This window comes from Nocardia sp. NPDC101769, from assembly GCF_044766925.1.
GTDB lineage: Bacteria > Actinomycetota > Actinomycetes > Mycobacteriales > Mycobacteriaceae > Nocardia.
Genome location: NZ_JBIWMX010000020.1, coordinates 1 through 111657 on the forward strand (window position 1 = coordinate 1; position 111657 = coordinate 111657).

A 111657-nucleotide genomic window follows, 5' to 3' on the forward strand; every position below is an offset into this window, starting at 1 on the left:
ATCGACACACTATTGAGTTCTCAAAGAACACACGCACAAACGATCTCCCGGGCTCTTAGTCCCGCTCGATCGTGAGGCAACTTTTACAGCTTAGCCCCGTCCGCGCAGCAGAACCAAATCCGCTGGTTGGGTGGGAGCTAGTGTGATCATCAGGCGAAGCTCGTCTCACCGGAGTCGGTGTCCGTGTCGCTCTGACCTGGAATAAGTTACGTGTTGGTTGTTCGCATGTCAAATCGCCTGTTCAGGACGGGTTTTCGCGAACCCGTCCCGACACCGGCTGTTCAGTCCGCGGTTCCGACGCGTTCGATCTGGGCTCCGAGCGAGCGCAGGTTCTCCACGAAATCCGGGTAGCCACGGTCGATATGGAAGACATCGTGGACCTCGGTGACGCCGTCGGCGACCAGGCCCGCGAGCACCAGACCCGCGCCGGCGCGAATGTCGGAGGACCACACCGGCGCCGAGGACAAACGCGGAATCCCGCGCACCACAGCGTGATGCCCGTCGGTGCGGGCATCCGCGCCCAGGCGGATCATCTCTTCGACGAAGCGAAAGCGCGCTTCGAAAATGTTCTCGGTGATCATCGAGGTGCCGTCGGCGATCGCGGCCAGGCCGATGGCCATCGGCTGCAGATCGGTGGGAAACCCGGGGAACGGCAGGGTCGAGAAGTTCACGGCGCGAGGGCGATCCGCCTGCACCACACGAAAACCATCCGGTTCGAACGAGATTCGCGCGCCGGCGGAGCGCAGCTTGTCCAGCACCAGGGACAGGTGCTTGGGGTTGATACCGGTCACCCGCACGTCGCCGGTGGTCATGGCGGCAGCGATACCCCAGGTCGCGGCCACGATGCGGTCGCCGATCACCCGGTGGGTGGTCGGCGAGAGCTTGTCCACGCCCTCGATGGTCAGCACCGAGGTGCCCGCACCGGAGATCTTCGCGCCCATCCGCGCCAGCATGTTGCAGAGATCCACGATCTCCGGTTCACGCGCGGCATTGTCGATGACCGTCTCCCCCTCGGCCAGCACCGCGGCCATCAGGATGTTCTCGGTCGCGCCGACCGACGGGAAGTCCAGGCGAATCCGAGCGCCCTGCAGCTCCTCCGCGCGCGCCACCAGGCAGCCGTGCTCGATTTCGGAGGTCGCGCCCAGCAGTCGCAGACCGGCCTGATGCATATCCAGCGGACGCGAACCGATGGCGTCACCACCCGGGAGCGCCACCACGGCCCGCTTGCAGCGCGCCATCAGCGGACCCAGCACACACACCGAGGCTCGGAACTGGGTGACGGCCGGGAAGTCAGCGTGGTACTTCGGTTCCGGCGGCGTCGCGATGGTCACGGTCTCGTGGTCGACGGTGACGTCACATCCGAGACCACGCAGCACCTCGGCCATGAGCGGCACGTCGAGGATGTCCGGGCAGTTCGTGATGGTGGTCGTCCCCTCGGCCAGCAACGCGGCGGCCATCAGCTTGAGGACGCTGTTCTTCGCGCCGCCTACCGCGACCTCACCGACGAGCCTGCTGCCCCCGGTCACCAGAAACCGTTCACTCACGGTGGTCAGCCTAGTGGTCCTCTCCCGCGCTCGCGGCGTCTCCGCCCGGCCGCCAAAGTATGTCGCCGTCCGGATTGGCGACCCGGCCGAGGATGAACAGCAGGTCGGACAGGCGGTTGAGGTATTTGGCGGGCAGCGCGTTCGTATCGTCCGGGTGCGCCGCGACCGCGGCCCACGCCGACCGCTCGGCGCGTCGGGCTACGGTGCGGGCGGTGTGCAGCAGTGCCGCCAGCGGTGTGCCGCCGGGCAGGATGAACGAATTCAACGGCGCCAGAGGCTCATTGAACTCATCGCACCACTTCTCGAGGCGGTCGATGTAGACCTGGGTGATGCGCAGCGGCGGGTACTTGGGCTCCGCGACCACGGGGGTGGACAGATCCGCGCCGGCGTCGAACAAATCGTTCTGTATGGAACGCAGCACGCCGAGCATCCGCTCGTCCGGCTGCCCGAGGGCGATGGCGACACCGAGTGCGGCATTGGTTTCGTCACAGTCGGCGTAGGCGATCAGCCGCGGGTCGGTCTTGGCCACCCGAGAGAAATCACTCAGCCCCGTGGTGCCGTCGTCGCCGGTCCGCGTGTAGATCCGCGTCAAGTGAACGCTCACAGGGTCACACTATCCGGCGCGGCGACGGCGAATGCGCTCGGAGGGGCGGGATTCCACCCAGGACAGGAAGGCGGCCATGGCGCCGCGGTCGAGTGCCAGCTCGTAACTGCCGTGACCGTCGGAGACCTGGACGATGACCTCGTCGGTCATGATGTCGTACTCGTCGTCCTGTGGGGCTCGCCGCGGGCCCACCTCGATGGCGAGCCGGCGCATGGTGGAATCCGGGCCGAGCTTGAGGCTGGAGAGTTTGTAGAAGAGGAGCGTGTCCTCGTCGTAGCGGATCAGGCCGTGTCGCCAGCCCCCGCCATGGCCCCGCGCGGGCAGCACGCGCAACAGGGCGGCGGTCCCGCCGCGGCGCAGCATCACCAGACGATACGTCGAGGCCAGGGCCAGGCCGACCAGCAGCAACACCAGAATGATCAGAAGCCACATCCCGGTTTGCAATGCCGCTCCGTCCCTTCACATCCGCGTTGCTGTCGATCACTGACCGGCCGACTGCCGGGCCCCGCTTTCGGTCGATAGTAGCGACCGCGGAAAGGCGAGGTCCGACCATCCACCGAATGTGACGTATGCGCTGATCAGCAGGGTGCAGAAGATATATCAGCCCATGGTGAACGACTCACCGTGAAGCACCAGGTTGCCGGTATAGGTCGAGCTGTCGACCTCGGCCGCCACGAACGAGCGCGCCCGGGCGTAACCGCCACACCCATTCACCGTGAAGGTCTCGTCCGGCCAGCTGACGCCACCGTTCATTCCACTGATATCCACCTGGCAGCCGACCAGATAGCCGGGACTGATCTTGATCATGGACGTAGAGCCGCAAGTGCCGGAATAGCCGGTACTTTGCCGGATGGTTTTGATCACATCCGGGGACCGGCGAGGGCATTCGACCGCATCGGGTAACCAGGGTCTTTATTACGGCACGAAGTATCCGAAAACGTCCGGCCGCCTACCAGATCCCGGCCGCACGAGCCGAACGGGTGACCCGCTGAGTGGGATCGACAATGGCCGTAAACTGGAACACGTTCTTATGCTCCGGGCAACTGGGATGTCTTGGAAGGAGATTCCGTGGAAATTACGGCTGCGGTGGCCCGGGGAGCGGACGTGCCGTTCTCGATGGAGACCCTCACCCTGGAGGAACCGCGACCGGGCGAGGTGCTGGTGCGCATCGTCGCGTCCGGGGTCTGCCACACCGATCTGGTCACCAAGGGCGTGTTTCCCGCCGATTTGCCGATTGTGCTCGGACACGAGGGCGCCGGGGTCGTCGAACAGATTGGCTCGGAGGTAACGGGAATCGAAGTCGGCGACCATGTTCTGCTCACCTATGCCAGTTGCGGAACCTGCTCGCGGTGCGCAAACGGGCTTCCGCCCTACTGCGAGAATTTCGTCATTCTGAACACCTCGGGCAGGCGCGCGGATTTCACCTCTCCACTGAGCAGTAATGGCGAACGCGTGATGGGCGCGTTCTTCGGGCAATCGAGTTTCGCCACCCACGCACTGGTGCCGGCGCGCAGTGTCGTGGTGGTCGACAAGGACGTGGACCTGGTGGCCACCTCCCCGTTCGGGTGCGGTGTGCAGACCGGTGCGGGCGCGATCGCCAATGTCATGAAGCCGGGGCCGAACGACTCACTGGCCATCTTCGGCGTCGGCGGCGTAGGGATGGCGGCCCTCATGGCGGCCCGCGCCATCGGCGCGGGAACCATTGTCGCCATTGACCTTTCCGCCGATCGGCTGGCCGTGGCCAAGGAGCTCGGCGCGGATGTCACCATCGACGGCGCGGCCGAGGACGTGGTGGCGCAGATCGTCGCGGCGACCAACGGTGGCGCGAACTTCGCGCTCGACACGACCGCCCTCAATGCCGTCATCGCCAAGGGCCTGGAGGCGTTGGCCCCCATGGGCACCCTCGTGCTGGTCGGGCTGGGCGAGGCCAGCATGGACCTCGAAATCGGCCACCTCACCGGCAACGGCAAGGCCGTCCGGGGCTGCATCGAGGGCAGTGGCGATCCGCAGCGATTCATTCCGCAACTGCTGCAATGGCATGCCGAAGGCAAGTTTCCGATCGAGAAGATCAGCAGGACTTACGCCTTCACCGATATCGACACCGCGGTCGCGGACGCCCACCACGGCACCACGATCAAGCCCATTCTCACCTTCCAGTGAGAACAACACACTCGCGCCCGGCTGGTGCCGGGCGTAAGTGCGGTTCGGTGTGAACGTGAAAAAGCGGCGGCCCCGGGGATATTCCCTGGAACCGCCGCTCCTGGTTTCAGCGCCGGAAGGCTAGGCAGACGCCGCCTTCTCGACCGCCCGCAGCTGGCCCTGTGCCTTGGCCAGCGCGGCCGGGCTCGCATCCGGGTCGGCGACAACGGCCTTGGCGGCCGCCTCGTCGATATCGAAGGCGAAATCGGCGGATTCGGCCAGCACGCGCACCGAAGTGGCGGTGACCGAGAAGAACCCGCCGTGCACGGCCACGACCACACGCTCGTCGTCGTCGGACACGATGGTCACCGTGCCGGCCTCGACCAGCTGCCCGAGCAGCGGTTCGTGGCCGGCCAGGATGCCGATCTCACCCTCCGTGGTCTGAGCCGAGACGAACTTCGCCCGGCCCGACCACAGCAGCCGCTCGACGGCGACCAGATCAACTGACATATCCGCCATGGTGGACTACTTCCCGGCGATCTTCTTCGCAGCAGCCTCGACGTCGTCCAGGCCACCGCAGGAGTTGAACGCCTGCTCCGGCAGGTGGTCGAACTCGCCCTTGCAGACCCGATCGAAGTCGTCGATGGTCTGCTCCAGCGGCACGACGGAACCCTCCTGGCCGGTGAACTTCTCGGCCACGATGAAGTTCTGGCCCAGGAACTTCTCCAGGCGACGGGCGCGACCGACGAGGACCTTGTCCTCTTCGGAGAGCTCGTCCATACCCAGAATCGCGATGATGTCCTGGAGTTCCTTGTACTTCTGCAGGATTCGCTTGACCTCGTTGGCCACCCGGAAGTGACGCTCACCGACGATCGAGGCCTCGAGGATTCGCGAGGTCGACGACAGCGGGTCGACGGCCGGGTAGATGCCCTTCTGCGAAATCGGACGCGACAGCTCGGTGGTGGCGTCCAGGTGCGCGAAGGTGGTGGCCGGCGCGGGGTCGGTGTAGTCGTCCGCGGGGACGTAGATCGCCTGCATCGAGGTGATCGAGCGGCCCCGGGTCGACGTGATGCGCTCCTGCAGCTGACCCATCTCGTCCGCAAGGGTCGGCTGGTAACCGACGGCCGAAGGCATACGACCCAGCAGGGTCGAGACCTCGGAACCGGCCTGGGTGAAGCGGAAGATGTTGTCGATGAACAGCAGGACGTCCTGGTTCTGCACGTCGCGGAAGTACTCGGCCATGGTCAGGGCCGAGAGGGCGACGCGCATACGCGTCCCCGGCGGCTCGTCCATCTGGCCGAAGACGAGGGCGGTGTCCTGGAGGACGCCCATCTCTTCCATTTCCAGGTGCAGGTCGGTGCCCTCACGGGTGCGCTCACCGACGCCCGCGAACACGGACGTACCGGAGAACTCACGCGCGATACGGGTGATCATCTCCTGGATCAGAACGGTCTTGCCGACACCGGCACCACCGAACAGACCGATCTTGCCACCCTTCACGTACGGGGTGAGCAGGTCGATGACCTTGATGCCCGTCTCCAGGATCTCGGTCTTGCCCTCGAGCTGGTCGAAGGCGGGCGGCTGGCGGTGGATGCCCCACTGCTCGCCGTCCCGGCCCAGGCCGGGGGTGTCGAGGCAGTCGCCGAGCGCGTTGAACACGTGGCCCTTGACGACGTCACCGACGGGCACCGAGATCGGCTTGCCGGTGTCGCGCACCTCGGCGCCACGGATCAGACCGTCGGTCGGCTGCATCGAGATGGTGCGAACGATGTTGTCGCCCAGGTGCTGCGCGACCTCGAGGGTCAGGGTCTTGGCCACGGACGCGAGCGCGATGTCCACGTTCAGGGCGTTGTACAGGTCGGGAATGGAACCGCGCGGGAACTCGACGTCCACGACGGGTCCGATGACGCGGGCGACACGGCCAGTGCCGACCCGGGTTTCAGTAGCTGCGGTCATTGGTTCTCTTCCTGGGCCTTAGTCGCGGTCCGAGCTCGACGCCAGCGCGTTGGCACCACCGACGATTTCCGTGATTTCCTGCGTAATCTGTGCCTGGCGCAACGAGTTCGCGGTCCGGGTCAGCGAGTTGACCAGTTCCGTGGCGTTGTCCGTCGCGGCCTTCATGGCGGTGCGGCGCGCAGCCGACTCCGATGCCGCCGCCTCGAGCAGCGACGAGTAGATCCGAGTGTTGACATACTTCGGCAGCAGCGCGCCCAGCAGGCGATCCGCGTCCGGCTCGAACTCGTATTGGGCGACCGGCGCCGAGTTTCCGTCGGTGAAGCTGTCCGGACCCATCTCGAAGTTCTCGTCCACGAACGTCACCTGGATCGGCGCCAGGCGACGCACCTCCGGCTGCTGCGACAGCATCGACACGAAACGCGTGTAGACGATGTGCAGTTCGTCGACGCCGGCCATGGTGCCGACCCCGTTCGGGGACGCCACCTCACCCTCGGATCCGGCCATGAACGCCTCGACCAGGTGGTTGCACGCGGCGGACGCGTCCACGTAGTTCGGCTGCTGGGAGAAGCCCAGCCAGGAACCGTTCACGGTGCGACGGCGGAAGGTGTAGTACGTCAGGCCCTTCGCGCCCATCACGTACAGCACCGGCTCCTTGCCCTCGGTGCGCAGCGTGGTCATGAGCTCCTCGGCGCGCTTGAGCACGTTGGAGTTGTAGCCACCGCACATACCGCGGTCGGAGGTGATGACCAGAACCGCTGCGCGACGGGCGTTCTCACGCTCGGTGAGCAGCGGATGGTTGAGATTGCCGCTGGCGCTGGCCAATTCGGCGAGCACCTTGGTGATCTCTTCCGCGTACGGCTTGGCGGCGGCAACGCGGGCCTGCGCCTTGCTGATTCGCGAGGTCGCGATCAGTTCCTGCGCCTTGGTGATCTTCTTGATCGAGCTCACGGAACGAATACGGGAGCGAAGTTCACGCACGCTTGGCATTAGCGGTTCACACTCCCTTCATTCGTCGATTCGGTCATTCGCATGTGCTCGTCTCGATTACTTCTCGACGTGCTTGCGGGTGACGGAAAGAGACTCGACCTCTTCGTGGTCCAGCTGGCCGGCCTCGGCCTCGACGACGCGGGTGCCGTCGGACGCCAGGAAGCCCTGCTTGAACTTGTCGGTCGCGGCCTTGATGGCGTCGGCGGCCTCACCCTCGAGCACCTTGGCGCCGCCCTGCAGGGCGTCGAAGGAGGACTGCACGTTGGCGTGCAGGCTCTCCAGCAGCTCGGCGTTGAAGCGGCGGATGTCGCCGACCGGGACGGAGTCGTAGTAGCCGCCGTCCACCAGGAACAGCGAAACGACCTGGTCCTCAACCGAAACCGGGGCGTACTGGTCCTGCTTGAGCAGCTCGACCCAGCGCGCGCCACGCTCCAGCTGGGCCAGCGAGGCGGCATCCAGGTCGGAGGCGAAGGCGGAGAACGCCTCGAGCTCACGGTAGGAGGCCAGCTCCAGACGCAGCGAACCGGAGACCTTCTTCATGGCCTTGGTCTGCGCGGCACCACCGACTCGGGACACCGAGATACCGACGTTGATGGCCGGGCGGACACCCTTGTTGAAGAGGTCCGACTCCAGGAACACCTGGCCGTCGGTGATGGAGATGACGTTGGTCGGGATGAACGCCGAGACGTCGTTGGCCTTGGTCTCGATGATCGGCAGACCGGTCATCGAGCCCGCGCCCAGCGCGTCGGACAGCTTCGCGCAACGCTCCAGCAGACGCGAGTGCAGGTAGAAGACGTCACCCGGGTACGCCTCGCGGCCCGGCGGGCGGCGCAGCAGCAGCGAGATGGCGCGGTAGGCCTCGGCCTGCTTGGACAGGTCGTCGAACACGATCAGGACGTGCTTGCCCTGGTACATCCAGTGCTGGCCGAGGGCCGAACCGGTGTAGGGGGCCAGCCACTTGAAGCCGGCGGAGTCCGACGCGGGCGCCGCGACGATGGTGGTGTACTCCATCGCGCCGTGCGCCTCGAGCGCGGACTTCACACCCGCGATGGTGGAGCCCTTCTGGCCGATCGCGACGTAGATGCAGCGCACCTGCTTCGACGGATCGCCGGTGGCCCAGTTGGCCTTCTGGTTGATGATGGCGTCGATGCAGACCGCGGTCTTGCCGGTCTTGCGGTCGCCGATGACGAGCTGACGCTGACCGCGGCCGATGGCGGTCAGGGCGTCGATGGCGGTGATGCCGGTGGCCATGGGCTCACCGACCGGCTGACGCTCCAGCACGGTCGCGGCCTGCAGCTCGAGCACGCGGCGCTCGTCGGCCTCGATCTCACCCAGGCCGTCGATCGGCGCGCCCAGCGGGTCGATGACGCGGCCGAGGAACTTGTCGCCCACGGGAACCGAGAGCACGTCGCCGGTGCGGCGGACCTGCTGGCCCTCTTCGATGGTGTCGAACTCACCCAGGATGACGGCACCGATCTCGGTGTCCTCCAGGTTCAGCGCCACGCCGAGGACGCCGCCCGGGAACTCCAGCAGCTCGTTGGCCATCGCGGACGGCAAGCCGCTGATGTGGGCGATACCGTCGCCGGTGTCGGTGACGACACCGACCTCTTCGATGGAGGTCTCGGGGGTGTAGCTCTGGGTGTAGCTCTCGATCGCGCTACGGATCTCATCGGGGGAGATCGTCAGCTCCGCCATGTTCTTCCTGCTCTCGCTGTGGTCTCGAATGTCGGTGTGTTACTGCGCTTCTGGCGTTTGTCTCTAAGCGAGAGACTGACGCAAGCGCTGGAGCCGCCCGACGGCGCTGCCGTCGATCAGGTCGTCGCCCACGCGGACGACGACGCCGGCCAGCAGGCTCGGGTCCTCTTCCACGTGCACCGTGATCGGCTTGTCGTAGATGCGCTGCAGCGACGCGGCGAGGTGCTCGCGCTGCTGCGGCGTCAGGGCCACCGCGGCACGGACATGCGCCACGATCTGCTCCCGGAGCGAAGCCGCCAGGTCGGACAGCTCGTCGATGGCCGCGCCGGCATCGCCCTTGTGGCGCAGCACGGCCTGCTCGGCCAGCTGCAGGGTGATGTCCTCGACCTTGCCCGCGAGCAGACGCTGCACCAGGGCAAGCTTGGCTTCCGCCGGCTTGCCGTGGTCCTGCAGCGCCTGCTCCAGGTCCGGGTTGTCGTCGATGATCCGGGCCAGCCGGAACAGCTCGTCCTCGACCGCGGTCAGGCGGCCACGCTCGTCCGCGGCGCGCAGCAGCGCTTCGCGGCCGAGCAGGACCAGCGTGTCGACCAGATCGCGGGCCCGCGACCAGTCCTGGGCCACCGCCGTGGTCAGCACGGCCAGGGTGGTGCCGCTGATCTTGCCGCCGAAGACGCGTTCGGCCAGCTCGGCGCGCGCCGAACTCGACACCGACTTATCCGCGAGCGCCACACGCAGCGAACGCTGGTCGTCGAGGACGGCGACAACGGCGAACAGTTCCGACCCCGTAGTAGCCGCGACGGTGTCGCTACCGGTCAGAGCGGCCCGAAGAGCCTCCCGCGCACGGGAACTCGCCTCGCGGCTCGCTGCGTACATGCTTCCCACTTTCGGCTCGTTACCTTCCGACCCCGATGCCGGCGTTCGCGTCCAGCTCCGCGAGGAACCGGTCGATCGACGCCGACTGCTTGGCCTCGTCGGCCAACGACTGACCGATCATCTTCTCGGCCAGGTCGACCGCGGTACGGCCCAGCTCGGACCGCAGCTCGGTCACGATCTGCTGGCGCTGTGCCTCCAGCTGCGAGTGACCGGCGGCCACGATGCGGTCGGCCTCGGCCTGCGCATCGGTACGCATCTGCGACAGGATGGCCGCACCCTGGGTGCGGGCTTCCTCACGGATACGGGCAGCCTCGAGGCGAGCCTCGGCCAGCTGCTCCTGGTACTGCTGCAGGGTGGCCTGCGCCTCGGCCTGCACGGCCTCGGCCTTGGCGATACCGCCCTCGATCTTCTCGGAACGCTCGTCGAGCACCTTGGTCAGGCGCGGAACGACGTACTTGGTGAAAACGAAGGCGATAACGATGAAGACGACCGCAGACCAGAAAATGTCATACGGCTCCGGGATGAGGGGGTTCACGTCGGAAGACCCCTCAGCCGCGAGCAGATAGGTGCTGTTCATCGTTGATTCCTAGTCTTTGGCCGGAATCAGAAAATGAAGCCGGCGACGAGACCGATCAGCGCCAGGGCCTCGGTGAACGCGATACCCAGGAACATGTTGGTCCGGATGGTGCCCTGCAGCTCGGGCTGACGGGCGATGCCCTCGATGGCCTTACCGACGACGATGCCGACGCCGATGCCGGGGCCGATGGCGGCGAGACCGTAGCCGATGGCGCCGTAACCCTTGACCGTGGGAGCGGTATCAGCCAGGAAGGTCATGGTGCTGCTCATTGGTGTTTATTCCCTTTCTGTCGCCCACCCGCCGAGGCGGCGTGTGTGGCAGGTTTGTGGTGTTGGTGCGGTGTCGGTCAGTGGGAGTCGGCGTGCTGCGCGAGACCGATGTACACAGCGGTCAGCAGCGCGAACACGTACGCCTGCAGGAAGACCACCAGGAGTTCGAAGAGGGTGAAGCCGAAGCCCGCGAGCAGCGAGAACGGCGAGAACACCTTCATCCACGAGGCGGCATCGAACAGGAAGAACTGGGTGGCACTGAAGAACAGCACCAACATGATGTGGCCGGCCAGCATGTTCGCCATGAGACGGACGGTCAGCGTGAACGGACGCAGCAGGAAGGTCGAGATGAACTCGATCGGGATCAGCAGCACGTGCAGCGCGGGCGGCACATTGGGCACCACGATGGACGAGCGCATGTACTTCAAGAAGCCGTACTTCTTGATGCCCACATAGTTGAAGGTGACGTAGGCGACGACGGCCAGCACGAGCGGCATGCCGATGCGCGCGTTCGACGAGATGTTCAGGCCCGGAATAACACCCGAGATGTTCAGGAACAGCACGGCGAAGAAGATCGACGCGATGAGCGGGAAGAACTTCTTGCCGGATTCCTTGCCGAGCACCTCGTCGCAGATCTGCTCCTTGACGAACACCAGACCGGATTCGGCGACATTCTGCAGCCCGCGCGGAACCAGCTGCGGCCGACGGAAAGCGGCGAACATGACAGCCAGGAGAACGACCGACATGAGGATGCGAATCAGCATCAAACGGTCGAGCTCGAAAGGCGTCCCCTCGAACAGCACTGCTGGAGGGAAGAAGTCGTTGAGTGACGGCGCGTGGAACTCGCCCGCCAAAGTGGTGACGCTCAGCGTTCTCTCCCGTGGTCGGCCGCAGGAGATAGTTTTCTCCTGCGGTTCGATCGGACATTGACGATCTGGTGGGTCGACTCAGGTCGGCTCGAAGTTCGTCAGCAGCTGTGGCATCACGCCCTGGCGTCTGTACGCGCGTCGGCGACATCGTCGACGGTGCAGAACCGTGACCCTAAGGGCCCGGTACGGCTGTAAGCATAACCTGCTCCCAGGCGGGTCTAAGGTGACCCCCCCTGTTGATTCGGTTGGCTACAGGTAAAGAGTTTATCAAGTTATCTACGACAATGCGTAGGGGGTCGCGGAAACGCGTGATGGACGGTGTTTCGCGAGGTCGCCGCGGGGGTCCCGGGCTACAGGTCGCGATCCACCTGCACGGTCGGAACCCGTTGGCGCAGAAGACCGTACGTCTCCGCGCCCAGCACGATGAGCAGCGCGCCGACCACGGTGCAGAACAGGGCGCCGCGGCTGTAGAAGTCGTACTGCCGGAGCACTGCGACGACAATCACTGTCAGCAGCAGCTTTCCGACCCAACTGCCGAGCAGCACGATGCCCTGCAGGCCGGATTCGATCTTGGCGCTGAACAACACCGAGGCGGCGGTGGTGAGGATGAAGGCGCCGCCGAGGGCGGCGCCGATCAACGCGCCCCACAGGCCGGGCAGGCCCGCGAAGACGGTCGAGAGGATGGCCGAAACCACAACCAGCACAGCCAAACCGGCGATGCCATAGCGCAGTGCCGCGCGCAGCGGGGCGTCGGGACCGGGATCGGAAGGCGTGCTCACGGTCAGCAACTCTACCCGGCGGCGTGATCGCGATCGCGGGGCGGTTTGCGGACGGAGTTGATTCTCAGTTCCCGCCAGGACGGCACCGCGGTGACGATCAACGCGAAAACCAGTCCGGCGGCGAACAGCAGCACCACCATGCGCCGATCCGAGATCAGCGAGGTCCCGACCGCGCCGAATGCGAGCACGCTCACCCACAGATAGATCACCAGCACCACGCGGCGCTGTGAATGCCCGATCTGCAGCAAACGGTGATGCAGATGCATTTTGTCAGGAGTGGAGAAACTCACACCTGCGCGAACACGACGGACCACCGCCAGAACAAGATCGAGTACCGGAATGAACATCACCGCACCCACCAGCAACAGCGGGGACAGCAGACCCACGATGTCGCGCGGGCCGTAACCCTGCAGTGGAATTCGCCCGGAAGCGCCGGTGGACACCGCGGCCAGCATCAATCCGATGAGCATGGATCCGGTATCACCCATGAAAATGCGGGCCGGAGAAAAATTGTGCGGCAGAAATCCCAGGCACGCACCGGCCAGTGCCGCAGCCAGCAACGCGGGCGGATAGGTGTCGGTGGAACCGCCCACCTCATAGAGCAAACCCACAGTGAACACAAAGACCGCGACAGCCGCGATGAACCCGAGGCCCGCGGCCAAACCATCCAGGCCGTCCACGAAATTCATGGCATTCACGACCGTCACCGTGATGCCCACCGTCACCAGACCGCCCTGCAGCGGATCCAGCACCACGGTCTCGTTGGTGAAGGGGTTGTAGATGGCCACCCAGCTCAGGCCCATCACCGCCATCACACCCGCCGCGGTGATCTGGCCGACCAGCTTGGTCAGCCAGTCCAGGCCCCAGCGGTCGTCGATGATGCCGACCAGCACGATGAGCGTGGCCGCGGCCAGCACCGCCGGAATGTCCTTGGGATAGTCGAATCCACGGCGCAGGGCCGGCAGCTGGTGGGCGAACAGCACGGCCGCCAGCAGACCCAGATAGATGCCCAGCCCGCCCATCCGCGGAATCGGCTTCACGTGCACATCGCGCTCACGCGGAATCGCCACCGCGCCGAAGGCGATGGCCAGCACCCGGATTCCACCGGTGGTCAGGTAGGCGATGACCGTGGCGACGAGCAGCACCAGCAGCAGCTCCCGCAGCGGGACGACCGCGCCCTGGCTGAATACGCCCTGACTCAGCAGCATTTAACGGGCCATCACCGCGCGCCCGCCTGGCGGAGCTCCTCGGGCGACATGCCGAGCACCTCCGCGATCTTCTCGACCGGCACCGCGCCCTCGCGCAGAACGCGCGGGGTGTCGGCGGTGAGATCGACGATGGTGGACGCCACCGCGTGATCGGCCGGCCCGCCGTCGAGGTACACCCCGACCAGATCGCCCAGCTGCGCCTGTGCCTCGGCCACCGTGGTGGCGGGCGGCTGCCCGGACACGTTCGCGCTCGACACCGCCAGCGGACCCACCTCGCGCAGCAGCTCCAGCGCGACCGGGTGCAGCGGCATGCGCAGCATCACCGTGCCGCGCGCGTCACCCAGATCCCAGGCCAGCGAAGGGGCCTGCTGCACAACCAGACTCAGCCCGCCCGGCCAGAAGGCGCGGATCAGCTCGCGGGCCTGCGGGCGCACCGAGAAGACCAGTCCGTCGATGGTGTTCCACGACCCGACCAGCACCGGCACCGGCATGTCCCGCCCGCGCCGCTTTGCGGCCAGCAGCGCGCTCACCGCCTGACTGTCGAACGCGTCGGCAGCGAGTCCGTAGAGCGTGTCGGTCGGAATGACGGCCAATCGCCCGGACTTCAGCGTGCTGCGCGCGGCACTCAGGCCGGCGGCGCGGGAGTCGGGATCGGCACAGTCGTAGACGGTACTCACGGCTGACATCTTGGCACGGATCAACTCTCGACAGCTCTCAGGGGCAAGCCCCTGAGACCCCGAGAATCCCGGGGGCTCTGCCCCTGAAGCCCCCGAGGACCCGTTGGAGCCCAGGCCCCGAAGCCCCGGCGAGCGTTCGAGCCCCAGCCTCGAACACCGCCGTGGGGTAATTGCGACGGCCGCAGGCACCGGAAAGGGCCCTTGCGGCCGCTGGCTCGGGACACGACAAGCGTCCCGGGGCGTGAATTCGCAGGATCGACACTCTTCGCACGGATTGCGGGGAGGCCGGGCGAACGTAGGCTCGGGGGCGACGAAGGAGGCACGACTCATGATGCGTGCGATCTGGAACGGGACGGTTATCGCCGAGGCTCCCTGGACCGTGGAGGTCGAGGGGAATCACTATTTTCCGGTGGAGTCGTTGAAGCGGGAGTTCTTCAGCGAGAGTTCCCACCACACCGTGTGCCCGTGGAAAGGCATTGCGAGCTATTACTCGGTCACGGTGGACGGGAAGGAGAATCCGGACGCGGCCTGGTACTACCCGAAGCCGAGCCCGCTGGCGCGCAAGATCAAGGACCATGTCGCGTTCTGGCACGGCGTGGAGATCGAGAGTAGTCCCGAGTAACCGTCAGTCGGCGATGCGACGGGCCACGACGAAGCGGGGTTTTCCGGCGAGGTCGGGGTGTTCGGCGATGTCGGTGAAGCCGCCGTGGGCGGTGAAGAGGGCGGCGACGCCGGCGCCGTTGGTGTCGTCGTGTTCGACTGCCACTGTTCCGTTTTCGCGCAGGAGGCGGGCGATGGTGGCGGTCATGGGGCGGATGACGGACAGGCCGTCGGGGCCGCCGAAGAGGGCGCGGTGCGGATCGTGGTCGATCACCTCGGGAGCGAGTTCGGCGTCCTCGGGGATGTAGGGCGGGTTCGAGACGACCACATCCACTCGGCCGTTGAGCTGCTCGAGGATGGCGGGGTCGGTGACGTCGCCGGCGTGCAGGTCGATCGCGGTGTCGCCCTCGTCGGCCAGTTGCCGCGCATTGCGGCGGGCCCAGGCCAGGGCTTCGGTGTCGAGTTCGACGGCGTGCACCTGGACGTCGGGGCGGGCGTGGGCGATGGCCAGGGCCAGGGCACCGGAACCCGTGCACAGGTCCACCACGATCGGCTGGTGCTCGTGGCCGACTGCTTCGAGCTGCCCCAGCGCCCAGGCGAACAGCAATTCCGTCTCCGGGCGCGGGACGAAGACGCCGGGGCCGACCGCGAGGTCGATCTCCCCCATCGCCGCGGTGCCCGTAAGGTGCTGCAGCGGAACGCGTTCCGCCCGCCTGGCGACCAGCTTGCGGTACTCCTCCAGCTGGTCGGGGGTGAGCATGGGCATGAGGGCCAGGCGCCCGCGATCGATGCCCAGCACATGTGCCGCAAGATATTCCGCATCGGCCTGGGGGCTATGGACCCCGGCCGCCGCCAGGATCTCGACGGCCTCCCGGACAGCGGGGCGCAACGGTGCACGACTCACGGTTCGCAGCCTTTCTCCCACCCACATGCTCGCACGAAACGGGGCGTCCCGAACCCGCTCCCGCCCAACGCCCCGCGCGCCCGGGTCATCGGGCGTGGCGCAGCGCTACCGGTCCTGTTACTCGGCGGCCAGGCGGGCGGCGCGGTCTGCTTCGCCCAGGGCGTTGAACAGGTCATCGAGGTTGCCGTCCAGCACCGAGTCCAGGTTGTGCGCCTTGAAACCGATGCGGTGATCGGCGATGCGGTTCTCCGGGAAGTTGTAGGTACGGATGCGCTCGGAGCGGTCCACCGTGCGGATCTGCGAGGCGCGACCCGCGGCCGCGTCGGCATCGGCCTGTTCCTCGGCGAGGGCCTGCAGCCGCGCCGCCAGCACCTGCTTGGCGCGAATCTTGTTCTGCAGCTGCGAGCGTTCGTTCTGGCAGGTCACCACCAGGCCGGTGGGCAGGTGGGTGATGCGCACGGCCGAGTCGGTGGTGTTGACGCCCTGGCCGCCCTTGCCGGAGGAACGGTAGACGTCGATCCGCAGGTCCTTCTCGTCGATCTCGACTTCCTCGACCTCGTCCGGCTCCGGGTACACCAGTACGCCCGCGGCCGAAGTGTGAATGCGCCCTTGGGATTCGGTGACCGGCACGCGCTGCACGCGATGCACGCCGCCCTCGAACTTGAGCTTGGACCACACGCCGTCGCGGGTGGTTTCCTTGCTCTTGATGGAGAAGCTGGCGTCCTTGTACCCGTCCAGATCGGAGTAGGTGACGCCGAGCACCTCGACCTTCCAGCCGTGCCGTTCCGCGTAGCGCAGGTACATGCGGGCCAGATCGGAGGCGAACAGCGCCGATTCCTCGCCGCCCTCACCGGATTTCACCTCGAGGATGACATCGTCGGCGTCGTGCGGGTCGCGCGGCGCGAGCAGGTCGGTGAGCTGCTTGTCGAGCTCCTCCACCTGCTCCTGCAGCCCCGGGACCTCGGCCGCGAAGGACGCGTCGTCGGCGGCCAGTTCCTCGGCGGCGGCCAGATCCTCACGCGCGGTCTTCAGCTTGTTGTAGGTGGCCATGATCGGGCCGAGCTCGGCGAAACGCTTACCCACGCGCCGTGCCGCTCCGGGATCGTTGTGCAGCGCCGGGTCTGCGAGCTGGGTTTCCAGACCCGCGTACTCGGCCAAGATGTCATCGATCGCGGACGGGGCCGCCTGCTTGTCGGCCATGGCGTGTGGACTCCTTCGAAAACTTTGTTCTGATATCGGCGCGAGAGGATCCACTCGAGGTTCGCGGCCCGCCCCGATCTGGACTGACGGAGCGGAGGAGCGAAGCGGGGGACCGGAGGAGGGAAGATCGGGGTCACGAGGGCCGCGAACAGCCGGAGCGAAGCGAAGGCAATTAAACACAGACGCCCGGCCTGCGGTGCGCAGGACGGGCGTCGGCGGGACAGCTACTTGGCAGCCTTGTCGCGCTTGCCGTAGCGGGCCTCGAAGCGAGCCACGCGGCCACCGGTGTCCAGAATCTTCTGCTTGCCCGTGTAGAACGGGTGGCACTGGGAGCAGACCTCGACCGTGATCTGGCCCGACTCCTTGGTGCTCTTGGTCTGGAAGGTGTTGCCGCAGCCGCACACGACCGTGGTGTCCACGTACGTGGGGTGAATTCCTGCCTTCATGGGTGTCCTTTCGAAAGGCTCCGGGTCGCCTGGCGATGCGAGACGTGAACCGGAACCGACTAGGCATGGTTGCCGACGGAACAGTATATGTGCCGCGACCGAATGGTCGTCACGAGGGGTGACACCGTCCTGAACAGGTGGTTGGACCGATTTGTTCCCAGCCGTTCCCCCACGAAACCACGGGCACGCATATTTCGCGTATTCCGGTGAGGCTGGAAGTCGAGTAGCTCGCTACTCAAGAATACGAACACTCGTGTTCATAGAGTTTGTCCAGGTGAGAGTCCCGCGACTACCGGAAGGACAGCCGTGGCCAGGAAGGACGCGACGATCGGGGGCCTGTCCCCCATCACCGTGCACGCCGAGGCCGGGAGGGCAGACCGGCGGCGCGCGGAGTTCGTCGCGGGGGCGATCCTGGTCACACTGACGCTTCTGGTGGTAGCGGGCTGGTGGACAGCTCCCGGGGAGTCCGGCAACGCGGTGGGCTCCCTGAACCCGACCCCCATCCCGCCGCGGGGGGACGCCACCCTCACCTCCACAGCGGTCACGGCAGCGGACGTGTCCGGTGCCGTGACCGCGCTCATTCTCGGCTTCATGATCGCCGGCGCGGCAACGATCGGACGGGCCTTCTTCAGTCCGCAAACAGCAGCGCGGCGGCCCCGCCGAAGCGGAGCCGCCACGCATGCTGTTATTCCGATCCCAAGGGCGACAACTGATTTCGCGCCCGTGGGGGTAACTCCCCGGGTACGGCCAGAATCGGTTTCACACCCGACCGCCGGTCGGCGGCGTAACTCCCCACGGCTCCTGCTGGTCCGCAAAAGTCCCGGGGAGGCGGGGGAGCTTATTCGTCGAGCGCACCCGGGGCGGTCTTGGAGACCGTCATCAGGAACTCGACATTGCTCTTGGTCTTCTTCAACCGGTCGACCAGCAGGTCGATGGCCTGATGTGAATCCAGGCCGGAGAGCACGCGGCGCAGCTTGTGCAGGACCGCCGCCTCGTCGGGCGACATCAGCAGATCATCGCGGCGCGTGCCGGACGGGTTGACGTCGACCGCCGGGAACACGCGGCGCTCGGCAATCTTGCGATCCAGCTTGAGCTCGGCGTTACCCGTGCCCTTGAACTCCTCGAAGATGACCGTGTCACCGGTGGAACCGGTCTCCACCATCGCGGTCGCGATGATGGTGAGCGAGCCGCCGTTCTCGATATTGCGGGCCGCGCCGAGGAACCGCTTGGGCGGGTACAGCGCGGTGGAATCCACACCACCGGAAAGGATTCGGCCCGAGGCCGGCGAGGAGTTGTTGTACGCACGGCCCAATCGGGTGATCGAGTCGAGCAGCACGACGACGTCCTGACCCTGCTCCACCAGGCGCTTGGCCCGCTCGATGGCGAGCTCGGCGACCGAGGTGTGGTCGCTCGGCGGCCGGTCGAACGTGGAGGCGATGACCTCGCCGCGCACCGAGCGCTGCATATCGGTCACTTCCTCGGGACGCTCGTCCACCAGCACCACCATCAGGTAGCACTCCGGGTTGTTCACCGAGATCGCGTTCGCGATGTCCTGCATGATCGTGGTCTTACCCGCCTTGGGCGGGGACACGATCAGAGCGCGCTGCCCCTTACCGATCGGCATGATCAGATCGATGATGCGCGTGGTCAGCTTGTTCGGCTGGGTCTCCAGCCGCAGTCGCTGGTTCGGGTACAGCGGGGTCAGCTTGTTGAATTCCGGTCGGCGCTTGGCACTTTCGATGTCCGCGCCGTTGACCGTGTCCAACCGCACCAGCGGATCGAACTTCTGCCGCTGATTGCTCTGATCGCCGTCGCGCGGGGCGCGGACCGCACCGGTGATGGCGTCGCCGCGGCGCAGGCCGTTCTTGCGGACCAGGTTCATCGAGACGTACACGTCGTTCGGGCCGGCCAGGTAGCCGGAGGTGCGGACGAACGCGTAGTTGTCGAGCACATCGAGGATGCCGGCGACCGGCTGCAGGACGTCGTCCTCGCGGATCTCCATCTCGCGGGCCTCGCCACCGGTGGCGCCGCCCTCGCGGTCCCGCCCGCGACGACGCTCACGGAAGCGACGACCCCGGCGGCCGCGGCCGCCTTCCTCGTCGTCACCGCCGCGATCATCACGCTGATTGCTGCGGCCGGCGCCGTTCTGGCTCTGCTGGTTGCGCTCGCCCTGGTCGTTGCGCTGATTGCCACGCTCGCCCTGGTTGCCACGATCGCGACGGCGCTCGCCGCCCTCCTGCTCGCCCTTGTCGGCGGCGGGAGCCTCGGCGGTGGTCTCGGCGGTGGCGGCGCCGCGCTGCTCGCGGCCCCGGCGCTGGCGACCGCGGCCACGCTGGCCACCGTCCCGGCTGTCGTCGCCACCCTCGGCGCGGGCGTTCTCGCCCTCCTCGCGCTTGGATTCGCGCGTCTCCGAAGCGTTTTGGCGTGACTCGGTGTCGGCCTTGCGCGCTTCGACCTTGTCCGCGTGACCGGCCTTTGCCTCCGCCTTCACCTCGGCCGTGGCCGGAGCGGAGTCGGCAACAGCAGCGGCCTTCTTCACCTCACGCGCAGGGGCCGATACGGACTCCCCGCCGTTCGGCGCGTCCTCGGCCTTGGCCTTCGCGCTCCGCGTGGGCTTGCCGCCGGTCGCGGCAACAGGCTTGGCGCCCCCGGCCTGGTTCTCCTTGATAGCGGCGATGAGATCACCCTTACGCATCCCGGAAGTGCCTCGGATACCGAGTTCTCCCGCAAGCGCACGCAACTGCGGCAACAACATTCCAGTCAGCCCCGATCGTGCGACGTCAGTTTGTTCGCTCATCTTCGAAATCTGTCCGGAGTCACTTTCGCGGCTACCCGAGGACGCTGAATCACTATCCGTCCCGGGTGTCGCGAGCAGGTCCGTATCTGTCACGGAAATCCTTTCCTTCCCTCGACCGCCGTGTGCCTGTTCGAGGGTTCCTCCTGCAGTCCGGTCTCGTGCCGGACTCGGATGCCGTATCGCCTGTCCCGCCGGGCCGGTGGGTTTGCCACCACGTGGGCTTCGCCACCGAGTGCTGGTGCTCATCCAACTGGCAAGGTGGGAGAGATCATTCCAGTTGACTGGCTACCCCCAAGTTTCGAGCCTCAAGCCTCGAGCCTGAGCAAGGAGCCTCTGGAGCGATTTGCCCTGATGAAGCACCGGCGTCTGACGCGCACGATGTACGGACTCGCTCAGGATAGCTCCCACCTTTTGCATCGGCAAGGCAGGCGCGCTGTCAATCCACCGAGACGCCGCCGGCGATGCCCGGCTCGAGAACGCGCATGCCGTCCGCGATCGCGAGTTCACGCAGTTCTTCGGGGAATTCGCTGGTCGCGAAGGCGAGCACGGTCGGGCCCGCGCCCGAGACGGTGGCCGCGATGCCAGCGGCACGCAATCGTTCCACCCATTTGGTGGTGAGCGGCAGCGCCGAGGCGCGGTAACCCTGGTGTAGCCGGTCGGCCGTGGCGGGAAGCAGCAGGTCGGGCCGCTGCGTCAAGGCGACGACCGCGAGCGCGGACCGGCTGGCATTGAAGGCGGCGTCCACGTGCGGAACCGTTTCCGGGAGCAGGCCGCGGGTGTGCGCGGTGGCGGAACGCTCCTCGGGGATGAGCACCACGGGCCGCAGCGAGGGATGCGGCTCCAGCCGCACCGCGCGGTACAGGCGGGCGTGATGCGCGTCGGCACTACCGTTTTCATCCGCCGAACGGTCGGTTTCCGTCCAGCACACCACGAATCCGCCCAGGATGCTGGCGGACGAATTATCCGGGTGGCCTTCGAATTCACCGGCCAGCTGGACCAGCACGTCATCGCTGAAGGCCAGTTCCGGATCGAACTTCGCCGCCAGCCTGCGCCCGGCCGCCAGGCCGCCCACCGCGGCCGACGCCGACGAGCCCATGCCCCGCGAGTGCGGAATCACGTTGCGACACACCACGTCCAGGCCGTCGGCCCAGACGCCCGCGGCCTGCAGGCCGCGCTCGACGGCGCGCACCACCAGATGCGAAGGGCCCCAGGGCACATCGTCGGCGCCCTCGCCCTCCACCCTGATGGTCAGCCCGGAGTCGGTGGTGGACACCGTGATCTCGTCGTACAGCCCCAAAGCGATTCCGAGGGAATCGAAACCCGGGCCCAGGTTGGCGCTCGACGCCGGAACCCGCACGGTGACGGAGATTCCGGCGGGCAGCGTCCGCGTCACACCGGTGCCTCGCTGGTGCTCGGCACCGGCGTACCGCGAAGCGGCTGTGACATTGTTCCCTCGCTCCGCTCGCTCACGGAGCTGACCATCGCGAGAATTCAACTCAGGCCAGCTCGAGTTCGTGGGCCACGGCGACCGGGTCGACCGCGATCGGCGTCACCTCGGGCATGCCCTTGAGCGCGTTGTCCGGATCCTTGAGGCCGTTGCCGGTCACCGTGCAGACCACGGTGAGGCCGGAATCCAGCCAGCCCTCGGCGCGCGCGGCCAGCAGACCGGCGACCGACGCGGCGGAGGCGGGCTCCACGAAGACGCCCTCCTTGGCCGCGACCAGGTGATACGCGGCCAGGATCTCCTCGTCGGTAGCCGCGCGGAACGCGCCGCCCGACTCCGTCTTGGCGTTCATGGCGCCGTTCCAGGACGCGGGCGCGCCGATCCGGATGGCGGTGGCCACGGTCTCCGGGTTCGCGACCGGAGCGCCGTTGACCAGCGGTGCGGCGCCGGCGGCCTGCACACCCAGCATGCGCGGGCGCGACGTGGTGACGCCGTCGGCGTAGTACTCGCTGTAGCCCTTCCAGTACGCGGTGATGTTGCCCGCGTTGCCGACCGGCAGCACGTGCACATCGGGCGCCTTGCCCAGCGCGTCCACGATTTCGAAGGCCGCGGTCTTCTGGCCCTCGATGCGGGCCGGGTTGACCGAGTTCACCAGGCCGACCTCGGGGAAGTCCGCAGTGACCTTGCGCGCCAGCTCGAGACAGTCGTCGAAGTTGCCGTCCACCTGAATGATCTTCGCGCCCAGCATGACCGCCTGGGCCAGCTTGCCCATGGCGATCTTGCCCGACGGGATCAGCACCGCGCAGTGCAGACCGGCGCGGGTGGCGTACGCCGCGGCCGAGGCCGAGGTGTTGCCGGTGGAGGCGCACAGCACGGCGGTCTTGCCGTTGTACTTGGCATCGGTCATGGCCATGGTCATGCCGCGGTCCTTGAAGGAACCGGTCGGGTTCGCGCCCTCGACCTTGAGGTACACCTCACAGCCGGTCAGCTCGGAGAGGTGATGCGCGGGCACCAGCGGGGTGCCGCCCTCGAAGAGAGTGACGGCTTCCCAGTCAGCGGGAATCGCGAGCCGATCGCGGTACGCGTCGATCAGACCCGGCCACGGCGTATGCACGGCTGTCGCGCGTGCGGTTGCACTCATTCCTCGGTGCCTTCCAATCTCAGAACACTGGTCACGGACGTGACGGAGTCCAGTTCGGCCAATGCGGCAACGGTATCCGCAAGCGCGGATTCCTGCGCATGGTGGGTCACCACGACCAGGCGCGCGCCGACGTCGTGACCTTCCTGACGGACCGTCGAGATGCTCACACTGTGCTTGGCGAATTCCCCTGCGACCGCTTCGAGCACACCGGTGCGGTCGGCCACCTGCAGGTTCACGTGGTAGCGGGTCGGGGTGTCGCCGATCGAAGCGATCGGCAGCTCAGCATAGACCGATTCGCCCGGGGCGCGGCCACCGTAGAACTTGTTGCGCGCCGCCATCACCAGATCGCCCATGACGGCCGAGGCGGTCGGCGCGCCGCCGGCGCCCTGACCGTAGAACATCAGGCGACCGGCGTTCTCGGCCTCCACGACCACGGCGTTGAACGCGCCGTTGACCGCGGCCAGCGGATGCTTGCGCGGGATGAGGGCCGGGTAGACGCGCACGGAGATCTTCTCCTTGCCGCCGTCGCCGGTGACGCGCTCGGCCATGGCCAGCAGCTTCACGGTGCAGCCCACGGCCGCCGCGGTCTCCAGGTCCTCGGAGGTGATCTTGGAGATGCCCTCGCGGTACACGTCACCGGAGGTGACCCGGGTGTGGAAGGCGACGGAGGCGAGGATGGCGGCCTTGGCGGCGGCGTCGTAGCCCTCGACATCGGCGGTCGGGTCGGCCTCGGCGTAGCCCAGGCGGGTGGCCTCGGCCAGCACGTCGGAGTAGTCCGCGCCGGTCTCGGCCATGGCCGAGAGGATGAAGTTGGTGGTGCCGTTGACGATGCCGACCACGCGGTTGACCCGGTCACCGGACAGCGACTGGATGAGCGGGCGGATCACCGGGATGGCCCCGGCGACGGCGGCCTCGAAATACAGGTCGGCACGGTTGGACTCGGCCGCGGCGGCCAGCTCACCGGTGTAATCGGCGAGCAGCGCCTTGTTCGCGGTGATCACCGACTTGCCCTTGGTGAGCGCGGACTTGATCAGGTCGCGGGCCGGTTCGATGCCGCCCATGACCTCGACCACGATGTCCACGTCGTCGCGGGTGACCAGGGCCTCGGCATCGGTGGTGATCAGCTCGGCGGGCAGGCCGCGGTCCTTGCTCAGGTCGCGCACCGCGACACCGCGCAGCACGACGGGGGCGCCGACGCGGTTGCGCAGGTCGTCGGCGTGGTCACGAATGATGCGGACCACCTCGGTGCCGACCGTGCCCATGCCGAGGACGGCCACGCCAATAGGATGGTTCTGTCCCCACACGCCGTTCCTGCCGGAACCCAATTCACGGCTCGCCGTGGACCCGGTCATGCCTTCACCTCCAAGCTGAGTAGGTCCTCCACCGTTTCGCGGCGAAGGATCAAGCGCGCCTTGCCATCTCGCACCGCGACCACCGCGGGTCGGGTGAGCATGTTGTAGCGGCTCGACATCGAGTAGCAGTACGCGCCGGTGGCGGCCACCCCCACCAGGTCGCCCGGGCCCACGTCGGCCGGGAGCCAGGTGTCACGGATGACGATATCCCCACTCTCGCAATGTTTTCCGACCACTCGCGCGACCACCGGACCGGCCTCGCTGGAGCGCGAGACCAGGCGGCAGTCGTACTCGGCCTGGTACAGGGCGGGACGGATGTTGTCGCTCATGCCGCCGTCGACGCTCACATAGCGTCGGCGATTACCACCGTCGAGCACAACATCTTTGATGGTGCCGACCTCGTAGATGGTGACGGTGCCGGGACCGGCGATGGCGCGGCCCGGCTCGACCGCGATGATCGGCGCCGGCAGCCCGGCCCGCTCGGCCTCCTCGGCCACGATGCGGCGCAGGTTGGCGGCGAAGCCGTCCAGGGTCGGCGGATCCTCGTGCGGCAGGTACGAAATGCCCAGGCCGCCACCGAGATCCAGCACGCGCATCTGTTCGGCGCGTTCCATGCCGAACTTGTCGGCGACCTCGCGCAGCAGGCCCAACATCCGGCGGGTGGAGATCTCGAAGCCGTCGATCTCGAAGATCTGCGAGCCGATGTGCGAGTGCAGGCCGACCAGGCGCAGATTGTCGGACTCGAAGACCCGGGCGATGGCCTGTATGGCGTCGCCGCCGGCGATGGAGAAGCCGAACTTCTGGTCCTCGTGCGCGGTCGAGATGTACTCGTGGGTGTGGGCCTCCACGCCGACGGTGACGCGGATCAGCACGTCCACCACCTTGCCGGCGCGCTTGGCCACGGCCTCCAGGCGCTCGATCTCGATCAGCGAGTCGACTACCACGTCGCCGACGCCCGCCCCGACCGCCATCTCCAGCTCGGGCACCGATTTGTTGTTGCCGTGCAGGGCGATCCGCTCGGCCGGGAAGCCGGCGTGCAGCGCCACCGACAACTCGCCGCCGGAGCACACGTCCAGGTGCAGGCCCTCGTCACGGATCCAGCGGGCGACCTCGCCGCACAGGAAGGCCTTGGAGGCGTAGTGGACTCGCGCGCCGTCACCGAAGGCGCGGACCATGTCCCGGCAGCGGGAGCGGAAGTCGTCCTCGTCGATCACGAACAGCGGGGTGCCGTACTCGGCGGCCAGCTCGTGCACCGGCACGCCCGCCAGCCGCACCACGCCGTCGGCGTCGCGAGAGGCATTGCGCGGCCACACATTCGCGGGCAGTTCGATCATCTGCGCCGGTGCGCTGGGACGCTCGGCGAGCGTGGGCGCGTGCGGGATGTCCGCGTGGCGGGGTCCTGCGGGGTGGGCACTCATCTACATACGCTCCGGTGCGCTGACGCCGAGCAGGCCGAGGCCGTTGGCGAGAACCTGACGGGTGGTTTTGACCAGCTCGAGGCGAGCGGCATTGAGCGGGGTGACCACGTCGTCGCCCTGCGGGATGACGCGCAGCGTCTTGTCGGACTGGAAGGGGTGGTAGGCGCCGGCGAGTTCCTCGAGGTAGCGCACGACCCGGTGCGGCTCCCGCATCTCGGCGGCGGTGGCCACCACGCGCGGGTACTCGCCCAGCGTGCGGATGAGCGCGCCCTCGCGGTCATCGGTCAGCAGCGCGAAATCCGGTGTGACCGAGGCGTAGTCGAACGCGGCCGCGTTGCCCAGGATCTGGTTGGTGCGCGCGTGCGCGTACTGCACGTAGTAGACCGGGTTCTCACTGTCCTGCCGGGTCCACAGGTCCAGGTCGATGTCGATGCTGGAGTTCACCGAGGAGCGCACCAGCGAGTACCGTGCCGCGTCAACGCCGATCTGCTCGACCAGGTCGTCGAGGGTGACGACGGTGCCCGCGCGCTTCGACATGCGAACGGCGGCACCATCTTTCACCAGGTTCACCATCTGGCCGATGAGCACCTCGACGGTGTCCGGGTTGTCGCCGAACGCGGCCGCGGCAGCCTTGAGACGGCCGATGTACCCGTGGTGGTCCGCACCGAGCATGTAGATGCACAGATCGAAACCACGCGAGCGCTTGTTCTGGAAGTAGGCGATGTCACCGCCGATGTAGGCGGACTTGCCGTCGCTCTTGATGACGACGCGGTCCTTGTCATCGCCGTATTCGGTGGAGGCGATCCACCAGGCGCCGTCCTTCTCGTACAGCTTGCCGGACGCCTTCAGCGTCTCGATGGCCTGCTCGACCGCGCCGGAGGCGAACAGCGAACTCTCGTTGAAGTACACGTCGAAGTCGGTGCCGAAGTCGTGCAGCGTCTTCTTGATGTGCGCGAACATGAGCTCGACGCCCTCGCGGCGGAACAGCTCGTGCCGCTCGGCCTCCGGGAGTTCCAGCACACCCGGGTTGGCCTTCACGACGGTGTCGGCGATCTCGCTGATGTACGCGCCCGCGTAACCGTCCTCGGGGGTCGGCTGTCCCAGCGCGGCGGCCACCAGCGAGTTCGCGAAGCGGTCGATCTGCGCGCCGTGGTCGTTGAAGTAGTACTCGCGGGTCACGTCCGCGCCCTGGGCCGCCAGGATCCGGCCGAGCGCGTCGCCGACCGAAGCCCAGCGGGTTCCACCCAGGTGGATCGGGCCCGTCGGGTTGGCGGAGACGAATTCGAGGTTGATCTTCGTGCCCCCGAGAGCGTCCGCGGTGCCGAACTTCTCACCGGCCTCGAGGATCTTCTCGACGATCGCGCCCTGCGCGGCCTTGGCCAGCCGAATGTTCAGGAAGCCCGGTCCCGCGACCTCGGCAGCCTCGACGCCCTCGGCGGCCGACAGCGCCTCGGCCAGCAGCGTTGCGAAATCGCGGGGGTTCATTCCCGCCTTCTTGCCTACCTGCATAGCCACATTCGTGGCATAGTCACCGTGCTCGGGGTTGCGGGGACGCTCCACCTTGACCTCGTCGGGCAGGATCGCAGGGTCTGATCCGCGTTCGACAAGTACCTTCGCCGCGGTAGCACGAAGGAGATCTGCAAGGTCAGCTGGAGTCACGAGTCACTATCCTATGGTCTGAGCAGGTGAACGCCGCGAGCGGGCACCACCGGGCAGGTGCCCAGCAAACGATGCGGCCGCGTCGTTTGATTGTCCGACACGTCGAAAAGAGCACAACAAGCATGCCGAGCAAGACCAGTGCCAAGTCGGCCAAGGCCATCAAGGCCGCGGGCAAGTCGGCCGTATCGTCCAGGAAGGGCGGTCGCGGCGGCAGCCTGGGCGGTAAGCGTCAGATTCCGTGGCTCATGATCGGGGCCGTGGTCTGCATCCTCGCCCTTATCGGCGGCATCGCCTGGGTGCTGGTGCCCAAGATCCAGGACAGGCAGGAGCAGGACAAGTACACGCCGTCCGCCCAGAAGAAGGATCCCTCGGATCAGATTCCGGGCGTGGTGAAGAAGGACTACGCGGCGGGCATGCACGTCGCGGCCACCCAGCGCGTGAACTACGACCAGTCCCCGCCGTTCGGCGGTCCGCACGACGGCTCGTGGGCGGCCTGCACCGGCGTGGTGTACGCCAAGGCGATCCGCACCGAGAACGCGGTGCACTCGCTCGAGCACGGCGCGATCTGGATCACCTACAACCCGGACAAGGTCGATCAGGCCGCCATCGACACCCTGAAGTCGAAGGTGAAGGGCAAGCCCTACAGCCTGATGTCGCCCTACCCCGGCCTGGACACGCCGATCTCCCTGCAGTCGTGGGGTCACCAGCTGAAGCTGAACAGCGCCGACGACAAGCGCGTCGGCGAGTTCATCACCGCGCTGCGCCTGAACCAGTACGCCTACCCGGAGGTCGGCGCGGACTGCGCGAACCCGACCTTCAACACCGACAACCCGCCGGCGTTCGACCCGACCCAGCCCGGCCCCGACGCGGTGCCGATGGACGGTAAGGGCCTACAGCAGGATGCGAGCGAGCTGGGTGGCAGCGGTGTTCCGGGTATGCCCGCCGGCGGTATCCCGGGTCTCCCGAACGGCGTGCCGGGTCTGCCCACCGGTAGCCCGAGCCTGCCCGGCGGTATCCCGTCCATCCCGGCCCCGACCGACGGCCCGACCCAGCCGGATCAGCCGGCTCCGACCCAGTAGTGCCGCCGTTCATGTCCGACATTCCAGACCGCAGCTCCGAGCCCGATCCCGCCGCCGAACCAGTCCCGCAAACACGCCGCAACCAGCGGCCCGCCCTGCTGGCCATCGGGGTGGTCGCGGTGCTGCTCATCGGTTTCATGGCCGGACTGCTGGTGGGCAATGCCATGCATCACGGTCCGGAGACGCCGGGCGTGGTGGATGTCGGCTTCTCCCAGGACATGTCGGTGCATCACACGCAGGCGGTGCAGATGTCGGGCGTCGCGCTGTCGGGGACCACGGACCCGGCGGTGAAGCGGCTCGCCTACGACATCCTCACCACGCAGGCCAATCAGGCCGGCCGCATGCAGGGCTGGCTGCAGCAGTGGGACAAGCCGCTCATCTCCCCCGACGGCTACATGGGCTGGATGACCGATATGTCCACCCATGAGCACTCCGGCACCGCCATGCACTCCGGCGCAGTGCAGACCATGCCCGGCATGGCATCGGATCAGGAGATGGCCGCCCTCGGCCAGGCCACCGGTCCCGCCCTGGATGCGCTGTTCCTGCAGCTCATGCTGCGCCACCACCAGGGCGGCATGCCGATGATCGAGTACGCCGCCCAGCGCGCGGACACCGACGCGGTGCGCTCGCTGGCCGAGAGCATGGCCAAGACCCAGAAGAGCGAGGCCGATCTGATGACCCAGATGCTGGCCGAGCGCAAGGTCGCACCACTGCCGATGAACTGACCGAGCACCTCCGACGAACCCGGACCGGGCACAGAAACGCCCGGTTCGTGTTCGTTTTTGGCGCAGCGCGAGCGATGCGATACGCTGTCCCAGCCCGACCGGGAGACCGGACGGGACCATCCCCGCCCTCGTAGCTCAGGGGATAGAGCGTCTGCCTCCGGAGCAGAAGGCCGCAGGTTCGAATCCTGCCGAGGGCACCACAGTAAGGCCCCGACCGTGGATCACGGTCGGGGCCTTACTCGTTCACGGGGCGGCGAGCCATTTCGGCACCGGATGACTGACTTATCGTGCCATCGTGACCGATTGGGATTCCGATTCGAGGACTCGGGGACGAAGGTAGTAGCTGCGCATCGCGGTGTCCGGTTGCGCAGGAGGCAGCCGGACACCGCGATCGCGTTTTCCGGGCCACGATCGGTGTTTTCAGGCCACCGTCAGGACCGCGTTGCCGCGGATGCGGCGGTGGACGAGATCGGTGAGGGCGCCGACGGTTTCGGACCGGTCGGCGGTGCGGCCCAGTTCGGGGTGGATGAGGCCCGCGGCGGTCAGGCCAACCGGTTCGGCGAGGATTTCGGCATCGGTGGTGCCCCGGATACCCAGTGCGGGAAGTGGTGCAGGGTGAACGGGGTCGCGCCGAAGAGGGCGAAGAAATCGAGGGCCACCGCTTCGCGCCCGGCCTGACCGAACCAGACGACGGTGCCGCCGGGAACCGGGCCGGCCAGGGCCGCGGCGAAGGTGCCGTCGCTGACCGATTCCAGGACGATGTCGAATTCTCCTGCACTGGAAGCGATCTCATGGTGGAGCGCCGGATGTATCCGACCGTGCCGGTGACGGTCGAGTACGATCCCACGCCGCTGGGCCGCAGCCTGGCCGGTGCGATGGCCGCGCCGCGGGCCTGGGCGTACGGGCACATCGGCGAAATCGACGCGGCGCGTACGGAATACGACCGCCGCGACGCACCAGGCAGCTAGGCCGCGTATTCCAGGGCCATGGCCGCGATCACCGGGACCATGTAGAGCATGGGGAACGGGACGTGGCCGTAGGACTTGGCGCGGACGATGGTGACGATGGCGCCGGTGAAGTACAGCACGATGCCGATGGCGTCTTCGCCCGTGACGGCGACATCTCCGCACTGATCCCGGTGCTGAACGAAAACGACCCCAGCGCACTGTCTTTCACACAGCCGCTGCTGGTGTTGCAGGGCCGCGCCGACACCACGGTGCCGGCGCTCGCCACCGACGCCATGGTGGTGCAGCAGCGCGCGGGCGGCCAGCCGGTGCAGTACCACAGCTATCCGGGCGCGGATCACCGCGGCGTACTCGACGCGTCGTTCAATGACGCACTGGCCTGGGTGGATACCCGGTTCGGCCGGTAGGCGTCAGGCCGCGGGCGTCCAGCGCGGATCGCGGCCGAACCAGGCGGCCAGCCGGTCGTAGGCGGGCGCGTCGGCGGCGATCGGCATCTCGTGCCCGAAAGCCTTTCCGGGACCACGGAATTCGGGCTTCAAAAGCTGCTTGGACCAGGCCAGGCCGTGCTCGGCGAGCTCCGGATCCAGGGTGCGGCCCTGACCGGTAGCGCGGGTGAGATCCCAGGCGTGCATGGCGAATTCGGTGATCTGCTGATCGGCGCGACCGCGCAGCGGGGACTCCCCGCCCATGCCTGGCACCAGCCGCTCCGGATCTGCGGCGCGCCACGTCTCGAGCAACGGCTGCGCGCCGGTGCGGAACTCGGCGGCCCAGTCCGCGCCTACCGGGTCGTGCGGTGCGCTCCAGTCCGGCATCTCGCCGCGCGCGGCGATGGTGAAGTCGCGCAGGATCTGGCCCACGATGTGGTCCAGCAGCCCGCGCACGTCCCAGTTCTCGCACGGCGTCGGCAGGGCTGCCTGGTCCAGGGTGACGGCGGCGACGACATCGCCCAGCTGGGCGACGGCCCGCTCCAGGAGATCGATCGTCGGGTCCACCGGTGACTTGTCGGCCATGCGGCCAGACTAGCCCTGCGGCAAGACGTTCCGTGCCCCATCGGGCACGGCGATCACCCGTGGCGGGAGATCGGGTTCCGACACGGATGCGGCCTGCGGGGATCGGATCCGCCACAGCAGGTACAGCCCGGCCGCACAGCCCAGGGTGATCACCAGGGCCACCGCGCCCGGAACCGTGGAGACCACCCCGTGCGGATCCCGGTACCAGCGCGGCGAGTAGGCCACCCGGCCGAAACTGCTGCCCCGCAGCGCCACCACCAGGCACGGCACCACCAGCACGGCGAGCGCCACCACGGCGCTGCCCGCGGTCTTCGGGACCGCCGCGCCGAAGCAGAAACCGATCGCCAGCGCCGTGAGGATCACACCGAGCACCGGGACAACCGCATACTCGTGCGCGATGCCCGCGGTGCCTGCCGCGAATACCGCCAGCCCGGCGGTCGCGGCCAGCGCGATCCAGGGCGCGCGCCACCGGCGTCCCGCCGCCAGCCCGGCCACCACGGCCAGGACCGGGAACGGCACGGTCCAATCCGGCCGGGGCACCGCGATGATCGCGCTGCCGGCATTGGCCACCGCGACCGCCAGCAGCACCAGGGTGCCCTCGCGCCCCGGCAGCAGCAGCGCCGCGACCAGCGCCGCGCCGATGGTGATGGCCGCGGCCACCCCCATCTGCGCGATGGTGCCGGCGTGCCGCACGAACCACTCCGTCGACAGTGTGGTCGCGGTGACCAGGATCAGCGCGGACAGGATCGGTCCGATCGCCAGATCGGTGTTCTCGTGTTCGCCCGCGGGTTCCGGCTGCTGGACGGCGATCCCCGCGACCAGCAGCACCCCGGCCAGCACGAGCAGCCACACCGGTGGCGTTCCGGTCGACGCCCATTGGATGAGGGGATTGCCCCGGCCGCCGGCGGGGGGCAGCGAGGTCTGGTCGCCGATCAGGATCGCGGACAGGGCGCCGATCAGGTACGCACCGGTCGCGATGGGTTTGCCGAATACGGCGACCGCGAGCGCACCGAGCAGGATGCCGCTGAAGATGGAGTCGATGTAGTTGGCGGTGGTCAGGTTTCCGGCGGTCGCCGCGTCCCGGTTCCACAGCTGGTCGATCACCAGCACCACCGCGCTGCCGCACGAGGCGATCCAGGCCGTCTTGCGCCCGAGAGCGACCACCAGTGCCGCCGAGACCACCGCGAACGCCGCGCCGGCGGCGGCCGCGCGCGGCACGTTCAGCACCAGCAGATCCAGCTGCAGCACCGGGCCTTCGGAAATCCAGCCCAGATCGAGTGGGGCCATGAGCAGCAGACCGGCCACCGCCGCTCCCAGCAGGGCGGCCATCGCCTCGATCGGAACCGCGTAGCGTCGCAGCGTCGGGGGCGCGGTCCTGCCCGGCGGGTGTGCCGACGCGAACCTCGCGCCCATCTCGTCACCTACTTCCTCGGTGATGCGACGCCTTTCGCGTTACAGCAATAACGAGCAGCTATCTCTCGCGACATTAACAGCTGCGGTATGTGGGAATTCTGAGAAGTGGAGTCGGTCACAGTCCGCGGGCGGGCCGGGAGCGGGCCCGAGACACCGTCAGGCGCAGCGGAAACGGAAGGTTGCCAGCGGGGTGACGCCCGTCGCCGAGGTGACCTGAACGGCCGAATCACTGTCCAGCGCACAGCCGATCGGGGCGCTGACCTGAACCCGGTAGCAGCCGGCTGCTCCGTTGTAGACGGCCGTGCCGTCTGCGCCGGTGGTGAGAGTCGCCACATTCGCGCCGCCGCCGCAGGGCGCGATGTCGGCGGCCACGCCCGCCATGGGGAACTGCTCGGGGCCGTACACCGCCTGCACCTTCAGTGCGGGATCGGCGGGCGGTTCCGCGGCGGCGAGCGGTGCCAGGGCGCACGCGGCGGCGAGAGCGGATGTGACGAGCAGCGTGCGGCGCACCGGGTCTCCTTCGGGACGGGCTGAGGCAGTTCGCCTCTGCGGCCGACGATTCGGCCTCCGCGCCACTATAGGGACTCCCCGGTCCGATCGGTCGCATTCCGCCCGGCCGGACGGGCCGACGGCTCAGACCGCGGAGACCGCGCCGGCCCGGCTCACGGCGGCCGCGCCGGGTGTCCGGCCCGCGGCGGCGCACTGCTCGGAGGTGAAAGCGACTGCCGCGCCGAGGACTTCGAGCTCGACCCGGTCGCCGACCGCGGGCGCGTCCACGCTCACCCGGCGCACCTGGATGGGTTCGGGGCAGCCGTCGAGGTCGAGGGTGAGCAGGACATCCGCACCCCGGAATTCGAGGGCGCGTACGGTGGCGCAGCCGGTGTGGCCGTCGGTGGCCGCGCGGGCCAGCAGCTGTTCGGGCCGCATCATGATCGCGCCCGCACCGGTCGGCGCGTTCACCTGCACGGGGATCCGGCCGAGCACGGTCTGTGCGGTCTCCGTGCCGATGGTGGCGTCGAGAAGCACTGTGTCGCCGAGGAATCCGGCCGTGAACAGGTCCGCGGGGGCCGCGTACACCTGCTCCGGCGTGCCGACCTGGGTGAACCGTCCCGAGCACATGACCGCGACCTGGTCGGCGAAGGACAGCGCCTCCTCCTGATCGTGGGTGACCAGGATGCTGGTCATGCCCGCGGCGCGCAGGGTCTCGGCGACGGCCTGCCGGGTGGCGGCGCGGAGTCCGGTGTCCAGGGCGCTGAAGGGCTCGTCCAGCAGCATGAGGTCGGGTTTGCGGGCCAGGGCGCGGGCCAGGGCGACGCGCTGCTGCTGACCGCCGGAGAGCTGATGCGGCCGCCGGTCCGCGTAGGACGGGTCGAGCGAGACCATGTCGAGCAGTTCGGCGACGTGCTGCCGGTGCTTGCGCCGCGCGCCCAGTCCCCCGCCGAGCCCGTAGGCGATGTTCTGCCCCACGGTCAGGTGTGGGAACAGCGCCCCGTCCTGCGCCACATAGCCGATTCGTCGCCGGTGCGACGGCACCGAGAAGCCTTGGCGGGTAATGGTTTCCCCGCCGACGGACACGGTTCCGGCGTCCGGGTTCTCGAATCCGGCGATCACCCGCAGCAGCGTGGTCTTGCCGCATCCGGAGGATCCGACCACCGCCGTGGCGCTGCCGTCGGCGACGTCGAGGCTGATGCCGTCGAGCACCGGCGCCGGTCCGAAGGTCTTGCGAACCTGGTCTACGACAAGACGACTCACAGTCCCGCCGCCTTCCTGGATTGGGTGAACAGCAGATAGGTGACCGGCACCGACACGATGATCATGATCAGCGCGTACGGCGCGGCGGCCGCGTAGTCCAATTCGCCCGACAGCTGCCAGAACTGCATGGCGAGGGTGTTGGTGCCGTTGGGGGCCAGTAGCAGGGTGGCGGTCAGCTCGGTGGCCACGGCCACGAACACCATGGCCGCCGCCGCGGCCGCCGCGGGCGCGGTGAGCCGCAGGGTGACGCGGAAGAAGGTGGCGGCCGGGGACTTTCCCAGCGCCTGCGAGGCCTCCTCCAGCCCCACCGGTACCTGCGCCAGCCCGGCGCGCACGCTCACCAGCGCGCGCGGCAGGAACATGAGCGTGTAGGCGGCCAGGATGGTGGCCGCCGTCTGATAGAGCGCGGGCAGCCAGCGAATCGACACGGTCACCAGCGCCAGCGCGATCACGATGCCCGGCAGCGAACTGGTGATGTAGTTGGCCCCCTCGATGATTCGCGCGAACCGCGAGGTGGAGCGCACCGCGACCCAGGCCACCGGGAAGGCGCACAGGGTGGTGATCACCGCTGCGGTGGCGGCCAGACCGATGGTCTGACCGAGGGATTCGCCGATATCGGTGGTGTTCCACACCGCCGAGCCACCGATCTTCAGCCACCGTCCGATGGTCCACAGCGGCACGCCCAGCGTCGCCGCCAGCGCGGCGGCCAGCAGCGCGAACACGGGAATCTTGGTCAGTCCCAGGCGAATCCGGTTCGCGCCCCGCTGCGCGCCGCCGCCGATCCGGGCGTAGCGGGCCCGGCCGCGCACGGTGGCCTCACCGGCCAGCAGCACCAGGCACAGCACCACCAGGACGCCCGAGAGCGTGCTACCCGCCGCGCCCGCGAAGCTGGACTGGTACTGCTGGAAGATGGCGGTGGTGAAGGTGTCGAACCGGATCATGGCGAAGGCGCCGTACTCGGCCAGCAGGTGCAGCGAGATCAGCAGTCCGCCACCGAGAATCGCCAGCCGCAGCTGCGGCAGCACGATGCGTGCGAAGACGGCGACCGGCCCGGAGCCGAGGGCCCGGGCCGATTCCTCCACGGCGGGATCCAGCCGCCGCAGGGTGGCCGCCGCCGGGAGGTACACCAGCGGGAAGTACGAGACCGTCGAGACGAGCACGCCCGCCCAGAGCCCATGCAGCGAGGGGATGGCGCTGACCCAGCCGTAGCTGTTGACGAAGGCCGGAACCGCGAGAGGGGCCGCGAAGATAGGGCCCCACCAGGCCGCGCCCGGCACGTCGGTGCGTTCCACGATCCAGGCCAGGCCGATGCCCAGTGCCACGCAGATCGGCACGGTCAGCACCACCAGTTCAGCGGTGTTACGCAGCAATTCGGCCACGCGCGGGCGGAACACCAGCTGTGCGGTCTGGTGCCATCCGGTCGAGACCAGGGTGGACACGATGTACCCCAGCGGCACGAAGGTGGCCGCCACCATGAGCAGGGCGGCGATCGTGACGATCGCACCGGGCCGGATGGCCGTCGCCAGAGAGACCTTGCTGGGCAGGTCCTTCGCGGCCCGGGTGGGTACAGCGGTCCGAACAGCCACGGTTAGAGCAGACCCGCCTCGGTCATGAGCTGCGTGACCTTCTTGGCGTCCAGCTTGCTCGGGTCGATCTTGGGCGCGTCCAGCGAGGCCAGCGGCGGCAGCGCCGGGTTGGCAGCGACGTCGGAGGCCACCGGGTACTCCATGGAGTCACCGTCGCGCAGCACCTCCTGGCCCTGCTTGGAGGTGATGAAGTTCAGGAACTTCTGGGCGTTGGCCTGCTTCTTGCTCGACTTCAGCACGCCGCCACCGGAAAGGGAGACGAAGGCGCCCGGGTCCTGGTTCTTGAAGTAGAACAGCTGGGTGTTGCCGCTGTTCTCCTTGGTCTTGGCCTGGTCGCGGTACCAGTAGTAGTGGTAGATCACGCCGCCCTCGAACTGGCCGGAGTTGGCGCCCTTCATGACGGTGGTGTTGTTCTGCGAGATGACCGCGTTGTCCTTCATGCCCTTCAGCCACGCCTTGGTGGCTTCCTCGCCCTTCTGGGCGAGCAGGGCGGCGACGATGGCCTGGAAGTCCGCGCCGGAGGCGGCGCCGCTCCAGCGGCCCTTCCACTGCGGCTGCTGCAGATCCAGCAGCGACTTGGGCAGCTGGTCGGCCGGGAGCTTGGCGGTGTTGTAGACGAAAACGGTAGAGCGCGCGGCGATTCCGGTCCACTTGCCAGTGGAGGGGCGGAACTGGTCCGGCACCTGCGCCAGGGTGTCCTTGTCGACATCGGAGAACAGGCCGGCGTTCTCGACCAGCGCCATGGCCGGGGAGTTCTCGGTGAGGAAGACGTCGGCGGGCGAGTTCTTGCCCTCGGCCACGATCTGGTTGCCGAGATCGGTGTCACCGCCGTTGCGGAGGGTCACCTTGATGCCGGTGTCCTTGGTGAACGCGTCCACCCACTCCTTGGTGAGGGATTCGTGTTGCGCGTTGTAGACCAGGATCTCGTTGTCGTTCTTGGACGAGCTGGAGCAGGCAGTGGTCGCGCCGAGCACCGCGATCGCCGCCAGTGCACCGGACACCAGTTTCCATCGAGCCGCCGTCATGACCGTCCTTTCCCTTGCCCAGCCTCGCCTATGAGGTTTGCCTAACCAACGTACCGTCCCATGTCGCGGGTTCAAATGCCACCCCACCGATCGACACGGAATCGCTGTAGTCTGCGTGCGTTCCGGGGTACGGCCCCGGACGGACAGCAACCGAAGATCGGCCCGGAGTCGAAGGATCTCGATGAGCTTGCAGCGGCGTACCCCCTTGACCATCGGACTCGGCGTGGCCGCCGTGGTGCTCGTGGGAGGTGGCATCGCCGCCGCGGTAACGTTGAACGGCAAGGACTCCGGACCCAGCGACGACAAGCGCGTCGAGACCGCGGTGCGCGATTTCTACGACGCGCTCTCCGCCGGGGGCGCGTCGCAGGCCGTCGGCAAGACCTGCGCCGGCGACCGCGCCCAGTACGACGCGCTGCCCGAAGCCCAGAAGAAGGCCATGGACCAGGGCAAGATCTCCATGAAGGTCGATTCGGTGCAGGGCATCACCATCACCGGCGACCACGCCACGGCTGTCACCCTGGGCACCCTCACCCTGCCCGGCACCGCCGACAGCAAGCGTTCCACCGATGAACACCTGCGCAAGGAAGACGGCGTATGGAAGGTCTGTTCCACCGACGCGAAGTAGGACGGTCATGAGCTGCTGCGGCCCGAACCGGCGGCAGCTGCTGGGCCTGCTGGCGGCGGCCGCGGCCCTGCCGCTGGCTGCGCCGAGTCCGGCTCGGGCACAGCCGGGTTCGCTGGTGGCGACCGATCTCGAGGTCGTCACCATTACCGAGCGGTCGGCCGTGTTCACCTGGACGACGCTGGGCCCGGACGCGGACGGCAACCCCCTTCCGGTGGAGACCGAAAGCGAGGTCTGGCTCGCTCCCTCCGACGGGAGCGGGCTGCGGCTGGTCTTCGGCGACCCACAGCCGACCGCCTATCACTACGCCGAGGTCACCGGGCTCGAGCCCGGGCGCGCCTATCGGTTCGAGGCGCGCTCGCAGGGCATCGTGGCCGCGCCCGCGCCGAATGTCGCCACCCGCCTGCCGAATACGCCGGAGGCGCAGGGGGTCTTCACCACGCTGGTGCCGCCGCCGGGCCGGCTGCTGCGAACCCTCGCCCTGTCCAATGACATTCACTTCGGCGAGGAGGTCAGCGGGCTCATCACCGCGGGCCTGCCGCCCGGCGTGCGCCAGGAGCCCGGTCTCGCACCGTATCCCGAGGTCATGCTGACCGCGCTGCTCGACGATATGCACCGGCCCGATCGCGCCGTCGACCATCTGCTGCTCGCCGGTGACCTCACCGCCGAGGCCACCCCGGACCAGGTGCGCGCCGTCCACACCCACCTCGCGAACTGGGGTGCGCCGGGCCGGGACTGGTTCGCCGCCCGCGGCAACCACGACCGCCCGCACCTGGGCTCGGACTACACGGACTGCAGCCAATACCTGGACCACCACGACTGCTGGGGTGATTCCTTCACCGCCCGACAGCAATTGGCGGCCTTCGAGGTCGGCGAGCTGCGCCTGATCGCCCTGGACACCACCGAGCTCGACGCCCCTGGCGGCACCGTGGACCGGTCACAGCTCGACGAGCTGCGCGACCGGCTCACCGGCGACCCGGACCGTCCCACACTCGTTTTCGGCCATCACCCGGTCACCAGCGAGTCCGGCTGGTCCAATCTGGCCGGACGGAGCTTCATTCTCGATGCCGCGAATGCCGCCGAGCTGCAATCGATCTACCGCTCGGCGCCCGGCGTCTTCCTACACCATGCCGGGCACACCCACCGCAACCGCCGCACCCGGCCCGATCTGCCCATTCCGGTCGAATTCCTGGAAGTGGCGGCGGTCAAGGAATATCCGGGCGGTTACACGCTGCTGCGCCTCTACGAGGGCGGCTACATGCTGAATTTCTACAAGACCCGCACCGAGGCCGCGCGGCGCTGGAGTACGCGGTCGCGGGGCGAATACTTCGGTCTGCTGCCCGAATACACGCTGGGCACGACCGCCGACCGCAATTTCGTGGTGTCGCGCGATCTTTCCGGCGTGACCGCGAGCTGAATGCGAGAACGCCTCCCGTGTTCGCACGGGAGGCGTTCTCCGATGGAGCGACCGACGGGACTCGAACCCGTGTGACAGGCTTTGCAGGCCTGCTCCTGACCAACTCGGACACAGCCGCAGGGTGTACCCAATAGTGCGGCGAATCGGGCCTGCGGCCGAGGTTTTGAATCACCGTGATTTCTATGCGCCCCGCGAATCGGCTCGGCGCTGCGACCAACCCGTTCGCGACGTGCGATGATCGGGTCATGTCTCGACCACGTCCACTGCCACTCGACCCGATCGAGGAGGCGCACCGTCAGTGGATCGAGCACGGCTGGGGGGACATGGCCGACGGAATGGCGGCGGTGACTTCGCTGGTGCGGGCGCAGCAAATCGTCATGGCGCGGGTGGACGAAGCCCTGCGGCCATCCGGTTTGACCTTTTCTCGGTACGAGTTACTGATGCTGCTGAGTTTCAGCAAAACCGGCGCGCTGCCGATGGCGGTGGCCAGCGCCCGCCTGCAGGTGCACCCCACCTCCGTCACCAACACCGTGGATCGGCTGGAGGCGGCGCACTTGGTGAAACGTGTGCCGCATCCCAGTGACCGGCGGGCGACGCTGATCGAAATCACCGATGCCGGAAGAGAACTGGTGGCCAGGGCCACCACCGAGCTGAACCGGCGAGTTTTCGCCGAGGCCGGACTGCCGCCGGAACGCTTGCAATTGCTGCTGCAATTGCTGTCCGAGTTCCGGCAGAGCGCAGGCGACTTCGATCCGGGTAGTACGCCGACACGATGGGCGGGTCAGTAACCGGTCAGCGACCCAGCAGCCAATTTCCTGCGTCATAGTCTTGGATTCGGCTCGCAAAAGGTTCACCATTGAGGCCATGGTGCTGGTCCTCGGGGTGTCGGCGGGCGCTGCTGGCGCACGCGCCATGCTCACCCATTCCGACCAGCCCCACCTGCCTCCCATCGACCGCTGCAAGGTCCAGCGCCGGACCGGCGATCGCGGGATGGAGGACCCCGTCTTCGAGGCCATCCAGCAGATGCGCACATCGGCCGCCGAGCGCGATGAATTCATTACTGGCATCGCCGTGACCTGCCGCTCGGCCTCCCAAGCCGAGGCCATCCGCACCGCCGCGGGCCGCAACCGCCTCACGGTCATCGATGAGCCGGTGGCCCAGCTCCGATATCTCCGATTCACCCGGAAGCTACCCAGCGAGGGTTCGGTTCTGCTCTACGACCTGGGCGCGTCGGGACTGACCCTCACCCAGATCGACTGCCGCAACGATGCCGTCCTCGCCACCAAGCGCAGCACCGTCCTGGGCGGCGACGGCCATGACGCCCTGCTGCGCTGGCTGCTCACCCGCGCCGGGGTCACCGTGGATCTGGCCACCACCCGCCGCCAGAAGGAGGCGCTGGCCTCCGAGCGCGTCCTGGCCGTCTGCGACCCGATCACCGGGCAGCGCACCGTGGTCACCCGCAGTGATTTCGCCGAACTGGTGGAAGCGGGCATTCATCACTCGGCGTCCTTCGTCCGCCACATGATCGACGAGACCGGCATCCAGCCCACCGGGATGGCGCTACTGGGCGGCTGTACCCGTAACAAGAGCATCCGGGACGAGCTGAAACAGCAGCTGGGCTACCCGCTCATCTACGATCCCGAACCCGAATTCGTCTCCACCCGCGGCGCGGTCCTGCTGGCCGCCGAGCGGCCGTCGGCCCGCAGCATCCGCAGCGTGCACCTGACCCCGGCCGCCACCTCTCACGAGGCCCCCGCCACCTCCCCCGTATCCCGCCGCAAACTCGTTGCGGCAGTGGCGGTTACCGCCACGCTGGGCGGCACCATCGTCGGCGCGTTGGCCATGAACCGCGACGGCGGCGACCACACCGACGGCAAGCCCCCGACCGTAGAGGTCGTCGGCCCGCCGAAACACGGCTGACCGCAACCATTCACGGCTGACAGCGAATGGGGTTCGGGGACCTGGTCCCCGAACCCCATTCAGCAGTAATGGAATTCACTCACCGGTTGGTGAAGTTCGCCGGGCGCTTCTCGACGAAGGCGGTCATGCCTTCCTTCTGGTCCTCGGTCGCGAAGAGCGAGTGGAAGACGCGGCGTTCGAAGCGCAGGCCCTCGGTGAGGGTGGTTTCGAAGGCGCGGTCGACCGCTTCCTTGGCGATCATGACCGACGGCAGCGACATCGAGGCGATGGTCTCGGCGACCTCCATGGCGGTGGCGACGAGGTCGGCGGCGGGGACGATGCGCGAGACCAGGCCCGCGCGTTCGGCTTCCGCGGCGTCCATATTGCGGCCGGTGAGGATGAGGTCCATGGCCTTGGCCTTGCCGACGGCGCGGGTGAGGCGCTGGGAGCCGCCCATGCCGGGGATGACGCCGAGCTTGATCTCGGGCTGCCCGAACTTGGCGGTGTCGGCGGCGAGCAGGATGTCGCACATCATGGCGAGTTCGCAGCCGCCGCCGAGGGCGTAGCCGGCGACCGCGGCGATGATGGGCTTACGGAACGCGACCAGTCGGTCCCAACCGGCGAAGTGGTCGGTCAGGAACATGTCCATATAGGACTTGGACTGCATCTCCTTGATGTCCGCGCCGGCCGCGAAGGCCCGGTCGGACCCGGTCAGCACGACCGCGCCGACCTCGTTGTCATTCTCCAGCTCGTCGAGGGCGGCCGAAATGTCGGCCAGGACCTGCGAGTTCAGCGCGTTGAGGGCCTTCGGCCGGTTCAGCGTGATGAGGGCGACGCGCCCCTTGCGCTCCAGCAGAATGGTCTCGAAGTCTGTCACGCCGTCTCTCCCTCGGATCGCTTGCGGATATCGGTGACGATAGCCGAGAAGTCCTTACCCGCTTCGTCCTGGTTGAAGCGGCTGTAGATCTCCGCCGCCAGCTGCCCGATCTGCCCGTCGACGCCATTGGCCCGCAGCGCGTTCGCCGCGAGACCCAGATCCTTCGACATGAGCGCGGTCGCGAAGCCGGGCTGGTAGTCATTGTTGGCCGGGCTGGCCGGAACCGGCCCGGGCACCGGGCAGTAGGAGGTCAGCGCCCACGACTGCCCCGAGGCGGTGGACACCACGTCGAAGAACTTGTCGTGGGTGAGCCCCAGCTTCTCGCCCAGCACAATGGCTTCCGAGAGGCCGATCATGGAAATGCCCAGCAGCATGTTGTTGCAGATCTTGGCGGCCTGACCCACGCCCGCGCCGCCGCAGTGCACGACCTTGCCGCCCATGACCTCCAGCAGCGGCAGCGCGTCGGCGAAGTCGGACTCCGCGCCGCCCACCATGAAGGTGAGGGTGCCCGCCGCCGCACCCGCCACACCGCCGGAGACCGGGGCGTCCAGTGCCCGATGTCCCGCGGCCGCAGCGAGCTCCGCGGCCTGCTTGGCATCGGCGACGTCGATGGTGGAACAGTCGACGAACAGGGTGCCCGGCTTGGCGGCCGGGAGGATCTCGGCGTAGAGGTCGAGCACGATGCGGCCGTTGGGCAGCATGGTGATCACGATGTCGGAGGCCGAAACCGCTTCCGCGGCAGTGGCGACCACGGTCGCCCCGTCCTGGCGGGCCTGATCCTGTGCGGCGGGCACCGGGTCGAAGGCGAGGACGTCGTATCCGGCCTCGACCAGGTTGGCGGCCATGGGTCCACCCATGTGGCCCAGCCCCAGGAACCCGACCTTGGTGTTGTTGCTCATTGCTCGTCCTTCAATGCTCTATTCGCCTGAAACAGGTGCGGCCAAACCCAATTCGCGATCGCCGAGCGCGCCGAAGTAGGCGTCCACGTCGGCGTCGGTGACGTCCGCCAGGGTGGCGGGCGACCACTGCGGGTTGCGGTCCTTGTCGATGACCTGGGCGCGGATGCCCTCCACCAGGTCGTGGGTGTTCAGGGAGGCGACGGAGACCCGATACTCCTGGTTCAGCGCCGTCTCGAGGTCGGCAGCCGAGCGCGCGTCGCGCAGCGAACGCAGCGTGACCTTCAGCGCCACCGGCGATTTCGACAGCACGTCGGCGGCGGCCTCGGCGGCCTCGGCCCGGCCGTCGAGCTGCAGCCGGTGCACGATCTCCTCGACGGTGTCCGCGCTGTAGCAGGAGTCGATCCACTCCTGCTGTGCCACGAACTCCGAGACCGGTGCGGGCTGTGCGAACTTGGCGATGGCCACGTCGACCTCGGCGGTGGTCAGCGCGTCCAGCAGCGCCGGAATGTGTTCCGACGGAACGAAATAGTCGGCGAACCCGGCCGCGATGGCGTCGCCGGCGGACATGCGCGCGGTGGTGAGCGCGACATGGGTGCCGATCTCGCCGGGCGCGTGCGCCAGCAGGTAGGTGCCACCGACGTCCGGGATGAAGCCGATGCCGGTCTCGGGCATGCCGACCATGGACCGCTCGGTCACGATGCGGTGCGAGGCGTGCCCGGAAAGGCCGACGCCGCCGCCCATGACGATGCCGTCCATGACCGCGACATACGGCTTCGGATAGCGGCCGATGAGGGCATTGAGGACGTACTCGTCGCGCCAGAACGTGCCGCTCGGGGAATCCGCGGCCACCGCCGGCGAATCGCCCTGGGCCACAGCGTGCTTGGCGTCATTGTGGATGGCGACGATGTCACCACCCGCGCACAGCCCGCGCTCGCCCGCACCGGTGAGCACCACCGCGCGCACCTCGTCGTCGTCCGCCCAGGCCCGCAGCGCGTCCAGGATGGTCAGCGCCATCGGGTGATTGAGCGCATTGATGGCCCGGGGCCGGTTGAGCGTGATCAGGCCGAGGCCGTCGCGCTGCTCGATCAACACCTCGGGTTCGTGCACCGTGCTTTTCGATGCCTCAGCACTCATGCTGTGTCCTTTCTGGCGCGAACGGGGGCCCTCCGTGGTTACGCAGGCTGCCGCCTCCGAGCCCTGACCGTTCACGCCGCCCCTACCACCGAGCGGGCGACGACCACCCGCATGATTTCGTTCGTGCCCTCGAGAATCTGATGCACCCGCAGGTCGCGGACGATCTTCTCGATGCCGTATTCGGCCAGGTAACCGTAGCCACCGTGCAGTTGCAGGGCCTTGTTGGCCACCTCGAACCCGGCGTCGGTGGCGAACCGCTTGGCCATGGCGCACAGCTCCACCTTGTCGGGGGCGTCGGCGTCCAGGGCGGCCGCGGCCCGCCACAGCAGGGTGCGGGCGGCCTCCAGCGAGGTGCGCATATCCGCCAGCTCGAATTGCAGGGCGGTGTTGTCCAGCAGCCGCGAGCCGAAAGCCTTGCGTTGGGCCATATAGGCGACGGTCCGGTCGAGGGCGGCCTGCGCCCCGCCCATCGAGCAGGCGGCGATGTTGAGCCGCCCGCCATTGAGGCCGTTCATGGCGATGCGGAAGCCGTTGCCCTCCGCGCCCAGCAGGTTGGCCGCCGGGATCCGGGCATTGTCGAGAATGACCTGCCGGGTGGGCTGCGCGTTCCAGCCCATCTTCTTCTCGTTGGCCCCGAAGGACAGCCCGGGCGTATCGGCCGGGACGATGAACGCCGAGATCCCGCGCGCCCCTTCGTGTCCGGTGCGCGCCATGATCACGTACACGTCGGTGCTGCCCGCGCCGGAGATGAATTGCTTGACACCGGTGAGCAGGTAATCGTCACCGTCACGGACGGCCTTGGTACTCAGCGCCGCCGCGTCGGAGCCGACGCCCGGCTCGGTCAGTGCGTACGACGCCAGCAGGTCCATGGAGCTCAGCCCCGGCAGCCACCGATTGCGTTGCGCCTCATCGCCGTACGTGTCGATCATCCACGTGGCCATATTGTGGATGGAAATGTAGGCGGCCACGGCCGGGCAGCCGGTGGCCAGCTGCTCGAAGATGCGCACGGCGTCCAGCCGCCGCAGCTCCGAGCCGCCCACGTCCTCGCGCACGTAGATGCCGCCCAGGCCGAGCGAGCCCGCCTTGCGCAGCACGTCCACCGGGAAGTGCTTGCGCTCGTCCCATTCCAGGGCATTGGGCGCGAGCAGCTCGTCGGCGAAGGAGCGGGCGGTCTCGACGATCGCCTTCTCGTCCTCGTCAAGTACGAACATGCGTCAGTCCATGGTCGGGATGACGAAGGCGTTGGCGGCGGAGCTTGCGGAGCTGCCCGAAAGCGCAGCCTCCTTTCGACCCGAAGGCCAGCGCTGCGTCACCGTCTTGGTCTTGGTGTAGAAGCGGATCGAGTCCGGGCCGTGCTGGTTGAGGTCGCCGAAGCCGGAGCGCTTCCAGCCGCCGAAGGTGTGGTACGCGATCGGCACCGGGATCGGCACGTTGATGCCGACCATGCCGACCTGCACGCGGGCGGCGAAGTCGCGGGCGGTATCGCCGTCGCGGGTGAAAATGGCGACGCCATTGCCGTATTCGTGCTCGTTGGGCAGGCGCAGCGCCTCTTCGTAGTCCTTGGCGCGCACCAGGGCCAGCACCGGGCCGAAGATCTCTTCCTTGTAGATCCGCATCTCCGGGGTGACGCGGTCGAACAGTGAAGCGCCCGCGAAGAATCCGTCCTCGCCGCCCTCGACCACCAGTCCGCGTCCGTCGATCACCAGTTCCGCGCCCTCGTCGACGCCGATCTGGACGTAGTTGTTCACCCGGTCCACGCCGTCGCGGCCGACCAGCGGGCCGAAGTCTGCGCCCGGGTCGTCGGAGACGCCGACATTGAGTTTGTTGATGCGCTCGATGAGCTTGGCGCGCAGGCGATCCGCGGTCTCCTCGCCCACCGGCACGGCGACCGAGATGGCCATGCAGCGCTCGCCCGCGGAGCCGTAGCCCGCGCCGATGAGCTGGTCTGCCACATCGTCGAGGTCGGCGTCCGGCATCACGATGGCGTGGTTCTTGGCGCCGCCGAAGCACTGGGCGCGCTTGCCGTTGGCGGAGGCCGTCTCGTAGATGTACTGCGCGATCGGGGTGGAGCCGACGAAGCCGACGGCCTTGATGCGCTCGTCGTGCAGCAGCGTGTCGACGGCTTCCTTGTCGCCGTTGACCACATTGAAGATGCCCGCGGGCAGCCCTGCCTCGAGGAACAGCTCGGCCAGGCGCAGCGGCACCGAGGGGTCGCGCTCGGAGGGCTTGAGCACGAAGGCATTACCGCAGGCCAGCGCCGGTCCCGCCTTCCACAGCGGGATCATGGCCGGGAAGTTGAACGGGGTGATGCCCGCGACCACGCCCAACGGCTGCCGCATGGAGTACACGTCGATGCCGGTGCCGGCACTCTCGGTGTACTCGCCCTTGAGCAGGTGCGGGATGCCGACGGCGAATTCGATGACCTCGAGCCCGCGCTGGATGTCGCCCTTGGCGTCGGCGATGGTCTTGCCGTGCTCGCTGGAGAGCAGTGCGGCAAGCGAGTCCATCTCGCCCTGCACCAGGGTCAGGAACTTCATGAGGATCCGGGCCCGCTTCTGCGGGTTCATGGCGGCCCAGGCCGGCTGCGCGGCGGCGGCATTCGCGATGACCGCCTCGACCTCACTCTTGCTCGCCAGCGGCACCCGCGCCTGAACCTGTCCGGTGCTGGGGTTGAACACATCGCCGAAGTTGCCCGAAGTTCCCGGGACGTGCTTACCGCCGATGAGGTGAGTCAGTTCGCGGACCATGCCAATCTCCAAAATCTCAGCCTGTCTCGATGCTTGCGCGCCGATTGCGCGGTCTGTGGCGATCCTATAGTTGGACATCCAAGTATTGGCTGTGGGATAATTCACAGCACCTAGAGAGCCTCCGAGAGTTGGAGCAACCGCATGCCCGATCTGCATGTCCCGGTTCATCCAGTGCGGTTCGTAACCGCAGCGGCGCTGTTCGACGGCCATGACGCGGCCATCAACATCATGCGAAGAATTCTGCAGGCCCAGGGAGCCGAGGTGATTCATCTGGGGCACAACCGGGCCGTGCGCGAAGTCGTGGACGCGGCCGTCACCGAGGACGTGCAGGGCGTCGCGGTCAGCTCGTATCAGGGCGGGCACATCGAGTACTTCGAGTACCTGGCGCAGGCCTTGAAAGAGGCCGGGGCCGAGCACGTGAAGATCTTCGGCGGGGGCGGCGGGGTGATCATTCCCGAGGAGATCGCGCGGCTGGCCGAGTCCGGGGTGACCATCTTCTCGCCGGAAGACGGGCAGCGGCTCGGGCTGCCCGGGATGATCAATCGCCTGATTTCGGCTTGCGACGTGGACCTTTCGCACACGCCCGCGTCGGTGGAGGCAGTGCTGAGCGGGGATCGGGCGGCGCTGGCGCGGACCCTCACCTGCCTGCAGCAGGGGACGCTACCGGAAGCGGACCGTGCGGCGCTGACGGCCGCGGCCGCCGGGCGGCACGTGCCGGCGCTGGGCATCACCGGCACCGGAGGATCCGGAAAGTCCTCTCTCACAGACGAACTCGTGCGGCGGTTGCGTACGGATCAGCAGGACAAGCTGCGCGTCGCGGTACTGGCGGTGGACCCGACCCGGCGGCGCGGCGGGGGTGCGCTGCTGGGCGACCGGATCCGGATGAACGCTCTCGACGGCGAACGCGTCTACTTCCGGTCGCTGGCCACCCGGGGTGAGCGGGAACTGCCGCACGATATCGACACCATGGTGATCGCCTGCAAGGCGGCGGGATTCGATCTGGTGATCCTGGAGACGCCAGGCATCGGCCAGGGTGATGCGGCCATCGCCGAGCACGTGGACGTGTCGCTGTATGTGATGACGCCGGAGTTCGGCGCGGCCTCCCAGCTCGAGAAGATCGACATGCTCGATTACGCGGATGTGGTGGCCATCAACAAGTTCGAGCGGCGCGGGGCCGAGGACGCGCTGCGCGATGTGTCGCGGCAGCTGGTGCGGAATCGGGAGGAGTTCCACGCGACGCCCGAGGACATGCCGGTCTTCGGCACCAGCGCGGCGACGTTCAACGATGACGGGGTGACGGCGCTCTACCAGCACCTGGGCGGCCTGCTCGCCGAGCGGGGGCTGCCGCTACAGGAAGGCGCGCTGCCGCGCGTGGCCACCCGAACCTCCACCCGCTTCGCCCAGATCATTCCCCCCGCCCGCGTGCGCTATCTGGCCGAAATCGCGGAAGCCGTAAGGGATTACCACGCCGGGACCGCGCGCGAGATGGATGCGGCGCGACGCGTCCAGCGCCTGGAGCAGGTGCTCGCCGAGCTGCCGGGAGGCGGTGCACCCCCGGCCACCGGCGATGCGGTCGCGTCCGATGCGGTCGCGTCGGATACTGCCGGGGCGGTCCTGCGCGAGCTGCTCGCGCAGGCGCGCGCCGACCAGACACCGGAAACCGCCGCGCTGCTGGCGGAATGGCCCGCAGTCGCGGAATCGTATCGGGGCGACGAACAGGTCGTGCGGGTCCGCGATCGGGAGCTGCGGACCGCGCTGCGCCGGGAGACACTGTCCGGCAGCTCGATTCCCCGGGTGGCGCTCCCCCGCTTCACCGATCACGGTGAGCTGCTGCGGTTCCTGCGGTCGGAGAACCTGCCGGGACGCTTCCCGTTCACCGCCGGGGTGTTCCCGTTCAAGCGGGACAACGAGGATCCGGCGCGCATGTTCGCGGGCGAGGGCGATGCCTTCCGCACCAACCGACGGTTCAAGGTGCTCTCCGAACACGCCGAGGCCAAACGGCTTTCGACCGCCTTCGACTCGGTCACGCTGTACGGGCACGACCCGGCCGAGCGGCCGGACATCTACGGCAAGGTCGGCACCTCCGGGGTGTCCATCGCCACCCTCGATGATATGAAGGCGCTCTACGACGGGTTCGACCTCGACGCGCCCACCACGTCGGTGTCCATGACCATCAACGGTCCCGCGCCGACGATTCTGGCCTACTTCCTCAATGCCGCCATCGATCAGGCGGTGGCGGAGTTCGCGGCCGAGCAGGGCCGCGAGCCCACCCCCGACGAGGCGGCCGGCCTGCGCACCCGCACCCTGGCCACGGTGCGCGGCACCGTGCAGGCCGACATCCTCAAGGAGGACCAGGGCCAGAACACCTGCATCTTCTCCACCGAGTTCAGCCTGCGCATGATGGCCGACATCCAGGAGTGGTTCGTGCGCAACGGCGTTCGCAACTTCTACTCGGTGTCCATCTCCGGATATCACATCGCCGAGGCCGGAGCGAACCCGATCAGCCAGCTGGCCTTCACGCTGGCCAATGGCTTCACCTATGTGGAGGCGTATCTCGCGCGGGGCATGGATATCGACGACTTCGCGCCCAACCTGTCGTTCTTCTTCTCCAATGGCATGGACGCCGAGTACTCGGTGATCGGCCGGGTGGCGCGGCGGATCTGGGCGATCGCCATGCGCGACCGGTACGGGGCCAACGAGCGGTCGCAGAAGCTGAAGTACCACGTCCAGACCTCCGGGCGGTCGCTGCACGCACAGGAGATGAGCTTCAACGACATTCGCACCACGCTGCAGGCGCTCATCGCGGTCTACGACAACTGCAACAGCCTGCACACCAATGCCTACGACGAGGCGGTCACCACACCGACCGAGGAATCGGTGCGCCGGGCGCTGGCCATCCAGCTCATCATCAACCAGGAGTGGGGGCTCGCGATGAACGAGAACCCGCTGCAGGGCAGCTTCATCATCGACGAGCTGACCGATCTGGTGGAGGAGGCGGTGCTGCGCGAGTTCGAGCGGATCAGCGAGCGCGGCGGCGTGCTCGGGGCCATGGAGACCGGCTATCAGCGCGGGCGGATCCAGGACGAGTCCATGCTCTACGAGCGGCGCAAGCACGACGGCAGCCTGCCCATCATCGGGGTCAATACCTTCCGCAACGGGCACGAGGAAGCACCTCGGGTGCTGGAACTGGCCCGCGGCACCGAGGCGGAAAAGCAGTCTCAGCTGCAACGGGTCCGCGAATTCACCGATCGGCACCGGGATGCGGCGCCGGCGGCGCTGGCCCGGCTCGCGGCGGCCGCGGCGAGCGACGAGAACGTTTTCGAGGTGCTGATGGATGCCGCGCGGGTGTGCACACTCCAGCAGGTCACGGACACCTTCTTCACGGTGGGCGGTCAATATCGGCGCAATGTCTGAGCACCCGGTCCGGAGGCCATCATCCGCGATGGGCGCGAGCAGGGTTTCGAGCTCGACAGAGCGGATGACCACGGATGATCGTCATCGACGCCGCCGCCTGGATTCGCGCAGGCGAAGGCCGCAGCGGCCATCGGCGTGCGCACCATCGTTCCGACCGCATAACGGGGGACGACAGGCGGACCGGGCCGCGGCGGGTGGTTCCGATGCCTGATTTCCGGGTCTGATTTCCGGAGCGGGGACGCATCGGCGTGGAACAATCCGGGGCAGGCCTACCCAGGCGGAAGGGACCTCATGGACCTTGCGGGAATGACTGTCGTGGACGCCCACATTCACCAGTGGGATCCGCTCACCACGCCACGCGAGTTCAGCGGGCTGGCGAAGCTGTTCCGCTATGTGCCGGTGCCGATCGATCTGGCGAAGCGGCTGGCGCCGCGGCGCGACCGCGAATTCGTCGGGGATCCAACACCTGTCATCCATCCGTACCTGCCGCGCGACTACCAGGAAGACGCCGGGGACGTGCCGGTCGAGGCCATCGTGCACATCGAGGTTGAGTGGGTCGGCAAGGGTCCGCTCGGGTCCGCCGACGAAACCCGGTGGGTGAGCAGCCTGCCCTTCGGCGTGGACACCCCCGCGCTCGGGGCGATCATGGGCGCGGGCGACCCCACCGCCGCCGAGTTCGCCGAACTGCTCGACGCGCACCGGGCCGCCTCGCCGCTGTTCCGGGGCATTCGCGCCCGCGTCGAGTACCACCCGGACCCCGATGTCCGCGCAACCTGCAAGACGCCGGGCCTGCTCACCTCCCCCGCCTTCCTGGACGGCTTCGGCGCGCTCGCCGATCGCGGGCTCGCGTTCGAGGCGTGGGTGTACTCGGGGCAACTGCCCGAGGTGGCCGCGCTGGCCGAGCGCTATCCCGACACCACCATCGTGCTCAACCATCTCGCCACGCCCGCAGGCATTTTCGGGCCGGTAGGGCGGAACACCGGGCGCAATCCCGGGCAGCGGCGCGAGCTGTTCGTGCGCTGGCGCGACGACCTCACCGCTCTCGCCCAGCACGCCAATGTGGCGGCCAAGGTGAGCGGCCTGATGATGCCGATCCTCGGGCATCCGGTGCCGCGGCGCGGTCAGCCGACCCCGGTTCCGGTGCTGCTGGAACGGATTTCGCCGATGCTGGAGCACGCGCTCGACGTGTTCGGGGCCGATCGGCTCATCTGGGGCTCGAATTTCCCGGTGGACAAGCCGATTACGAGCATCCCGAATGCCGCGGAGGCGGTGGCCACCGCGCTGGCCGGGCACGGGGCCGACGACAAGGCCATCGAGCAGATCTTCCGCCGCAATGCCGAACGGGTGTACGGGATCGACGTGCTCTGAGCCCGCTCCCCGGACGAATTTCGGTGTCTGCCTTTGCCGGAGGGTCGCTGTGGCTATCGTGATGCGCCATGGAACGGATCCTGCGGATCGGAATGGGTTTCTGGGAGTCCCGGACCTTGCTCAGCGCTGTCGAACTCGGGGTGTTCACGGTGCTCGGGCATCGGCAACTGACCGCGGAGCAGCTACAGCGCGAACTGGGCCTGCATCCGCGGTCCGCCCGTGATTTCTTCGACGCGCTGGTGGCCATGGAGATGCTGCGGCGCAGCGACGACCGGTACGCCAATACCGCCGACACCGCCACCTACCTGGACAGCACCGGCAGCGAGTACATCGGCGGCTTCCTGGAGATGGCCGCGGCCCGGCTCTATCCGTTCTGGGGCCGGCTCACCGAGGGCCTGCGCACCGGACGGCCGCAGAACGAGGCCCGCGACGGCGGCGACTTCTTCACCGCGCTCTATCGGGATCCGCAGCGGCTCTATGATTTTCAGCGGGCCATGACCGGGCTGTCGCTGCCCAGTGCGCACGCCCTCGCCGAGGTGTTCCCCTGGCATCGCTGGAAGTCGGTGGCCGATATCGGCACCGCCCAGGGTGCGCTGTTGCGCACCGTCCTGGAGACCAATCCGCACCTGTCCGGCATCGGCTACGACCTGCCGGCGGTGGAGCCGATCTTCACCGAATACAGTGCGCCGGTGGCGGATCGGGCCACCTTCCGGTCCGGCGACTTCTTCACCGATGAGCTGCCCGAGGCCGATGTCCTGGTCTTCGGCCACATCCTGCACGACTGGGACCTGCCCACCAAGCTCATGCTGCTGGAGAAGGCCCACCGCGCCCTCCCCGACGGCGGCGCCATCCTCGTCTACGAGTCGCTCATCGACGACGACCGCCGTACCAATCTCTCCGGCCTGCTCATGAGTCTCAACATGCTCATCGAAACCCGCGGCGGCTTCGACTACACCGCCGCCGATCTGCGAACCTGGCTGGCCGACACCGGTTTCCGCGACCCCCAGACCGAACACCTCGCCGGGCCGGAGTCCATGGTCTGGGCGGTCAAGTAGCGCATCGGCCGGGCAGGCCAGGATCACTCAGCCCGGCAGGGCGAGGTACTGCGCGCCGAGGAGATCGGCGGTGTGGCTGACATGGTCGACGATGCGGGTGGCGTCGGCGTCGATGGCGCCGGTGCGCCAGGCGGTCAGGAGTTCGATGAAGCCGCCGATGCCCATGAGAACGCCCATGCGCAGGTCGGATTCGTCGACGCCGGGGCGCAGGTAGGGGCGGGCGGTGGCGATGAGCAGGTCGGTGGCCTCGGTGAGCATGGCGGTGCGGCGCTCCTCGAGGATGCGGCTGCCTGCATGGTCGCCGAAGAGGATGCGCGCCGGGCCCTCCGATTGCAGGGCGACCGCGCGGGCGATGGCGACGCGCAGAATGCCCAGCGCCGGATGCTCCAGGTTCTCGGCGACCACGGCCGAGAGTTCGGCCAGCACCTGGAATCCGACCTCGTCCCAGACCGCGCCCAGCAGTTGGTCGCGGTCGGCGAAGTGCTCGTAGAAGTAGCGGTCATTGAGGGCCGCGCGGGTGCACACTCCGCGCATGGTTACTGCGGCCCAGCCGTTTTCGACCCAGATGTCCAGCGCCGCCGCGATCAGCCGCTCGCGGCGCTCGGCGCGGCGTTCCTCCTGGGTGCGGCCGCCCCAGGTGCCGCCGCGCCGGGTCGGCGCGGGCCCCGGGGACACCGCGGCGGTTGCCGGTGCGGGCACGTCCATAGTTGACAAAATAGCGCACCGGGAGCCTAATTGGTGGCAGGTGCGGCCAGTGGTGGCACACGCCACCAATTGACTGCCCGGACGGCACAGCCCCGGGAGTTCCCATGCGACTCAACCCCTTCGGCGGATCCCGCCGCACTCAGCAGGCGGACGCGGTGGTGACCGGTGCGGGCAGCGGCATCGGCCGCGCCTTCGCGATCGAGATCGGCAAGCGCGGTGGACGGGTCGTCTGCTCCGACATCGACGCCGGGCGTGCCCGCGACACCACCGAAATGATCGGCGACACCGGGGGAAAGGCCTTCGACACCGTCTGCGACGTGAGCAGCCTGGACCAGGTGACCATGCTGGCGAATACCGCCGAGGAATGGTTCGGCAAGAACCCGGATCTGGTGGTCAACAATGCCGGTATCGGGCGCGGCGGCACACTCATCGGCGACACCCCGCCCGCGGAATGGCATCAGGTGCTCGACGTCAATCTGTGGGGCGTCATCCACGGCTGCCACGTCTTCGCGCCCCGGCTGCGCGCCGCCGGGCACGGCTCGATCGTGAATGTGGCCTCCGCGGCCGCCTTCGGGTCCGCGCCGCGCATGGGCGCCTACAACGTGAGCAAAGCCGGGGTGCTGGCGCTGTCGGAGACGCTGGCCGCGGAACTGTCCGGCACCGGCGTCACCGTCACCGTGCTGTGCCCCACCGGAGTTCGGACCAACATCCTGGAAGGCGTGGAGATCGGCGACGAGACCATCCGGCTCTGGGGCGACCGCCTCATCCGCTGGACCGGACGCTCGCCCGCGTCCATCGCCCGCGCCGCCCTCGACGCGGTGGATCACGGTCAGCTGTACGTGGTCCCGCAGCTCGAGGCCAAGGCGATCTGGCAGTCCAAGCGACTGCTGCCCGAGACCTACACCCGCGCCGCCGGATTGCTGGAGCGGCTGGTGCGGTAGCCACAGCGGCAAGGAGTTGAACAATGGCGTTCGCGTATTCCGACATGCTCGGTGTCGTCCAGGATCGGCAGTGGGCGCTGGCCGATCTCGACTGGGACGCACCGGGAGCCGAGCTCATCACCGATGAGCAGCGACCCGCGCTCGCGGCCTTCATGGCCGATCTGGTGTGGATCGAGCACGTCGGTGCCCGCGGGTTCGCGGCACTCACGCTGCGTGCCCCCGACGGACCGCTCAAGGAGATCTACCGGTACTTCCACGCCGAGGAGCAGAAGCACGCCAATGCCGAACTGGCCCTGATGCGGCGCTGGGGCATGCTCGACGGGGACACTATGCCGCTGCCCAACAAGAACATCCGGCTCGTCATCGAATGGCTGGACCGGTACGGGGACGACCTGTCCCTGCCCGTGCTCGGCACCGTGATCCCCTCGCTGGAGTGCGCGCTGGACGGGGCACTGGTGAAGTTCCTGCTCGACGAGGTGCGGGATCCGCTGTGCCACGAGGTGTTCCGCCACATCAACAGTGACGAGTCCCGGCATCTGGCGGTGGGGTTCCAGGTGCTCGAGCAGCTCGGCGCGGGACCGTTGCGGCGAATCGCCATCGAGACAGCGGGTTTCGCGCTGCGACCCACCCTCCTGCTCGGCGCGCTGCTGTACACGCCGCTGCTCTCCCGCATGTCCGCCAACATCATGGCGATGGGTCTGGACGAGGAGAAGCTCTGGAATGCCGTGCGGCGCTATGAGAAAGCCGGTGAGCGCAGCCCGGATATCAAACGCGTGCCGCTCTACCACGTGGTCCGCCTGCACGGCATGGCCACGATCAACCACTGGCAGCCGGTTCAGGGCATCAACGACGCCCTGAACAGGGCCATCGACCACTTCCCCGTGCGCGTCCTGCGCCGCACCCCCTCCTGGTCCAAGGCCCTGACCTACGAGCCGGTGGCGAAATGACCGCACCGATCCGCCGGAGTGACCCGGGCAGAGCCCGCGACGCCTACTCCGGCCCCCGGATTCACTGCACCCACTGGCGTGACCAGCACGAGCTGGACCGCCTCCACGTCGCGGTCATCGGCAGCGGCGCCGCACTGGCCCGGGTGGTTCCGCCGATCGTCACCCAGGCGCGCAGAGTAACCGTGTTCCAGCACGATCCCATCTGGATTCTGCCCACCCCGCCCGTCCCCGGAGCCGGCATTCTGTTGCGCCAGTTGCCCGCCGATGCTCTGGGGCTGCTGCCCAGCGACTCCGCGCCGCCGCTACCCGGAGATCCGGCGCGCCAGGAAGAGCGTGAGGCTGGGCGCCGGGCAGACAGCACCGCACCGACCGGGGGTGCAGAGGAACGCGGGCCGGCACGCGCCGCACGCGGAGACGACCGGCCGCATCGCGGATCCAGGGCGGTTGCCGGTGCAGCTCCGGGGCCCATGCTGGGCGCGCTGGGCGCCTCCGGGCTGGGCGTCCTGCGCTGGTGTGCACAGCAGGCACTACAGCGGGTTGCCGCGGCGAATCTGCGGGCGCAGGTGGGGGATTCGTGGGAGCGGCGGCAGCTGACGCCGGATCGGCCCGCCGCGGTGCGGGTGCACAGTCGCTACTACCGGGCCCTGCGGCAGCGGAACTGCCGGCTCATCAGCTGGCCCATCGCCCGGCTCGTGCCGCTCGGGATTCGCACCGTGGACGGGGTCGAGCATCGGGTGGACTGCATCATCTACGCGGAGGACGCATCGTGACCAATACCGTCGTGCACCACGAGATCGTCATTGTGGGCGCGGGCTTCTCGGGAATCGGGACCGCGATCGCCCTGCGCAAGGCCGGTTTCGACGATTTCGTCATGATCGACGAGGCCGACGGGGTGGGCGGCACCTGGCACTGGAACACCTATCCCGGTATCGCCGTGGACATTCCGTCGTTCAGCTACCAGTACTCGTTCGAGCAGCAGCGGTCCTGGTCGCGGGTGTACGCGCCCGGGCGGGAGCTGAAAGCGTATGCCGAGCACTGCGTCCAGAAGTACGGGCTGCGGCCGCGGATCCGGTTCGGCACCACCATCGCCCGCGCCGACTTCGACGACGTGCTGCACCTGTGGCGGGTGCGCACGACGGACGGCGACGAGCTCACCTGCCGCTTCCTGATCGGCGCGACCGGGGTGCTGACCCGGCCCAAACTGCCCGATATCCCCGGCGCGGAACGGTTCCGGGGCGAGACCATGCACACCGCGCGCTGGGATCACGGGATCGATCTGCGCGGCAAGCGGGTCGGCATCATCGGCACCGGCGCCTCGGCCATCCAGATCATTCCCGAGATCGCCCCCGAGGTGTCGGAACTCGTTGTCTTCCAGCGCACACCGATCTGGTGTCTGCCCCGGCCGGACACGCCCCTGCCGCCGCCGGTGCGCGCCCTGATGCGGCTGCCCGGCGGGCAGTTCCTCACCCGCTGGCTCAGCCAGGCGTTCGTGGAGCTGACCTTCCCGCTCTCGGCGCACTACTACAAGGTGCTGCCCATGGTGAAACTCGGCGAGCGCACCGGGCTGGCACACCTGCGCGACCAGGTGCAGGACCCGGTCGTCCGGGAGCAGCTCACGCCGAGATACGCGCTCGGCTGCAAGCGGCCGTCGTTCTCCAACGACTACCTGAAGACCTTCAACCGCGAGAATGTCACGCTGGAAACCGATCCCATCACCGAGATCAGCGCGACCGGAGTGCGCACCACCGGCCGCCACCACCGGGTCGACGTGCTCATCATGGCCACCGGCTTCAAGGTCATGGAGTCCGGCAATATGCCCACCTTCGACCTGCACGGCAGCGGCGGCCTGCGCCTCGAGGACTGGTGGGACACCCACCGCCTGCAGGCCTACGAGGGGGTCAGTGTGCCCGGCTTCCCCAACTTCTTCACCATCATCGGCCCGTACGGCTACAACGGCGCGTCCTACTTCACCCTCATCGAAATGCAGACCACCCACATCCTGCGCCTGCTCCGCAATGCCCGCCGCCGAACCGCGACCCGCATCGAGGTCACCCCCGAGGCCAACGAGCGCTACTTCCAGGAAATGCTCTCCCGCCGCGGGACCCAGGTCTTCTGGCAGGACAGCTGCACCCTGGCCAACTCCTACTACTTCGACAAGAACGGCGACGTCCCCCTGCGCGCCATGAGCACCCCCGAAGCCGCCTGGCGCGCCGCCCATTTCGACCTGCGCGACTACCACTTCGAATCCCTCGGCGAACACCGCACCACCGGCCGCCCCACCGCCCGGACCGCCACTGCCCAGCCGGATGCCTCAGGTGTCGAGGGCGCGGTAGAGGGCGCGGAGTTCGCGTAGACCGGCGGCGACGGACTGCTCGTCTTCGGCCGTCATGCGCAGGGCCTGGCGGAGCAGGACTGCGTCGAGATCGTCGGGGGCCGGGCAGAATTCGGGCTTCGGGAGGGCGGGGAGCGCCGTGTCGTCGCCGTAGAGGTCGGTGGATTCGGCGGGCGGATCGGCGCGTTGGACGCTGCCGATGAGGGCGTCGAGTTCGAGGCCGCGCAGGGTGAGCAGTTCGCCCGGGCGCTCGTCGAGGCGTTCGGCGATGACGTAGCAGACGGCGGCGGCGTGCTTGCAGGGCCAGCCGGAATCGGGGCAGCTGCACGAGAAGTCGAGCTCCGACACCGTGGTGGGGAGCAGCAGCGGGCCCAGAGCCTGGGGCAGGGTGCCCGCGGCGATCTCGCCCAGCATGCCGGGGGTGGCGCGGACCAGGTCCACCAGCTCGTCGAGGCGGTCGTCGCGCAACTGCCGCAGGGTCAGGACCGAGATGAACGGGCGGGGTTGACTGCCCTGCACTTCCGCGCTCACCAGGCCGGGCTCCAGGCGGTAGTTCACCACCTGACCGGTGCGGGCGTAGGAACGGCCGCGGGCCAGGCGGCCGGCGTCCGCGACGCCCTCGACCGCCTCCAGAAACGAACGGCCCCACCAGGTCCGCGCGAACGCGGTGCCCCGCCGGCTGCGCGGCTGCACCCCGCCGCGCACCGGGCGGCGCTTGCCGTACTCACTGAAGTCGATGACGTTGCTCATTCGCCGACCGCCTCCGATCCCAGGGCGAACAGTTCGCGCAATTCCTCGTCGCCGAGCTCGGTGATCCAGTTCTCGCCGGTGCCCACGGTGAGGTCGGCGAGCTGACTCTTGCCCTTCAGCATGTCGTCGACGCGCTCCTCGATGGTGTCGACGCAGACCAGCTTGCGCACCTGGACATCACGGCGCTGGCCGATGCGGAAGGCGCGGTCGGTGGCCTGGTTCTCCACCGCCGGATTCCACCAGCGGTCCAGGTGCACCACGTGATTGGCGGCGGTCAGGTTGAGGCCGGTGCCACCCGCCTTGAGTGACAGCAGCATGAGCGGCGCGCCGTCCTCCTCCTGGAACCGGGTGACCATATCGTCGCGGCGCTGCTTGCTCACCCCGCCGTGCAGGAACGGCACCTCCGCCCCGAAACGCTCGGACAGGAAGGGCGCCAGCAGGTTTCCGAACTCCGCGAACTGGGTGAACAGCAGGGCCCGCTCCCCGTCGGCGATCGCCGACTCCAGAATGTCCTCCACCAGCGCCAGCTTCCCGGACCGATGATGCCCCCGGCGCAGGAGCGCCGACCCGTCGCTGAGGAAATGCGCGGGATGGTTGCACACCTGCTTGAGCCGGGTCAGTGCCGCGAGCACCGCGCCCTTGCGCTCCATGCCCTCGGCCGCCTTCAACTTGGCCGACATATCGTCCAGCACCGCCTGATACAGCGCCGCCTGCTCCACGGTGAGGTTGGCCCGCACCGTCATCTCGATCTTCTCCGGCAGATCCGAGATCACCGCCGGATCGGTCTTGACCCGCCGCAGCACGAACGGCGAGGTGATGGCGCGCAGGCGGGTCACGGCGTTCTCGTCGTGCTCGCGCTCGATCGGCACCGCGAAGCGGGCGTGGAACTCGGAGGCCTTGCCCAGCAGCTTGGGGTTGGCGAAATCCAGGATCGAGCGCAGCTCCTCGAGCCGGTTCTCCACCGGGGTTCCGGTGAGCGCCAGGCGGTGTCGCGCCGGCACCAGCCGCGCCGCCCGGGCCTGCCGGGTCCCGGCGTTCTTGATGTGCTGCGCCTCGTCCAGTACGACCCGCTGCCAGTCCTGCCGCTTCAGGTCCTCGACATCCCGGGCCAGCAGCGCGTAGGTGGTGACCACCAGATCCGAATCCGCTACCGCCGCATCCAACTCCGCACCCGACCGGCGCCCGGCGCCGTGGTGGACCAGCACCCGCAGATCCGGGGCGAAGCGTTCGGCCTCGCGCTGCCAGTTGCCCACCACCGACATCGGGCACACCAGCAGCGTCGGCCCGATCGACTCCGATTCGCTTGCGGCAGAGGCTGTTTCACGTTCGTGCACCAGCAGGGCGAGCACCTGCACGGTCTTGCCGAGACCCATGTCGTCGGCGAGGATCGCGCCGCATCCGAGCCGGCTCATGGCCGCCAGCCAGGTCAGGCCGCGCTGCTGATACGGCCGCAGCTGGGCCTTCAGCCCGACCGGATCCGGGACGGGCTCGACCGACCGCTCACCGTCGAAAAGCTGTGCTGCCCAGCCGGTCGCGGTGACCTCCTCCAGCGGCACCCCGATCACCGGATGGGCGGACAGCTCGGCGAACAGGCCGCCGATGGTGGTCTCGGTCTCGTCGGTGCGGCCCGAGACGTAGTCGGCCGCCGCGGCCAGCATGCGGTGATCGGCCTGCACCCACTCCCCGCGTAGCCACACCAGATCCGATTTCGCGTCCACCAGCCGCGACATCTCGGCGGGCGTCAGCACGGTGTCGCCCAGCGCCAGTTCCCAGCGGAAGGACACCAAACCCTTGAGCCCGACCGCGGTTTCGGTGGCGGCCGGGCTCTGCACCCGCAGTTTCATGGCGGGCGCGGCCACTCGCCAGGCCCGCGGCAGCATGAGCCGCACCCCGGCCGACCGCAGCGCGTTCGCCCCGTGCGCGACCAGATCCATCACCACCTCGGTGGGCAGGAACAGATCCATGCTGCGGGCATCGCCGGGCAGATCGCGCAGGCGCGGATACGCCTGCTTGGCGGCCGCCAGCTTCTCCCCCGCAATCCGCATGAGCTGCGGATCCCCCGGCAGCAGCACCGGTTGCGGCGCCTCGCCTTCCTCGCGCAGGCAGACCTCGAGCCGCCACAGCTCGCCCGGCTCCTCGCCGTCCGGTTCCAGCAGCCGCAGCACCAGCTCCGGCTCGTCCGCGGTGAGACTGGTCCGCCAGTCGTCCAGCACCGAGGCCACCCGATGCGATCCGGTCTCCAGCGGCGTCTCCGCGACCAGCGCGGTCAGCAGCGGATGCGACCCCGATTCCCGATCCGGCCATTCCGGAATGCGCAGGCGCACGAGGGGATCGGCCAACTCGGCGACGAGGTTCTCCAGTATCTCGGCGGGCCGCGCGGCCACCTGCAGCGCGCCCGGCATGGCCACGGCGAGCTCCGCCAGCCAGGCCCGCTGCCGCTGCCCGCCCACCAGCCGCCACCGCACCCACCACTCCCCGTCGTCCCGCCGAACCTCCGGCACGACCCGCCCCGCCCGCACCCACCGCTGCACCCCGCGCGCCGCATGCCCCAGAAACCGCAGATCCCCCGCCACCGCCCCCGCCGGGAGTTCCTGCGACAGGACCCGGGCAGCCGTCTCCGGGGCCAGCGCGTGCGCCCGCACCTGCGCCTGCTCCGGCCCGTACTCCCCCATCACCAGCACCTGCGCCCGATGCCGCCACTTCGCCCCGCGCACGATCGACCCCAGCGGCTCCGGCAGACCCTCCGCATCCCCGGCCGTGTCATCACCCGGGTCGTGCCACAGCACCAACCCGGACCCCGGCGACCACAGCCCGTGCAACATCCGCCCATCCAATCAGCCACCCCCGACAAGCCCACCGGCCCCTCTTTATTTCTGATCGGATACGGAACATACTGGATAAATCCGCAGGTCACCGCACGCGTCGGTGTCCGCTGTGTCCGTTGCACTACATTGTCGTGCCCGGACGCCAGCCGCGCGGGGCGCACCCGACCAATCCACCGCGACTCAATCCGGAGCCGTGGCACATTCGAGACCGTAGGGAGGCCGTGACGATGACGATTCTGCTCCAAGTGCTCGAGCAGAGCTTCACGCCCACGACACAGTGGGAACGGCGGAAATTCACCTTCGTGGACACGAGCAAGATCGTGGGGATGCGCCTGGACGGGCAGTCCGGGGTGTGGCTGGATCTGTCCCGGCCCGGCGAGTCGCAGCGCCTCGCCCGGACCGCGGACCCGCGCGACTCCATCACGTTCCTGCTCACCGTTTTCGCCAAGATCGCCGAATGCGAGGAGCGGGGCGGTTCGTGGCTCATCGGTCACGACGGCGCGCGTGTGGATTCCATTGCGGCAACCCGCTTTCCGCCGCAGCTCTCCGAGACCGCCGCGGACGACATCCTCGCGCACGCCTGGCTCTAGCAAGCCCAACGGGAGTGCGAAGTCCGCGTGACGGCACTCGCCGACCGGCTGGTGCGGTACATGTATTGCCGTGTGGCTCACGGTCGGAACTTTCCTGCTCCGGCTGCTCGGCGCGATGGTCGTCCTGCTCGCGGTCCTTGGGTGTGAGTCCCTCGGGCAGGTGACCCCGGCGCCGGGTAGTCCCACCCGCGTCCAGCTCGAACGGCTGCTCGCGGGTGTCCGCACCGTGCCCGCCCGGCCGCGTCCGGGCGGTTACGAACGCGGCTGCGGTAGCGGGCAGGGGTGCGTGTTCGGACCGGCGTGGACCGATGATCACGACGGACCGGGCGGTCACGACGGATGCGACAGCCGCAATACCGTGCTGGCCAGGCAGCTCACCCGGGTGACCTTCCGGCCCGGGAACGTTTGCGTGGTGGTGGCCGGGTCGCTGGACGATCCCTATACCGGGCAGCGCATCGCCTTCGATCGGGCCGAGGCCAAGGCCGTGCAGATCGATCACGTGTATCCGCTGGCCGCCGCCTGGGACCTGGGCGCGTCCGGGTGGCCGCTGCCGCGGCGTGTGCGCTTCGCCAACGACGTCGACTACAACCTGCTCGCGGTGGACGGAAAGACCAACGAGGACAAGGGTGATCGCACGCCCGGCGACTGGCTGCCGCCCGCCCGCGCGAACCACTGCTTCTACGCGGGCAAGTACCTGATGGCCGCGAACCGGTACGGGCTACCGGTCACCGCCGCCGACCGGGACGCCCTGGCCCGGGTCGCCCGCGGTTGCCCATAGCGCGGCGAAGTGCCGGTAGGCCTGATCGGCGGTGAGCTCCTGGCGCGAATCCATGACCGATTCCAGCAATCCGTATAGACCCCAGGACAGAAATGTGATGGTGACGTCCGCCGCGACGGGGTCCGGCCCGAGCCGCGGGCCCAGGTGCTCGGTCAGCAATTCGGCGTACATCTGCCGGATCGACCGCAGCACAATGGTGTTCGCCCGCTGCCGGACCAGTGGCCGGTACACGTCCGGATGCGCCGCGACCAGCTTGAACAGGATCTCGACGGGCGCCAGCGGCGGCGGCTCGCCCGGATAGGCGGCCAGCTGCGCCGAAATCTCGCCCCGCACATGCTCGATACAGCTGACCAGCAGCAGATCGTCCTTGTCGCGGTAGTGCGCGTAGAAGGTGGAGCGGCCGACGTCGGCGCGATCGATGATGTCCTGCACCGTGATCCGGGCATAGGGCCGGTCCTGCATGAGCTCGATGAGCGCCCGGTGCACGGCCATGCGGGTGCGGCGGACGCGACGGTCGGCCTCCGGCTTCACGGTCCCGGCCTCCGGTCTCATGGTCCCCGAGACGGCGGCCGGGGCCGTTCCCGAACGGATTCCGTCCGACTGTCCGGAATCGTACATATCCCCAGAAACTGCGTCTGGCCTGGGCTTTCCCATCATTCGATGATTGACTACATGACCCAGCACAAGCAAGTGTCCGATATCGAATCCCGGCCCGTCGGGGCCCTCATCACCTGGCCGCGCCGCTATCGGCTACTCACCGACGTCTACTTCCTGGGCCGCGCGGGCAGCCTGGCGCGGCACTTCGCCACGACCAGCGGCATCCGCCCGGGCGATCACGCCCTCGATCTCGGTTGCGGCCCCGGGCGGCTGGCCAATGAGCTGGCCCGTCAGGCCGGACCGGACGGCCGGGCGGTCGGCGTGGACCCGTCCCCGCAGATGATCGCCTACGCGACCGCCCACGCCGCCCCCAACTGCAGCTTCGACCTGGGCGCGGCCCAATCGCTGCCCTACCCGGACGCCTCGTTCGACGTGGCGACCTCGACCTTCGCCATGCATCACATCGCCGAATCCGAGCGAAAGACCGCTCTGGCGGGCGTCTTCCGCGTCCTGCGCCCGGGCGGCCGCCTGCTGCTCGCCGACACCCATCCGACCTCGGGCCTGCGCGGGCTCGCCATTCGCGCCATGGCCCAGCTGGCCGCGCACCGCGCCGGCGGCCAGGGGCACTCCCATGACGGCGACGCGGCCGGGGACCCGCTGTCGGCGGTCGACATCCGCCGCTACCGCGACGTGCTCACCGGCATCGGTTTCACGGCAGTCGAATTCCGCACCGGCCCGTTCGCGACCGGCATCCTCACCGCCGTCAAACCCGGCTGATCAGGCCGGTTCGGCGCCGGTGGCGGCCGGCCGCTTGGGGTCGTTGGACCACTGCGACCAGGAGCCGGGATAGAGCGCGGCGTCGATGCCGGCGACGGCCAGCGCCGCGACCTGGTGGGCGGCGGTGACTCCGGAACCGCAATACACCGCGACCGGCCCGGAACCGAATCCCTCGAAGCGGGAACGCAATTCGGGGATCGTCTTGAATTGCCCTGCGGTCGTGAGGTTCTCGGCGGTCGGCGCGCTCACCGCACCCGGAATGTGCCCGGCGCGCGGGTCCACGGGTTCCACCTCGCCGCGGTAACGCTCGCCCGCGCGGGCATCCAGCAGCAGGCCCGGCCAGCCGGCCGCGCCATCGGCGTCGATGGTCGGCATATTGCCCGGGGACAGGACCACGGTGCCCGGCCGCGGGGCGGGTTCGTCACCGGCGACGACCTTGCCCCCGGCCTGTTCCCACGCGGGCAGTCCGCCGTCGAGAATGCGCACGTCGGCCACGCCGCCCCAGCGCAGCAGCCACCAGGCTCGCGCGGCGGCCATGCCGCCGGTGGCGTCGTAGACGACCACCATGTCCCCGTCGGACACACCCCAGCTGCGCGCGCACTTCTGCAGGTGCGCCAGGTCCGGCATGGGGTGGCGGCCCTTGGCGACGGAGGGCGGCTCGGCGAGTTCGGTTTCCAGGTCGACGAATATCGCGCCCGGAACATGGCCGTCCAGATAATGCTGCGGTCCGTCCGGATCTCCGAGCGCCCACCGGACGTCCAGCAATCGCACCCGGCTGCCGCTCTGACCCAGCAGATCCGCAAGCTCCGCAACCGAAATCAGCACCGAACTCAAGCCAACTCCTCTTCGCCGATTCATCGCCCTTTGAAGCCGAACCACCCCACCCTAGCCACCGCCGGCCGCACCCCGCAGCCTGCCCGGCCCGCTATTTCGACGGGGGCAGGAACCAGCGCGCCAGCAGGCCCGCGACCAGTGCCCAGAAGGCCGCGCCGATGCCGAGCAGCGAGATTCCGGACGCGGCCACCAGGAAGGTGAGCGCGGCCGCGGAACGGTGGGCGGCGGGCGTCAACGCGGCGGTCAGCGCACCCGCCAGCGTGGCGATGAGGGCAAGGCCCGCAACGGTTTCCAGCACACCCTTCGGAGCCGCGGCCACCAGCATCACCAGTGCGCCCGAGGCCGATGCGAGCACCAGGTACATGCAGCCCGCGGTGAACGCGGCGATCCACCGGCGCCGGGGATCCGGATGCGCGGACGGCGCGGCGGACAGCGCGGCACTGATCGCCGCCAGGTTGATGGCGTGCCCGCCCGCGGGCGCACCGAGCATGGTGCCCAGGCCGGTGACCGTCATGGCCGCCCGCCACGGCACCTGATAGCCGAAGGTCTTCATGACCGCCGTACCCGGAATGTTCTGCGCGGCCATGGTCACGATGTACAGCGGCACCGCGACCCCGATCACCGCCTGCCAACTCCAGTGCGGCGCAGTCCATTCCACCCGCGGCACCATCGCCGACAGGTCCATGCGGCGATGGGTGACGGCGATGTCGACACCCGCGCCGACGGCCGCGACGGCGAAGGCCGCCAGCACCGACCAGCGCGGCGCGAAGCGTTGCAGCACAAGCCAGGTCGCGATGACCGGCACCACCACCGCCGGGCTCACCGGCAGCGCCTTCACCGGCGCCAGGCACATGGGCAGTAGCACCCCGGCCAGCATGGCCTGCGCGATCTCCACCGGAATCGCCGCGATGAGCGCGCCCAGCCGCCGCCAGAAACCGGTCAGCACAATGAGTCCGCCCGCCACCGCGAACGCGCCCACCGCCGCCGCCCAGCCGCCGGCCACCGCGCCCGTGCCGGCCAGCAGCGCCGCGCCCGGGGTGGACCAGGCCAGTGTGATCGGCATCCGGTACCGCCGGCTCAGCACGATCATGCCGACGGCCTGGGTCACGCAGACCGCCAGCAGCCCGGACGCCGCCTGCGCGGAGGTCGCCCCCATGGCGGTCAGGCCCGCCAGCACCACCGCGAACGAGCTGGTGAATCCGACTAGTGCGGTGACGATTCCGGCCCCGATCGGCTGCCCGATCCCGGCCGTGCGCGGACTCTCGACCTCCGGAGTGCTGGTGACGCTGCTGCTCATCGGGTCATCGTCGCGGTCCAGTCACCCCGAGGTCAGCGGCCAATCCCCCGAAACTGGACTGAAATTCACCGAAACAGTCAGAACCGGTCGGCATCCTGCGGGTGACCCCCCGACCCGTTCTGCATTGCCAGCCGCTCCAGCAGCGGCGTGACACGCGGCCCGACCAGCGAGCGCATCACCAGCGCCATATTGGTGCGCTCCACCCCCGGGATCTTCAGAATGCTCCCGGTCAGGCGGTACAGATCATCGGCGTCGGCGGCGACCACCCGGACTGTCAGATCGGTCGGCCCGGTCATGCCGCAGACCTCGGTAACCTCCGGAATCTCGGCCAGTTCGGCAACCACCGAGTCGAGCCGATGCTGATCCACCACCACCGCCACGAAGGCTGCCAGTGGATAACCCAGCACCCGGGGATCGACCCGGCGCTCGAAGCTGGCCAACACCCCGCTCGACTCCCAGCGAGCCAGCCTGGCCTGCACGGTATTGCGCGAGAGGCCCAGACGAGCGGCCAATTCGACACCGGTCGCGCGTGGGTTGGCCACCAGCTCCAGCAACAGCCGGGCATCGGTGGCGTCCAGCGGGGCAGAAAGGGGCTCCCTGCTGCTCATGGGGATCAGTATGACACCCGGTGAGGGCCATCGACCGAGCATTCTGCACAGTTCTGCACGCCATGCTTGCACACATCGCTCAACGGAGGATGCTGTGTGGTACAGGACACACAGCGGTTGCTCACGGGACACGATCCCCGGGCGACGACGGTGTAACCCGGTGTCAGGAGGCGTTATCCATGCCCGAGAAGAACACCTACCCGGTGCAGCTCGTACAGCCCGACGGTCATCGCGTACTGGATCGCGTACACGCCCCGCTCGTCGCCGATGTCGACGGCACGCGGCTCCGAGCCATGTACACCGACATGGTGGTGGCCCGGCGCATCGACACCGAGGCCACCGCCCTGCAACGGCAGGGCCAGCTCGGACTGTGGCCGCCGCTGCTGGGCCAGGAGGCCGCGCAGATCGGTTCGGCCCACGCCCTCGCCCCCGACGACTATGTGTTCTGCAGCTATCGGGAGGCCGGCGTCGCCTACTGCCGCGGCGTCCCGCCCGAGGACCTCACCCGGCTGTGGCGCGGCGTCGCCCACTCCTGCTGGGACGCCGACGCGGTGAAGATGACCAATCCCGCGATCGTGGTGGGGGCGCAGGGTTTACACGCCACCGGCTACGCCTACGCCGCACACCTCGAAGGCGCCGAGATCGCCACCATCGCCTACTTCGGCGACGGCGCGAGCAGCCAGGGCGATATCGCCGAGGCGCTCGGATTCGCGGCCGGCTGGAGTGCACCGGTGGTGTTCTTCTGCCAGAACAATCACTGGGCGATCAGCGCGCCGGTCCGGGTGCAGAGCGCCACGCCGATCGCGCGGCGCGCCCTCGGCTACGGCCTTCCCGGCGTGCAGGTGGACGGCAACGACGCCCTCGCCGTGCTGGCGGTGACCCGGCAGGCGCTGCTGCACGCACGGGCCGGCGGCGGGCCGAGCTTCATCGAGGCCATCACCTACCGGATGGGCCCGCACACCACCGCCGACGACCCCACCCGCTACCGCACCGCCGCCGAACTCGAGATCTGGCAGCAGCGTGATCCCATCGACCGCCTGCGGCGATTGCTCGAACGAGAAGAGCTGTGGGACACCGCCTTCGAGACCTCGGTCGCCGACCGCGCCGACGAGGTGGCGACTCGGCTGCGCACCGCCACCCTCACCATGCCCGATCCGGAACCCGCGGAGCTGTTCGACCACGTGTACGCCACACCGCATCGGCTGATCGAGGAGGAACGCCGCGAGTACGCCGCCTACCTGGAGGGAGTGGGTCGATGAAGACCACCTTCGCGGGAGCCGTCAACTACGGACTGCGCCGCGCGCTGGAGGACGACCCGAAGGTCCTGCTGATGGGCGAGGACATCGGGCGGCTGGGCGGGGTCTTCCGGGTCACCGACACGCTGCAGAAGGATTTCGGCAACAACCGCGTCATCGACACGCCGCTCGCCGAATCCGGGATCGTGGGAACGGCTTTCGGAATGGCATTGCGTGGATTTCGGCCGGTCTGTGAAATCCAGTTCGACGGATTCGTGTATCCGGCCTTCGACCAGATCGTCTCGCAGGTCGCGAAAATCCACTCCCGCACGCGCGGAAAGGTGATCGCACCCATTACCATTCGCATTCCATTCGGCGGCGGCATCGGCTCGGTCGAGCATCATTCGGAATCACCGGAGGCATATTTCGCGCACACCGCGGGATTGCGGGTGGTGTCGCCGAGCAATCCGGCCGACGCGTATCTGATGATCCGCCAGGCCATTGCCCTCGACGATCCGGTGATCTTCTTCGAACCCAAACGCCGGTACTGGGACAAGGCCGAAGTGGATTTCGACCGGCTCGACGAGGATGGCGGATCGGCGCTGGACCAGGCCCAGGTCTGCGCCAGCGGGGAGGACGCCACCATCGTGGCCTACGGCGGCACCGTCGCCACCGCACTCACCGCCGCCGATATCGCGGCGTCGGAGGGACATTCGATAGAGGTGATCGATCTGCGCAGCCTGTCCCCGATCGATTTCGACACCATCGAAACCTCGGTGCGGAAAACCGGACGTCTCATCGTGGTACACGAGGCGCCCGTATTCGCCGGGCTGGGAGCCGAAATCGCGGCACGCATCACGGAACGCTGCTTCTACCATCTGGAATCACCGATATTACGCGTCGGTGGCTTCGACATCCCCTATCCCCCGGCTAAACTCGAGCGGCACCACCTGCCCGACCCCGATCGTATTCTCGCCGCGGTCGATCGCTCACTCGCCGCCTAACGGTCAAGCCACGGAGGAAGCCCGGTGGAAGATCAGCAGCAGGTCATGGAATTCCGTCTGCCCGATCTCGGAGAGGGATTGGCCGACGCGGAATTGGTGTCGTGGTCCGTCGCGGTCGGCGACACCGTGGCCCTGAACCAGATCATCGCCGAGGTCGAGACCGCCAAGGCGCAGGTGGCGCTGCCGAGCCCGTACGCGGGCCGGGTACTGGAACTGCTGGCGGAACCGGGCGACACGGTGCCGGTCGGCGCGCCGCTCATCCGGATCGGCGTGGCAGCGCCGAGCGCCGGTGCGGAGACGAGCGGCGAGACCGGCGCGCAGCCGCCGGCCGAGCGGCGGTCGGTGCTGGTCGGCTACGGCCCCGACAGCGAGCCGGTGTCCCGCCGTGCCGCCCGGGCCGCCGCGAAAACGACCGACACACCGACTGTTTCGAGCCCGCGCCCCATGGGCTCGGACGGTCCCGAGGGGCTGGGCAGCTCGGCCCCGGCCGGACGGCCCGCCGCCACCCCCGCCGCCCGGAAACTGGCCCGCGAGATCGGGATCGATCTGGGCGCGGTGATCGGGACCGGGCCGCAGGGCGCGGTCACCGTGCAGGACCTGTACGGGATACGGCCCGAAACCCTTGGGATGGGCCACATTCCGATCCACACCCCACCGCCGCCCGCCACCCTCGGTGCCCTTCCGACACCGCATCCCGCACCGGAGGTCCTCCCCATACACCCGGCGGCCGGCGGACGCGCTGCCCCGGCCGAACGCGAAACCCGCACGCCCATCAGTGGAATCCGCAAGCGCACCGCCGCCGCCATGGTGGCCAGTGCCCAGCACATTCCCCAGGCCAGCACCTTCGTGACCACGGATTTCACCGCGTCCATGGAACTGCTCGAGCATCTGCGGGCCACACCCGGCTTCACCGGCCTGACCCTGACTCCGCTGGCGCTGGTCGCGCGGGCCACGCTGGCGGCGCTCCTCGAGTTCCCCGAGATCAATGCGGCCTGGGACGAACCCAATCAGGAGATCGTCACCAAGCACTACGTGAATCTGGGCATCGCGGTCGCGACCGAACGCGGGCTGCTGGTGCCGAATCTCAAGGACGCGCAGGGGTTCACACTGCGTGATCTGTGCCTGGAGATCGCCGGGATGGCCGGCAAGGCGCGGGGCGGTACCGCCACACCCGCCGACCTGACCGGCGGCACCTTCACCATCACCAACGTCGGCGTCTTCGGCGTGGATACCGGTGTGCCGCTGGTGAATCCGGGCGAGGCGGCCATCCTGTGCCTGGGTTCCATCCGCAAGCGACCGTGGGTGCATCGCGACGAACTGGCCGTGCGCTGGGTGACCAGCCTGGGGCTCAGCTTCGATCACCGCATGATCGACGGCGAACAGGGCTCGCGCTTCCTGGCCAGCATCGCGGCCCTGCTGGAGGATCCTCTGACCCTGCTCGGCCGGGTCTAGCCCTCTGCGGGCGCGGTGACCACCAACGGCTCGACCGCCGCGCGGATGACCGCCGGGATCGGCACCGGCTTGCGGGTCTGCTCATCGACGTAGACGTGGGTGAAAGTGCCGGTGGCGGCCAGCTCCAGACTGTCGCCGGCGTCGCGGAAGACGGCCAGCTCGTAGTTGATGCTGGAGTTGCCCAGCCGCGCGACCCGGATGCCCACCTGCAGCATGTCCGGGAAGCTGATCGAGCCGAGGAACGTGCAGGAGGTCTGCGCCACCACGCCGATGGCGTGCAGGTCGCGGATATCGGTGCCGGTGGCGCTGATCAGCCAGGCATTCACTGCGGTATCGAAGTACGAGTAGTACGTCACGTTGTTCACGTGACCGTAGTGGTCGTTGTCGGCCCAGCGCGTAGGCACCGGCCAGAGCACCGGGTAGCTGTGTTTCATTTGCCCTCCGCTTCGCTCCGGGCGGGTTCGCGGCCCTGAAGTCTCGATTCTTCCCTCCCTCCGCTCCTCCGCTTCGCTCCCCCGCTCCAAGGCGGAGGTCTATCAAGCCGCAGTCCAGAATCGAGACGGCCGCGAACCTTGGAGCGAGGGCATGCCGAGAATGAACCTTAGCCGCGTCGTCCGCGAGTGTCGTTCGGCGGTCAGGCGGAGCGTTCGTCAGGGGCGGCTCGGTGGTCCCGGGGGCTGATGCCGTAGTGACGTTTGAAGGCGGTGGACAGGGCGAAGGCGCTGCCGTAGCCGACCCGGCGGGCAATGGATTCCAGGGTGGCGTCGGATTCGTGCAGCAGGTCGGCGGCCAGGGCCAGCCGCCAGTCGGTGAGGAAGGCCATCGGCGGCTCGCCGACCAGCTCGGTGAACCGGCGGGCCAGGGCGGCCCGGGAGACGCCGACCTCGGCGGCCAGCGACGCCACCGTCCACGGGTGGGCCGGATTGTGCTGCATCAGGCGCAGTGCCCGGCCGACCAGCGGATCGCCGTAGGCGTGATACCAGGCGGGCGCGTCGGAACGGGAGAACCAGGCGCGCAGGGCGGCGATGAGCAGCAGATCCAATAGTCGATCCAGCATGGCGCTCTGGGCGGGCAGGTCCTTGGCGGCCTCGTCGACCAGCAGATCCAGCACCCGGGCATCGATTTCGCCGCGGCCGAGCACCGCGACGGGCGGCAGCGCCCGCAACAGTCGGCGGCTGGCCGCCGACTCGTGCTCGTAGGTGCCGGTGACCAGCACGGTCTCCGCGTCGGCACGGGTGCCCCAGCTCCGCACCCCCAGACTCAGTGCCTCGCACAGCACTTCGCCGTCCACGGTGGTGGTGATATTGCCGGGTTCGATGAGCACCTGCGGCGGCGTGGCCGGATCGTCGGCGACGACATAGTGGTCGGGGCCCCGGAAGATGGCGATATCGCCGGTGCGCAGCTGTCGCGGCGGAGTCGGCTTGCCGCCCTTGGGCTCCGGTGTCACCCAGCCGCCGCCTCGGACCACCGCCACCACGGTCAGCGGGGCCTCGTCGCGGATGCGCAGGGACCAGGGCGGATCGACCGACGAGCGCATCACGAATGCGGCTCGCGCGCGTGGTCCTTCGAGCAGGCTGGCCAACGCATCCATACCGAAGACGATGGCAAATGCCCGTGCGCTTCTCAACCATGTTCGCGCTCGCCGAATCCCGGTGTACTCGATACATGATCATCGAAAACACCTCGAACAGCGCAAACACCGTTCTCGTGCTCGGCGCGACCGGAAAGACCGGCCATCGGGTGGCCGCCCTGCTGGGCGCGCGCGGCGTACCGGTACGGGCCGGTTCGCGCACGGCCGCAATCCCGTTCGACTGGACCGACTGCGGCACCTGGGCGGCGGCCCTGGCCGGAGTGGATGCCGTGTACCTGGCCTACCACCCGGATCTGGCGGTTCCGGGCGCGCCGGCGGATATCAAGGCATTCTGCGATCAGGCTGTCGCCGCCGGCGTGCGCACGCTGGTGCTGCTGTCCGGTCGCGGCGAGCCCGAGGCGCTGGAATGCGAAACCATCGTGCGGGATTCGGGCCTGAAGTGGACCGTCGTGCGGTGCGCCTGGTTCGCGCAGAACTTCAGCGAGGGCGCGTTCGCCGATTTCATCCTGGCCGGTGAGGTCGCGCTGCCCGCCGGGGACGTGCCGGAGCCGTTCGTACACGCGGACGATATCGCCGAGGTGGCGTGGCGGCGCTGCTCGACGACCGGCACGCCGGGCAGGTGTACGAGCTGACCGGCCCGCGGGCGCTCACCTTCGCCGAGGCGGTGGCGGAGATCGGCACGGCGACCGGGCGGGAGATCGCCTACGTTCCGCTCACCCGAACCGATTTCGTGGCCGCGCTGACCTCCTACGGGGTGCCCGGCGACGAGATCAGCCTGCTGGACTACCTGTTCGGCACGGTGCTCGACGGGCGGAATTCGCACCTGTCCGACGGGGTGCGGCGGGCGCTGGGCCGGGAGCCGCGCGACTTCGCCGAGTATGTGCGCGACGCGGCGAGCTCGGGCGCCTGGGCGGTCCCGGCGAGCGCATAACCTGTCGGTGCCCCCGCCTACACTGGATATCAAACAGGTTGTACTGCAGACGATTCGGATCGCAGCCCCGAGCGCCGACGACGCCGCGAGGGGTTGCGGAAACCGGGGAGATGCCGGGACATACCCGGTAGCGTCGTACCGATGGCCGCTACGACGCCCGCTCCCCGGATCCGGAAGGCGCGCCTGGCGCTGTTCGCGGTGTTCGGCCTCAATGGGATGCTCTCGGCCGTCTGGATCGTGCACATCCCCGCCGTCACCGGCGGCACCGGCGTGTCACCCACCACCCTGGGCATGCTGATCCTGCTCATGGCGGCCTGCGCCATCCTCGGCATGCAGGCCGCCGGCCCGCTGGCGGACCGGCTCGGCAGCCGCACCCTCACCGCCACCGCCGCCATCCTGCTGTCCCTGGCCCTGCTCGGCCCCGCGTACGCAACCTCCCCGTTCACCCTCGGACTGGCCCTGGCCGCCTTCGGCGTCGCCAACGGCGCGATCGACGTCTCCATGAACGCCCAGGCCGTCCACATCGAGCGCGCCTACGCCCGCCCCATCATGTCGGCCTTCCACGCCTTCTTCTCCTGCGGCGGCTTCCTCGGCTCCGCCTTCGGCGCGGCGACCCAGCACGCCCACTGGCCCCTGCACGCGACCTTCGCCCTGTCGAGTGCCTTCGGCCTCGCCACCGTGGCCATCGCGATTCCCCGCCTGCTCCCGCACACCGTTCCGGCGACCCACCCGGCCCCGAACGCGTCATCGGCCGAAGGCAACCGCCGCCGAGCCGACCCGCCGGTGGCGCATCACTTCCCGAGCACCCCGGTCGACCCGCGCGCGGATGGCCTGCACGCTATTCGCGGCGCCGTCGATGACGCCGTGACGCCCGGCACGGAACCGACCGTGTCCGGCGGACTCACCGACACCGCCGCCGCTACCCCGGGTGGGCGGGAAGGAGGGCATCCGAAGCCGGGGTCACCGTCGGGCGCGCGGATCGGGCGAAAAGTGCTGGCGCTGGGGTTGATCGCGTTCGCATTGCTGATGGCCGAGGGCGTGGCCGCGGATTGGAGTGCGCTGCAGGTGCAGGGACGGCTCGGGGTGGAGGCAGGTACGGCGGCGCTGGCGTTCACCGGGTTCTCACTGGCCATGACGCTCGGCCGGTTCGGCACGGACCGGGTGAGCGGGCGGTTCGGGCGAGTGGCCATCGTGCGCCGGGGAACGCTGCTGGCGGCCATCGGTTTCGGGTTGGTGGTGGCCTCCGGGTGGCTTCCGCTCACGCTGCTGGGGTGGACGCTGTGCGGCATCGGGCTGTCCGGCGGCGTGCCGCAGGTGTTCACCGCCGCCGGAAACCTGGGCTCGAGCACCGCCGCCACCGATATGTCGCGAGTGTTCGGGCTCGGGTATGTGGGCTTGCTGGCCGGGCCGGCGATCATCGGCTGGCTCGACAAGGCCATGCCGCTGACCGCCGCGATGGCGGTGCCGCTGCTGGCAATGCTGTTGTGCGCCTGGGGCGCTCGCGCCGTCGCCGCACCCGCGCGAGCGCCTGCGGACCGATAGCCGCCGGACCCGGCGACGGCCCGTGGGGTCAGGCGGTGCGGCTGGGCCGGTCGCGTGCGGTCGCGCCGAGGTCGCCGATGAATTCGGCGTGGTCGAGGAAGGCGTCGACCATGCGGTGGTTGAGGACCGCGAGGGCCTGGAGGTCCTCGGTGGTCCAGTCGGTGAGGGCCTCGGCCATCCAGCCGCGCAGGACCTGGCGCACGGCTTCGACGGCGCGCCGGCCGGAGGCGGTGGGGCGGACCCGTTGCGCGCGACGGTCGTCCGGGTCGGGGACGCGCTCGACGTAGCCCGCCTTCTCCAGGCGCTGGATCTGGCGGCTCACGTGCGGGGCCTCCACATCGAGGCGGGTGGCGAGCTCGCCCAGGCGCATGGGTTCGTCGGCGTCGGCGAGCAGGCGCAGCAGGGGGACACTGGCTCGATCCATGGTGATCCCGCACTGCACCATGGCTTGATCGTGGCGGCGGACCCGGGTCAGCAGGTAGGCGACTCGGGCCAGCGCACGCTCCAGTTCCACTATGTGAGCTGCATCAACTTCTTTGGCGGGAGTGGCTTCCGGTCGCGGCATGTGGTTATCTTACGAAACTCATTTACTTAATTTTGGTAAGTAAACCAAAGGATCGCCGCATGACTACGACCGCTGTCGGTCAGGTCGACGGGACCAAACCCGCAGACCACTCGAAGGCCCACCTCGGCCTGACATTGCTCGCACTGTGCGCGGCCGGCCTGGTCGTGTCGTTGCAGCAGACCGTCGTGATTCCGCTGCTGCCGCGTTTCATCACGCAGCTGCACACCGACGTCGCCGGTGTCACCTGGCTGTTCACCGCCGCCCTGCTCTCCGGCGCGGTCGCCACCCCGTTGCTGTCCCGCTTCGGCGATATGTACGGCAAGAAGCCCATGGTGATGGTCACCATGGGCGTGCTCATCGTCGGCTCGGTCATCTGTGCCTTCGCCACCACGCTGCCCGTCTACATCGCCGGCCGCGCGCTGCAGGGCATCTCCTCGGCCATGATCCCGCTCGCCATCGGCATCATCCGCGATACCTTCCCGCGCGAAAGACTGATCAGCGCAATCGGAATCGTCTCCGGCACCATGGGCGTCGGCGGCACCATCGGCCTGCTGGCCACCGGCATCATCGCCGACCACACCACCAACCCGCACCCGGTCTTCTGGCTGACCGCGGTCCTGGGCGTCATCGCCACCGTGCTGATCCAGGTGAGCGCCAAGAACAATGGCGTCCGCCACGGCGGCAAGCCCGACTTCATCGGCGCCGCGCTGCTGGCCGCCCTGCTGATCTGCCTGCTGCTGGGCATCAGCGAGGGCCCGCGCTGGGGCTGGGGCTCCAGCTCGGTCGTCACGATGTTCGTGGCAGCCGCCGTGCTCGCCGCGATCTGGGTGTTCGTGGAGCTCAAGGTCGAACAGCCGCTGGTGCGCCTGCAGCTGCTGGTCGGGCCGCAGTCGCTGTCCGCCAATGTGGCCTCGGCCCTGCTCGGCTTCTCCATGTTCGGCGCGTTCTCGCTGGTGTCCAACTTCATTCAGACCCCGGCGGACAAGGTCGGCTACGGCCTGTCCGGCACCGTGCTCTCGGTCGGCCTCTACGGAATCCCGAGCGCGGCGCTCATGACCTACTTCTCCTTCAATACCGGCCGCATCTCCGCCAAGATCGGCCCCGCCTACACCCTGGCCATCGGCGCGGTGTTCGCCGGTCTGTCCATGGGGTGGCTGGCCATCTCGCACGATCACAAGTTCGACATGATCGTGGCGCAGGTGTTGCAGGGCACCGGTTTCGGCATCGGCTACGCGGCGCTGGGCACCCTGGCCGTGCAGCACGTGCCGATGAGCGAGAGCGGTATCGCCTCGGGCATCAACTCGCTGGTGCGCACCGCCGGCGGTTCGATCGCCGGTGCGATCACGGGCTCCATCCTGACCGCCCACGTCCTGCACCTCGGCCCGCACGCCGCGGTCCCGACCGAGGGCGCGTACGTCGCCAGCTTCGCGACCCTCGCTGTCGGCGCGTTCGGCGCGGCCGCCGTCGCCCTCGGCCATGGCATCCGCCACAAGGGGCACTGACCATCTGTCGGGCACAGAAGCCCGCGCACGCCGTCGGCGTGCGCGGGCTTCTCCTATGCGGGGACCGCTAGGTCAGCACCTCGGTACGAGCACCGTCGACGACAACGACATGGTCGTCGGTCAGCGCCCAGTGCGGGATTCCCCCAGCTGTGTACTCGCGCACCAGTTTCCGGGACAACCCCTCGGGGTCGGTCGGGGAGTCCAGGTGCGGGACGATGCGGCGATCGACCAGACCCAGCCCGTCCCAGCGCGGTTCGACGCCGCAGGCGGTGCGGACCTCGTTGGGGTCGTCGATGGCTTCGATGCCGTGCAGGTCGGGGGCCATGACGCAGGCGCCCGCGCTGTAGCCGGCGTAGACCAGCGCATCCTCCGCGAGCAGCGTGGTCAGGGCGAGATCGGCTCCGCTGCGGGCGAATTGGGCGCGCAGTACGAAGGTGTTGCCGCCGCGCACCCACACCATCGGGTACTCGCGGAGCCGCTGCTCTACCTCGGCCGGACGGCCGAGGTAGAGACGCAGATCCAGGACATCGGGCCGGAACCCCAGGCGGCGCAATGGCACCAGGTCGCTGGTGACCGCGCCCTGCCAGGCCGAGGGCCAGGCATCACAGGCATTGGCGATGACCGCCACCGGTCCGGGATCGCCGACCAGCTCGAGCAGTCGCCGCTGGTGCGCGCCGAAACGGTAGCTGGACAGGAACAGTCGCACGGTCAGATGGTGAAGGCCAGGCTGCGGACCAGGCGGTTGCCGAGGTCGGTATCGCCGGTGAGCGTGATCTCCCCCGCGTGCGCGGCGGCGGTGGTGCGGCCGCCGCGCAGGCGAGCGAACAGGCCGGAGTCCATGGTCACCGCGAGACCCGCCGGGGCGTCGAGGGTTTCGACCAGGCTCGCCCGGCCGCCATCGACGGCCACGTGCAGCGTCTGGGGCACCGGGCCGGTGAGCTCGAAGGTGATACGCGAACCGTCCGGTGCGCCCGCGCCTTTGACCGCCGCCTTGCCGAGCGCGGTCAGCAGTTCGGTGAAGGCCGCCGCGCCGCGGCTGCCGCCCTCGTCGACGGCCACACCGAGCGCGTCGGCGATATCGTGCTCGTGCATCCAGCAGTCGAACAGGCGGATCCGCATGAACCGGCCGTAGGGGGCCATACCCACCGGGGTCGGCACGAGTTCGGCCCAGGCATCGGCGGTGGTCTGCTCCAGCATCTTCGACCGGCGGCCGGTGACATCCAGGAACCGTTCCAGCAGCTGCGAACCGGTGAGCGGGCGCAGCGAGTCGATCCACTTCTCGTTGAGCGCGCCGATGTCGTTGCGAATGTGCTCGCCGGCCACCGCGAGATCGGGGGTCAGCTCGCCCAGCAGGATCGATTCGGTGCCGATCACATGGGCGAGCACATCGAACACGGTCCAGCCGGGCAGCGGTGAGGCCGTGCGCCAGCGATTCTCGTCCAGGCCGTCCACCAGCCGGGTAAGGGCGTCCCACTGGTCGGACAAGAGGGCCGTGATCTCGGCGCGGTCGGGCACCGTGTCGGTCATGCGGTGGTCTCCCTTTCTTCGTCGGCGAGCCGGTCCAGTCCGGAACGCAGTGCCGCGGCGGTCCGCTCGGTGTCGTGCGGGCGGCGCAGCACGAAACCCTTGGCGAAGCGCAGAGTGTCGCCGTGGTGGCGCGGGATCACGTGCAGGTGCACGTGATGAACGGTCTGGAATGCGGCCTTGCCGTCATTGATCAGCAGGTTGGCGCCGTCGGCGGCGAGGCCGGCGCGGCGCATGGACTTGGCCAGGCGATGGCCGAAGGCGAAAAGCTGTGCGCCCAGGGCCGGGTCGAGTTCGTCGAGATCGGCGGCGTGGCGCCTGGGAATCACGAGGGTGTGCCCCCGGGTGATGGGCCGGATGTCCAGGAATGCCACCAGGGTGTCGTCTTCGAAGATCTTGGTCGCAGGTGCGTCGCCCGCGCTGATCCGGCAGAACATGCAGCCACTCACCATGCAGACATTACGGCGTACAAGTGATGTGCGACACCCCCTACACGCCCCCGATGTCGACACAACCAGCAACGTACCTACCGGTCAGTAGCACATGGAATTCTTCATACTTGTCGCCGAGCGAACCCCGGTCGAGCATGGAGTTGTCCGGTTTTCTCGCCACACCATGTGACGGGCATCTCCGCTACGCTCACCGCGAACCAGGTACAGTTGCGAGAATTCTCACGAACTTACTACCGAGTAAGTTCTGCCCGCCGTTGGACCGGTGACGCGGCCCCGACACGAGGGTGACCTGGGCTCACCACGAGAAGGAAGTTTGACTAGTGGACACAACGCAGAGCGCACAGACCGCTGCGCCCCGCGGTGCGCGCGTCGGAGTGGTTCGCGAGACGAACCCGGACGAACGACGCGTCGCATTGGTGCCGAAGATCATCCCGGCCCTGCTGAAGCAGGGCGTCGAGGTGATCGTCGAGGCCGGTGCCGGTCTGGGCGCATTGATTCCCGACGAGGCGTACATCGAAGCCGGTGCGACGCTGGGTGATCCGTACAGCGCCGACGTGGTCGTGAAGGTCGCCGCGCCGAACGACAACGAGATCGCCAAGCTGACGTCGGGGCAGACGCTGATCGGGTTCCTCGCACCTCGCAACGCCGACAACAAGATCGATGCGCTGAAGAGCGCGGGCGTGCAAGCCTTTGCGGTGGAAGCCATTCCGCGTATCTCCCGCGCCCAGGTGATGGACGCGCTCTCGTCGCAGGCGAATGTCGCCGGCTACAAGGCCGTGCTGCTCGCCGCGTCGGAGTCCACCCGCTTCTTCCCCATGCTGACCACCGCCGCGGGCACCGTGAAGCCCGCCACCGTGCTGGTGCTCGGTGTGGGTGTCGCCGGTCTGCAGGCGCTGGCCACGGCCAAGCGCCTCGGCGGCCGGACCACCGGTTACGACGTCCGCCCCGAGGTCGCCGACCAGGTGCGCTCGGTCGGCGCGCAGTGGCTGGACCTGGGCATCGACGCCGCCGGTGAGGGCGGTTACGCCCGCGAGCTGACCGACGACGAGAAGGCCCAGCAACAGCAGGCCCTCGAGAACGCCATCAAGGGCTTCGACGTGGTCATCACCACCGCGCTGGTGCCCGGCCGCCCGGCCCCGCGCCTGGTGACCGCGGCCGCCGCGGAGGGCATGAAGCCCGGCAGCGTGATCGTGGACCTGGCCGGTGAGACCGGCGGTAACTGCGAGCTGACCGAACCCGGCAAAACCGTTGTGCGCCACGGCGTCACCATCGCCTCGCCGTTGAACCTGCCGGCCACCATGCCGGAGCACGCCAGCGAGCTGTACTCCAAGAACATCGCCGCCCTGCTCGAACTCATGCTGAAAGACGGTGCCCTGGCGCCCGATTTCGAGGATCAGGTGCTGGCGGATTCCTGCGTGACCCGCGAGCGGAGCGAGCAGAGCGCTCACGAGCGGAGCGAGCAGAGCGCTCACGAGCGGAGCGAGCAGAGCGCTCACGAGCGGAGCGAGCAGAACACCCAGAAGGTGGAAGCCTGATGTACACCCAACTGCTGGCGAATATCGCGATCCTGGTGCTGTCCGGGTTCGTGGGCTTCGCCGTCATCTCCAAGGTGCCCAACACCCTGCACACCCCACTCATGTCCGGCACCAACGCCATTCACGGCATCGTGGTACTCGGCGCGCTGGTGGTGTTCGGCAAGGTGCAGCACCCGTCGGTGCTGATGCAGATCATTCTGTTCGTCGCCGTCGTGTTCGGAACCCTGAACGTCATCGGCGGTTTCGTCGTGACCGACCGCATGCTGGGCATGTTCAAGGCGAAGAAGCCTGCTGCGGGCGAAGCGAAGCGCAGCGATGAATCTGTGAAGGCGGGCCGCTGAGCCATGGACAATCTGGTCAATATCCTCTACGTCGTCGCGTTCGCGCTGTTCATCTACGGTCTGATGGGCCTGACCGGTCCCAAGACCGCGGTGCGCGGCAACTGGATCGCGGCGACCGGCATGGTCATCGCGGTCGTCGCGACGCTCATCGCCATCCGGCACACCAGCAACTGGATCATCATCGTCGCGGGCCTCGTGGTCGGCGTGCTGCTGGGTGTTCCGCCCGCCCGCTTCACCAAGATGACCGCGATGCCGCAGCTGGTCGCCGCGTTCAACGGCGTCGGCGGTGGCACGGTAGCGCTCATCGCCTGGGCCGAATTCCTCGACACCAAGGGCTTTTCCGCGGTGCACGAGCAGCCCTCGGTGCACATCGTCATCGCCTCGCTGTTCGCGGCGATCATCGGCTCGGTCTCGTTCTGGGGCTCGGTCATCGCCTTCGGCAAGTTGCAGGAGATCCTGCCCGGCAAGCCGATCGGCGTGGGCAAGCTGCAGCAGCCACTGAACCTGCTGCTGCTGGCAGGCTCGATCGCCGCGGCCGTGGTGATCGGCATCGGCGCGACCGACACCGGGGTGCCGCAGTACTGGATGATCGCGTTGCTGGTGCTGGCGGGCATTCTCGGCCTGATGGTGGTGCTGCCCATCGGTGGCGCCGACATGCCGGTCGTCATCTCGCTGCTCAACGCCCTCACCGGTCTGTCCGCGGCGGCAGCGGGTCTGGCGCTGGACAACACCGCCATGATCGTGGCCGGCATGATCGTCGGCGCGTCCGGCACCATCCTGACCAACCTGATGGCCAAGGCCATGAACCGGTCCATCCCGGCCATCGTCGCCGGTGGATTCGGCGGCGGCGGAACGGCCCCGGGCGCGAGCGGCGGCGGCGAGCAGAAGCAGGCCAAGGCCACCTCGGCCGCGGACGCCGCGATCCAGATGGCGTATGCCAACCAGGTCATCGTGGTCCCGGGTTACGGTATGGCCGTGGCCCAGGCCCAGCACGCGGTCAAGGAGATGGCGGCGCTGCTCGAGGCCAAGGGCGTCGAGGTCAAGTACGCCATCCACCCGGTCGCCGGTCGTATGCCCGGCCACATGAACGTGCTGCTGGCCGAGGCCGAGGTGTCCTACGACGCCATGAAGGAAATGGACGACATCAACGGCGAGTTCGCCCGCACCGATGTCGCCCTGGTCATCGGGGCCAACGACGTCACCAACCCGGCCGCCCGCGAGGACGCCTCGTCCCCGATCTACGGCATGCCGGTGCTCAACGTCGACCAGGCCAAGTCGGTCATCGTGCTCAAGCGCTCGATGAACTCCGGCTTCGCCGGCATCGACAACCCGCTGTTCTACGCCGACCACACCTCCATGCTGTTCGGCGATGCCAAGAAGTCCGTCGGTGCGGTCACCGAGGAACTCAAGGCGCTGTAGCGGTTTCGTGCAGTACCCCGTTCTTGACCTCCAGGTCTAGAACGGGGTACTTTTGCATTCATGGGCAGACCACGGAGCTTCGACGAAGACGCCGTGGTGGAACGTGCGATGGAGACGTTCTGGACCCATGGCTATGCGAACACCTCCCCCGCCCAGCTCGCGGAAGCCTGCGGCGTCGGAAAAGGCAGTCTCTACAACACCTTCGGAAGCAAGCGGGAGTTGTTCGATCTGTGCATGGCGCTGTACGACCGGACCGGAACGGAGCTGGCCCGGGAGGTCTTGTCACAGCCGGGGACGACCCGCGAACGACTTCGCGCCTGGATGCGGTGGACCGTCGACAACGATCTGGCGCAGCCGGTCCGCCGGGGGTGCCTGGTGGTGAATACCGCCATGGAGCTCGGCGGGCATGATGCCGAGGCGACCAAGGCGGTGACGGCCGCGCACGCACACCTGGTCGAGGCGTTCATCGAACGCATCGACCAGGGGCAGCGCGACGGCGATGTCCGGCCGCAACTCGACGCCCTGGCCTACAGCGAGTTCTTGATGAATACCATTGGCGGCCTTCGCATCATGGCCAAGATCGCGGACGCGGAGACGCTGTACCGAATTATCGACACCGCACTGACCACCCTCTGACTCACGGGCCGCATCCGGCGGCCCTTTTCTCTACCCCAGTTTTTGACCCACAGTTCAAGAAAGGTACGGATCATGGATCTCGGACTGAACGGCAAGACCGCACTCGTCACCGGCGCGAGCCGCGGCATCGGGCTCGCCGTCGCCGAAACGCTCGCCGACGAGGGCGTACGCGTGGTCGGCGTCGCCCGCAATATCACGCCGGAACTCGAAAAGGTCGCGGCGGCCACCGTTTCCGCCGATCTGAGCACCACCGAGGGCGCGCTGGCCGCGGTCGAGACGGCGCTGTCCGAGTTCGGCGGCATCGATATCCTGGTCAACAATGTGGGCGGCGGCGACGCCGACCAGCTGACCCTGGGCAGCTTCCTGGATGTCCCGGACGAGCAATGGCGAAAGCTGTTCGACCTCAACCTGTTCGGCGTCGTCACCACCACCCGCGCGGCACTGCCGAGCATCATCGAGCGGCGCGGCGCGATCGTGACCGTATCCTCGATCAACGCCCGGATCCCGGCGGCCGGCCCGGCGGGCTACAGCGAGGCCAAGGCCGCGCTCACCAACCTCGGTAAGCGGCTCAGCGAGGAATTCGGTCCGCAGGGCGTCCGCGTCAACACGGTGTCGCCCGGACCGGTCGGCACCGACATCTGGCGCGGCCCCGACCACCTCGGCGCGAAGCTGGCCGCGGCCAACGGTATGGACCACGAGCAGTTCCTGAACGCCATTCCGGCGCAGTTCAATATCGCCTCCGGCCGCATCGCCGAAGCGAAGGAGGTGGCGGCGCTGGTCACCTTCCTGGCCTCTGAGCAGGCCGGCATCATCAACGGCGCGGACTACGTGATCGACGGCGGCATCGTCAAGACGGTCTGACACATCGGCACGACAACGGCCCGCGTCCTCGAAAGGAACGCGGGCCGTTGATATTCGATCGATTACAGGTAGAGGCCGGTGCCGTGTTCGGGGTGGGAGTTGGCGACGGCGTGCAGATCACGTTCGCGCAGTACGTAATACGCCTGCGCCTGGATCTCCACCTCGAACTGATCGTCGGCGCTGAACAGCACCTGGTCACCGACGCTCACCGCGCGGACATGGGAACCCACACCACAGACCTCGCCCCACGACAAGCGCTTGGCCACCTGCGCGGTGGCCGGGATGAGAATGCCGCCGCTGCTGCGCCGCTCGCCCGCCTCGGGGTTGAGCTTGACCATGACGCGGTCGTGCAGCATTTGGATCTCTAGCTTGGCATCGGACACCGCGGCAGTGTACTGCGCGAGTACGAGCGGTTACGCCCCGGTGCCCGCGTCCGGCCCGGCGGCCGACGCCACGGTCTCGGGCGCGACGATGCGGCGGATGGCGTCCTTGATCCAGGCGCGCTGCTCCTCCGGATCGGCGTCCACGCCGACGGTGAAGGCGTTGACCTGCGGGACGGCCAGCGGATAGTTGATCATCGACATGAGCAGCATGAGCACCTGGCCGGAGGGCATGTCCGCGCGCATCAGGCCCTTGTCCTGCGCCACCTCGACCTTCTCACGCTTCTCCAGGTAACGGCCGCAGCGCAATTCACCCGCCGAGGCATGCTCCCGGCCCAGTTCCAGGGCCTCCCACTGCAGCAGCCGCAGTAGTTCGGGATGCTCGCGGTGGTAGTCGATGTGCTGGTCGATCCAGGTGTCGAGGTCCTCGATATCGGTGGTCACCGAGCCGGCCACGGTCAGCATGGCCTTCTCCAGCACCTGGTGGAAGAGCTTCTCCTTGTCGCCGAAGTAGGCGTAGATGAGCTGCTTGTTGGCCTTGGCATTGCGTGCGATGCGGTCCACCCGCGCCCCGGCGATCCCGTACTGCGCGAATTCCGCGGTCGCGGCCTCGAAGATGCGGGCCTTCGTGGCCTCGGGATCCCTGGTGCCTGCCATGCCTTCGATGGTAACCAACCAACTGGTTGACAAGCCGGGGATCCCGTTGGAATATCTCTAACCAACCGGTTAGTTACAACACTCGAGTTTCCGGCGCAACGGCGCGCCCGCCACCCCCATTCCCCCTTTCACACTCGGGAGAACGACGTGACCACCCTCGAAAACCGGCCCGCCGCAACGGCTCCCGTCGCGCCCGGCCCCCTCGAGTTCGCCGCCCGCTGGCGCGCACTGCCCGTCATCCTCAGTGCCATGTTCATGGCGATGTTCGACTGGTTCGTCGTCAACGTCGCCGCCTCCTCGCTGCAACACGACCTGCACGCCGGTGAATCGGCGCTGGAACTCATCGTCGGCGGCTACGGCTTCGCCTACGCCTCGGGCCTGATCACCGGCGGCCGGCTCGGCGACCTGCACGGACACCGGCGGCTGTTCGTGATCGGCATGCTCGCCTTCACCTTCGCCTCGCTGCTGTGCGGGCTCGCGCCCAATGCCTGGGCGCTGGTCGCCTTCCGCATTCTGCAGGGCGGCACCGCGGCGCTCATGGTGCCGCAGATGCTCGCGCTCATCAATACACTCTTCCCGCCACACGAACGGCCCAGGGCCATGGCCGCTTTCGGCGCCACCATCGGCATCGGCGCGGTGTCGGGTCAGGTGCTGGGCGGGGTGCTGCTCGACGCCGACCTGTTCGGGTGGGGCTGGCGCACCATCTTCTACATCAATGTGCCGATCGGGCTGATCGCCGCCGCCCTGGCCGCGCGCTGGCTGCCCCGGCACGAGCAGACCCACCGGCCGAAACTGGATCCGATCGGCGCGCTGGGCATCTCGGCCGCGCTGGCGCTGCTGCTGGTCCCGATCACGCTGGGCCGGCCCGAGGGCTGGCCGGTGTGGACCTGGGTCAGCATGCTCGCCTCGATCCCGATGCTGCTGCTCACACTGCGCTACGAGAACCGGCTGGCCGCACGCGGCGGCGAACCCGTCCTCGACACCGGCATGGTGCGCGAACGCGGATTCAGCCTCGGACTGGTGATCGCGGGCGGGTACCTGACCTTCTTCGCCGGATTCATGCTGTGCCTGACGCTCATGCTGCAGAACGGGCTCGGGCTCTCACCGCTCAACGCCGGGCTCGCCTTCGCACCACTGGGACTGTGCTTCGCGGGCAGCTCGTTCTTCCTCGCGCCGCAGGTCGCCGCCCGCATCGGCAATCGGGTCATGGTGGTGGGGACGCTCACCAGCCTCACCGGGCTGGCACTGACCCTGACCGTGCTGGCCACCATGGGCCAGCACGTGAGCGTGCTCGCGCTCATCCCGGGCATGATGATCGTCGGCACCGGTAATGGGCTGACCATTCCTTCGGTGGTCGGGGCGGTGCTGTCCTCGGGGATTCCGGCGCGGCAGGCCGGGATGGCGGCCGGCGTGCTGACCACCTCGCAGCAGTTCGGAAACGCCATCGGCGCAACGGTTCTCGGAGTGATCTTCTTCAGCGCCCTGGGCGCCCACCACGGGACCGGCGGCTACGTGACCGCCATGGAGATGGCCGCGCTGGGCGGAGCCGTGGTGCTGGCCGTCGTGCTCACCGCCGCACTCGCGCTGCCGAAGGCCACCACCGCACGCTGATAGTCCACGCTTGTCGCACGGGCTTCCGGACAAATCAGCCGGAAGCCCGTAGCTTCCTGAGTGTGGACATCGATCTCGACACACTGCGCGGTCTGCTCCCGACGGGCATGGTGGTGACCGATCCGGATGTGCTCGCCGGATATCGGCAGGATCGGGCGCTGGATCCGGACGCCGCGACCGCGCTCGCGCTGGTGCGGCCGATGACAACCGAGCAGGTCGCGACCACTGTGCGGTGGGCGGCCGAGCATCGGGTGCCGATCGTGCCACGCGGGGCCGGGACCGGACTGTCCGGCGGGGCCACCGCGCAACCGGGGGCACTGGTGCTGAGCACCGAGAAGATGCGGGAGATCAGCGTCGACACCGTGACACGGACCGCGGTGGTGCAGCCGGGACTGCTGAACGCCGAGGTCAAGCGGGCCGCGGCCGAACACGGGCTGTGGTATCCGCCGGATCCGTCCTCCTTCGAGATCTGCTCCATAGGCGGGAACGCGGCCACCAATGCCGGCGGGCTGTGCTGCGTGAAATACGGCGTCACAACCGATTACGTGCTCGGTATGGAGGTCGTGCTGGCCGACGGGACCGCGGTGCGGCTGGGCGGGCCGCGGCTCAAGGACTCCGCGGGACTGTCGCTGACCAAACTGTTCGTGGGCAGCGAGGGGACGCTGGGGATCATTACCGAGCTCACCCTGCGGCTGCTGCCCGCGCAGCCGCCGCAGTCCACCGTGGTCGCCACCTTCCCCACACTGACCGCGGCGACCGACGCGATTCTGGCCATCACCGGCCAATTGCGGCCCTCCATGCTGGAATTCATGGATTCGGTGGCCATCAATGCCGTCGAGGACGAGCTACGTATGGGACTCGACCGGAACGCGGCGGGGCTGCTGGTGGCGCGGTCCGACGCCCCGGGCGAACACGCCGGGCACGAGGCCGACATCATGCTGGCCGCCTGCGAAAAGGCCGGGGCCACCGAGGCTTTCCGCACCGACGATCCCGACGAGGGCGAAGCCTTCTGCGCGGCACGGCGATTCGCCATCCCGGCCGTGGAACGCAAAGGGCCGCTGCTGCTCGAGGACGTGGGCGTGCCGTTGCCCCGGCTCGGCGACCTGGTCACCGGCATCGCCGAGATCGCCGCGCACCGGCGGGTGCTCATCTCCGTCATCGCGCACGCGGGCGACGGCAACACCCATCCCCTGATCGTCCACGACCCCGACGACCCGGAGGAGTCCGAGCGCGCGCACTTCGCGTTCGGCGAGATCATGGACCTGGCCATCGGCCTGGGCGGCACCATCACCGGCGAACACGGCGTGGGCCGGCTGAAGAAGGCCTGGTTACCCGATCAGCTCGGCCCCGACGTGATGGCACTCACTCGCCTGATCAAGGACGCACTGGATCCACACGGGATACTCAATCCGGGCGCGGTCCTCTGACCGGCCGCCGGAACAATCCACATCACGAGGGAGTTCACACCGGTCATGAGCACCAAGCTGGAACACAATGCCGACGCGACCCGCTACGAGATCTACCTGGACGGTACTCTCGCGGGCTACGCCGACTACGCGGAGCGGGTGGACGGCGACACCAGGGTCCGCGACATCCAGCACACCCTCACCTTTCCCGAGTTCCGGGGCCGCGGCGTGGCCGCACAGGTGGTGGAGTTCGCGCTGAACGACGCGCGCACGGATGGTTTCTCGATCATCCCCACCTGCTGGTACGTCGAGAAGTACATCGGGGAGCACCCCGAATACGCCAACCTGGTGGCCTAATTCGCGCGGTGGTGCCGGCGCTGCCAGACCCGGAAGTGCCGGTCTGCGCTGCCCACCATCGCCTCCCCCACCTTCGCGTCGTCGAACCCCGGTAGTGATTGCAGCTTGGCCAGGAACGCGGTGTCGGCGGCCGAGTAGGGCACCACGCACCCCTTACCGGTGGCCCCGATCAAGACGAAGAACACGTCCCCCGCGAACGGGCCGTCGGCCGCCGTAATGATCCGTACCTCTGCCAGTTCCGTCCACGCGACCTCTTCCACCCGTCCGTCGGCCAGTGTGCGCCGGACGAAGGTGTCGTTGATTTCGACTCCGGCCATGGCTCCATAGTGCCCCGGGCATCCCCACCCGAACAGCCCTCAAACCCGCGCTTTACCCGGGGAAGCCCCGAAAAGAAGCTCCGGCGAACTGTTCCTCCGCACATCGACGGCGAACCGATTCGTAGGGCAATTCTCCAGCTACTAAACAGATTTCGGCGTGGGGTCGTGGCGACATCCCGGCGGGAACCGGTGTGGAGCTGGCAGTCGGCTGTGAAAAGCCAGCATTTCATAGCTTTCGGGCAAGCGGGCCCGTTAGGGTCCAAAAGCCCCTTGACCCAGGGGTTTTCAACAACCGGGGAGATATAGACCTTATGAAGAAGTCGGTCCTTGCTCGCTCTAGCGCCGGAATCGTCGGAGCGGCGGCCGTAGCCGGGCTCACCATCGCGATGGCCCCCGCCGCCTCCGCGCAGCTCGCCATCACCAACTCGACGGCCTACTGCGCCGGCACCACCTACACGATCACCTTCCCCGCGGCCGACGCCGCGGCCATGGCGTCGCAGTACGGTGCCAACAACTTCGTCCTGGAAGCCACCAACACCACCGGCAACGTCACCTGGTGGTCGGCGCCGGTGACCTCCACCTCCGGCCAGGACGTGACCTTCCAGTGGACCCCGTCCTCGTCGGTCCCCGCCTCCGCCTCCGCGGTCGGCTCCTGGAACCTCTACGTCACCGAGTCCGGCGTCGCCGCCGCGGCCGAGGGCCCCCTCTCGGTCACCGTCGTCCAGACCGCCCCCTCCGGCACCACCTGCTCCCCGTCCACCCTCGGCACCGGCAGCGCGAGCCAAACCCTCGGCTCCCTCCTCACCAACCTGCTCAGCAGCCTGTCCGCCTCCTCCACAGGACAGTAGGAGCAATCGGTCCAGCAGGACCGAGCAAAACAGTTGGAGGCGGCCCGAGTCGAAACTCGGAGCCGCCTCCAATAGTTTGTCGAGATCGAGAAACGATCAGCGCAGGATCTGACGCGACATGACGACGCGCTGGATCTGGTTGGTGCCCTCGTAGATCTGGGTGATCTTGGCGTCGCGCATCATGCGCTCCACCGGGAAGTCGGTGGTGTAGCCGGCGCCGCCGAAGAGCTGGACGGCGTTGGTGGTGACCTCCATGGCCACGTCCGAGGCGAAGCACTTGGCGGCCGCGGAGATGAAGCCGAGGTTCTTCTCGCCACGCTCGGCGCGGGCGGCCGAGGTGTAGACCATGAGGCGGGCGGCCTCGATCTTCATGGCCATGTCGGCCAGCATGAACTGGGTGTTCTGGAAGTCGGCGATGGCCTTGCCGAACTGCTTGCGGTCCTTGGTGTAGGCGATCGCGGCGTCCAGGGCGCCCTGGGCGATGCCGACGGCCTGCGCGCCGATGGTCGGGCGGGTGTGGTCCAGGGTCTGCAGCGCGGTCTTGAAACCGGTGCCGGGCTCTCCGACGATGCGGTCGCCGGGGACCTTGCAGTTCTCGAAGTACAGCTCGGCGGTCGGGGAACCCTTGATACCCAGCTTGTGCTCCAGCGGGCCGACCACGAAGCCCTCGTCGTCCTTGTGGACCATGAACGAGGAGATGCCGTTGGCGCCCTTGTCGGCGTCGGTGACGGCCATGACGGTGTACCAGTCGGACCGGCCGCCGTTGGTGATCCAGCACTTGGAGCCGTTGATGATCCAGCCGTCGCCGTCCTGACGCGCGCGGGTGCGCATGGAGGCGGCGTCGGAGCCGGCCTCACGCTCGGACAGGGCGTAGGAGGCCATCTTGCCCGCGACGATGTCGGACAGCACCTTGTGCTTGAGTTCCTCGGAGCCGTTGAGGATCAGGCCCATGGTGCCCAGCTTGTTGACGGCCGGGATGAGCGAGGAGGAACCGCAGACGCGGGCGACCTCTTCGATCACGATGCAGGTGGCGACCGAGTCCGCGCCCTGGCCACCGTAGGTCTCCGGCACGTGCACGGCATTGAAGCCGGCCGCGTTGAGGGCGGTCAGCGCCTCCTCGGGGAAGCGGGCGTTGCCGTCCACGTCCTTCGCGTAGGGGGCGATCTCCTTCTCGGACAGGCCGCGGATGGCCTCGCGCAGCTCGTGGTGGAAGTCCTCGAGCTGGAACAGGTTGAAATCGGGGTTGCCCGCCATGGGGTTGTCTCCTGGTCGTCGGGGGATCGCCGCTGGTTGCCCAGCATCGCCAACTTATGCGGCACTCAGTGCCAGTCGAAGCCGAGTATACGCCGCGATATCGCGGTTACGTGCGAGTACTTACCCACCAATCTGTGGCACGCAGTGTCATCTTGGCCACTGCCGACATGTCACGGCGCATCTTTCGGAGGCACAGCCAGGCGGCGGGCCAGCAGGTCGGCGACCTGCCGGGGCGACAGATCACGGGGGAACACCGCGACCACCATCTGATCCGACCCTGTCGCGGCGTCCCGCGCGGCGCCCCCGCGCGGAATCGCCGCCAGCGCCGCGCGCAGATCCGCGGGACTCGCCGCCGACTCGCCGCGCACCATGCGCCGCAGCAGATAGTTGTGCGTCGCCGTCACCGCCGCCGTGAACTGCACCAGTGCCAGATCCGCACTACCCGGCGACCGCCGGCGCAGATAGTCGGTGAACAACCGCTCGTACCGGAAGACCGTCACGATCTCCCGCTCGCGCAGCGTCGGCACCTGTCGCACCACCCCGTAGCGCCGGGCCGCGATATCCCGCCACTGCGTGAACCGCTCGAACACCTCGACCACGGCCTCGCACACGGCATCCCACGGATCCCCCTGCGCCGCCTCCAGGAACGCCCGCGCCTGGGCCAGCTGCGACTCGTGATCGGCGAAGACCACATCTTCCTTGGACCGGAACTGCCGGAAGAAGGTCCGTCGCGAAATCCCCGCCGCCTCCGCGATCTCATCGACCGTCGTTGCCTCGTAACCCTTTTCGGCGAACAGCCGTAGCGCCTGATCCACCACGGTGAGACGGCGCTGGGTCGAATCCGCGTCGGCGCGCGGCCGTGCGGGCTGGTCGATAGGCATCCGCCAACGGTAGCGACCCGGGCGGACCGCTCCGCACGCCACGGCCGACGGCGCGCGGAACGGTGACGTCAGCTCAGGAGAACGATGGCGCTCAGCCCAGCAGCTTGGTCCGGAGCGCCTCGTCCTTCTCCAGGACCAGCTTTTCCAGGCTCACCTGGAAACGTTCCATGCGGGAACGCAATTCGGGGTCGGCGGTGGCGAGGATGCGGACCGCGAGCAGGCCGGCATTGCGGGCGCCACCGATGGAGACCGTGGCGACCGGGACTCCGGCGGGCATCTGGACGATCGACAGCAGGGAGTCCATGCCGTCCAGGTACTTCAGCGGCACAGGCACGCCGATGACCGGGAGCGGGGTGGCCGAGGCGACCATGCCGGGCAGGTGGGCCGCGCCGCCCGCCCCCGCGATGATCACCTTGACGCCGCGGTCGGCCGCACTCTTGGCGTAGTCGAGCATGCGCTGCGGGGTACGGTGCGCGGAGACCACGCCGACCTCGAAGCGAATGCCGAACTCGGCCAGGGCTTCCGCGGCCGCCTCCATGGTGGGCCAGTCGGAGTCCGACCCCATGATGAGGCCAACCTGTGCGGTGTCAGTCATGGTGCGGATCCCATCCGTCGGTCCAGATCGCGTGCGACATCCAGTGCGCCGCCCGCTCGGCTTTCTCCCTGGTCTCGGCCACGTCGTCGCCGAGGATATTGATGTGGCCGATCTTGCGGTCGGGGCGTTCGCCCTTGCCGTAGAGGTGCACCTTGGCCTCGGGGATGCGGGCCGAAAGATGGTGCAGCCGTTCGTCCATGGACATCTCGGGGGCCTGCGGCGCGCCCAGGATATTGGCCATGACGGTGACCGGAGCCAGCGGCTTGGTGCTGCCCAGCGGGTAGTCCAGGACCGCGCGCAGGTGCTGCTCGAACTGGCCGGTGCAGGCGCCGTCCATGCCCCAGTGGCCGGAGTTGTGCGGGCGCATGGCCAGCTCGTTGACCAGCAGCTCGCCGGCGCGGGTCTCGAACAGCTCCACGGCCATGACGCCGGTCACGCCGAGCTCGGCGGCCAGGCGCAGGGCGAGTGCCTCGGCCTCGGTGGCCCTGGCCTCGTTCAGGTCCTGCGCGGGCGCGATGACCACCGCGCACTGGCCGTTGCGCTGCACGGTCTCGACCACCGGCCAGGCGGCGGCCTGCCCGAAGGGGGAGCGCGCCACCATGGCCGACAGCTCCCGCTTCAGGTCCACCTTGGCCTCGGCCATCAGCGAGACCCCGTGGGCCAGCTGGTCTTCGATGATCGGGGCGGCCTCGGCGGCATCGGCGGGCATCCACACGCCGCGGCCGTCGTAGCCGCCGCGCACCGCCTTGAGCACGAAGGGCCAGCCGTGCTCGTCGGCGAAGGTCACCGCGTCGGCGACCGAGGTCACCTCGGTGTAGGCCGGGATCGGCACGCCCAGCTCGGCCAGCTTGCGCCGCATCCGGAGCTTGTCCTGGGCGTAGATCAGCGCCTGCGGCGGCGGCTGCACGTTCACGCCCTCGGCGATGAGCGCCTCCAGGTGCGCGGTCGGCACGTGCTCGTGGTCGAAGGTCAGTGCGTAGGAGCCGACGGCGGCCTTGCGCAGCGCGGCCAGATCGTCGTGGCTGCCGAGGACCACGTCCGGCGTCACCTGGGCGGCCGGGTCGTCGGGTCGCTCGACGAGCACGCGCAGCCGCTGGCCCAGCGCGATGGCCGCCTGATGGGTCATGCGCGCGAGCTGACCACCGCCGATCATGGTGACGGTGGGCATCGCGGAGGAATCGAAGGAACGGGCGCTCACGCTGCACCATGTTGTCATGACACCCACGGGCGGCCGACCCGCGGGTCGCATGACAGGTATCTGCCCCGATTTGTACCGGCCGGACAGGGTGTGGACCTGAGACGTAGACTCGCACCGTGTCATTTGTCGACAAAGTGGTCAACCGCCTGCCCACACCCCTGCGGGCCCTCGCGGACCGCCACTACGAACTACTCAAGTTCGCGATAGTCGGTGCGACCACGTTCGTCATCGATCTCGGCATTTTCTACGTCCTGAAATGGACGATCATGGACACCAAGCCGACCGTGGCCCGCATCATGTCGGGCACCATCGCGGTCATCGTGTCCTACATCCTCAACCGGGAATGGACCTTCGACAAGCGCGGTGGCCGCGAGAAGCACCACGAAGCGCTGTTGTTCTTCCTGGTCAGCGGAATCGGCGTCGGACTCGCCGCGCTGCCGCTGTGGGTGTCGAGCTACGTGTTCGATCTCCGGCAGCCCAATGTGAGTTTCACCGTCGAGAACGTCGCCGACTTCTTCAGCGCCTTCATCGTCGGCAACCTGCTGCAAATGGCATTCCGATTCTGGGCCATGAAGCGGTGGGTGTTCCCCGACGAAATGCAGGAACTGCAAACCGAATTCGAGGACCTCGTCAACGAGACCGAAGATCTCGTCAACGATCTCGTCAACGAGAACGAGGAGCAGCTGGGTCACAGCTGAGAGTGACGGTCAGGCGGACGCCGCCCGCCGGACTTTCCCCGATGGTCGCGGTACCGCCGTGTAAGCGGGATTGCTGCGCGACCAAGGCCAGACCCAGACCGCTGCCCGGCGTCGTGCTCGCCCGGTAGAACCGTTCGAAGACACGCTCCCGATCCGGTGCCGGGATGCCGCGACCGTCATCGTCGACGGTGAGGACGACGTGATCGTCGTCGCGGCGCGTCGCGATCTCGATGCGCTGCGCCCCGCCGTGCCGGATGGCATTGGTCACCGCGTTGTCGACGATCGAACGCAGCCCCACGGCCTGCCCGCGCAGCACGATGGGCTCCACCGCCTCGGTGTCGATGATCACGCCGGGATTCGAGCGCCGGGCGTCATCCACCACCTGATCGATGAGCTGTCCCAGCTCCAGATCCTCCCGATCGGATTCGGTGGCCAGATCGCCCACCGCCAGCCGTTCCAGGGCCTGCAGGGTGGCCTCGACCGAACTCTGCGCACTCAGGATCTCGTCGAGAATCTCCGCGCGCTCGGCATCCGGCAGGGGCATGGACCGCAGCACCTGCAGGTCGGTCCGCATGGCCGTCAGGGGTGTGCGCAGCTCGTGCGCGGCGGTGGCGGCGAAATCGCGCGCCGTGACCAGTGCTTCGTCGGTGTGCCGGTGCTCGGTCGCGATGCGCCCCAGCATGGTGTTCATGGCCTCGGCCAATTCCGTCGTCTCGCTCGCCACGGGATGACGCGGGGTCTGCAGGGCCAGTCCTTCCCCCAGCTCGGCCGTCGCCGCGGTCAGCCGTCGCAGCGGGACTACCGCCCGATGCGCGAAATACCAGCCCAGCACTGCCGCCAGCAGCACCGCGGCCAGTCCGATGAGCACGATCCGGATCCGCTGCCGCGCAGCCGAATCCGAGGCCACGTCGGTGGACACGGTCACCGCCACCGGATGGCCATCGAGCGCCACCGTGCGCGAGTACTCCGGCTCCGGACTGCCCGGCCGGCCACGCATGATGAGCACCCCGGGTTTCGTTGCGGCGGGCATGCCCGGCTCGGGTGCATCCGTTCCGCCGGGCAAGGGCGCGCTCGGCAGCACGGGTTCCGGCAGCGACCGGCCGGGTTGCAGCTGGGCGGGGGCGAGCACGATCGCGCTGACCACCCGGCCGACCTGATTCGCCGCGTCGTTCGGCGCGAACGCGAACAGCACCACCGACATGGCGGCGACCACCACCGCGGCCGTCACGGCGCTCGCCAGCGCGACCCGGGCGCGAAGCGACACCGGCCGCCGGGGCAGCCTTTTCACGGCTCGGTCCGCAGGACGAAGCCGACGCCGCGGACGGTGTGGACGAGCCGCGGGGATCCGGCGGCCTCGATCTTGCGGCGGAGGTAGGAGACGAACACATCGACCACCTTGGTCTGGGTTTCGAAGTCGTAGCCCCAGACCCGGTCGAGGAGCTGGGCACGGGAGAAGACCTGCCCGGGCGCCGAGGCCAGCGCGGCGAGCAGATCGAATTCGCGTTTGGTGAGGTCGAGGGGCGTGCCGTCGACCCATGCGCGCCGCGCGCCGGGTGCGACGGTCAGCGGGCCCACGGTGATGTGATCGTCGGTGACGTGGGCCGGGGCGGGCGCGCGGCGCAGCATGGCGCGCAGCCGGGCCACCAGTTCGCCCAGGTCGAAGGGCTTGGTGAGGTAGTCGTCGGCGCCGGCCTCCAGGGCGTCGATGCGATCGGTGACTTCCGCGCGGGCGCTGAGCACGCAGATCGGGATGTCGTTGCCCAGCGAGCGCAGTGCCGTGACGACCTGCACGCCATCCAGATTCGGCATGTTCAGGTCGAGCAGCATGGCCTGCGGGGCATAGGCGGCGATCTGGCGGAGCGCGGCGGCCCCGTCTGCCGCGGTTTCGACGTCGAAACCCGACATCCGGAGCCCCCGCGCCACCGAGGACAGCACCCTGACATCGTCGTCCACAATCAGAATCCGGGGACCCGTCACAAGATCAGACGATACTGACGCGAGCTGAGAGCGGAGCCTCAGCGAGCCGGGTACACCACGATGGTCTGCGACGATTTGCCGGGCGGGATCGCCACGCCCGGGTCGCCCGGCCGCACAGTCACCACGCCGGGCGCCGGCACGCCCGGCCGTAACGGGAGGGCCCGCACGGCGTCCGGGCCTGGCGGCACACCCGGCTCGGCCTGGCGCACAGTCACATTGCCGTCGCGATCCTTGCTGATCAGCACGCCCGGACCGGTGGGAGCGGCCGGGGCGCCGGGCTCCCCACTGCCCGTATCCGCCAGTCCGGCAATCGAATCCGGCGTCGCGGCCTGCGCCACCGCAGGTAGTGCCAGCACCCCGAGGGCGGCGGCCCCGAGGACCGCGGCGGTCACGGTGCGGCGGCCGGTGTGGGTCGGCATCGCGTCTGTGAAGGTCGGCATGACGTCTCCTGTTCGCTCACCGGCGATGGCGCGCCGGTTCCGGTTGACGAATCCGAAGGTAGGAAGCGGATTCTCAGGTCCGGATAACGAATGGTTAGAGAACGGACAGAAGATCAGCGCGGCTCGGTGCCGACCGCGATCGGCCGCGACGCCACACCCGAGGAGCCGAGGAACACGGCGAACAGGGCGGGGCGGCGACGCTGGAGTTCCAGTCGCCCGCCGTCGGCTTCGATCAGCGCGCGGGCCAGGGCCAGCCCGACGCCGGTGGAGCCCGCCGCCGAGAAGCCGCGGTCGAAGATGTGCGGCGCCAGTTCATCTCGCACGCCGTCGCCCTCGTCGGCGACCTCGACGACCACCAGCGGCTCGCGGTCGTCCATGCGTCCCGTCACCGTGCGCACCGACACCGTGCAGGTGCCGCCGCCGTGCATGAGGGCATTGTCGACCAGCACCGCGAGCGCCTCGCGCAGGCGTGAACCCGTCACGGGCGCTTTGAGAGTCGGGTCGCCGAGCAGCACCAGCTTGCGTCCGGCCTCGGCGAAGGGATGCCGCCATTCCGCGACGACACTGCGCAATTCGGCGACCACGGGCAGGGGATCGCGTTCGGCCGCACCCTCGTCGCGGGAGGCGCGCACCAGTTCGTCGATGGCGTCGGTGAGCCGATCCACCTGTGCCATGGCTTCTTCGGCCTCGTGCACCACCGCCGGGTCGGCGTGCGCGGACAGCTCGTCCAGGCGCAGGCGCACGGCGGTGAGCCGGCTGCGCAGCTGATGCGAAACATCGGCCACCAGGGCGTGCTCGCGCTGCAGCCGGCCCGCGATCTCCACCGTGGCCGAATCCAGGACGTCGGACACCCGGTCCAATTCGGTGATGCCGTGGCGGCGCGGATCAGCGCGGAAGTCGCCCATGGCCAGCCGCGCCGCACGGGCCGCCACGTCCCGCAGCGGGTCGGCGACCCGGCGCGCGGTCACCACCGCCACCGCGATGCCCGCGCCCAGCGAGATGAGCACCAGGCCCAGCACCGCGCCGAGCGCCTGCCGCTGCATGGAATGCATTGGGGCCGAGGGTACTTCCAGCCGCAGCGAGCCGTCGATACCCATGGACCAGGACTCCGACAGCGGATCGCGCACCGTGTCCGCGCCGATGTCGACCCGCTTGTTGGGCTCGGTGGGCGTCGGATAGATGATGGTCAGCTTGCCGTTCGCGGGGATCAGCAGCCGCACCGCCTTGGTGTCCAGCTCGCCGTACACCACGCCGTCGCGCTCCTGCCGCGTCACCTCCTCGGAGATGCCGTTGAGGCGGTTGCGCAGTTCATTGCGGTTGATGTCCTCGACCCACTGCCAGGCCGTGAACGCCAGCGGCACACCGAGAACCAGGGTGGTGAGGGTCAAGGCGGCCACCATGGACAGCAGGATCCTGCGTCTCATCGTCGAGATGCCTCGATTCGCCGGGTCTTCGGGGTTCGGACGCGCGCGGAACGGCACAACAATAGGATTTCGAACTGAGCGGCTAATCGGTATTGAACCGGAAGCCTACGCCGCGGACGGTCACGATACGCCGCTCGGCCACCGGCCCCTCGTCGCCGATCTTGCGGCGCAGCCACGACATGTGCATGTCCAGGGTCTTGGAGCCGCGCAGATCGGCGTCACCCCACACCTCGCGCAGGATCATCTCGCGCGAGACCACCTGACCGGCGCGATCGATGAGCACCTTCAGCAGCTCGTACTCCTTGTTCGCCAGGTTCACCTCGATGCCGTTCACCAGCACCCGCCGCGCGGCCGGCTCCAGCCGGATGCCACCCACCTCCACGGCCTCGTCCCCGATTCCGCTGCGGCGCAACAGTGCCCGCACCCGGGCCAGCAGCTCGGCCAGCCGGAACGGCTTGCCCACATAGTCGTCCGCACCGGCGTCCAGGCCGACCACGAAGTCCACCTCGTCGGTGCGCGCGGTGAGCATGAGCACGGCCAGCTCGGCGCCGCGCGCCCGCACCTGACGGCACACCTCCAGCCCGTCCATGCCGGGCAGGCCGAGGTCCAGGATCAGCAGATCGTGACCACCCTCGAGGGCCCGCTCGAGCACGGCGGGACCATAGCTCTCCACGGTCACCGAATAGCCTTCACGGCCCAGCGCCCGCGACAGCGGGGCGGCGATGGCCTCGTCGTCTTCGGCCAGCAGTACAGCGGTCACGGCACCAGACTACGGGTACGCCCCGGTCGATCCGTAGAAGCCGCCACCGTTCGGATTGTTCTGCACCACATCGAAGACCTGGTGGTAGAGCATCGCGTGCACCCGCTGCACATGCGGAATGTCGTCGTACTCCAGCGGATCCTCCGACGACGAGCCGATGATCAGCGTGCCGGTGCCCAGCATGCGATCGAACAACCCATGGCGGAACTGCACATTCGAGATCCGGTTCATCGGAATGTCGATGCCGGTGTGGGTGAGCACGCCCTGCCGGATCAGCACCCGCCGATCGGTCACGATGAAATGCGTCGACTTCCACCGGATCAGCGGAGCGACGCTGCGCCACAGCACGATCCCCAGCCACAGCGCCAGAATGCCGAGCAGTAAACCGGTCTGGAGGGTGCCGCCGGCATTGCGCGCCGTCACCCCCGCGGCAAATCCAGCCAATGCGGTGATCAGGATGAAAGTCACAGCGGGCCAGAACAACATCTTCCAATGCGGATGGCGGTGTAGCAGCAGCACCTCTTCGGGCGCCAATGCCTCCTCCGGATAACCCATGCCGAAACCCTATCGCGGCCAGATGTCGGAATACCGCACGGCGACCTGGGGGCCGGGGCACAACCGTGCGTTACAGCAATTTCGCCACCATGGGCGGCGAGGACTGGGATCCCTCGCAGTCTCGGCTGACCGAGGTCGCGATGACCACCAATCTGCTCACCGAGGACAACCTGCCCTCCTACCACCGCGAGATCGCCGAGAACTTCCCCCAGGACGGTGCCTGGGGCATCTGGGTGGGCCGCTGGACCGCCCGGGAGAACCGGCACGGCATCCGTCATGCGGGACTACCTGGTGGTCGCCCGCAGCGTGGATCCGGTGGCGCTGGAACAGGCCCATGATCCACATGACCGGGTCATGATGACCAAGCATGGCATCCACGACCTGCACCGGCACCTGGAGGAAGTCGTCGGTGCGGTGCTGAAGAATTGGACTATCTTCGAGCGCAACGACTTCGGGCCGTGCAGCGAGAAAGCGCGCGAGGAACTGGCCGCCTATATGGACAGACTTGGCCAGGACGTCGTCGAGTTCGAGGAACAGCGCCACCGCGTGGCCGCCCGGGAAGCCGCCCGCGGCGAATTGCAAACGGTCTGACACCAGCGGTGCGTTGGGTGCGATTGAAATAAATTCGGTTCGCTAAGGTGTCCCCCAGTGTGACGAGAGGAAATCCGTTGGGGGATGGCTACCTGGGCCGATACCGCCTCGACGAACTGCTCGGCAGCGGCGGGTCGGCGGAAGTATGGCGTGCGCACGACACCGTGGCGGACCGCACCGTCGCGCTCAAAATGCTGGCACCCGTACTGACCGCCGATCCCGAATACCGGCAGCGCTTCGAACGGGAGGCCCGGGCCGCCGCACTGCTGCACGGACCGCACGTGGTGCCCGTGCACAGCTACGGCGAGCTCGAGGGCCGGCTGTACATCGATTCGGAATTCGTGGACGGCCTCGATATCGAGGCCCTGCTCGAATGGGAGGGTCCGATGGCCGCGGACGCGGCCGTCGACCTCATCTCCCAGGTCGCCTCCGCGCTCGACGACGCGCACGCCGCCGGGCTGATCCACCGGGACGTCAAACCCCAGAACATCATCGTCGGCCCCGACGACGTCGCCTACCTCATCGACTTCGGCACCGCCCTGCAGGACGGCCAGAGCGCCATCACCCAGACCGGCATGCTGATCGGCACCCCCGCTTACATGGCTCCGGAACGATTCGCGGGCGCCGCCTCACCGAGCTCCGACATCTACTCCCTGGGCTGCGTCCTCTACGAATGTCTCACCGGGCAGCGGCCCTTCCGGGTGCGTAATCCGGCGCAGCTCATGCGCGCCCACCTCGACCTCGCGCCCAAGCCTCCGTCCACGATCGACACGAGCGTTCCGGCCGCCCTCGACGCCGTCGTCCTGCGTGCCCTGGCCAAGCAACCCTGCGAACGGTATTCCACCGCAGGCGAATTCGCGGCCGCCGCCAAGGCCGCCCTCACCGCGCCCGCCGTCCCGGCCGAGCCCGGCCTCGAGGCGCAGGTGACCGTGGCCATCCCGAACCCGGCCGGCACCGACGCGCCCCCCACCGCCATCCCGCGCCCTGCGCCCGCCGTGGCAATCCCGGCCGGAATGGATGTGTGTACGGTCGCGCTGTCCGAGGAAACCGATCTGGGCCTGCCCTCTCGCCGCTGGCCCCGGCGGCGACTGCTCACCACCACCGGCTTCGCGGTCGCCACCATCGCCATCGCGATCGGCGCCGCCTTGTTCACGGGCCCGGCCACCGAACCACAGCCCGACCAACGCGCCCGGACCACGCCCGTCCCGACCACGAAAGTTCCTGTCCAGGCGGCGATTCCACCGACCACCGAGCCGACGACCGAGCCGCCCGAGGATCCCGCGGCCGAATCCGTCACACCGACGCCGGACGACACGCTGGCCCCCGCCGCGCCGCCGACCATCGACGACCCGGCCGGCCCGCGGCTACCCGGACTCGAAATCCCCGGTCCCGATTTCCCCGGCCCGATCTTCACCCTTCCCGGCTTCCCCGGGCCCGCCGGCGGCAACCGGTCCAATAGCGGCAACCACCACGGCGGCCGCCCATATGGACAGAACAGCCAATAGTCCTCGCACCGAACCTGTTCGAGAACCGGCGCGAATCAGGTTGCGGGAAACGCGTTTCCGTCAGTACTCGGCGCGCAGGTGGGTGACATCGCCCGCCGAGACGGCGCTATCACCGATCAGCAGCCTGCCGTATTCGTCGATGCCCGTGGCAATTCCGGTGAGAACCTCCCCGCCGGGCAGCTCCGCGCGCACCTGCGCGCCGAGGGTGGCACACCGGTCGCGATAGGCCGCGGACAGCTCGGTGATATCCCAGCCGGACGCCTCCCAGGCGGTGAAGCGGCGGGCGAACTCCCGCAGCATCGCCTGCACCAGCACCGTGCGATCGAGCTCGGGAACACCGGCCAGCAGCAGTGACGTGGCGTGCGGAACAGGCAGTTCGGCCTCGGTGACGGACACGTTCAGCCCGACCCCGACCACCACCGCCGGGTCCGCACCCGCGGCGGCGATCTCGGCCAGGATCCCGGCCAGCTTGCGGCCGTCCACCAGCACGTCATTGGGCCACTTGAGCACGGCCTTCACCCCCGCCACGGCGCGCACCGCATCCACCACGGCCACGCCGGTGAGCAGCGGCAGCCAGCCCAGCACTGCGGGATCGATCCCGCGCACCCGCACCAGCAGCGACATGGCGATCTGCGCCCGCGCAGGGCTCACCCACCGCCGGTCGTGGCGGCCGCGGCCGTGCTCCTGCGACTCGGCGATCAGCACCAGCCGATCGGCACTCGAATCCGCGGCCCGCGCAACCAGATCCGCATTGGTCGACCCGGTCGACTCGACCACCTCGACGGCCGAGAAGAAACCCAGTTCGGGCACCTCGGCAACACTCCGGCTCAGCACGTCAACATCCAGCGGCGACCTGTCCATGCCCCGCACGCTACTCCCCACCCGCATCCACACGGCAACGAGAAGGGGCGGGTCCGGATCGGACCCGCCCCTGTCTCCCGACGCGCTACCGCACCGAGGACACGGCCTGCAACATGCGGGCAAGGGCATCGAACATGCCCGTGAGCACATGCTCGGAAATGTCCTCGCGCGCAGCCCCGGTCGGGTCGGACTCGACGTCGGCGGCCATGAGTACCGGGGTACCCGCGCCCGCCACCGGGGTACCCGGGACCGGCATCGCCCGGCCCGCGCACGCCATCTCCGCGTACTCGGGAGCGGCGGCGTCCCCCGTCGTTTCGCCGCCACCCCCGGTGCGGCCGTCGCCGGCCAGCGGGGCGGTGCGTCCGCCGCCGCTCGCACGGTCGTCGTCCGAGGTTTCGCTGAATTCCGGATCGGTCACTGCCGGCTCCGGGTCACGGATCCGCCACGCGGTGAACGATGCCGCCGCTGCCCGATCTGCGTGGTGTCCACTCCAGCTCCACATAACCGCCTCCCCAGGTCGTCGGTTTCGGATGCGACTCCAGAGTGACCCACGACCGGGGCCGGGCACGACCGATTTTTCGGGCGCGGACGACATTACGGCTGGTGAAGGCAAACTTTCACGGCAAAGATCGGTGTCCGGACCGGACCGCGCGACGGGTCCGGCGGTCCGGATTCAGGCGTCGACCGGCTCCAGGCCGAGAGCGCCGGCGGTGAATCGGCGTACGGTCACCAGGCCGTCCGCCAGCGCGGAGTCGTATCCCGCACGGGCCCAACCGGTCACGGTGGCGGTGCCGTCGGCATTGGGCCGCACACCGATCTCGGCGACCATCTCCGCGGTGGTGGGGATGCACACGGCCCACGAGAAGTGGGTCTCGTCGGCCCATTCGGCGCTGCGCCGGGCCACATAGTCGGCCTCGGTGATGCCGGCGTCGGCCAGGGCGGGCCGGTCGTCGATGCGCTCGTCCGCGCGCAGGGCGCGCAGATACCAACTGCCCGCATTGATCTCGATGGGCTCCATCAGTCCTCCGATCCCCGATCCAGTCGCCGCTGCCGCCGGCGATCCCGACGCTGCCCCGGATGGCCGCCGCCGTACAGCACCGCGCCCGCCAGCGGGATCAACAGGAACATCCACCACTGGTGGGTCACGAAGAACAGGATCAGCGCGATGATCGGGACGACCGGCATGACCCGATCGCGCCAGTGCGCACCGAACCGCGACTCCCGTTGCGCCGGAACACTCTTCTCCGCCACCGGCTCCGGCAGATCGGTGAACACCCGCTCGAGATCACCGCGCGTCAGGGCGGCGGCCACGACCCCGCTGCGCTCGTCGAACTCCGCCACGCTGAGCCGCCCCGCCGCGAAATGATCGGACAGCCGCTTCATCGCGTCCTCACGCTCGGCGGTGCCAATACGGATCTCGGGTGGTTCAGCCATGCCATGACATTAGCGCGAGTGGCCGCCCACCTGCAGGTGAGCGGCCACTCGGCGAATTGCGTTGCGTTACTTGATCTCGGCCAGGACGGTGCCCTGGGTGATGGCGGCGCCCGCCTCCACCGAGAGACCCGTGATGACACCGGCCTTGTGGGCGGTGACCGGGTTCTCCATCTTCATGGCCTCGAGCACGACCACCAGGTCGCCCGCCTCGACGGACTGGCCTTCTTCGACGGCGACCTTGACGACGGTGCCCTGCATCGGGGCGGTCACGGCGTCACCGGAGGCAGCACCGGCGCCGGCGCCACCGCGCTTGCGCGGCTTCGGCTTCTTGCGCACCGCACCCACGCCATTGCCGGAACCGGCCGTGCCGACCGAGAACTGACCCGGCAGCGACACCTCGAGGCGACGGCCGCCGACCTCGACGACCACCTTCTGGCGGGGCGCCTCGTCCTCGTCTTCGATGGGCTGGGCGCCGGCGTAGGGCTCGAGATGGTTGTCCCACTCGTTCTCGATCCACTTGGTGTAGACGTCGAACTTGGTGCCGTCACCGACGAACGCCGGGTTCTCGACAATGTGGCGGTGGAACGGGATGACCGTGGCCAGGCCCTCGATCCGGTACTCGTCGAGCGCGCGAGCGGCACGCTGCAGCGCCTGCTCACGGTTCTCGCCGGTGACGATCAGCTTGGCCAGCATGGAGTCGAACTGACCGCCGATGACCGAGCCCTCGACCACACCGGAATCGACACGCACACCGGGGCCTGCGGGCTCGGAGTACACGACGACCGGGCCGGGGGCGGGCAGGAAGCCGCGACCGGCGTCCTCACCGTTGATGCGGAACTCGAAGGAGTGGCCGCGCGGAGTCGGGTCTTCCTTGATCGACAGCTCGTGGCCCTCGGCGATGCGGAACTGCTGGCGCACCAGGTCGATTCCCGCGGTCTCCTCGGTGACCGGGTGCTCGACCTGCAGGCGGGTGTTCACCTCGAGGAACGAGACGGTCTCGCCCTGCACCAGGTACTCCACGGTGCCGGCGCCGTAGTAACCGGCCTCCTTGCAGATCCGCTTGGCGGACTCGTGGATCTTGGAGCGCACCTCGTCGGACAGGAACGGCGCGGGGGCCTCCTCGACGAGCTTCTGGAAGCGACGCTGCAGCGAGCAGTCACGGGTGCCGGCGACCACGACATTGCCGTGCTTGTCGGCGATGACCTGCGCCTCGACGTGACGAGCCTTGTCCAGGTACTGCTCCACGAAGCATTCGCCGCGACCGAAGGCGGCGATGGCCTCACGGGTGGCGGACTCGAACAGCTCGGGGATCTCCTCGATGGTGTGCGCGACCTTCATGCCGCGACCGCCACCACCGAAGGCGGCCTTGATGGCCACCGGAACGCCGAACTCCTTGGCGAACGCCACGACCTCGTCGGCGTTCTTGACCGGGTCCTTGGTGCCCGCGGCCATGGGCGCGTTGGCGCGCTCGGCGATGTGGCGGGCGGTGACCTTGTCACCCAGGTCGCGGATCGACTGCGGCGAGGGGCCGATCCAGATCAGCCCGGCGTCGATCACGGCCTGCGCGAAATCGGCGTTCTCGGAGAGGAAGCCGTAACCGGGGTGGATCGCGTCCGCGCCGGCCTTGGCGGCGGCGTCGAGGATCTTGTCGAACACCAGGTACGACTCGGCCGAGGTCTGGCCGCCCAGGGCGAACGCCTCGTCGGCGAGCTTGACGAACGGCGCATCGGCGTCCGGTTCGGCGTATACGGCCACACTGGCGATACCGGCGTCCTTGGCGGCCCGGATCACGCGCACGGCGATCTCGCCTCGGTTGGCTACGAGGACCTTTGTGATCTGCGCGTTGGCATGGTTGGGCACTGAGCCTCCTGTGCTCTGGATACTTTCGTCTGTCGGCAGTGTAGGCATCGTGCCAACAATCACCGAACCGAGGATAGGGCTACCGAAGAGTAGGCCCGAAGAGTGAGCAATGCGACTCTCCGAACGGCTTTTTTTAGAACCTGTTCTACCAGACCCTACCGAGACCTTCTCCTGTGCATACCCGGGGAGGGGCCTGGGCGTTACGAGCTTGCCACGACCGCGGGCGCCTCGCCGGGTTCTTCGCCGATCACAATCGGCGCGCCGACCGCATTGGCCCACTCGGTCCAGGAGCCGTCGTAGTTGCGCACACCGTGCACACCCAGCAGATACGTCAGCACGAACCAGGTCAGGGCGGACCGTTCGCCGACCCGCGAGTAGACCAGCGGCGCAACGCCGGCGACCACCGCGCCGTAGATGACATCGAGTTCGGCCCGCGGCCGGAACCGGGCGTCCGCGCCGACCGAGGAGGTCCACGGAATATTGACCGCGGTGGGGATATGGCCCGCGCGCAGCGCCTGCTCCTCGGGGCGATCGAGAACGACCAGCTCCCCGGTGTACTCGTCGAAGGCACGCGCATCGATGAGCGGACCGCCGAAGTGCGCGAGCACGTCCTGACGGAACGCGCGGGCGGACTTGTCGTCGCGATCGGCCACCGGATAGTCCCCCAGCCCGGCCGCGGGCACCTCGAAGGTGGTGTCGCGGGCCTCGGAGATCCAGGCGTCGCGGCCGCCGTCCAGCAGGCGCACGTCCTCATGTCCGAAGAGGGAGAACACCCACAGGGTGGCGGCCGCGGTGCCATTGGATTTGTCGCCGTAGACGACCACGGTGTCGTCGCGTTCGATGCCCTTGACCCGCATGAGGTTCGCGAAGGCCACGCCGTCGACGACATCGCGGGTGCGGGGATCGATCAGCTCGGTGCGCCAGTCGATCTTGATGGCGCCGGGGACATGCCCGACGTCGTATAGCAATATGTCCTCGTTGGACTCGATGATCCTGAGTCCCGGCGTGCCGATGTTTGCCGACAGCCACTCTGTGGTTACTAGTCGGTGAGGATGTGCGTAGGAGCCGAACGAGTGATGCGGATCCGGAGCGACGGGCACGTTGTGGTCCTTCACGCGTGGTGGGTTAGGTATTGGCGGTTCGAATCTCGACACCGATCGTAGGCACGTTGCGGTTGCGTAACTCGTTTCAGATCACGAATCGGATGATTGAGCGAATTAAGCGCAGCTTCATCCGATAAAGTCTCTCAAGAGGAGGGGTGAGCTATGTCCGATTCTTGGCCGCGACGGCGACTGCTTGCGATCCTACGTGGCGCCAGCGAGCCTCTCGACGCCCAGGAACTGGCGCGCGTCACCGGACAACATGTGACTACAGTGCGTTTTCATTTGGACGTCCTCACCCGGGAATCGCTGGTCCGCCAATTTCAGCAGCCGCCACGCGGCCGCGGTCGCCCGCGCATCGGCTATACCGCTGTACAGCGATCGGTGGGTTATCAGGAATTGGCACAGGTGCTGGCCGATCAGCTGGGCAGCGACCCGCGCCGCCGTTCCGAGGCCGCCATCGCGGCCGGGCGCGCCTGGGGCTCGAAACTGGAAACAGCGGACCAGCCCGTCGAATCACTCGAGGACGCCAAGGACCTCACCGTCACCCTGATGTCGGAGCTCGGCTTCGCCCCCGAACGCGACCACGCCAGCGAGACCGAAGAGTCGGCCCTGATCCGCATGACCGCCTGCCCGCTGCGCGAACTGGCCCGCACCCACTCCGAGGTGGTGTGCGGCGCGCATCTGGGACTCATGCGAGAAGTACTGGACCGCAACGGCGGTCGCGAGAGCGTGACCGTGCGCCTGCACCCGTTCGTGGAACCCGAACTGTGCGTCGCCCGTCTGGAACTACTACAGGGGCGCCCCGGCGAGGCCGGGCGCGAGGAGGGTGGGGCCGAGTCCGGCGAGCCTCGACTAGCGCCCTCGACCAGCCGTATCGCACCGCAATTGCGGACCGCCGCCGAACCGCAGCTACACGCGGCCACCGACCCACAGCTGCGCAATACCGACGCCTACTTCGGCCAGTAGCCGGCGCACGAGCGGCAGGCCGATACCGATCACACTCGACGGATCACCATCGATCTTGTCCACGAACCAGCCGCCCAGGCCGTCCAGGGTGAAGGATCCGGCCACCTGCAGCGGCTCCCCCGTCGCGATGTACGCGTCGAGTTCATCCGGTTCGGGCTTGGCGAAATGCACCGTGGTGGAACTGCAGTCGGCGGCCTCGGCGGTGACCTCACCGGCACACAGGCGCAGTACGCAATGCCCGGTGAGCAGATCGGCGCTCCGCCCGGCCATCTCGGCCCAGCGCACGCGGGCGACCTCGGGGGTCATGGGTTTGCCCTGGAGTACGCCGTCCACGAGCAGCATCGAATCGCAGCCCACCACAACGGAATCGGCGAAGGTGGGATCGGCCGCCAGCCGACCGGCGATCTCACGCGCCTTGGCGCGCGCCAGCTCGATGACGACACGATCGGGTGCGGTATCCGCGGGCAGCGCCGCGGCCACCGCGTCCTCGTCCACATGGGACACCCGGACGACCGGCTCGACGCCCGCATTGCGCAGGACGCCGAGCCGGGCCGGAGATTGAGACGCTAGTACGAAGACGGTCACAGGCCGTCAGCCGCGCAGATGCGACAGCGCCGGAAAAGCGTAGGGGGAGAAGGGCGAGGAGCCGCGGTGCGACAGGGTCGGCACACCCCAGTTGTCGGCCGGGCCGGTGTCGGCCGGTGCGGCCGCGGCGCTCGCGGACGCGGCGGCGAAGACGGCGAGCAGGGCGGCGAGCTCGAGGTCGGTCGGGTTGCCCTTCAGGACCCGGATGACCGGGTCGGTGCTCGACGGTGCGACCTCGGTGACGGCCGTGTCGACGGCGTCCGCCAGTTCATCGACGGTTGCTAGATCCAGTTCGGCGGCGCGCAGTACTTCTTCATCGGCCATGGTCGTCACAGCGCCAGTCCTCCTGTCCGTTCGCCGCAGGGTGTGCGGCGCGTTCGCGGCCCGTGATTGTCGGGGCCGCAAACAATATTCGATACAACCCTCGACGGCGAGGGCCATTCCTGAACATCTTCGCTCGGATGAGGCGATCGTGCGCGGTACGAGTCCTTTGTCCTATTCGACAGTGTGCGCCCCACACCGCGCGTATCGCATTATCAGAGCGGAATGTTGCCGTGCTTCTTCGGCGGCAGGGACACCATCTTGCGTTCCAGCAGCCGCAGCGCCGACACGATCTGGCCGCGGGTGTGCGAGGGCGGGATGACCGCGTCGACGTAGCCGCGCTCGGCCGCCACGTACGGGTTCACCAGAGTGTCCTCGTACTCGTTCTGCAGCTCCAGGCGCAGCGCGTCGACGTCGTTGCCCTCGGCGGCCGCGTTCTGCAGCTGCTTGCGGTAGACGAAACCGACGGCGCCCGAGGCGCCCATGACGGCGATCTGCGCGGTCGGCCACGCCAGGTTCACGTCGGCGCCCATGTGCTTGGAACCCATGACGTCGTATGCGCCGCCGTAGGCCTTGCGGGTGATGATTGTGATCTTGCCCACAGTGGCCTCGCCGTAGGCGTACAGCAGCTTGGCACCGCGCCGGATGATGCCGTTGTACTCCTGGCCGGTGCCGGGCAGGAAGCCGGGCACGTCGACCAGGGTGATGATCGGGACGTTGAAGGCGTCGCAGGTGCGCACGAAGCGCGCGGCCTTCTCCGAGGCGTCGATGTCGAGGCAGCCCGCGAACTGGGAGGGCTGGTTGGCGACGAAACCGACACTGCGGCCGTCGATCCGGGCGAAGCCGACGATCACGTTCATCGCGCGCTCGGCCTGGACCTCGAGGAACTCCTCGTCGTCCACCAGGCGCTTGATGACCTCGTGCATGTCGTAGGGCTGGTTCGGCGAGTCCGGGACGATGGTGTCCAGCTCGAGGTCGGCCTCGGTGAGGTTCTCCTCGATGGCGCCCGCGGCGGCGGTGGCCGGGAAGCGCGGGGCCTCGGCGCGGTTGTTGCTGGGCAGGTAGCCCAGCAGATCGCGGACGTAGTCCAGGGCGTCCTGCTCGCCGGAGGCGACGTAGTGCGCCACACCGGACTTCACCATGTGGGTGTGGGCGCCGCCCAGCTCCTCCATGGTGACCTCTTCACCGGTGACGGTCTTGATGACGTCGGGACCGGTGACGAACATCTGAGAGGTCTGGTCGACCATGACCACGAAGTCGGTCAGCGCGGGCGAGTAGACGTGACCGCCGGCGGCCGGGCCCATGATCAGCGAGATCTGCGGGATGACACCCGAGGCCTGGATGTTGCGGTGGAAGATCTCGCCGTAGAGGCCCAGGGAGACAACGCCTTCCTGGATGCGCGCGCCGGCGCCCTCGTTGATGCCGATCAGCGGGCGGCCGGTCCTGAGCGCCAGGTCCATGACCTTGACGATCTTCTCGCCGTAGACCTCACCGAGGGAACCACCGAAGACGGTGACGTCCTGGGAGAAGATGCAGACGTCGCGGCCGTCGATGGTGCCGTAGCCGGTGACCACGCCGTCGCCCAGCGGACGCTGGTTCTCCAGTCCGAAGTTCACGCTGCGGTGGCGGGCCAGGGCATCGAGTTCGACGAACGAGCCTTCGTCCAGCAGGGCGAGGATGCGCTCGCGCGCGGTCATCTTGCCCTTGGCGTGGACCTTGTCGACCGCGGCCTCACCCATCGGGTGTTTGGCCTCTTCCAGCCGATTGCGCAGGTCAGCCAGCTTGCCGGCGGTGGTGTGGATATCAGGGGCGCCCGCCGACCCCGGCGAAGGCTGCTGCTGGACACTCGTCATGACGGGGAGTGTAACCAGTACCAGACCCCCTTCGTAATCCAGACAGGGCTACTCGCGAGTACGGTTATTGACTACCCGCCAGTAGAAAGCCGCAGGTAGAGGGCTCGATTCGGGCGCGGCACCGGCGGGACTCGAACGCTGTTCAATAGTAGATTCTCCCAGTCATCCCCGCCCGGTTTTGGCCGGGTCCACACACCGCGGGCCGGCCGGATTCCGGCCCGCGCGCGCCTCGGAAAGCCGAGGGGCTCAACGCATGACGCCGGTATGGCCGGTCGAGTATCTGCCCGGCTGGGGCCAGATGGTGAGACCGTGCGCGCCGCGGCCGACGGGGATGCGCGCGAGCAGTTTCCACTCGACGATGTCGATGGCGTAGACCTCGCTGTTGTTGCGGCCGGAGACCCAGAAGACGCGGCCGTCGGCGGAGAGATTTCCCATATCCGGACTGCCGCCGCCGGGGATCCGCCACTTGCTCGCCAGCTGCCCGGTCGCGAAGTCCAGGACCGAGATGCTGCCCTCCTTGCGGTTGGTGATGAGCATCTGTTTGGAGTCGCGGGTGACGTAGAGACCGTGGGCGCCCGCGCCGGTTGCGATGAAGCCGGTGTTGTCGAAGGTCTTGGCGTCGAAGACGTAGATGCCGTCGGCCATCATGTCGGCCACGCAGAAGGTGCGGCCGTCGGGTGCGAGCTTGACGTCCTGCGGCATGCCGGAGCGGCCGCCGGGCAGGTCGATCATGCGCAGCAGGCGCAGGCCCGCGATGTCGACCACGGCCAGGCGCCCGCTGAATTCGCAGCTGACCAGGGCGGTGCGGCCGTCGGCGGTGAAGTCCATGTGGTTGACGCCCGCGCAGTCGGGGACCGCGATGTCGTGCAGCTTCGCCCAGCTGTGCGGGTCGTAGAAGTCCAGGGAGCGGTCGGCCTCGGCGACGACGAGGGCGTACTTGCCGTCCGGGGTGAAGTACATGTTGTACGGATCGCGGACCGGGATGGGGTCGCCCGCCTTCCCGGTGCGGGGGTCGATGGGCAGCAGGCTGCCGCTGCCGATCGGGAGATCGTTGTTGGCGTAGAGCATCTGCATGTCGTAGGCGGGGACGACGTGCTGGGGTTCGCGGCCACCGGACGGAAAGGTGTCGATGACCTGGAAGCTGTCCGGATCGATGACGGTGATGGTGTCGGATTCGCTGTTGGGGACGTAGACGCGGGTGGGCTGGTCGGCCACGGCGGGACTGAGTTCGCGAGTGGCCGCGTAGACGTCGGTGGGCGAGAGCGGCGGCGGCATGCCGGGCAACAGGTCCGGCGCCGCCGCCGTACCGGGCGGGGTGGCCGGGGGTGCGGAAGGGCGCGGCGCGGTGCCAGACCAACCGTTCGAGCAACCAGCCAGCATTACGGCGGAGATGATCAGACCCAGACGTGCACGGCGCGCGATCACAGGGTGCACCGTGCCAGGGTGGCATTGCGGTGAGCTGACATATCATCGAATGGTAGGCGGCGACATGGGGGTTCGCGGCGCAATCACGGGGTGTCGCACCGCGCCACGCTGTTCGGGCAAAAGCGACTATTCAGCAAACGCGGGCAACTCGGACCCGACCGGTCGGGTTGCGGCTCAACCCAATACGCGATCGAGCGCGTCCACGGCCTCGTCCAGCTCCGCCTCGGTTACCGTCAGCGGCGGCCGGAAACGAATACCGCGCTCGCCGGTACCCAGAATCAGGACGTGCTCCTGCTCGCGCAGCCGGTCCACCACCTCGTTGCGCAGCTCCGGAGTCGCCAGGGTGATGGCGCACATCAGGCCGCGGCCGCGTGGATCGGTGACTTCCGCATGGGCGGTGGGCAATTCGGTCAGCCGGGCGAGCAGGTACGGGCCCAGCTCCCGGGAACGGCCCACCAGATCCTCGTGCTCCATCACCTCGAAAACCCGCCGGGCCCGGACCATGTCGACCAGATTGCCGCCCCAGGTGGAGTTCAGGCGCGAGCTGACGTGGAAGACATTGTCGGGCACCTCGTCCACCCGGCCGCCCGCCATGATGCCGCAGACCTGAGTCTTCTTGCCGAAGGCCACGACATCCGGTTCGAGGCCGAACTGCTGATAGGCCCACATGCTGCCGGTCATGCCGACGCCGGTCTGCACCTCGTCGAGAATGAACAGCGCGTCGTGCTCGTGGCACAGCTGCTGCATCGCACGCAGGAACTCCGGGCGCAGATGCCGGTCGCCGCCCTCCCCCTGAATCGGCTCGGCAATGAAACATGCTATGTCGTACGGGTTTTCGGCGAAGGCACGACGCGCCTGGTCGAGCGCGTGCCGTTCGGCGGCCTCGATGTCGGGATGATCGGGTCCGACATACGGGGTGTCGATGCGGGGCCAGTCGAACTTGGGGAAACGCGCGGTCTTGACCGGATCGGTGTTGGTCAGCGAGAGCGTGTAACCGGTGCGGCCGTGGAACGCCCCGGTCAGGTGCAGCACCTTGGTGCCGAGTTCGCCTGGGCGCCCGTGTATTTCGTTGTGCCGGGACTTCCAGTCGAAGGCGGTC

At 68.4% G+C, this 111657-nt stretch carries 110 protein-coding genes, 2 tRNA genes and 2 pseudogenes (1 of these 114 only partly in view); 40 read left to right on the forward strand and 74 right to left on the reverse strand.

Features of this window, described 5'->3' with window-relative positions:
- Positions 1-281 precede the first annotated feature (281 nt).
- The 4 genes from murA to ACIRRA_RS27505 form a co-directional block, all read right to left on the reverse strand.
- On the reverse strand, positions 282-1544 hold the full coding sequence (gene murA, locus ACIRRA_RS27490) for a UDP-N-acetylglucosamine 1-carboxyvinyltransferase (protein WP_357009764.1): 1263 nt from the start codon (positions 1542-1544) through the stop codon (positions 282-284).
- Between the two features lie 10 nt (positions 1545-1554).
- On the reverse strand, positions 1555-2148 hold the full coding sequence (locus ACIRRA_RS27495) for a cob(I)yrinic acid a,c-diamide adenosyltransferase (protein WP_402773709.1): 594 nt from the start codon (positions 2146-2148) through the stop codon (positions 1555-1557).
- Positions 2149-2157: 9 nt separating this feature from the next.
- Complete coding sequence (locus tag ACIRRA_RS27500; RefSeq protein ID WP_402774114.1) at positions 2158-2580, reverse strand: DUF2550 family protein; 423 nt, start codon at positions 2578-2580, stop codon at positions 2158-2160.
- Between the two features lie 168 nt (positions 2581-2748).
- A complete protein-coding gene (locus ACIRRA_RS27505; RefSeq protein ID WP_402773712.1) occupies positions 2749-2955 on the reverse strand; it encodes an MspA family porin in 207 nt (68 codons plus the stop codon).
- Between the two features lie 261 nt (positions 2956-3216).
- Between ACIRRA_RS27505 and ACIRRA_RS27510 the strand changes: the two genes are divergently transcribed.
- On the forward strand, positions 3217-4308 hold the full coding sequence (locus ACIRRA_RS27510) for an NAD(P)-dependent alcohol dehydrogenase (protein WP_402773715.1): 1092 nt from the start codon (positions 3217-3219) through the stop codon (positions 4306-4308).
- A 120-nt stretch (positions 4309-4428) separates the two neighbouring features.
- Here ACIRRA_RS27510 and ACIRRA_RS27515 read toward each other — a convergent pair whose 3' ends face one another.
- From ACIRRA_RS27515 to ACIRRA_RS27565, 11 genes are all read right to left on the reverse strand, one after another.
- Positions 4429-4806: a F0F1 ATP synthase subunit epsilon gene (locus tag ACIRRA_RS27515; protein ID WP_354849556.1), complete on the reverse strand. Its 378-nt coding sequence runs from the start codon at positions 4804-4806 to the stop codon at positions 4429-4431.
- Between the two features lie 6 nt (positions 4807-4812).
- Positions 4813-6243, reverse strand: a complete 1431-nt coding sequence (atpD, locus tag ACIRRA_RS27520; protein WP_157388301.1) for a F0F1 ATP synthase subunit beta — start codon at positions 6241-6243, stop codon at positions 4813-4815.
- A gap of 18 nt (positions 6244-6261) precedes the next feature.
- Complete coding sequence (locus tag ACIRRA_RS27525; protein WP_402773719.1) at positions 6262-7230, reverse strand: F0F1 ATP synthase subunit gamma; 969 nt, start codon at positions 7228-7230, stop codon at positions 6262-6264.
- Between the two features lie 57 nt (positions 7231-7287).
- Positions 7288-8925, reverse strand: a complete 1638-nt coding sequence (gene atpA / locus ACIRRA_RS27530) for a F0F1 ATP synthase subunit alpha (protein WP_402773723.1) — start codon at positions 8923-8925, stop codon at positions 7288-7290.
- Between the two features lie 63 nt (positions 8926-8988).
- Positions 8989-9798: a F0F1 ATP synthase subunit delta gene (locus tag ACIRRA_RS27535; protein ID WP_402773726.1), complete on the reverse strand. Its 810-nt coding sequence runs from the start codon at positions 9796-9798 to the stop codon at positions 8989-8991.
- Positions 9799-9817: 19 nt separating this feature from the next.
- The gene (locus tag ACIRRA_RS27540; protein WP_402773729.1) at positions 9818-10375 is read right to left on the reverse strand and encodes a F0F1 ATP synthase subunit B; all 558 of its coding nucleotides are present in this window, start codon (positions 10373-10375) and stop codon (positions 9818-9820) included.
- A 26-nt stretch (positions 10376-10401) separates the two neighbouring features.
- Positions 10402-10644: an ATP synthase F0 subunit C gene (locus ACIRRA_RS27545; RefSeq protein ID WP_357009784.1), complete on the reverse strand. Its 243-nt coding sequence runs from the start codon at positions 10642-10644 to the stop codon at positions 10402-10404.
- A 77-nt stretch (positions 10645-10721) separates the two neighbouring features.
- Positions 10722-11447 (reverse strand): F0F1 ATP synthase subunit A, encoded by a 726-nt coding sequence (atpB, locus tag ACIRRA_RS27550; protein WP_402774117.1) that lies wholly within the window; start codon positions 11445-11447, stop codon positions 10722-10724.
- 416 nt (positions 11448-11863) lie between these two features.
- Positions 11864-12292: a hypothetical protein gene (locus ACIRRA_RS27555; RefSeq protein WP_402773733.1), complete on the reverse strand. Its 429-nt coding sequence runs from the start codon at positions 12290-12292 to the stop codon at positions 11864-11866.
- Between the two features lie 11 nt (positions 12293-12303).
- Entirely contained in the window at positions 12304-13500 is a 1197-nt protein-coding gene (locus ACIRRA_RS27560) for an MraY family glycosyltransferase (RefSeq protein ID WP_402773736.1), read from the reverse strand.
- Positions 13501-13511: 11 nt separating this feature from the next.
- Positions 13512-14177 carry an L-threonylcarbamoyladenylate synthase gene (locus ACIRRA_RS27565; protein WP_402773739.1) on the reverse strand — a complete coding sequence of 222 codons (666 nt, stop codon included), beginning with the start codon at positions 14175-14177 and terminating at the stop codon, positions 13512-13514.
- Between the two features lie 328 nt (positions 14178-14505).
- Here ACIRRA_RS27565 and ACIRRA_RS27570 point away from each other — a divergent pair, with 328 nt between their 5' ends.
- Positions 14506-14799, forward strand: coding sequence for a DUF427 domain-containing protein (locus tag ACIRRA_RS27570; RefSeq protein WP_402773742.1), 294 nt, complete (start codon positions 14506-14508; stop codon positions 14797-14799).
- Between the two features lie 3 nt (positions 14800-14802).
- On the opposite strand, the gene prmC is transcribed toward ACIRRA_RS27570, so the two are convergent.
- The 9 genes from prmC to argS all read right to left on the reverse strand — a co-directional run bounded on the left by prmC (position 14803) and on the right by argS (position 27138).
- On the reverse strand, positions 14803-15681 hold the full coding sequence (prmC, locus tag ACIRRA_RS27575) for a peptide chain release factor N(5)-glutamine methyltransferase (RefSeq protein WP_402773745.1): 879 nt from the start codon (positions 15679-15681) through the stop codon (positions 14803-14805).
- 117 nt (positions 15682-15798) lie between these two features.
- On the reverse strand, positions 15799-16881 hold the full coding sequence (prfA, locus tag ACIRRA_RS27580; RefSeq protein WP_402773747.1) for a peptide chain release factor 1: 1083 nt from the start codon (positions 16879-16881) through the stop codon (positions 15799-15801).
- Between the two features lie 224 nt (positions 16882-17105).
- On the reverse strand, positions 17106-17327 hold the full coding sequence (rpmE, locus tag ACIRRA_RS27585; RefSeq protein WP_040856062.1) for a 50S ribosomal protein L31: 222 nt from the start codon (positions 17325-17327) through the stop codon (positions 17106-17108).
- A gap of 838 nt (positions 17328-18165) precedes the next feature.
- Positions 18166-20217 carry a transcription termination factor Rho gene (gene rho, locus ACIRRA_RS27590; RefSeq protein ID WP_402773751.1) on the reverse strand — a complete coding sequence of 684 codons (2052 nt, stop codon included), beginning with the start codon at positions 20215-20217 and terminating at the stop codon, positions 18166-18168.
- 343 nt (positions 20218-20560) lie between these two features.
- Positions 20561-21517: a homoserine kinase gene (thrB, locus tag ACIRRA_RS27595; protein WP_402773754.1), complete on the reverse strand. Its 957-nt coding sequence runs from the start codon at positions 21515-21517 to the stop codon at positions 20561-20563.
- A gap of 103 nt (positions 21518-21620) precedes the next feature.
- The gene (thrC, locus tag ACIRRA_RS27600) at positions 21621-22709 is read right to left on the reverse strand and encodes a threonine synthase (protein WP_402773757.1); all 1089 of its coding nucleotides are present in this window, start codon (positions 22707-22709) and stop codon (positions 21621-21623) included.
- Positions 22706-24061 (reverse strand): homoserine dehydrogenase, encoded by a 1356-nt coding sequence (locus ACIRRA_RS27605; RefSeq protein WP_402773760.1) that lies wholly within the window; start codon positions 24059-24061, stop codon positions 22706-22708. The genes thrC and ACIRRA_RS27605 overlap by 4 nt, the downstream gene beginning before the upstream one ends.
- Complete coding sequence (lysA, locus tag ACIRRA_RS27610) at positions 24058-25479, reverse strand: diaminopimelate decarboxylase (protein ID WP_402773763.1); 1422 nt, start codon at positions 25477-25479, stop codon at positions 24058-24060. Before lysA ends, ACIRRA_RS27605 begins: the two co-directional genes overlap by 4 nt.
- Complete coding sequence (argS, locus tag ACIRRA_RS27615; RefSeq protein WP_402773765.1) at positions 25480-27138, reverse strand: arginine--tRNA ligase; 1659 nt, start codon at positions 27136-27138, stop codon at positions 25480-25482.
- A gap of 122 nt (positions 27139-27260) precedes the next feature.
- On the opposite strand from argS, the gene ACIRRA_RS27620 reads away from it, so the two are divergent.
- The 4 genes from ACIRRA_RS27620 (at position 27261) to ACIRRA_RS27635 (ending at position 29910) form a co-directional block, all read left to right on the forward strand.
- On the forward strand, positions 27261-28217 hold the full coding sequence (locus ACIRRA_RS27620) for a DUF3105 domain-containing protein (RefSeq protein WP_402773768.1): 957 nt from the start codon (positions 27261-27263) through the stop codon (positions 28215-28217).
- 11 nt (positions 28218-28228) lie between these two features.
- Entirely contained in the window at positions 28229-28942 is a 714-nt protein-coding gene (locus ACIRRA_RS27625; RefSeq protein WP_402773770.1) for a DUF305 domain-containing protein, read from the forward strand.
- 124 nt (positions 28943-29066) lie between these two features.
- A tRNA-Arg gene (locus ACIRRA_RS27630) sits at positions 29067-29142 on the forward strand.
- Between the two features lie 396 nt (positions 29143-29538).
- Positions 29539-29910 (forward strand): winged helix-turn-helix transcriptional regulator, encoded by a 372-nt coding sequence (locus tag ACIRRA_RS27635; RefSeq protein WP_402773773.1) that lies wholly within the window; start codon positions 29539-29541, stop codon positions 29908-29910.
- Here the strand turns inward: ACIRRA_RS27635 and ACIRRA_RS27640 are convergent.
- Positions 29907-30029, reverse strand: coding sequence for a hypothetical protein (locus ACIRRA_RS27640; protein WP_402773775.1), 123 nt, complete (start codon positions 30027-30029; stop codon positions 29907-29909). The two genes, ACIRRA_RS27635 and ACIRRA_RS27640, sit on opposite strands and share 4 nt — an antisense overlap.
- A gap of 51 nt (positions 30030-30080) precedes the next feature.
- Between ACIRRA_RS27640 and ACIRRA_RS27645 the strand changes: the two genes are divergently transcribed.
- Positions 30081-30314, forward strand: a complete 234-nt coding sequence (locus ACIRRA_RS27645) for an alpha/beta hydrolase family protein (RefSeq protein ID WP_402773778.1) — start codon at positions 30081-30083, stop codon at positions 30312-30314.
- A gap of 3 nt (positions 30315-30317) precedes the next feature.
- Here ACIRRA_RS27645 and ACIRRA_RS27650 read toward each other — a convergent pair whose 3' ends face one another.
- The 6 genes from ACIRRA_RS27650 to ACIRRA_RS27675 all read right to left on the reverse strand — a co-directional run bounded on the left by ACIRRA_RS27650 (position 30318) and on the right by ACIRRA_RS27675 (position 36693).
- On the reverse strand, positions 30318-30917 hold the full coding sequence (locus ACIRRA_RS27650; RefSeq protein ID WP_402773781.1) for a TIGR03086 family metal-binding protein: 600 nt from the start codon (positions 30915-30917) through the stop codon (positions 30318-30320).
- 9 nt (positions 30918-30926) lie between these two features.
- On the reverse strand, positions 30927-32330 hold the full coding sequence (locus tag ACIRRA_RS27655; RefSeq protein WP_402773784.1) for a hypothetical protein: 1404 nt from the start codon (positions 32328-32330) through the stop codon (positions 30927-30929).
- A gap of 156 nt (positions 32331-32486) precedes the next feature.
- Positions 32487-32840 (reverse strand): hypothetical protein, encoded by a 354-nt coding sequence (locus ACIRRA_RS27660; RefSeq protein ID WP_402773787.1) that lies wholly within the window; start codon positions 32838-32840, stop codon positions 32487-32489.
- Positions 32841-32963: 123 nt separating this feature from the next.
- Positions 32964-34082 (reverse strand): ABC transporter ATP-binding protein, encoded by a 1119-nt coding sequence (locus tag ACIRRA_RS27665; protein WP_402773790.1) that lies wholly within the window; start codon positions 34080-34082, stop codon positions 32964-32966.
- Complete coding sequence (locus tag ACIRRA_RS27670; RefSeq protein WP_402774120.1) at positions 34079-35626, reverse strand: ABC transporter permease; 1548 nt, start codon at positions 35624-35626, stop codon at positions 34079-34081. Before ACIRRA_RS27670 ends, ACIRRA_RS27665 begins: the two co-directional genes overlap by 4 nt.
- 44 nt (positions 35627-35670) lie before the next feature.
- Positions 35671-36693, reverse strand: a complete 1023-nt coding sequence (locus ACIRRA_RS27675) for an iron ABC transporter substrate-binding protein (RefSeq protein WP_402773793.1) — start codon at positions 36691-36693, stop codon at positions 35671-35673.
- A gap of 181 nt (positions 36694-36874) precedes the next feature.
- Between ACIRRA_RS27675 and ACIRRA_RS27680 the strand changes: the two genes are divergently transcribed.
- Together ACIRRA_RS27680 and ACIRRA_RS27685 are read left to right on the forward strand one after the other, a co-directional pair.
- Positions 36875-37318 (forward strand): hypothetical protein, encoded by a 444-nt coding sequence (locus tag ACIRRA_RS27680; RefSeq protein WP_402773795.1) that lies wholly within the window; start codon positions 36875-36877, stop codon positions 37316-37318.
- 7 nt (positions 37319-37325) lie between these two features.
- Positions 37326-38732: a metallophosphoesterase gene (locus tag ACIRRA_RS27685; protein ID WP_402773798.1), complete on the forward strand. Its 1407-nt coding sequence runs from the start codon at positions 37326-37328 to the stop codon at positions 38730-38732.
- 43 nt (positions 38733-38775) lie between these two features.
- Here the strand turns inward: ACIRRA_RS27685 and ACIRRA_RS27690 are convergent.
- Positions 38776-38850, reverse strand: a tRNA-Cys gene (locus ACIRRA_RS27690).
- 127 nt (positions 38851-38977) lie between these two features.
- Between ACIRRA_RS27690 and ACIRRA_RS27695 the strand changes: the two genes are divergently transcribed.
- Positions 38978-39520, forward strand: coding sequence for a MarR family winged helix-turn-helix transcriptional regulator (locus tag ACIRRA_RS27695; RefSeq protein WP_402773801.1), 543 nt, complete (start codon positions 38978-38980; stop codon positions 39518-39520).
- A gap of 76 nt (positions 39521-39596) precedes the next feature.
- Positions 39597-40652 carry a hypothetical protein gene (locus ACIRRA_RS27700; RefSeq protein ID WP_402773804.1) on the forward strand — a complete coding sequence of 352 codons (1056 nt, stop codon included), beginning with the start codon at positions 39597-39599 and terminating at the stop codon, positions 40650-40652.
- Positions 40653-40731: 79 nt separating this feature from the next.
- On the opposite strand, the gene ACIRRA_RS27705 is transcribed toward ACIRRA_RS27700, so the two are convergent.
- The 5 genes from ACIRRA_RS27705 to ACIRRA_RS27725 form a co-directional block, all read right to left on the reverse strand.
- Positions 40732-41508, reverse strand: coding sequence for an enoyl-CoA hydratase (locus ACIRRA_RS27705; RefSeq protein ID WP_402773807.1), 777 nt, complete (start codon positions 41506-41508; stop codon positions 40732-40734).
- Positions 41505-42407, reverse strand: a complete 903-nt coding sequence (gene mmsB, locus ACIRRA_RS27710; protein WP_402773810.1) for a 3-hydroxyisobutyrate dehydrogenase — start codon at positions 42405-42407, stop codon at positions 41505-41507. The genes ACIRRA_RS27705 and mmsB overlap by 4 nt, the downstream gene beginning before the upstream one ends.
- Before the next feature lie 18 nt (positions 42408-42425).
- The gene (locus tag ACIRRA_RS27715; protein WP_402773813.1) at positions 42426-43541 is read right to left on the reverse strand and encodes an enoyl-CoA hydratase/isomerase family protein; all 1116 of its coding nucleotides are present in this window, start codon (positions 43539-43541) and stop codon (positions 42426-42428) included.
- A 71-nt stretch (positions 43542-43612) separates the two neighbouring features.
- A complete protein-coding gene (locus tag ACIRRA_RS27720) occupies positions 43613-44752 on the reverse strand; it encodes an acyl-CoA dehydrogenase family protein (RefSeq protein WP_402773816.1) in 1140 nt (379 codons plus the stop codon).
- Positions 44753-44755: 3 nt separating this feature from the next.
- A complete protein-coding gene (locus ACIRRA_RS27725; RefSeq protein WP_402773819.1) occupies positions 44756-46288 on the reverse strand; it encodes a CoA-acylating methylmalonate-semialdehyde dehydrogenase in 1533 nt (510 codons plus the stop codon).
- Between the two features lie 141 nt (positions 46289-46429).
- Between ACIRRA_RS27725 and icmF the strand changes: the two genes are divergently transcribed.
- The 3 genes from icmF to ACIRRA_RS27740 all read left to right on the forward strand — a co-directional run bounded on the left by icmF (position 46430) and on the right by ACIRRA_RS27740 (position 52125).
- Positions 46430-49702, forward strand: a complete 3273-nt coding sequence (icmF, locus tag ACIRRA_RS27730; RefSeq protein ID WP_402773822.1) for a fused isobutyryl-CoA mutase/GTPase IcmF — start codon at positions 46430-46432, stop codon at positions 49700-49702.
- Between the two features lie 306 nt (positions 49703-50008).
- The gene (locus tag ACIRRA_RS27735; RefSeq protein WP_357009880.1) at positions 50009-51070 is read left to right on the forward strand and encodes an amidohydrolase family protein; all 1062 of its coding nucleotides are present in this window, start codon (positions 50009-50011) and stop codon (positions 51068-51070) included.
- 68 nt (positions 51071-51138) lie between these two features.
- The gene (locus tag ACIRRA_RS27740; protein ID WP_402773825.1) at positions 51139-52125 is read left to right on the forward strand and encodes a methyltransferase; all 987 of its coding nucleotides are present in this window, start codon (positions 51139-51141) and stop codon (positions 52123-52125) included.
- Positions 52126-52152: 27 nt separating this feature from the next.
- Here the strand turns inward: ACIRRA_RS27740 and ACIRRA_RS27745 are convergent, their stop codons facing one another.
- Entirely contained in the window at positions 52153-52830 is a 678-nt protein-coding gene (locus tag ACIRRA_RS27745) for a TetR/AcrR family transcriptional regulator (RefSeq protein ID WP_402773828.1), read from the reverse strand.
- Between the two features lie 104 nt (positions 52831-52934).
- On the opposite strand from ACIRRA_RS27745, the gene ACIRRA_RS27750 reads away from it, so the two are divergent.
- From ACIRRA_RS27750 to ACIRRA_RS27765, 4 genes are read left to right on the forward strand one after another with little or no spacing between them, the layout of a single operon-like run.
- The gene (locus tag ACIRRA_RS27750) at positions 52935-53771 is read left to right on the forward strand and encodes an SDR family NAD(P)-dependent oxidoreductase (protein ID WP_402773831.1); all 837 of its coding nucleotides are present in this window, start codon (positions 52935-52937) and stop codon (positions 53769-53771) included.
- Between the two features lie 23 nt (positions 53772-53794).
- A complete protein-coding gene (locus ACIRRA_RS27755) occupies positions 53795-54718 on the forward strand; it encodes a ferritin-like domain-containing protein (RefSeq protein ID WP_402773834.1) in 924 nt (307 codons plus the stop codon).
- Positions 54715-55488, forward strand: coding sequence for a hypothetical protein (locus ACIRRA_RS27760; RefSeq protein WP_402773837.1), 774 nt, complete (start codon positions 54715-54717; stop codon positions 55486-55488). The genes ACIRRA_RS27755 and ACIRRA_RS27760 overlap by 4 nt, the downstream gene beginning before the upstream one ends.
- Positions 55485-57071 carry a flavin-containing monooxygenase gene (locus tag ACIRRA_RS27765; RefSeq protein ID WP_402773840.1) on the forward strand — a complete coding sequence of 529 codons (1587 nt, stop codon included), beginning with the start codon at positions 55485-55487 and terminating at the stop codon, positions 57069-57071. Before ACIRRA_RS27760 ends, ACIRRA_RS27765 begins: the two co-directional genes overlap by 4 nt.
- Here ACIRRA_RS27765 and ACIRRA_RS27770 read toward each other — a convergent pair.
- Complete coding sequence (locus tag ACIRRA_RS27770; protein ID WP_402773843.1) at positions 57030-57800, reverse strand: SWIM zinc finger family protein; 771 nt, start codon at positions 57798-57800, stop codon at positions 57030-57032. The genes ACIRRA_RS27765 and ACIRRA_RS27770 overlap by 42 nt on opposite strands.
- Positions 57797-60622: a DEAD/DEAH box helicase gene (locus ACIRRA_RS27775; RefSeq protein WP_402773846.1), complete on the reverse strand. Its 2826-nt coding sequence runs from the start codon at positions 60620-60622 to the stop codon at positions 57797-57799. The genes ACIRRA_RS27770 and ACIRRA_RS27775 overlap by 4 nt, the downstream gene beginning before the upstream one ends.
- 230 nt (positions 60623-60852) lie before the next feature.
- Between ACIRRA_RS27775 and ACIRRA_RS27780 the strand changes: the two genes are divergently transcribed.
- Entirely contained in the window at positions 60853-61215 is a 363-nt protein-coding gene (locus ACIRRA_RS27780) for a hypothetical protein (RefSeq protein WP_364623305.1), read from the forward strand.
- A gap of 115 nt (positions 61216-61330) precedes the next feature.
- Positions 61331-61993 (forward strand): HNH endonuclease family protein, encoded by a 663-nt coding sequence (locus tag ACIRRA_RS27785; RefSeq protein ID WP_402774123.1) that lies wholly within the window; start codon positions 61331-61333, stop codon positions 61991-61993.
- Here the strand turns inward: ACIRRA_RS27785 and ACIRRA_RS27790 are convergent.
- Positions 61934-62545 (reverse strand): TetR/AcrR family transcriptional regulator, encoded by a 612-nt coding sequence (locus tag ACIRRA_RS27790; RefSeq protein WP_402773850.1) that lies wholly within the window; start codon positions 62543-62545, stop codon positions 61934-61936. The genes ACIRRA_RS27785 and ACIRRA_RS27790 overlap by 60 nt on opposite strands.
- Positions 62546-62665: 120 nt before the next feature.
- Between ACIRRA_RS27790 and ACIRRA_RS27795 the strand changes: the two genes are divergently transcribed.
- Positions 62666-63367, forward strand: coding sequence for a methyltransferase domain-containing protein (locus ACIRRA_RS27795; RefSeq protein ID WP_402773853.1), 702 nt, complete (start codon positions 62666-62668; stop codon positions 63365-63367).
- Here the strand turns inward: ACIRRA_RS27795 and ACIRRA_RS27800 are convergent, their stop codons facing one another.
- From ACIRRA_RS27800 to ACIRRA_RS27810, 3 genes are all read right to left on the reverse strand, one after another.
- Positions 63368-64225 (reverse strand): sulfurtransferase, encoded by an 858-nt coding sequence (locus ACIRRA_RS27800; RefSeq protein WP_402773856.1) that lies wholly within the window; start codon positions 64223-64225, stop codon positions 63368-63370.
- Between the two features lie 67 nt (positions 64226-64292).
- The gene (locus tag ACIRRA_RS27805) at positions 64293-65498 is read right to left on the reverse strand and encodes a benzoate/H(+) symporter BenE family transporter (RefSeq protein WP_402773859.1); all 1206 of its coding nucleotides are present in this window, start codon (positions 65496-65498) and stop codon (positions 64293-64295) included.
- A gap of 77 nt (positions 65499-65575) precedes the next feature.
- The gene (locus ACIRRA_RS27810; protein WP_357009919.1) at positions 65576-66106 is read right to left on the reverse strand and encodes an Lrp/AsnC family transcriptional regulator; all 531 of its coding nucleotides are present in this window, start codon (positions 66104-66106) and stop codon (positions 65576-65578) included.
- A gap of 179 nt (positions 66107-66285) precedes the next feature.
- Here ACIRRA_RS27810 and pdhA point away from each other — a divergent pair, with 179 nt between their 5' ends.
- The 3 genes from pdhA to ACIRRA_RS27825 are packed head-to-tail and all read left to right on the forward strand — an operon-like array spanning position 66286 to position 69797.
- Positions 66286-67365 (forward strand): pyruvate dehydrogenase (acetyl-transferring) E1 component subunit alpha, encoded by a 1080-nt coding sequence (pdhA, locus tag ACIRRA_RS27815; RefSeq protein ID WP_402773862.1) that lies wholly within the window; start codon positions 66286-66288, stop codon positions 67363-67365.
- On the forward strand, positions 67362-68345 hold the full coding sequence (locus tag ACIRRA_RS27820; RefSeq protein ID WP_402773865.1) for an alpha-ketoacid dehydrogenase subunit beta: 984 nt from the start codon (positions 67362-67364) through the stop codon (positions 68343-68345). Before pdhA ends, ACIRRA_RS27820 begins: the two co-directional genes overlap by 4 nt.
- A 45-nt stretch (positions 68346-68390) precedes the next feature.
- Positions 68391-69797, forward strand: a complete 1407-nt coding sequence (locus tag ACIRRA_RS27825) for a dihydrolipoamide acetyltransferase family protein (RefSeq protein WP_402774126.1) — start codon at positions 68391-68393, stop codon at positions 69795-69797.
- On the opposite strand, the gene ACIRRA_RS27830 is transcribed toward ACIRRA_RS27825, so the two are convergent.
- Complete coding sequence (locus ACIRRA_RS27830) at positions 69794-70231, reverse strand: acyl-CoA thioesterase (RefSeq protein WP_402773867.1); 438 nt, start codon at positions 70229-70231, stop codon at positions 69794-69796. The genes ACIRRA_RS27825 and ACIRRA_RS27830 overlap by 4 nt on opposite strands.
- A 200-nt stretch (positions 70232-70431) precedes the next feature.
- The gene (locus ACIRRA_RS27835; protein ID WP_402773870.1) at positions 70432-71388 is read right to left on the reverse strand and encodes a cupin domain-containing protein; all 957 of its coding nucleotides are present in this window, start codon (positions 71386-71388) and stop codon (positions 70432-70434) included.
- Positions 71389-71462: 74 nt separating this feature from the next.
- On the opposite strand from ACIRRA_RS27835, the pseudogene ACIRRA_RS27840 reads away from it, so the two are divergent.
- Both ACIRRA_RS27840 and ACIRRA_RS27845 read left to right on the forward strand, forming a co-directional pair.
- A pseudogene (locus ACIRRA_RS27840) lies at positions 71463-72319 on the forward strand (NAD(P)H-binding protein).
- Positions 72320-72460: 141 nt separating this feature from the next.
- On the forward strand, positions 72461-73861 hold the full coding sequence (locus tag ACIRRA_RS27845; protein ID WP_402773873.1) for an MFS transporter: 1401 nt from the start codon (positions 72461-72463) through the stop codon (positions 73859-73861).
- 28 nt (positions 73862-73889) lie between these two features.
- Here ACIRRA_RS27845 and ACIRRA_RS27850 read toward each other — a convergent pair whose 3' ends face one another.
- Complete coding sequence (locus tag ACIRRA_RS27850; RefSeq protein ID WP_402773876.1) at positions 73890-74426, reverse strand: MarR family winged helix-turn-helix transcriptional regulator; 537 nt, start codon at positions 74424-74426, stop codon at positions 73890-73892.
- A gap of 59 nt (positions 74427-74485) precedes the next feature.
- On the opposite strand from ACIRRA_RS27850, the gene ACIRRA_RS27855 reads away from it, so the two are divergent.
- Positions 74486-75928: an MFS transporter gene (locus ACIRRA_RS27855; protein WP_402773879.1), complete on the forward strand. Its 1443-nt coding sequence runs from the start codon at positions 74486-74488 to the stop codon at positions 75926-75928.
- Positions 75929-75995: 67 nt separating this feature from the next.
- On the opposite strand, the gene ACIRRA_RS27860 is transcribed toward ACIRRA_RS27855, so the two are convergent.
- Genes ACIRRA_RS27860 through ACIRRA_RS27870 form a run of 3 tightly spaced genes read right to left on the reverse strand, consistent with a single transcriptional unit; the run spans position 75996 to position 77901 of the window.
- On the reverse strand, positions 75996-76634 hold the full coding sequence (locus ACIRRA_RS27860; RefSeq protein WP_402773882.1) for a Type 1 glutamine amidotransferase-like domain-containing protein: 639 nt from the start codon (positions 76632-76634) through the stop codon (positions 75996-75998).
- 2 nt (positions 76635-76636) lie between these two features.
- The gene (locus ACIRRA_RS27865; protein ID WP_402773885.1) at positions 76637-77455 is read right to left on the reverse strand and encodes a maleylpyruvate isomerase family mycothiol-dependent enzyme; all 819 of its coding nucleotides are present in this window, start codon (positions 77453-77455) and stop codon (positions 76637-76639) included.
- Positions 77452-77901, reverse strand: a complete 450-nt coding sequence (locus ACIRRA_RS27870) for an HIT family protein (RefSeq protein ID WP_402774129.1) — start codon at positions 77899-77901, stop codon at positions 77452-77454. The genes ACIRRA_RS27865 and ACIRRA_RS27870 overlap by 4 nt, the downstream gene beginning before the upstream one ends.
- Before the next feature lie 323 nt (positions 77902-78224).
- On the opposite strand from ACIRRA_RS27870, the gene ACIRRA_RS27875 reads away from it, so the two are divergent.
- The 5 genes from ACIRRA_RS27875 (at position 78225) to ACIRRA_RS27895 (ending at position 82696) form a co-directional block, all read left to right on the forward strand.
- Positions 78225-79439, forward strand: coding sequence for a Re/Si-specific NAD(P)(+) transhydrogenase subunit alpha (locus tag ACIRRA_RS27875; RefSeq protein WP_402773888.1), 1215 nt, complete (start codon positions 78225-78227; stop codon positions 79437-79439).
- Entirely contained in the window at positions 79439-79780 is a 342-nt protein-coding gene (locus ACIRRA_RS27880) for an NAD(P) transhydrogenase subunit alpha (protein WP_040855936.1), read from the forward strand. The genes ACIRRA_RS27875 and ACIRRA_RS27880 overlap by 1 nt, the downstream gene beginning before the upstream one ends.
- A 3-nt stretch (positions 79781-79783) precedes the next feature.
- Positions 79784-81199, forward strand: a complete 1416-nt coding sequence (locus tag ACIRRA_RS27885; protein WP_402773892.1) for an NAD(P)(+) transhydrogenase (Re/Si-specific) subunit beta — start codon at positions 79784-79786, stop codon at positions 81197-81199.
- 60 nt (positions 81200-81259) lie between these two features.
- Complete coding sequence (locus ACIRRA_RS27890) at positions 81260-81835, forward strand: TetR/AcrR family transcriptional regulator (RefSeq protein WP_402773895.1); 576 nt, start codon at positions 81260-81262, stop codon at positions 81833-81835.
- Positions 81836-81907: 72 nt separating this feature from the next.
- Positions 81908-82696, forward strand: coding sequence for an SDR family oxidoreductase (locus ACIRRA_RS27895; protein ID WP_402773898.1), 789 nt, complete (start codon positions 81908-81910; stop codon positions 82694-82696).
- A gap of 62 nt (positions 82697-82758) precedes the next feature.
- Here the strand turns inward: ACIRRA_RS27895 and ACIRRA_RS27900 are convergent, their stop codons facing one another.
- Both ACIRRA_RS27900 and ACIRRA_RS27905 read right to left on the reverse strand, forming a co-directional pair.
- Positions 82759-83079, reverse strand: a complete 321-nt coding sequence (locus ACIRRA_RS27900; RefSeq protein ID WP_328601883.1) for a co-chaperone GroES — start codon at positions 83077-83079, stop codon at positions 82759-82761.
- Positions 83080-83109: 30 nt separating this feature from the next.
- Positions 83110-83733: a TetR family transcriptional regulator gene (locus tag ACIRRA_RS27905; protein ID WP_402773901.1), complete on the reverse strand. Its 624-nt coding sequence runs from the start codon at positions 83731-83733 to the stop codon at positions 83110-83112.
- A gap of 147 nt (positions 83734-83880) precedes the next feature.
- Between ACIRRA_RS27905 and ACIRRA_RS27910 the strand changes: the two genes are divergently transcribed.
- The 3 genes from ACIRRA_RS27910 to ACIRRA_RS27920 all read left to right on the forward strand — a co-directional run bounded on the left by ACIRRA_RS27910 (position 83881) and on the right by ACIRRA_RS27920 (position 87107).
- Positions 83881-85344 (forward strand): MFS transporter, encoded by a 1464-nt coding sequence (locus ACIRRA_RS27910; RefSeq protein ID WP_402773904.1) that lies wholly within the window; start codon positions 83881-83883, stop codon positions 85342-85344.
- A gap of 107 nt (positions 85345-85451) precedes the next feature.
- Entirely contained in the window at positions 85452-86771 is a 1320-nt protein-coding gene (locus tag ACIRRA_RS27915; protein ID WP_402774132.1) for an FAD-binding oxidoreductase, read from the forward strand.
- Between the two features lie 45 nt (positions 86772-86816).
- Positions 86817-87107: a GNAT family N-acetyltransferase gene (locus ACIRRA_RS27920; protein ID WP_402773906.1), complete on the forward strand. Its 291-nt coding sequence runs from the start codon at positions 86817-86819 to the stop codon at positions 87105-87107.
- Here ACIRRA_RS27920 and ACIRRA_RS27925 read toward each other — a convergent pair.
- A complete protein-coding gene (locus tag ACIRRA_RS27925) occupies positions 87104-87424 on the reverse strand; it encodes a hypothetical protein (protein WP_354830095.1) in 321 nt (106 codons plus the stop codon). The genes ACIRRA_RS27920 and ACIRRA_RS27925 overlap by 4 nt on opposite strands.
- A gap of 311 nt (positions 87425-87735) precedes the next feature.
- Here ACIRRA_RS27925 and ACIRRA_RS27930 point away from each other — a divergent pair, with 311 nt between their 5' ends.
- Positions 87736-88272, forward strand: a complete 537-nt coding sequence (locus ACIRRA_RS27930) for a hypothetical protein (RefSeq protein ID WP_402773909.1) — start codon at positions 87736-87738, stop codon at positions 88270-88272.
- Positions 88273-88368: 96 nt separating this feature from the next.
- On the opposite strand, the gene ACIRRA_RS27935 is transcribed toward ACIRRA_RS27930, so the two are convergent.
- The 4 genes from ACIRRA_RS27935 to ACIRRA_RS27950 all read right to left on the reverse strand — a co-directional run bounded on the left by ACIRRA_RS27935 (position 88369) and on the right by ACIRRA_RS27950 (position 92218).
- The gene (locus tag ACIRRA_RS27935) at positions 88369-89526 is read right to left on the reverse strand and encodes an acyl-CoA dehydrogenase (protein WP_402773912.1); all 1158 of its coding nucleotides are present in this window, start codon (positions 89524-89526) and stop codon (positions 88369-88371) included.
- Between the two features lie 170 nt (positions 89527-89696).
- Complete coding sequence (locus ACIRRA_RS27940) at positions 89697-90407, reverse strand: TetR family transcriptional regulator (RefSeq protein WP_402773914.1); 711 nt, start codon at positions 90405-90407, stop codon at positions 89697-89699.
- A 91-nt stretch (positions 90408-90498) separates the two neighbouring features.
- On the reverse strand, positions 90499-91002 hold the full coding sequence (gene purE, locus ACIRRA_RS27945) for a 5-(carboxyamino)imidazole ribonucleotide mutase (RefSeq protein WP_402773917.1): 504 nt from the start codon (positions 91000-91002) through the stop codon (positions 90499-90501).
- On the reverse strand, positions 90995-92218 hold the full coding sequence (locus tag ACIRRA_RS27950) for a 5-(carboxyamino)imidazole ribonucleotide synthase (RefSeq protein WP_402773920.1): 1224 nt from the start codon (positions 92216-92218) through the stop codon (positions 90995-90997). Before ACIRRA_RS27950 ends, purE begins: the two co-directional genes overlap by 8 nt.
- Positions 92219-92316: 98 nt before the next feature.
- On the opposite strand from ACIRRA_RS27950, the gene ACIRRA_RS27955 reads away from it, so the two are divergent.
- Positions 92317-92898 (forward strand): GtrA family protein, encoded by a 582-nt coding sequence (locus tag ACIRRA_RS27955; RefSeq protein ID WP_402773923.1) that lies wholly within the window; start codon positions 92317-92319, stop codon positions 92896-92898.
- Here the strand turns inward: ACIRRA_RS27955 and ACIRRA_RS27960 are convergent.
- The 6 genes from ACIRRA_RS27960 to ACIRRA_RS27985 form a co-directional block, all read right to left on the reverse strand.
- Positions 92864-94186, reverse strand: coding sequence for an ATP-binding protein (locus ACIRRA_RS27960; protein ID WP_402773926.1), 1323 nt, complete (start codon positions 94184-94186; stop codon positions 92864-92866). The genes ACIRRA_RS27955 and ACIRRA_RS27960 overlap by 35 nt on opposite strands.
- Entirely contained in the window at positions 94183-94875 is a 693-nt protein-coding gene (locus ACIRRA_RS27965) for a response regulator transcription factor (protein WP_402773929.1), read from the reverse strand. The genes ACIRRA_RS27960 and ACIRRA_RS27965 overlap by 4 nt, the downstream gene beginning before the upstream one ends.
- A 38-nt stretch (positions 94876-94913) precedes the next feature.
- Positions 94914-95315, reverse strand: a complete 402-nt coding sequence (locus ACIRRA_RS27970) for a hypothetical protein (protein ID WP_402773932.1) — start codon at positions 95313-95315, stop codon at positions 94914-94916.
- Positions 95316-95428: 113 nt separating this feature from the next.
- The gene (locus ACIRRA_RS27975) at positions 95429-96739 is read right to left on the reverse strand and encodes a sensor histidine kinase (RefSeq protein ID WP_402773935.1); all 1311 of its coding nucleotides are present in this window, start codon (positions 96737-96739) and stop codon (positions 95429-95431) included.
- A gap of 82 nt (positions 96740-96821) precedes the next feature.
- The gene (locus ACIRRA_RS27980; RefSeq protein ID WP_354830111.1) at positions 96822-97499 is read right to left on the reverse strand and encodes a response regulator transcription factor; all 678 of its coding nucleotides are present in this window, start codon (positions 97497-97499) and stop codon (positions 96822-96824) included.
- A 9-nt stretch (positions 97500-97508) separates the two neighbouring features.
- The gene (locus ACIRRA_RS27985) at positions 97509-98054 is read right to left on the reverse strand and encodes a PH domain-containing protein (protein WP_402773938.1); all 546 of its coding nucleotides are present in this window, start codon (positions 98052-98054) and stop codon (positions 97509-97511) included.
- Between the two features lie 77 nt (positions 98055-98131).
- On the opposite strand from ACIRRA_RS27985, the pseudogene ACIRRA_RS27990 reads away from it, so the two are divergent.
- A pseudogene (locus tag ACIRRA_RS27990) lies at positions 98132-98645 on the forward strand (acyl-ACP desaturase); the annotation flags it as partial.
- Positions 98646-98704: 59 nt separating this feature from the next.
- Positions 98705-100150, forward strand: a complete 1446-nt coding sequence (locus ACIRRA_RS27995) for a protein kinase (RefSeq protein WP_402773940.1) — start codon at positions 98705-98707, stop codon at positions 100148-100150.
- A gap of 60 nt (positions 100151-100210) precedes the next feature.
- Here the strand turns inward: ACIRRA_RS27995 and ACIRRA_RS28000 are convergent, their stop codons facing one another.
- The 6 genes from ACIRRA_RS28000 to ACIRRA_RS28025 all read right to left on the reverse strand — a co-directional run bounded on the left by ACIRRA_RS28000 (position 100211) and on the right by ACIRRA_RS28025 (position 105405).
- A complete protein-coding gene (locus ACIRRA_RS28000; protein ID WP_402773943.1) occupies positions 100211-101011 on the reverse strand; it encodes a biotin--[acetyl-CoA-carboxylase] ligase in 801 nt (266 codons plus the stop codon).
- Positions 101012-101096: 85 nt separating this feature from the next.
- A complete protein-coding gene (locus tag ACIRRA_RS28005) occupies positions 101097-101429 on the reverse strand; it encodes a hypothetical protein (protein ID WP_402773946.1) in 333 nt (110 codons plus the stop codon).
- A 255-nt stretch (positions 101430-101684) separates the two neighbouring features.
- Complete coding sequence (locus ACIRRA_RS28010; protein ID WP_356997281.1) at positions 101685-102029, reverse strand: hypothetical protein; 345 nt, start codon at positions 102027-102029, stop codon at positions 101685-101687.
- The gene (locus tag ACIRRA_RS28015) at positions 102029-102445 is read right to left on the reverse strand and encodes a DUF1707 domain-containing protein (protein WP_402773949.1); all 417 of its coding nucleotides are present in this window, start codon (positions 102443-102445) and stop codon (positions 102029-102031) included. The genes ACIRRA_RS28010 and ACIRRA_RS28015 overlap by 1 nt, the downstream gene beginning before the upstream one ends.
- A 66-nt stretch (positions 102446-102511) precedes the next feature.
- Positions 102512-104305, reverse strand: coding sequence for an acetyl/propionyl/methylcrotonyl-CoA carboxylase subunit alpha (locus ACIRRA_RS28020; RefSeq protein WP_402773952.1), 1794 nt, complete (start codon positions 104303-104305; stop codon positions 102512-102514).
- A gap of 200 nt (positions 104306-104505) precedes the next feature.
- Positions 104506-105405: a sulfurtransferase gene (locus tag ACIRRA_RS28025; RefSeq protein ID WP_402773954.1), complete on the reverse strand. Its 900-nt coding sequence runs from the start codon at positions 105403-105405 to the stop codon at positions 104506-104508.
- 273 nt (positions 105406-105678) lie between these two features.
- Here ACIRRA_RS28025 and ACIRRA_RS28030 point away from each other — a divergent pair, with 273 nt between their 5' ends.
- Positions 105679-106374 carry a helix-turn-helix transcriptional regulator gene (locus ACIRRA_RS28030; protein ID WP_402773957.1) on the forward strand — a complete coding sequence of 232 codons (696 nt, stop codon included), beginning with the start codon at positions 105679-105681 and terminating at the stop codon, positions 106372-106374.
- Here ACIRRA_RS28030 and ACIRRA_RS28035 read toward each other — a convergent pair.
- From ACIRRA_RS28035 to lat, 5 genes are all read right to left on the reverse strand, one after another.
- A complete protein-coding gene (locus ACIRRA_RS28035; protein WP_402773960.1) occupies positions 106318-106959 on the reverse strand; it encodes a Maf family protein in 642 nt (213 codons plus the stop codon). The genes ACIRRA_RS28030 and ACIRRA_RS28035 overlap by 57 nt on opposite strands.
- 6 nt (positions 106960-106965) lie before the next feature.
- The gene (locus ACIRRA_RS28040) at positions 106966-107283 is read right to left on the reverse strand and encodes an acyl-CoA carboxylase epsilon subunit (protein WP_402774135.1); all 318 of its coding nucleotides are present in this window, start codon (positions 107281-107283) and stop codon (positions 106966-106968) included.
- Positions 107284-107495: 212 nt separating this feature from the next.
- Positions 107496-109133 carry an acyl-CoA carboxylase subunit beta gene (locus ACIRRA_RS28045; RefSeq protein ID WP_402773963.1) on the reverse strand — a complete coding sequence of 546 codons (1638 nt, stop codon included), beginning with the start codon at positions 109131-109133 and terminating at the stop codon, positions 107496-107498.
- Between the two features lie 246 nt (positions 109134-109379).
- Positions 109380-110567 carry a beta-propeller fold lactonase family protein gene (locus tag ACIRRA_RS28050; protein ID WP_402773966.1) on the reverse strand — a complete coding sequence of 396 codons (1188 nt, stop codon included), beginning with the start codon at positions 110565-110567 and terminating at the stop codon, positions 109380-109382.
- 165 nt (positions 110568-110732) lie between these two features.
- Positions 110733-111657 carry the 3' portion of an L-lysine 6-transaminase gene (lat, locus tag ACIRRA_RS28055; RefSeq protein WP_402773969.1) on the reverse strand. 416 nt of this gene lie beyond the right edge of the window, so the window shows 925 of its 1341 coding nt (coding positions 417-1341); its start codon lies beyond the right edge, outside the window; it ends in the stop codon at positions 110733-110735.

What these genes read in the sequence shown, in the direction of transcription:
- ACIRRA_RS27500 (WP_402774114.1), bottom strand. Translation starts at nt 2,580, where the DNA reads ATGTGGCTTCTGATCATTCTGGTGTTGCTGCTGGTCGGCCTGGCCCTG.
- ACIRRA_RS27505 (WP_402773712.1), bottom strand. Translation starts at nt 2,955, where the DNA reads ATGATCAAGATCAGTCCCGGCTATCTGGTCGGCTGCCAGGTGGATATC.
- ACIRRA_RS27515 (WP_354849556.1), bottom strand. Translation starts at nt 4,806, where the DNA reads ATGGCGGATATGTCAGTTGATCTGGTCGCCGTCGAGCGGCTGCTGTGG.
- atpD (WP_157388301.1), bottom strand. Translation starts at nt 6,243, where the DNA reads ATGACCGCAGCTACTGAAACCCGGGTCGGCACTGGCCGTGTCGCCCGC.
- ACIRRA_RS27525 (WP_402773719.1), bottom strand. Translation starts at nt 7,230, where the DNA reads ATGCCAAGCGTGCGTGAACTTCGCTCCCGTATTCGTTCCGTGAGCTCG.
- atpA (WP_402773723.1), bottom strand. Translation starts at nt 8,925, where the DNA reads ATGGCGGAGCTGACGATCTCCCCCGATGAGATCCGTAGCGCGATCGAG.
- ACIRRA_RS27535 (WP_402773726.1), bottom strand. Translation starts at nt 9,798, where the DNA reads ATGTACGCAGCGAGCCGCGAGGCGAGTTCCCGTGCGCGGGAGGCTCTT.
- ACIRRA_RS27540 (WP_402773729.1), bottom strand. Translation starts at nt 10,375, where the DNA reads ATGAACAGCACCTATCTGCTCGCGGCTGAGGGGTCTTCCGACGTGAAC.
- ACIRRA_RS27545 (WP_357009784.1), bottom strand. Translation starts at nt 10,644, where the DNA reads ATGAGCAGCACCATGACCTTCCTGGCTGATACCGCTCCCACGGTCAAG.
- ACIRRA_RS27560 (WP_402773736.1), bottom strand. Translation starts at nt 13,500, where the DNA reads ATGCTGCTGAGTCAGGGCGTATTCAGCCAGGGCGCGGTCGTCCCGCTG.
- ACIRRA_RS27570 (WP_402773742.1), top strand. Translation starts at nt 14,506, where the DNA reads ATGATGCGTGCGATCTGGAACGGGACGGTTATCGCCGAGGCTCCCTGG.
- prfA (WP_402773747.1), bottom strand. Translation starts at nt 16,881, where the DNA reads ATGGCCGACAAGCAGGCGGCCCCGTCCGCGATCGATGACATCTTGGCC.
- rpmE (WP_040856062.1), bottom strand. Translation starts at nt 17,327, where the DNA reads ATGAAGGCAGGAATTCACCCCACGTACGTGGACACCACGGTCGTGTGC.
- thrC (WP_402773757.1), bottom strand. Translation starts at nt 22,709, where the DNA reads ATGAGTGCAACCGCACGCGCGACAGCCGTGCATACGCCGTGGCCGGGT.
- ACIRRA_RS27605 (WP_402773760.1), bottom strand. Translation starts at nt 24,061, where the DNA reads ATGACCGGGTCCACGGCGAGCCGTGAATTGGGTTCCGGCAGGAACGGC.
- lysA (WP_402773763.1), bottom strand. Translation starts at nt 25,479, where the DNA reads ATGAGTGCCCACCCCGCAGGACCCCGCCACGCGGACATCCCGCACGCG.
- ACIRRA_RS27620 (WP_402773768.1), top strand. Translation starts at nt 27,261, where the DNA reads ATGCCGAGCAAGACCAGTGCCAAGTCGGCCAAGGCCATCAAGGCCGCG.
- ACIRRA_RS27625 (WP_402773770.1), top strand. Translation starts at nt 28,229, where the DNA reads ATGTCCGACATTCCAGACCGCAGCTCCGAGCCCGATCCCGCCGCCGAA.
- ACIRRA_RS27650 (WP_402773781.1), bottom strand. Translation starts at nt 30,917, where the DNA reads ATGGCCGACAAGTCACCGGTGGACCCGACGATCGATCTCCTGGAGCGG.
- ACIRRA_RS27655 (WP_402773784.1), bottom strand. Translation starts at nt 32,330, where the DNA reads ATGGGCGCGAGGTTCGCGTCGGCACACCCGCCGGGCAGGACCGCGCCC.
- ACIRRA_RS27675 (WP_402773793.1), bottom strand. Translation starts at nt 36,693, where the DNA reads ATGACGGCGGCTCGATGGAAACTGGTGTCCGGTGCACTGGCGGCGATC.
- ACIRRA_RS27680 (WP_402773795.1), top strand. Translation starts at nt 36,875, where the DNA reads ATGAGCTTGCAGCGGCGTACCCCCTTGACCATCGGACTCGGCGTGGCC.
- ACIRRA_RS27685 (WP_402773798.1), top strand. Translation starts at nt 37,326, where the DNA reads ATGAGCTGCTGCGGCCCGAACCGGCGGCAGCTGCTGGGCCTGCTGGCG.
- ACIRRA_RS27695 (WP_402773801.1), top strand. Translation starts at nt 38,978, where the DNA reads ATGTCTCGACCACGTCCACTGCCACTCGACCCGATCGAGGAGGCGCAC.
- ACIRRA_RS27700 (WP_402773804.1), top strand. Translation starts at nt 39,597, where the DNA reads ATGGTGCTGGTCCTCGGGGTGTCGGCGGGCGCTGCTGGCGCACGCGCC.
- mmsB (WP_402773810.1), bottom strand. Translation starts at nt 42,407, where the DNA reads ATGAGCAACAACACCAAGGTCGGGTTCCTGGGGCTGGGCCACATGGGT.
- ACIRRA_RS27715 (WP_402773813.1), bottom strand. Translation starts at nt 43,541, where the DNA reads ATGAGTGCTGAGGCATCGAAAAGCACGGTGCACGAACCCGAGGTGTTG.
- ACIRRA_RS27720 (WP_402773816.1), bottom strand. Translation starts at nt 44,752, where the DNA reads ATGTTCGTACTTGACGAGGACGAGAAGGCGATCGTCGAGACCGCCCGC.
- ACIRRA_RS27725 (WP_402773819.1), bottom strand. Translation starts at nt 46,288, where the DNA reads ATGGTCCGCGAACTGACTCACCTCATCGGCGGTAAGCACGTCCCGGGA.
- icmF (WP_402773822.1), top strand. Translation starts at nt 46,430, where the DNA reads ATGCCCGATCTGCATGTCCCGGTTCATCCAGTGCGGTTCGTAACCGCA.
- ACIRRA_RS27735 (WP_357009880.1), top strand. Translation starts at nt 50,009, where the DNA reads ATGACTGTCGTGGACGCCCACATTCACCAGTGGGATCCGCTCACCACG.
- ACIRRA_RS27740 (WP_402773825.1), top strand. Translation starts at nt 51,139, where the DNA reads ATGGAACGGATCCTGCGGATCGGAATGGGTTTCTGGGAGTCCCGGACC.
- ACIRRA_RS27745 (WP_402773828.1), bottom strand. Translation starts at nt 52,830, where the DNA reads ATGGACGTGCCCGCACCGGCAACCGCCGCGGTGTCCCCGGGGCCCGCG.
- ACIRRA_RS27750 (WP_402773831.1), top strand. Translation starts at nt 52,935, where the DNA reads ATGCGACTCAACCCCTTCGGCGGATCCCGCCGCACTCAGCAGGCGGAC.
- ACIRRA_RS27755 (WP_402773834.1), top strand. Translation starts at nt 53,795, where the DNA reads ATGGCGTTCGCGTATTCCGACATGCTCGGTGTCGTCCAGGATCGGCAG.
- ACIRRA_RS27760 (WP_402773837.1), top strand. Translation starts at nt 54,715, where the DNA reads ATGACCGCACCGATCCGCCGGAGTGACCCGGGCAGAGCCCGCGACGCC.
- ACIRRA_RS27770 (WP_402773843.1), bottom strand. Translation starts at nt 57,800, where the DNA reads ATGAGCAACGTCATCGACTTCAGTGAGTACGGCAAGCGCCGCCCGGTG.
- ACIRRA_RS27775 (WP_402773846.1), bottom strand. Translation starts at nt 60,622, where the DNA reads ATGTTGCACGGGCTGTGGTCGCCGGGGTCCGGGTTGGTGCTGTGGCAC.
- ACIRRA_RS27780 (WP_364623305.1), top strand. Translation starts at nt 60,853, where the DNA reads ATGACGATTCTGCTCCAAGTGCTCGAGCAGAGCTTCACGCCCACGACA.
- ACIRRA_RS27785 (WP_402774123.1), top strand. Translation starts at nt 61,331, where the DNA reads ATGGTCGTCCTGCTCGCGGTCCTTGGGTGTGAGTCCCTCGGGCAGGTG.
- ACIRRA_RS27790 (WP_402773850.1), bottom strand. Translation starts at nt 62,545, where the DNA reads ATGAGACCGGAGGCCGGGACCGTGAAGCCGGAGGCCGACCGTCGCGTC.
- ACIRRA_RS27795 (WP_402773853.1), top strand. Translation starts at nt 62,666, where the DNA reads ATGACCCAGCACAAGCAAGTGTCCGATATCGAATCCCGGCCCGTCGGG.
- ACIRRA_RS27800 (WP_402773856.1), bottom strand. Translation starts at nt 64,225, where the DNA reads ATGAATCGGCGAAGAGGAGTTGGCTTGAGTTCGGTGCTGATTTCGGTT.
- ACIRRA_RS27805 (WP_402773859.1), bottom strand. Translation starts at nt 65,498, where the DNA reads ATGAGCAGCAGCGTCACCAGCACTCCGGAGGTCGAGAGTCCGCGCACG.
- ACIRRA_RS27810 (WP_357009919.1), bottom strand. Translation starts at nt 66,106, where the DNA reads ATGAGCAGCAGGGAGCCCCTTTCTGCCCCGCTGGACGCCACCGATGCC.
- pdhA (WP_402773862.1), top strand. Translation starts at nt 66,286, where the DNA reads ATGCCCGAGAAGAACACCTACCCGGTGCAGCTCGTACAGCCCGACGGT.
- ACIRRA_RS27820 (WP_402773865.1), top strand. Translation starts at nt 67,362, where the DNA reads ATGAAGACCACCTTCGCGGGAGCCGTCAACTACGGACTGCGCCGCGCG.
- ACIRRA_RS27825 (WP_402774126.1), top strand. Translation starts at nt 68,391, where the DNA reads ATGGAATTCCGTCTGCCCGATCTCGGAGAGGGATTGGCCGACGCGGAA.
- ACIRRA_RS27830 (WP_402773867.1), bottom strand. Translation starts at nt 70,231, where the DNA reads ATGAAACACAGCTACCCGGTGCTCTGGCCGGTGCCTACGCGCTGGGCC.
- ACIRRA_RS27835 (WP_402773870.1), bottom strand. Translation starts at nt 71,388, where the DNA reads ATGGATGCGTTGGCCAGCCTGCTCGAAGGACCACGCGCGCGAGCCGCA.
- ACIRRA_RS27845 (WP_402773873.1), top strand. Translation starts at nt 72,461, where the DNA reads ATGGCCGCTACGACGCCCGCTCCCCGGATCCGGAAGGCGCGCCTGGCG.
- ACIRRA_RS27850 (WP_402773876.1), bottom strand. Translation starts at nt 74,426, where the DNA reads ATGCCGCGACCGGAAGCCACTCCCGCCAAAGAAGTTGATGCAGCTCAC.
- ACIRRA_RS27855 (WP_402773879.1), top strand. Translation starts at nt 74,486, where the DNA reads ATGACTACGACCGCTGTCGGTCAGGTCGACGGGACCAAACCCGCAGAC.
- ACIRRA_RS27865 (WP_402773885.1), bottom strand. Translation starts at nt 77,455, where the DNA reads ATGACCGACACGGTGCCCGACCGCGCCGAGATCACGGCCCTCTTGTCC.
- ACIRRA_RS27880 (WP_040855936.1), top strand. Translation starts at nt 79,439, where the DNA reads ATGTACACCCAACTGCTGGCGAATATCGCGATCCTGGTGCTGTCCGGG.
- ACIRRA_RS27885 (WP_402773892.1), top strand. Translation starts at nt 79,784, where the DNA reads ATGGACAATCTGGTCAATATCCTCTACGTCGTCGCGTTCGCGCTGTTC.
- ACIRRA_RS27890 (WP_402773895.1), top strand. Translation starts at nt 81,260, where the DNA reads ATGGGCAGACCACGGAGCTTCGACGAAGACGCCGTGGTGGAACGTGCG.
- ACIRRA_RS27895 (WP_402773898.1), top strand. Translation starts at nt 81,908, where the DNA reads ATGGATCTCGGACTGAACGGCAAGACCGCACTCGTCACCGGCGCGAGC.
- ACIRRA_RS27905 (WP_402773901.1), bottom strand. Translation starts at nt 83,733, where the DNA reads ATGGCAGGCACCAGGGATCCCGAGGCCACGAAGGCCCGCATCTTCGAG.
- ACIRRA_RS27915 (WP_402774132.1), top strand. Translation starts at nt 85,452, where the DNA reads ATGGTGGTGACCGATCCGGATGTGCTCGCCGGATATCGGCAGGATCGG.
- ACIRRA_RS27920 (WP_402773906.1), top strand. Translation starts at nt 86,817, where the DNA reads ATGAGCACCAAGCTGGAACACAATGCCGACGCGACCCGCTACGAGATC.
- ACIRRA_RS27925 (WP_354830095.1), bottom strand. Translation starts at nt 87,424, where the DNA reads ATGGCCGGAGTCGAAATCAACGACACCTTCGTCCGGCGCACACTGGCC.
- ACIRRA_RS27930 (WP_402773909.1), top strand. Translation starts at nt 87,736, where the DNA reads ATGAAGAAGTCGGTCCTTGCTCGCTCTAGCGCCGGAATCGTCGGAGCG.
- ACIRRA_RS27935 (WP_402773912.1), bottom strand. Translation starts at nt 89,526, where the DNA reads ATGGCGGGCAACCCCGATTTCAACCTGTTCCAGCTCGAGGACTTCCAC.
- ACIRRA_RS27940 (WP_402773914.1), bottom strand. Translation starts at nt 90,407, where the DNA reads ATGCCTATCGACCAGCCCGCACGGCCGCGCGCCGACGCGGATTCGACC.
- purE (WP_402773917.1), bottom strand. Translation starts at nt 91,002, where the DNA reads ATGACTGACACCGCACAGGTTGGCCTCATCATGGGGTCGGACTCCGAC.
- ACIRRA_RS27950 (WP_402773920.1), bottom strand. Translation starts at nt 92,218, where the DNA reads ATGACAACATGGTGCAGCGTGAGCGCCCGTTCCTTCGATTCCTCCGCG.
- ACIRRA_RS27970 (WP_402773932.1), bottom strand. Translation starts at nt 95,315, where the DNA reads ATGCCGACCTTCACAGACGCGATGCCGACCCACACCGGCCGCCGCACC.
- ACIRRA_RS27975 (WP_402773935.1), bottom strand. Translation starts at nt 96,739, where the DNA reads ATGAGACGCAGGATCCTGCTGTCCATGGTGGCCGCCTTGACCCTCACC.
- ACIRRA_RS27985 (WP_402773938.1), bottom strand. Translation starts at nt 98,054, where the DNA reads ATGGGTTATCCGGAGGAGGCATTGGCGCCCGAAGAGGTGCTGCTGCTA.
- ACIRRA_RS28000 (WP_402773943.1), bottom strand. Translation starts at nt 101,011, where the DNA reads ATGGACAGGTCGCCGCTGGATGTTGACGTGCTGAGCCGGAGTGTTGCC.
- ACIRRA_RS28010 (WP_356997281.1), bottom strand. Translation starts at nt 102,029, where the DNA reads ATGGAGCCCATCGAGATCAATGCGGGCAGTTGGTATCTGCGCGCCCTG.
- ACIRRA_RS28015 (WP_402773949.1), bottom strand. Translation starts at nt 102,445, where the DNA reads ATGGCTGAACCACCCGAGATCCGTATTGGCACCGCCGAGCGTGAGGAC.
- ACIRRA_RS28040 (WP_402774135.1), bottom strand. Translation starts at nt 107,283, where the DNA reads ATGGCCGATGAAGAAGTACTGCGCGCCGCCGAACTGGATCTAGCAACC.
- ACIRRA_RS28045 (WP_402773963.1), bottom strand. Translation starts at nt 109,133, where the DNA reads ATGACGAGTGTCCAGCAGCAGCCTTCGCCGGGGTCGGCGGGCGCCCCT.